The sequence below is a fragment of the uncultured Planktomarina sp. genome (genome assembly GCA_943788425.1).
Classification (GTDB): Bacteria; Pseudomonadota; Alphaproteobacteria; order Rhodobacterales; family Rhodobacteraceae; genus Planktomarina.
The window spans coordinates 343037-433619 of the sequence record CALSQF010000001.1; the positions used below are offsets into that span (position 1 = coordinate 343037).

87 protein-coding genes, 2 tRNA genes, 1 other RNA gene and 4 pseudogenes (1 of these 94 only partly in view) are annotated in these 90583 nt (G+C 54.4%); 34 read left to right on the top strand and 60 right to left on the bottom strand.

The genetic code is table 11. The features are described from left to right. A protein-coding gene (lpdA, locus tag ABLW18_RS01665) for a dihydrolipoyl dehydrogenase (RefSeq protein WP_347823146.1) crosses the window boundary here: on the top strand, positions 1 to 380 show its 3' portion. 1009 nt of this gene lie to the left of the window's left edge; the window shows 380 of its 1389 coding nt (coding positions 1010-1389); the start codon falls outside the window, past its left edge; its stop codon occupies positions 378 to 380. 66 nt (positions 381 to 446) lie between these two features. Here the strand turns inward: lpdA and ABLW18_RS01670 are convergent, their stop codons facing one another. Beyond that, the gene (locus ABLW18_RS01670) at positions 447 to 1097 is read right to left on the bottom strand and encodes a GntR family transcriptional regulator (RefSeq protein ID WP_347823147.1); all 651 of its coding nucleotides are present in this window, start codon (positions 1095 to 1097) and stop codon (positions 447 to 449) included. Positions 1098 to 1171: 74 nt separating this feature from the next. Next, on the bottom strand, positions 1172 to 1882 hold the full coding sequence (locus ABLW18_RS01675; RefSeq protein WP_347823148.1) for a SprT family zinc-dependent metalloprotease: 711 nt from the start codon (positions 1880 to 1882) through the stop codon (positions 1172 to 1174). A gap of 97 nt (positions 1883 to 1979) precedes the next feature. Between ABLW18_RS01675 and ABLW18_RS01680 the strand changes: the two genes are divergently transcribed. Together ABLW18_RS01680 and ABLW18_RS01685 are read left to right on the top strand one after the other, a co-directional pair. Further along, on the top strand, positions 1980 to 2309 hold the full coding sequence (locus ABLW18_RS01680; protein WP_347823149.1) for a TIGR02300 family protein: 330 nt from the start codon (positions 1980 to 1982) through the stop codon (positions 2307 to 2309). Positions 2310 to 2380: 71 nt separating this feature from the next. After that, positions 2381 to 2456: transfer RNA gene (locus tag ABLW18_RS01685), tRNA-Ala, on the top strand. A 1019-nt stretch (positions 2457 to 3475) separates the two neighbouring features. On the opposite strand, the gene ABLW18_RS01690 is transcribed toward ABLW18_RS01685, so the two are convergent. Both ABLW18_RS01690 and ABLW18_RS01695 read right to left on the bottom strand, forming a co-directional pair. Continuing rightward, the gene (locus tag ABLW18_RS01690) at positions 3476 to 4222 is read right to left on the bottom strand and encodes a DUF1461 domain-containing protein (protein WP_347823150.1); all 747 of its coding nucleotides are present in this window, start codon (positions 4220 to 4222) and stop codon (positions 3476 to 3478) included. 214 nt (positions 4223 to 4436) lie between these two features. Then, positions 4437 to 5543, bottom strand: a complete 1107-nt coding sequence (locus ABLW18_RS01695) for a glycine cleavage T C-terminal barrel domain-containing protein (protein ID WP_347823151.1) — start codon at positions 5541 to 5543, stop codon at positions 4437 to 4439. 271 nt (positions 5544 to 5814) lie between these two features. Between ABLW18_RS01695 and ABLW18_RS01700 the strand changes: the two genes are divergently transcribed. The 5 genes from ABLW18_RS01700 to ABLW18_RS01720 are packed head-to-tail and all read left to right on the top strand — an operon-like array spanning position 5815 to position 12692. Then, complete coding sequence (locus tag ABLW18_RS01700; protein ID WP_347823152.1) at positions 5815 to 7914, top strand: hydantoinase/oxoprolinase family protein; 2100 nt, start codon at positions 5815 to 5817, stop codon at positions 7912 to 7914. Further along, on the top strand, positions 7911 to 9635 hold the full coding sequence (locus tag ABLW18_RS01705) for a hydantoinase B/oxoprolinase family protein (RefSeq protein ID WP_347823153.1): 1725 nt from the start codon (positions 7911 to 7913) through the stop codon (positions 9633 to 9635). Before ABLW18_RS01700 ends, ABLW18_RS01705 begins: the two co-directional genes overlap by 4 nt. After that, positions 9636 to 10844, top strand: a complete 1209-nt coding sequence (locus tag ABLW18_RS01710) for an FAD-binding oxidoreductase (RefSeq protein WP_347823154.1) — start codon at positions 9636 to 9638, stop codon at positions 10842 to 10844. It begins immediately after the preceding gene. After that, a complete protein-coding gene (locus tag ABLW18_RS01715) occupies positions 10844 to 11680 on the top strand; it encodes an NAD(P)-dependent oxidoreductase (protein WP_347823155.1) in 837 nt (278 codons plus the stop codon). The genes ABLW18_RS01710 and ABLW18_RS01715 overlap by 1 nt, the downstream gene beginning before the upstream one ends. Before the next feature lie 7 nt (positions 11681 to 11687). Beyond that, the gene (locus ABLW18_RS01720; protein ID WP_347823156.1) at positions 11688 to 12692 is read left to right on the top strand and encodes a formylglycine-generating enzyme family protein; all 1005 of its coding nucleotides are present in this window, start codon (positions 11688 to 11690) and stop codon (positions 12690 to 12692) included. An 81-nt stretch (positions 12693 to 12773) separates the two neighbouring features. On the opposite strand, the gene ABLW18_RS01725 is transcribed toward ABLW18_RS01720, so the two are convergent. Further along, complete coding sequence (locus ABLW18_RS01725; protein WP_347823157.1) at positions 12774 to 13619, bottom strand: DUF1989 domain-containing protein; 846 nt, start codon at positions 13617 to 13619, stop codon at positions 12774 to 12776. A 118-nt stretch (positions 13620 to 13737) separates the two neighbouring features. Between ABLW18_RS01725 and ABLW18_RS01730 the strand changes: the two genes are divergently transcribed. From ABLW18_RS01730 to ABLW18_RS01740, 3 genes are read left to right on the top strand one after another with little or no spacing between them, the layout of a single operon-like run. Then, complete coding sequence (locus ABLW18_RS01730) at positions 13738 to 14784, top strand: pyridoxal-phosphate dependent enzyme (RefSeq protein ID WP_347823158.1); 1047 nt, start codon at positions 13738 to 13740, stop codon at positions 14782 to 14784. Then, complete coding sequence (locus tag ABLW18_RS01735) at positions 14784 to 15923, top strand: Xaa-Pro peptidase family protein (RefSeq protein ID WP_347823159.1); 1140 nt, start codon at positions 14784 to 14786, stop codon at positions 15921 to 15923. The genes ABLW18_RS01730 and ABLW18_RS01735 overlap by 1 nt, the downstream gene beginning before the upstream one ends. A gap of 54 nt (positions 15924 to 15977) precedes the next feature. Then, positions 15978 to 16670, top strand: coding sequence for an Asp/Glu racemase (locus ABLW18_RS01740; RefSeq protein ID WP_347823160.1), 693 nt, complete (start codon positions 15978 to 15980; stop codon positions 16668 to 16670). A gap of 16 nt (positions 16671 to 16686) precedes the next feature. Here ABLW18_RS01740 and ABLW18_RS01745 read toward each other — a convergent pair whose 3' ends face one another. From ABLW18_RS01745 to ABLW18_RS01780, 8 genes are all read right to left on the bottom strand, one after another. Beyond that, complete coding sequence (locus tag ABLW18_RS01745) at positions 16687 to 17493, bottom strand: alpha/beta fold hydrolase (protein ID WP_347823161.1); 807 nt, start codon at positions 17491 to 17493, stop codon at positions 16687 to 16689. Continuing rightward, positions 17468 to 18064, bottom strand: coding sequence for an amino acid synthesis family protein (locus ABLW18_RS01750; protein ID WP_347823162.1), 597 nt, complete (start codon positions 18062 to 18064; stop codon positions 17468 to 17470). The genes ABLW18_RS01745 and ABLW18_RS01750 overlap by 26 nt, the downstream gene beginning before the upstream one ends. A gap of 11 nt (positions 18065 to 18075) precedes the next feature. Continuing rightward, positions 18076 to 19110 carry an LLM class flavin-dependent oxidoreductase gene (locus ABLW18_RS01755; RefSeq protein WP_347823163.1) on the bottom strand — a complete coding sequence of 345 codons (1035 nt, stop codon included), beginning with the start codon at positions 19108 to 19110 and terminating at the stop codon, positions 18076 to 18078. A gap of 4 nt (positions 19111 to 19114) precedes the next feature. Beyond that, the gene (locus ABLW18_RS01760; RefSeq protein ID WP_347823164.1) at positions 19115 to 20590 is read right to left on the bottom strand and encodes an aldehyde dehydrogenase; all 1476 of its coding nucleotides are present in this window, start codon (positions 20588 to 20590) and stop codon (positions 19115 to 19117) included. A gap of 109 nt (positions 20591 to 20699) precedes the next feature. Then, positions 20700 to 21941: an ABC transporter permease gene (locus ABLW18_RS01765; protein ID WP_347823165.1), complete on the bottom strand. Its 1242-nt coding sequence runs from the start codon at positions 21939 to 21941 to the stop codon at positions 20700 to 20702. A gap of 5 nt (positions 21942 to 21946) precedes the next feature. Continuing rightward, positions 21947 to 23197 (bottom strand): ABC transporter permease, encoded by a 1251-nt coding sequence (locus ABLW18_RS01770; protein ID WP_347823166.1) that lies wholly within the window; start codon positions 23195 to 23197, stop codon positions 21947 to 21949. 62 nt (positions 23198 to 23259) lie between these two features. Then, positions 23260 to 24351 (bottom strand): ABC transporter substrate-binding protein, encoded by a 1092-nt coding sequence (locus ABLW18_RS01775; RefSeq protein ID WP_347823167.1) that lies wholly within the window; start codon positions 24349 to 24351, stop codon positions 23260 to 23262. 75 nt (positions 24352 to 24426) lie between these two features. Continuing rightward, positions 24427 to 25524 (bottom strand): ABC transporter ATP-binding protein, encoded by a 1098-nt coding sequence (locus ABLW18_RS01780; protein ID WP_347823168.1) that lies wholly within the window; start codon positions 25522 to 25524, stop codon positions 24427 to 24429. A 363-nt stretch (positions 25525 to 25887) separates the two neighbouring features. Here ABLW18_RS01780 and ABLW18_RS01785 point away from each other — a divergent pair, with 363 nt between their 5' ends. After that, entirely contained in the window at positions 25888 to 26376 is a 489-nt protein-coding gene (locus tag ABLW18_RS01785) for a flavin reductase family protein (RefSeq protein ID WP_347823169.1), read from the top strand. A gap of 196 nt (positions 26377 to 26572) precedes the next feature. After that, a complete protein-coding gene (locus ABLW18_RS01790; protein WP_347823170.1) occupies positions 26573 to 26872 on the top strand; it encodes a hypothetical protein in 300 nt (99 codons plus the stop codon). Positions 26873 to 27413: 541 nt separating this feature from the next. Here ABLW18_RS01790 and ABLW18_RS01795 read toward each other — a convergent pair. Together ABLW18_RS01795 and ABLW18_RS01800 are read right to left on the bottom strand one after the other, a co-directional pair. After that, entirely contained in the window at positions 27414 to 28154 is a 741-nt protein-coding gene (locus tag ABLW18_RS01795; RefSeq protein ID WP_347823171.1) for a YebC/PmpR family DNA-binding transcriptional regulator, read from the bottom strand. 215 nt (positions 28155 to 28369) lie between these two features. Further along, positions 28370 to 28546, bottom strand: coding sequence for a hypothetical protein (locus ABLW18_RS01800; RefSeq protein WP_347823172.1), 177 nt, complete (start codon positions 28544 to 28546; stop codon positions 28370 to 28372). Positions 28547 to 28647: 101 nt separating this feature from the next. Between ABLW18_RS01800 and ABLW18_RS01805 the strand changes: the two genes are divergently transcribed. Further along, positions 28648 to 28896, top strand: coding sequence for a hypothetical protein (locus ABLW18_RS01805; RefSeq protein WP_347823173.1), 249 nt, complete (start codon positions 28648 to 28650; stop codon positions 28894 to 28896). Here the strand turns inward: ABLW18_RS01805 and ABLW18_RS01810 are convergent, their stop codons facing one another. The 14 genes and pseudogenes from ABLW18_RS01810 to mgtE all read right to left on the bottom strand — a co-directional run bounded on the left by ABLW18_RS01810 (position 28897) and on the right by mgtE (position 44183). Beyond that, positions 28897 to 29805 (bottom strand): DMT family transporter, encoded by a 909-nt coding sequence (locus tag ABLW18_RS01810; RefSeq protein ID WP_347823174.1) that lies wholly within the window; start codon positions 29803 to 29805, stop codon positions 28897 to 28899. Beyond that, on the bottom strand, positions 29802 to 30626 hold the full coding sequence (locus ABLW18_RS01815) for a TIGR00282 family metallophosphoesterase (RefSeq protein ID WP_347823175.1): 825 nt from the start codon (positions 30624 to 30626) through the stop codon (positions 29802 to 29804). The genes ABLW18_RS01810 and ABLW18_RS01815 overlap by 4 nt, the downstream gene beginning before the upstream one ends. A gap of 50 nt (positions 30627 to 30676) precedes the next feature. Next, positions 30677 to 31009 (bottom strand): OsmC family protein, encoded by a 333-nt coding sequence (locus tag ABLW18_RS01820; protein WP_347823176.1) that lies wholly within the window; start codon positions 31007 to 31009, stop codon positions 30677 to 30679. 226 nt (positions 31010 to 31235) lie between these two features. Next, positions 31236 to 33302, bottom strand: coding sequence for an FAD-dependent oxidoreductase (locus ABLW18_RS01825; protein WP_347823177.1), 2067 nt, complete (start codon positions 33300 to 33302; stop codon positions 31236 to 31238). 39 nt (positions 33303 to 33341) lie between these two features. Beyond that, complete coding sequence (locus tag ABLW18_RS01830) at positions 33342 to 34265, bottom strand: helix-turn-helix transcriptional regulator (protein WP_347823178.1); 924 nt, start codon at positions 34263 to 34265, stop codon at positions 33342 to 33344. Continuing rightward, complete coding sequence (locus ABLW18_RS01835; protein WP_347823179.1) at positions 34262 to 34720, bottom strand: acyl-CoA thioesterase; 459 nt, start codon at positions 34718 to 34720, stop codon at positions 34262 to 34264. Before ABLW18_RS01835 ends, ABLW18_RS01830 begins: the two co-directional genes overlap by 4 nt. After that, positions 34704 to 35894 (bottom strand): benzoyl-CoA 2,3-epoxidase subunit BoxA, encoded by a 1191-nt coding sequence (gene boxA, locus ABLW18_RS01840; RefSeq protein WP_347823180.1) that lies wholly within the window; start codon positions 35892 to 35894, stop codon positions 34704 to 34706. The genes ABLW18_RS01835 and boxA overlap by 17 nt, the downstream gene beginning before the upstream one ends. A 33-nt stretch (positions 35895 to 35927) precedes the next feature. Continuing rightward, positions 35928 to 37379 (bottom strand): benzoyl-CoA 2,3-epoxidase subunit BoxB, encoded by a 1452-nt coding sequence (gene boxB, locus ABLW18_RS01845; protein WP_347823181.1) that lies wholly within the window; start codon positions 37377 to 37379, stop codon positions 35928 to 35930. A 64-nt stretch (positions 37380 to 37443) separates the two neighbouring features. Then, complete coding sequence (gene boxC / locus ABLW18_RS01850) at positions 37444 to 39099, bottom strand: 2,3-epoxybenzoyl-CoA dihydrolase (RefSeq protein WP_347823182.1); 1656 nt, start codon at positions 39097 to 39099, stop codon at positions 37444 to 37446. A gap of 143 nt (positions 39100 to 39242) precedes the next feature. Continuing rightward, entirely contained in the window at positions 39243 to 39686 is a 444-nt protein-coding gene (locus ABLW18_RS01855) for a DUF309 domain-containing protein (RefSeq protein WP_347823183.1), read from the bottom strand. Continuing rightward, a complete protein-coding gene (locus tag ABLW18_RS01860) occupies positions 39683 to 40501 on the bottom strand; it encodes an alpha/beta hydrolase (RefSeq protein WP_347823184.1) in 819 nt (272 codons plus the stop codon). The genes ABLW18_RS01855 and ABLW18_RS01860 overlap by 4 nt, the downstream gene beginning before the upstream one ends. After that, the gene (locus tag ABLW18_RS01865) at positions 40498 to 42033 is read right to left on the bottom strand and encodes a benzoate-CoA ligase family protein (RefSeq protein ID WP_347823185.1); all 1536 of its coding nucleotides are present in this window, start codon (positions 42031 to 42033) and stop codon (positions 40498 to 40500) included. Before ABLW18_RS01865 ends, ABLW18_RS01860 begins: the two co-directional genes overlap by 4 nt. A gap of 218 nt (positions 42034 to 42251) precedes the next feature. Continuing rightward, a pseudogene (locus ABLW18_RS01870) lies at positions 42252 to 42792 on the bottom strand (5-formyltetrahydrofolate cyclo-ligase). A gap of 17 nt (positions 42793 to 42809) precedes the next feature. Continuing rightward, complete coding sequence (gene mgtE / locus ABLW18_RS01875; RefSeq protein WP_347823186.1) at positions 42810 to 44183, bottom strand: magnesium transporter; 1374 nt, start codon at positions 44181 to 44183, stop codon at positions 42810 to 42812. A gap of 71 nt (positions 44184 to 44254) precedes the next feature. Between mgtE and guaD the strand changes: the two genes are divergently transcribed. After that, positions 44255 to 45541 carry a guanine deaminase gene (guaD, locus tag ABLW18_RS01880; RefSeq protein ID WP_347823187.1) on the top strand — a complete coding sequence of 429 codons (1287 nt, stop codon included), beginning with the start codon at positions 44255 to 44257 and terminating at the stop codon, positions 45539 to 45541. A gap of 242 nt (positions 45542 to 45783) precedes the next feature. On the opposite strand, the gene ABLW18_RS01885 is transcribed toward guaD, so the two are convergent. The 3 genes and pseudogenes from ABLW18_RS01885 to ABLW18_RS01895 all read right to left on the bottom strand — a co-directional run bounded on the left by ABLW18_RS01885 (position 45784) and on the right by ABLW18_RS01895 (position 48369). Then, on the bottom strand, positions 45784 to 47127 hold the full coding sequence (locus tag ABLW18_RS01885; RefSeq protein WP_347823188.1) for an 8-oxoguanine deaminase: 1344 nt from the start codon (positions 47125 to 47127) through the stop codon (positions 45784 to 45786). Then, positions 47120 to 47929 (bottom strand): inositol monophosphatase family protein, encoded by an 810-nt coding sequence (locus ABLW18_RS01890; protein ID WP_347823189.1) that lies wholly within the window; start codon positions 47927 to 47929, stop codon positions 47120 to 47122. Before ABLW18_RS01890 ends, ABLW18_RS01885 begins: the two co-directional genes overlap by 8 nt. Positions 47930 to 48011: 82 nt before the next feature. Next, positions 48012 to 48369 (bottom strand): annotated as a pseudogene (locus ABLW18_RS01895) (helix-turn-helix transcriptional regulator). A 374-nt stretch (positions 48370 to 48743) separates the two neighbouring features. On the opposite strand from ABLW18_RS01895, the gene ABLW18_RS01900 reads away from it, so the two are divergent. Then, on the top strand, positions 48744 to 49652 hold the full coding sequence (locus tag ABLW18_RS01900) for an NADPH:quinone oxidoreductase family protein (protein WP_347823190.1): 909 nt from the start codon (positions 48744 to 48746) through the stop codon (positions 49650 to 49652). Positions 49653 to 49801: 149 nt separating this feature from the next. Beyond that, on the top strand, positions 49802 to 50581 hold the full coding sequence (locus tag ABLW18_RS01905; protein WP_347823191.1) for a Bax inhibitor-1/YccA family protein: 780 nt from the start codon (positions 49802 to 49804) through the stop codon (positions 50579 to 50581). Between the two features lie 157 nt (positions 50582 to 50738). Here ABLW18_RS01905 and rpmG read toward each other — a convergent pair whose 3' ends face one another. The 7 genes from rpmG to ABLW18_RS01940 all read right to left on the bottom strand — a co-directional run bounded on the left by rpmG (position 50739) and on the right by ABLW18_RS01940 (position 55068). After that, positions 50739 to 50906 carry a 50S ribosomal protein L33 gene (rpmG, locus tag ABLW18_RS01910; protein WP_044050162.1) on the bottom strand — a complete coding sequence of 56 codons (168 nt, stop codon included), beginning with the start codon at positions 50904 to 50906 and terminating at the stop codon, positions 50739 to 50741. 110 nt (positions 50907 to 51016) lie between these two features. After that, positions 51017 to 51386: RNase P RNA component class A (gene rnpB, locus ABLW18_RS01915), an RNA gene on the bottom strand. A gap of 108 nt (positions 51387 to 51494) precedes the next feature. Further along, the gene (locus ABLW18_RS01920) at positions 51495 to 52220 is read right to left on the bottom strand and encodes an N-acetylmuramoyl-L-alanine amidase (protein WP_347823192.1); all 726 of its coding nucleotides are present in this window, start codon (positions 52218 to 52220) and stop codon (positions 51495 to 51497) included. Next, positions 52181 to 52711: a hypothetical protein gene (locus ABLW18_RS01925; RefSeq protein WP_347823193.1), complete on the bottom strand. Its 531-nt coding sequence runs from the start codon at positions 52709 to 52711 to the stop codon at positions 52181 to 52183. Before ABLW18_RS01925 ends, ABLW18_RS01920 begins: the two co-directional genes overlap by 40 nt. A 46-nt stretch (positions 52712 to 52757) precedes the next feature. After that, a complete protein-coding gene (gene gatA / locus ABLW18_RS01930) occupies positions 52758 to 54242 on the bottom strand; it encodes an Asp-tRNA(Asn)/Glu-tRNA(Gln) amidotransferase subunit GatA (RefSeq protein ID WP_347823194.1) in 1485 nt (494 codons plus the stop codon). Beyond that, a complete protein-coding gene (gene gatC / locus ABLW18_RS01935) occupies positions 54242 to 54529 on the bottom strand; it encodes an Asp-tRNA(Asn)/Glu-tRNA(Gln) amidotransferase subunit GatC (RefSeq protein WP_347823195.1) in 288 nt (95 codons plus the stop codon). Before gatC ends, gatA begins: the two co-directional genes overlap by 1 nt. A gap of 86 nt (positions 54530 to 54615) precedes the next feature. Continuing rightward, positions 54616 to 55068 (bottom strand): nucleoside deaminase, encoded by a 453-nt coding sequence (locus ABLW18_RS01940; protein WP_347823196.1) that lies wholly within the window; start codon positions 55066 to 55068, stop codon positions 54616 to 54618. A 45-nt stretch (positions 55069 to 55113) separates the two neighbouring features. Between ABLW18_RS01940 and ABLW18_RS01945 the strand changes: the two genes are divergently transcribed. Next, entirely contained in the window at positions 55114 to 55896 is a 783-nt protein-coding gene (locus tag ABLW18_RS01945) for a pseudouridine synthase (protein ID WP_347823197.1), read from the top strand. Between the two features lie 21 nt (positions 55897 to 55917). Here ABLW18_RS01945 and modC read toward each other — a convergent pair whose 3' ends face one another. From modC to modA, 3 genes are read right to left on the bottom strand one after another with little or no spacing between them, the layout of a single operon-like run. Next, complete coding sequence (gene modC / locus ABLW18_RS01950) at positions 55918 to 56985, bottom strand: molybdenum ABC transporter ATP-binding protein (protein ID WP_347823198.1); 1068 nt, start codon at positions 56983 to 56985, stop codon at positions 55918 to 55920. Further along, complete coding sequence (gene modB, locus ABLW18_RS01955; protein WP_347823199.1) at positions 56982 to 57668, bottom strand: molybdate ABC transporter permease subunit; 687 nt, start codon at positions 57666 to 57668, stop codon at positions 56982 to 56984. Before modB ends, modC begins: the two co-directional genes overlap by 4 nt. After that, a complete protein-coding gene (gene modA / locus ABLW18_RS01960) occupies positions 57665 to 58453 on the bottom strand; it encodes a molybdate ABC transporter substrate-binding protein (protein WP_347823200.1) in 789 nt (262 codons plus the stop codon). The genes modB and modA overlap by 4 nt, the downstream gene beginning before the upstream one ends. A gap of 48 nt (positions 58454 to 58501) precedes the next feature. Here modA and ABLW18_RS01965 point away from each other — a divergent pair, with 48 nt between their 5' ends. From ABLW18_RS01965 to ABLW18_RS01985, 5 genes are all read left to right on the top strand, one after another. Next, positions 58502 to 58963 carry an NUDIX hydrolase gene (locus tag ABLW18_RS01965; RefSeq protein WP_347823201.1) on the top strand — a complete coding sequence of 154 codons (462 nt, stop codon included), beginning with the start codon at positions 58502 to 58504 and terminating at the stop codon, positions 58961 to 58963. A 74-nt stretch (positions 58964 to 59037) separates the two neighbouring features. Further along, positions 59038 to 59460 carry a DUF1178 family protein gene (locus ABLW18_RS01970; RefSeq protein WP_347823202.1) on the top strand — a complete coding sequence of 141 codons (423 nt, stop codon included), beginning with the start codon at positions 59038 to 59040 and terminating at the stop codon, positions 59458 to 59460. Between the two features lie 84 nt (positions 59461 to 59544). Next, positions 59545 to 60783 carry an aspartate kinase gene (locus ABLW18_RS01975; protein ID WP_347823203.1) on the top strand — a complete coding sequence of 413 codons (1239 nt, stop codon included), beginning with the start codon at positions 59545 to 59547 and terminating at the stop codon, positions 60781 to 60783. 14 nt (positions 60784 to 60797) lie between these two features. Then, positions 60798 to 63047, top strand: coding sequence for a phosphoenolpyruvate--protein phosphotransferase (ptsP, locus tag ABLW18_RS01980; protein ID WP_347823204.1), 2250 nt, complete (start codon positions 60798 to 60800; stop codon positions 63045 to 63047). A 146-nt stretch (positions 63048 to 63193) separates the two neighbouring features. Beyond that, on the top strand, positions 63194 to 63625 hold the full coding sequence (locus tag ABLW18_RS01985) for a hypothetical protein (RefSeq protein WP_347823205.1): 432 nt from the start codon (positions 63194 to 63196) through the stop codon (positions 63623 to 63625). On the opposite strand, the gene ABLW18_RS01990 is transcribed toward ABLW18_RS01985, so the two are convergent. Continuing rightward, positions 63609 to 63791: a hypothetical protein gene (locus ABLW18_RS01990; protein ID WP_347823206.1), complete on the bottom strand. Its 183-nt coding sequence runs from the start codon at positions 63789 to 63791 to the stop codon at positions 63609 to 63611. The two genes, ABLW18_RS01985 and ABLW18_RS01990, sit on opposite strands and share 17 nt — an antisense overlap. Before the next feature lie 213 nt (positions 63792 to 64004). Between ABLW18_RS01990 and ABLW18_RS01995 the strand changes: the two genes are divergently transcribed. The 3 genes from ABLW18_RS01995 (at position 64005) to gyrA (ending at position 68041) form a co-directional block, all read left to right on the top strand. Continuing rightward, complete coding sequence (locus tag ABLW18_RS01995) at positions 64005 to 64583, top strand: YqaA family protein (protein WP_347823207.1); 579 nt, start codon at positions 64005 to 64007, stop codon at positions 64581 to 64583. Between the two features lie 13 nt (positions 64584 to 64596). Then, positions 64597 to 65067, top strand: a complete 471-nt coding sequence (locus ABLW18_RS02000; RefSeq protein WP_347823208.1) for a disulfide bond formation protein B — start codon at positions 64597 to 64599, stop codon at positions 65065 to 65067. Positions 65068 to 65290: 223 nt separating this feature from the next. Further along, positions 65291 to 68041 (top strand): DNA gyrase subunit A, encoded by a 2751-nt coding sequence (gene gyrA / locus ABLW18_RS02005; RefSeq protein ID WP_347823209.1) that lies wholly within the window; start codon positions 65291 to 65293, stop codon positions 68039 to 68041. Between the two features lie 449 nt (positions 68042 to 68490). Here the strand turns inward: gyrA and ABLW18_RS02010 are convergent, their stop codons facing one another. Genes ABLW18_RS02010 through ABLW18_RS02020 form a run of 3 tightly spaced genes read right to left on the bottom strand, consistent with a single transcriptional unit; the run spans position 68491 to position 71905 of the window. Then, entirely contained in the window at positions 68491 to 69972 is a 1482-nt protein-coding gene (locus tag ABLW18_RS02010; protein WP_347823210.1) for a carboxypeptidase M32, read from the bottom strand. Continuing rightward, positions 69969 to 71111, bottom strand: coding sequence for a COX15/CtaA family protein (locus ABLW18_RS02015; protein ID WP_347823211.1), 1143 nt, complete (start codon positions 71109 to 71111; stop codon positions 69969 to 69971). Before ABLW18_RS02015 ends, ABLW18_RS02010 begins: the two co-directional genes overlap by 4 nt. Positions 71112 to 71158: 47 nt before the next feature. Further along, the gene (locus ABLW18_RS02020) at positions 71159 to 71905 is read right to left on the bottom strand and encodes an RNA methyltransferase (RefSeq protein WP_347823212.1); all 747 of its coding nucleotides are present in this window, start codon (positions 71903 to 71905) and stop codon (positions 71159 to 71161) included. A 102-nt stretch (positions 71906 to 72007) separates the two neighbouring features. On the opposite strand from ABLW18_RS02020, the gene ABLW18_RS02025 reads away from it, so the two are divergent. Continuing rightward, positions 72008 to 72631, top strand: coding sequence for a thiamine phosphate synthase (locus tag ABLW18_RS02025; protein ID WP_347823213.1), 624 nt, complete (start codon positions 72008 to 72010; stop codon positions 72629 to 72631). A 45-nt stretch (positions 72632 to 72676) separates the two neighbouring features. Here the strand turns inward: ABLW18_RS02025 and ABLW18_RS02030 are convergent, their stop codons facing one another. The 3 genes from ABLW18_RS02030 to ABLW18_RS02040 form a co-directional block, all read right to left on the bottom strand. Further along, positions 72677 to 73516: a lysophospholipid acyltransferase family protein gene (locus tag ABLW18_RS02030; protein ID WP_347823214.1), complete on the bottom strand. Its 840-nt coding sequence runs from the start codon at positions 73514 to 73516 to the stop codon at positions 72677 to 72679. Further along, positions 73513 to 74286: a GNAT family N-acyltransferase gene (locus ABLW18_RS02035; RefSeq protein WP_347823215.1), complete on the bottom strand. Its 774-nt coding sequence runs from the start codon at positions 74284 to 74286 to the stop codon at positions 73513 to 73515. The genes ABLW18_RS02030 and ABLW18_RS02035 overlap by 4 nt, the downstream gene beginning before the upstream one ends. 72 nt (positions 74287 to 74358) lie before the next feature. Next, positions 74359 to 74535: a DUF3553 domain-containing protein gene (locus tag ABLW18_RS02040; protein WP_271536455.1), complete on the bottom strand. Its 177-nt coding sequence runs from the start codon at positions 74533 to 74535 to the stop codon at positions 74359 to 74361. Positions 74536 to 74695: 160 nt separating this feature from the next. Here ABLW18_RS02040 and ABLW18_RS02045 point away from each other — a divergent pair, with 160 nt between their 5' ends. Both ABLW18_RS02045 and ABLW18_RS02050 read left to right on the top strand, forming a co-directional pair. Next, positions 74696 to 74866 (top strand): hypothetical protein, encoded by a 171-nt coding sequence (locus ABLW18_RS02045; protein ID WP_347823216.1) that lies wholly within the window; start codon positions 74696 to 74698, stop codon positions 74864 to 74866. Positions 74867 to 74874: 8 nt separating this feature from the next. Further along, positions 74875 to 75012 (top strand): hypothetical protein, encoded by a 138-nt coding sequence (locus ABLW18_RS02050; protein WP_347823217.1) that lies wholly within the window; start codon positions 74875 to 74877, stop codon positions 75010 to 75012. Between the two features lie 164 nt (positions 75013 to 75176). On the opposite strand, the gene ABLW18_RS02055 is transcribed toward ABLW18_RS02050, so the two are convergent. From ABLW18_RS02055 to ABLW18_RS02100, 10 genes are all read right to left on the bottom strand, one after another. Further along, on the bottom strand, positions 75177 to 76430 hold the full coding sequence (locus tag ABLW18_RS02055) for a glutamate-5-semialdehyde dehydrogenase (protein ID WP_347823218.1): 1254 nt from the start codon (positions 76428 to 76430) through the stop codon (positions 75177 to 75179). Between the two features lie 18 nt (positions 76431 to 76448). Continuing rightward, the gene (gene proB, locus ABLW18_RS02060) at positions 76449 to 77555 is read right to left on the bottom strand and encodes a glutamate 5-kinase (protein WP_347823219.1); all 1107 of its coding nucleotides are present in this window, start codon (positions 77553 to 77555) and stop codon (positions 76449 to 76451) included. Further along, positions 77543 to 78571: a GTPase ObgE gene (gene obgE / locus ABLW18_RS02065; RefSeq protein ID WP_347823220.1), complete on the bottom strand. Its 1029-nt coding sequence runs from the start codon at positions 78569 to 78571 to the stop codon at positions 77543 to 77545. Before obgE ends, proB begins: the two co-directional genes overlap by 13 nt. A 40-nt stretch (positions 78572 to 78611) precedes the next feature. Further along, on the bottom strand, positions 78612 to 79091 hold the full coding sequence (locus ABLW18_RS02070) for a GNAT family N-acetyltransferase (protein ID WP_347823221.1): 480 nt from the start codon (positions 79089 to 79091) through the stop codon (positions 78612 to 78614). Between the two features lie 27 nt (positions 79092 to 79118). Then, positions 79119 to 79655: a GNAT family N-acetyltransferase gene (locus ABLW18_RS02075; protein ID WP_347823222.1), complete on the bottom strand. Its 537-nt coding sequence runs from the start codon at positions 79653 to 79655 to the stop codon at positions 79119 to 79121. Further along, complete coding sequence (locus ABLW18_RS02080; protein ID WP_347823223.1) at positions 79652 to 80260, bottom strand: LysE family translocator; 609 nt, start codon at positions 80258 to 80260, stop codon at positions 79652 to 79654. Before ABLW18_RS02080 ends, ABLW18_RS02075 begins: the two co-directional genes overlap by 4 nt. Positions 80261 to 80375: 115 nt before the next feature. After that, positions 80376 to 80645 (bottom strand): 50S ribosomal protein L27, encoded by a 270-nt coding sequence (rpmA, locus tag ABLW18_RS02085; RefSeq protein WP_347823224.1) that lies wholly within the window; start codon positions 80643 to 80645, stop codon positions 80376 to 80378. Positions 80646 to 80651: 6 nt separating this feature from the next. Continuing rightward, positions 80652 to 81242, bottom strand: coding sequence for a 50S ribosomal protein L21 (rplU, locus tag ABLW18_RS02090; RefSeq protein WP_347823225.1), 591 nt, complete (start codon positions 81240 to 81242; stop codon positions 80652 to 80654). Positions 81243 to 81409: 167 nt separating this feature from the next. Continuing rightward, positions 81410 to 82225: a DUF2059 domain-containing protein gene (locus ABLW18_RS02095; RefSeq protein WP_347823226.1), complete on the bottom strand. Its 816-nt coding sequence runs from the start codon at positions 82223 to 82225 to the stop codon at positions 81410 to 81412. A gap of 78 nt (positions 82226 to 82303) precedes the next feature. Continuing rightward, positions 82304 to 83596, bottom strand: coding sequence for an ATP-binding protein (locus ABLW18_RS02100; protein ID WP_347823227.1), 1293 nt, complete (start codon positions 83594 to 83596; stop codon positions 82304 to 82306). A gap of 34 nt (positions 83597 to 83630) precedes the next feature. Here ABLW18_RS02100 and ABLW18_RS02105 point away from each other — a divergent pair, with 34 nt between their 5' ends. Continuing rightward, a complete protein-coding gene (locus tag ABLW18_RS02105; RefSeq protein ID WP_347823228.1) occupies positions 83631 to 84506 on the top strand; it encodes an MBL fold metallo-hydrolase in 876 nt (291 codons plus the stop codon). Between the two features lie 63 nt (positions 84507 to 84569). Further along, a tRNA-Asn gene (locus ABLW18_RS02110) sits at positions 84570 to 84644 on the top strand. Between the two features lie 246 nt (positions 84645 to 84890). Here ABLW18_RS02110 and ABLW18_RS02115 read toward each other — a convergent pair. Beyond that, positions 84891 to 86019: pseudogene (locus tag ABLW18_RS02115) on the bottom strand (IS3 family transposase). A 2666-nt stretch (positions 86020 to 88685) separates the two neighbouring features. On the opposite strand from ABLW18_RS02115, the gene ABLW18_RS02120 reads away from it, so the two are divergent. From ABLW18_RS02120 to ABLW18_RS02130, 3 genes and pseudogenes are all read left to right on the top strand, one after another. Beyond that, complete coding sequence (locus ABLW18_RS02120) at positions 88686 to 89132, top strand: PQQ-dependent sugar dehydrogenase (protein ID WP_347823229.1); 447 nt, start codon at positions 88686 to 88688, stop codon at positions 89130 to 89132. A 65-nt stretch (positions 89133 to 89197) separates the two neighbouring features. Continuing rightward, positions 89198 to 89818, top strand: coding sequence for a PQQ-dependent sugar dehydrogenase (locus ABLW18_RS02125; protein ID WP_347823242.1), 621 nt, complete (start codon positions 89198 to 89200; stop codon positions 89816 to 89818). Between the two features lie 205 nt (positions 89819 to 90023). Then, positions 90024 to 90583, top strand: a pseudogene (locus ABLW18_RS02130) (transposase); the annotation flags it as partial.

Consider the following 90583-nt stretch of genomic DNA (forward strand, 5'->3'; position numbering starts at 1 on the left):
ATGTGAATTATGATGTGATCCCCGGTGTGATCTACACGCATCCGGAGGTCGCCACCGTTGGCAAAACCGAAGAGCAATTGAAAGAGGCAGGCCGAGCCTATAAGGCCGGCAAGTTCTCTTTTATGGGCAATGGTCGAGCGAAAGCAAATTTCGCCTCCGATGGCTTTGTGAAAATCCTTTCGGACGCTCAGACCGACCGTATTCTTGGCGCTCATATCATCGGCCCGATGGCAGGAGATCTGATCCATGAAATCTGCGTGGCGATGGAATTTGGCGCCGCCGCTGAAGACTTGGCCCGCACCTGCCACGCTCATCCCACCTATTCCGAAGCTGTGCGCGAGGCGGCTTTGGCCTGTGGCGATGGGGCAATTCACAGCTGAGCACACCACCGTCGTCTGGGATTTGCATTTTATGTATCTTCAGCCCTGCGCCCATGGGCCTGGGCCTTAGCGCGCCAACATGCGTAAGCCCTGGGTGACATCCGCCCGCACGGCCACCCTCAAGCCCGGTTCGTCGCCGGCTTTTAAGGCCGCAAGAATTAGGCGGTGATGCATTGGCGGATCCTTGCGTTGCAACCGGCCATATAGAGCCCGCATCGTCGGGCCCATTTGCAGCCACACCGTCTCGACCGTTGCCAGCATCGCCGGCGCCTGCGCCCGCAAATAAAGCGTGCGGTGAAACTCGAGATTGGTGCGAATGTAAGTCACAGCGTCCGCCTTCGCCACAGCAACAGAAATGGCGTTATTTATGGTTTGCAACCGCTCAACCAGCGCCATATGCGCGCGCGGCAAGGCCCGCGTAGCCAATTCCACCTCAATCAACGCCCGCAGGGCCGCAAGCTCCTCAATCCGATCATTGGTCAGAGCCGGCGTTTGGAACCGTCCACTCACCGAAATACTCAAAGCCCCCTCTGTCGCCAGCCGCTTCAACGCCTCGCGCACCGGGGTCACTGAGACCGAAAATTCCTCAGCCACGCCGCGCAGGGTCATCGCCTGCCCCGGGCTCACTTCGCCGTACATGATCCGCATGCGCAAACTGCGGTAAAGCTGGTCATGAGCGGCCAAATAGCTGTCTTGTAATTTCTTTGCCATTTGCATTTGTGATCACAATTGACCATGGCTGTCAAACGCCAGTTGCCTGTAGCCGGCACGCGGCGCGCACTCGGTCGCGGCTAGAAGTGATAACGGTGCAGATCTTCACCATGACGCTTGAGCCAGTCGCGCTGTTGCTGATGACCCGGAAAGAGGCGCTCAACAAGCGCCCAAAATGCAGCCGAGTGATTCATCTGTTCCAAATGCGCCACCTCATGAGCCGCCACATAGCGCAGCACCTGGGGTGGCGCCATGATCAAGCGCCAGGAGAAGTTCAGATTTCCCTGTATCGAACACGACCCCCATCTTGAGGTGGTGTCCCGCAGCGTCAGGCGTCCATAGGGCCGCCCGAGATGTTCGGAGTAGTGATTGACAGCCTCGTGCAGCGCGAAACGCGCTTGCAGCTTCAAAAAGGCTTTCACGCGCGCAGGAACCAGAGATTCGTGACCCGGCACCAACAGATGCGCCCCTTTAAGCACAACCTGCCGCCCCGCGCCGGTGCGAATGGTCAACTGTCGACCCGCAAAGGGCACTTGACGGTCCAAACCAGCATGAGCCACTTGCGGCAAGTCGGCCAAATGCGCACGGATCCAGGATTCTTTTTCCAAAATAAAATTTTTTGCCTGCTCCACCGGGCAAGACAAGGGCAGGCTAAGCGTCACCTGCCCTTTGAGGCGCGAGATCCGCAGTGACAGCCGGCTTGCCTGGCGCGATGGGCGCAGCTGCACCGTAATTTCAGGCCGTCCGGGCAGTATGAGCTGCCGATCAGCGGTATTTGAGTGCAGATTCATCCCAGATATCCAAGAATTAATAGATTTCACCTTTGACACTGCCTCTTGTGTATGGCACTCGGCACAGATTGTCACCGATTGCGAGAGGGGAAAACCCATGCCGAACGAAGAATGGGGTACCAAACGTATTTGCCCCACCACAGGCAAGCGTTTTTACGACTTGAATAAAGATCCGATCATCAGCCCCTATACGGGCGAAACTGTTACGCTTGATGCAAATAAAGGCCGCACGATGGTGGCCGATGCGGAAGACGTGCAAACAACAAAGATGAATGAAGCCGATACCGATGCCGAGACCGATGAAGTGGTGTTGGACGATGATGACGTCGATGTAGATTTGGGCGATGATGTGCTTGATGACGACGACGACGACACGGTTTCATTGGATGAGATCGCAGATGTCGCCACAGACGACGACGAAAGCTAAATTTCTTTGCTTGGCGCGCTGATTTCCTCTTGATCCCGCGCCGGGCCTTGCCTAGACAGCATGCTATTAGAGGGCCCTTAGCTCAGCTGGGAGAGCGCCTGCATGGCATGCAGGAGGTCAGCGGTTCGATCCCGCTAGGGTCCACCATTTTCCAAAATTTTTAAAACAGCGATCTGTGTTTCAACCCTCGATTAACGGGTAAATCACCGGCATCCGTCACAATTCACACATTATTGAGTTTGCGAATCTGTACATTAAAATTTACCTAGATGACTGAGTGGTATGGGAGGACTGATATGAAATATTCAGTTCTCACAATTAATTGGGGTTCAGAATTTTTTTCTGAACATGTGAACATATTGTTCAGGGCCGCAAAAGATATGAGCTCTTTGGATTTTCCAGTTTATCTGTACGACCGATGATCCCAAGGGTTTGGATTAGAATATCATCAGCTTGCAGATTCCAATTAGCGGGCTTGATGCGTTTCCCAAAACAGAGGGCGCTTGGCCCAAACTGTGTTTGTGTCATCTTGAGATTGCCGAGACGCTCGACATCGTGGTGTTCTTAGATATTGACACTGTCTTGACTGGCAATACGGATCCTTTCTTTGAGGATCCTAGTCAATCGCTCCGAATGCTGAGTTGCGGCCCACGCTGGAGGCAGTTTGATCCGAGTTTTGAGCCCATGGGAGCCACGAGCGTTTTTACCTATCGGCCCTCTTTTCACACAAACATCTTTGATGCCTTTCGCAAAGATTCGGAATGTGCATAAACGAATAACGTTGTTGAGCAAGGATTTGTTGCCGCTCATGCGCGTGAGAAAGATTACTATCCACTGGAATGGATACAGAGTTTCAAATATCATTTGCGGCGTCAGTATTTTATGGACATATTTGTGCCGCCCTTGAAGCCTGCCCCTGAAACCCTAATGGTCGCTTTCCATGGCTTTCCGCGTCCCAACTTCGTTGTCGACAAATCAAGCCGTGGGGCGAGATTCCCACGCTGAGGGCTGCACAGACCGAAGTGGTTGATCGACTATTGGGATAAATATAAAGATATTTGATAATTTTAGCTATTATGCCTGCTCTGTCGTCTCAAGGTTTTCTGGTCCGGCCATTCTTGTCGCAGGTCTCAGCCCATGGTTTCAGAACCCTGCCTAAACAGCCGCTAACTTAAAATTTTATTGATGACAGCGGAGAGTAAAACCCAGATTACAAAAGTGCTTACCAGCAACAAGATTGATATGCTCCCAAATAATGGCTCGGTCAGCATCGTCGTCATCAATGAGTCCTGAAAATAAAAATGCCAAGGCGCCATGCCCGCAAAAACCCATTCATGAAGGGAATAAAAAACTCTTTGAGGACCAACTGCCAATACAATGCCACAACAAAATAACAAAAGTGTCAGCATGCTCAAAAATGATTTTGCGATAGTGTAAGGTGTCCATATATCGATATTTTTCCAAACTTTGCATATCCAGAAAGCCATCACGAGAACACCTAGAATGGCCGCAAGATATGACAATATTCTACTGAAATGGCCGATTAATCGTGCCACATCATTTAAATGGTCAATTTCTGGCTGCGTAAGAAACGTATCAATTATTTTGCCACCGGTGTCCCGATAAACAATTTCTTTTAGACCCTTACCGCCATTATTAACGGATCGAACAATTTCCCCAAATATTTTTACCCGCTCCAACTTCGTTGTCGTCTCAAAACCATTTCGGTTCCTATTTTGAGGGCCGAATTTGTCAATTTGCTCCTCAATTCCGTTGTATTCATATATTTGGGAAAAAAAGAAATTTGTCTCCGACAATGCACGCCATGACAACATTAAGCAGACAGCGAGTAGCATCAACGATAGGGTTGAATTTATGAGAGCTCTTACCAACAGTCTAAACTCTGATACCATTAAACATCTCAAATCTATCGGATTTTATTGGCGCCGTCAAGTTGATGGTTCCATTCTACACGCTCGCAACCGTTTGGACGCTATCTTTCAAAGACCTCTGCATAACGCCATTTCCACAAAGACATGTGGGCAGCGCCTGCCGGGGTGGGCGCATAATTGCGGTAGCAAAGTGTTATGGCTTGGCAGCCGGGTTATGCAGGGGTCTATTAAAGCGTCACAAAAATGGCATCTCCACCAGCCTTGCCTCGACCATCCGGCCGCCGGCGCGAGACAAAGTTACTTTGTCGCCTACCATGCAGCTGCGTGAGATCAACGCGTAGCCAATATTTTTGTTCATACGCGGAGACCAAACACAATTGGTCATATCACCGACTTTCCGCCCATCAACGGTGATATATTCCCAAGAAAAGCCCAGAGGATCAGGCGTTTCACCGTCTAAGATCAAACCAAGTTGATGACGCTTAGGCCCCTCCGCATGGATCCGGCGCAGCGCCTGAATGCCGATCACGTCATCCGGCACATCCAAGTCAATATAGTTGCCCAAGCGCACCTCATAAGGATTGGTGGTGCCATCGCTATCAGAGCCACAGCTCACCAGACCGCTTTCGGTCCGCTCAGGTGAGGTTGGGCCACCATTGCCGATGTCAAAAGTAGCGCCGGCTTCTTTGACAATCTTCCACAGCTCATCGCCGCGTGTTCCATCGCGCAGGTAAATCTCAAACCCGCCTTGTTTTGACCACCCCGAGCGTTGCACGGCCACTGGAATTCCATTGATTTCAGTTTCAGAGAACCAAAAATATTTCAAATCATTTACCCAGTCGCCAAAGATTGACGAAACAACCGCTCCGGCTTTTGGCCCTTGCACCGCCAAGGGCGAAACATCCGGCTCAGAAATTTTCACATTCAAGCCACGTTCAGCAGCGATCGCACGGGCCCAAAACCAAATATCACTGTCAGAAATCGAAAACCAAAACAGATCTTCGCGCAGTTTGAGTAAAATTGGATCATTGATCAAAATACCTTCGTGATTGCAAAGCGGCACATATTTGCCTTGCCCGATCTTGCATTTTGACAAATCGCGCGGGCTGAGGATCTGCGCCAATTTAGCGGCATCGGGTCCTTCAAGCTGCACCTGCCGCTCCGCACCCACGTCCCACATGACGACCCCATTCAACAGGTCCCAATATTCCTTATCCTTATCGCCAAAACTGGCCGGCAAAATCATCCGGTTGTAGATCGAGGCATTTGTACAGCCCTCGGCAACCACCGAGTTGAAGAAGGGCGACGGACGCAACCGCGCAGTGGCATGGACCTGAAACATTTTGAGCTCCTAATATGACGCTAAAACGCGCTTTAGTGCAGGCAGGCCCCGTCTGGCAATCCCCGGAATTGCAGCTGCAATGTGACCTTGCGTCATCAGTATGACCAAGACATTAAATCCGGGGCCCGTTTCGACCAAATCGCATAAAGTTGCGCATCAGAATCCAGGTCGAAAACTGCGTATTTTCTTTGCCGCTTTGTCACAAAAATTGAGCTAAATCCCTTCCCCTGCTGCCACATTCTGTTAACCTGAAAACACGTTGGAGGATGAAATGCAAAAGCAACCTGTGCGCCTGGGCGTGGATATTGGCGGTACATTTACGGATGTCGTTTTAGAGCGTGGCGACGACCTGTTTTCCACCAAAGTCTTGACCACCTATAGCGCCCCAGAGGAAGCCATTGTCGAAGGCATGGCGCGCGTTTGCGCACAAGCCCAAATAGATCCCACGCAGATCACCCAGATCATTCATGGCACCACTCTGGCCACAAATGCTCTGATCGAGCGCCGCGGTGCCAAAACCGCTTTAATCACCACCAAAGGGTTCCGCGATGTGATTGAGATGCGCACCGAAAGCCGCTTTGAACAATATGACCTCAACCTAACCCTACCTCCACCGCTTCTGCCCCGCAATTTTCGCTATACAATCAAGGAGCGGATGCAGGCTGATGGGCAAGTGCTCAAGCCGATCAACCGCGCTGAGATTGAATCCCTGGTCAATGAAATTAAGCAGGCCGGTTTTGAAAGCATCGCCGTGGGTTTTCTGCATTCCTACGTCAATGACGCCCATGAGCGCCTCGTGGCTGAGGTTGTGTCTGAGAAAATGCCCGGCGCCATGCTGTCTCTGTCTTGCGAGGTCAGCCCGCAGATGCGCGAATATGAGCGTTTCAACACCACAATCGCCAATGCCTATATCAAACCCTTGATGAAAACTTATTTGGGCCGTCTCAAAGGGCGTTTGAACAGTGAAGGCGCACGATGTCCAATCTTTTTGATGCACTCCGGCGGCGGCATTATCAGCCTGGAAAATGCCGCTGAATTTCCCGTTCGCTTGGTGGAATCCGGCCCGGCCGGCGGGGCGGTTTTTGCCGCCCATATCGCCGCGCGTCACCAGATTGATAAGGTGCTCTCTTTCGATATGGGCGGCACCACGGCGAAGATTTGCCTCATCAAATATCAAACTCCAAAAACCGCCCGTGTCTTCGAGGTTGCACGCAGCTATCGGTTCAAAAAAGGCTCGGGCATGCCCATTTTAATTCCCGTAATTGATATGGTTGAGATCGGCGCCGGTGGTGGCTCTTTGGCCTATGTCGACAGCCTGCGGCAAATCAGGGTTGGGCCAGAAAGCGCCGGTTCCGAGCCGGGCCCGGCCTGCTATGGCCGTGGTGGCACCCGCCCGGCGGTGACCGATGCTGATTTGGTCCTGGGACGGCTGGATCCAGACAAGTTTGCAGGCGGGCGCATCACACTGAAGCCGGCGGCGAGCGCAGCCGCGCTTGCGGCACATTTGGGCGATACGCTTGGTATGGATAGCCAAACTGCCGCCTTCGGCGTCTCCGAGGTTGTGGATGAAAATATGGCCAATGCCGCGCGGGTGCATGCTGTTGAAAACGGAGAAGATCTCAGCGATTACACGATGATCGCCTTTGGCGGCGCAGCGCCTTTACACGCGGGGCGATTGTGCGAAAAATTGGGCATTGCCCGCCTCCTCGTGCCCAGTGGCGCAGGGGTCGGGTCTGCGATTGGCTTTCTGCGCGCGCCATTCAGCTTTGAAGCCACCCGCAGCCAGTTCATGCGTTTGGCTGATTTCAGATCAGACCTGGCGACCGACTTGCTGGTGGAATTGACTCAGGAAGCCACTGCCTTTGTGCGCAGCTGTGACGCGAAGGCCGAAATTGATGCGCAATACAAAGTCTATATGCGCTATTCGGGCCAGGGATGGGAAATTCCCGTAGCCCTTGACGCCACCTTGGCTCAATCGCCCGATGCAGCAAAGTTTGAAGCGCTGTTTGAGCGCGAATACAAAACCCTTTTTGGCCGCAGCGTCGCAGGTATGGACATCGAGATCACCGTTTGGTCGGTCAATGCCGCAACCACCATCGCAGCTGCACAGCCCCTGGCGCCCCAGCCGGCTGGCCAGCGCTTGACGACCACCCATTACCGCAGCCTATTTGATGCCGCATCGGCGCAAATGACACAGGCGGCCCAATGGCGCCGCGCCGATATGGCCATAGGCGCAGAGCTGGACGGGCCTGCGGTGATTGAAGAAGAGGAAACCACCATCATCGTGCCCAAATCCCGCCGCGCGCGGTCGATGAGTGATGGCTGTATTGAACTGACCGCGCGGCCAGTAGACAAAGGAGCGGCGCAATGATCGCATCCACGCCCCCCCGCGCCACCTCTGAGGTGCAGTATCAAGTCATGTGGAACCGCCTGATCTCTGTGGTGGAAGAGCAGGCGCAAGCGCTGGTGCGAACGGCCTTCTCAACCTCTGTGCGCGAGGCTGGGGATCTTTCTGCCGGGGTCTATGATGCGCAAGGGCACATGCTGGCCCAAGCGGTCACCGGCACCCCAGGCCATGTCAATGCCATGGCCGACGCGGTGGACCATTTCATACGCCGGATTGGCCGCGAAAATTTCGCCCCCGGCGATATTTACATCACCAATGACCCTTGGGAGGGCACCGGCCACTTACATGACATTACCATTGTAACCCCCAGTTACTACAGCGAAACCTTTGTGGGCTTCTTTGCCTGCACCGCGCATATCGTTGATATCGGGGGCCGAGGGTTTGGAGCGGATGCCAATAGTGTCTATGAGGAAGGTCTCTACATACCCATTATGAAATTGGCCGATCGCGGCGTGGTGGATCAGACCTTGATGCGAATCATCCGCGGCAATGTGCGCGAGCCTGATCAGCTGGTGGGAGACATCTATGCGCTGGCCAGCTGCAACGAAATTGGCCACCGCCGCTTGATTGATATGATGAAGGAATTTGAGCTTGCGGATCTGTCCGGGATTTCTGAGTTTATTCTGTCCAACTCCCGCCGCGCGACACTTGAGCGGATCAACGCGCTGACGCCCGGCATGGCCCGAGGGGAAATGCGCACCGACGGCTATGCGCAGCCGGTTGATCTCAAAGTGCAGCTCACCATCGAAAAAGACCGTATTTTATGCGATTTTTCCGGCACTTCTGGCCTGGATAAGAAGGGCATCAACTGCCCATTGGTCTACACCAAAGCCTATGCCTGCTACGCGCTCAAATGCGCCATAGCGCCGGAGATTCCCAATAACGCGGCCAGCCTGGCGCCCTTTGAAATCACGGCGCCAGAAAACACCATCGTGAATGCCCTGCATCCCGCCCCTGTGGCGCTGCGCCATATCATTGGTCATATGGTGCCCGACGCGGTCTATGCGGCTTTGGATCAATTGTTGCCCGGGCTGGTGCCTGCTGAGGGCGCGGGTTGCCTGTGCAATTTCCAAGTCTCGCTGCGCCCCCGCAGCGATGCGCCCGCCCCGCCTCATGCCCGGCGCGCAGAGGTTTTGACCTTCAACTCCGGCGGATCTGGTGCACGACCCAGTTTGGATGGAATGAACGCCACCGCTTTTCCCAGCGGAGTGATGACCATGCCCGTCGAAGCCACCGAGCAGGTAGGCCCGGTATTGATCTGGCGCAAAGAGCTGCGTGCCGACAGCGGCGGCGTAGGCCGACATCGCGGTGGATTAGGTCAATATATGGAGGTTGGCGCGCAAGAGGGTTACGAATTTGACATCCAAGCCATGTTCGATCGCGTCAACCACCCAGCAAATGGTCGCCAAGGCGGATCCAAAGGCGGGCCCACCACGATCGCGCTTGACGATGGCGCGCCCATGCGCGGTAAAGGCAAGCAATTTGTGCCACATGGCAAAAAGGTCATGATGGCTTTCCCCGGTGGCGCAGGATACGGACCTGTCTGCGAACGCAGCACCGCAGAAATCCTAAAAGATCTGGCTGGCGGCTATATCACCGCGCAGGCGGCAGAAGAGCTTTACAGTCTGGCGCCACAACAGATCGCCGATGTTCTGGAGCGGGCGAAAAACGGTGAGGCGTTCTAAATGGCACAGCCACAGCAAACTCCAAAAGCGCATAGCTATGACATAATCTTTATTGGAGGCGCTATGTATGGCAGCTCCATCGCCTGGTGGCTCAGCCGCGATCCGGGATTTGACGGGTCCATTCTTGTGGTGGAGCGGGATTTCAGTTTTGAATGCGCGTCCACAAGCCACACCAATTCTTGCATCCGTCAACAGTTTTCAAACCCAACCAATATCCAAGTCAGCCAATTTGGCGCAGAGTTTATCAACAATTTTCAAAGCTATTTTGATCACGACCCGCGTGTTCCGAAAATCCATATACAATCTTTTGGCTATATGTATTTGGCCAATAGCGCCGCTGATGCCGAAAGCCTGCGGCACAGTCAAACGCTGCAGGCACAAATGGGCGCTGGCACGCGGCATATGACAGCCTCTGAAATTCAGGCCGAATATCCGTTTTATCATGTGGGCGACATTACCGTAGGCAATCATAACACCGTCAACGAAGGCTATTTTGACGGCGGCACGATTTTTGATTGGTGCAAGCGCGTGGCCCAAGAAAAAGGCGCTGAATATGTGCAAAATGAGGTTGTGGCGATGGACCGGCACGCAGACCGCATCCACAGCGTGACCCTGGCCTCGGGCGAGAGGCTCAGCTGCGGGCTCGTGGTCAATTGCACAGGCCCGCGCGCCGCGCAAACTGCGCGTATGGCCGGGCTAGACTTGCCAGTTGAGCCGCGCAAACGCTACAGCTTCGTCTTTGATGCCGAGCAGCCGCTGGCGCGCGACCTTCCCCTCACCATCGACCCCTCTGGCGTGCATATGCGTTCGGAGGGGCGCTATTATCTTGCCGGCTGTCCGCCCGATGATGATGCGCCCGTAGCCTATGACGATTTCACCCAAGACCACAGCATCTGGCAAGAGAAGGTCTGGCCCATCATCGCCGCCCGTGTGCCGCAATTCGAAGCGATCAAGCTGATCAACAGCTGGGCGGGACATTACGCCTATAACACCTTCGATCAAAACGCGATCATCGGCCCGCATCATCAGGTCGAGAACTTCCTCTTTGCCAATGGTTTTTCGGGCCACGGCTTGCAACAATCTATGGCCATCGGGCGCGGATTGGCCGAATTTATCACCTATGGCGCCTATCGCAGCATTGACCTTTCCCCCTTCGCATACAAACGTATCGAAGAGGGCAAACCCTTTTTAGAAAAGGCAGTAATTTGATGAAAAAACTCGTGTTAACCGGTGCCGCGGGACGGCTGGGCTCCTATCTGCGCGAACCGCTAAGCCAGATGTGTGACCGCCTGGTCTCCACCGATTGGACCGAGGACATCGGCAAGCTTTATCCCAGTGAGACCTACGTCAAAGCAGACCTAGGCGATCTGGAGGCAATGGAGGCGGTGCTTGATGGTGCGGATATGGTGGTCCATTTTGGCGCAATTGGTGATGAGGCCGCCTGGGACAAGATCCTACATTCCAATATCATTGGCGCCTATAATGTGTGGGAAGCAGCCGCGCGCAAGGGGCTGCGCCGCGTGGTCTATGCTAGCTCTATCCATGCGGTGGGCATGTATCCCAAAACCCAAAGGATCGATACCGAGGTGCCGCACCGCCCGGACACTTACTATGGTTTGGCTAAATGTTTTGCAGAGGATCTTGGCAGTCTCTATTGGGACAAGAAGGGCATTGAGAGTGTGCACCTGCGAATCCTTTCCGCCGCACAGATCAACAACCCGCGCGCGCTCGGCTCCTGGCTGTCCTATGACGATCTGATCCACTTGGTTCAGCAGGCCATAACCACACCGATCACGGGCTTTTCCGTGATCTATGGCGTGTCCAATAATGACCGGGTCACGGTCGACAATCACAAGGCGGCCTTCTTGGGATATCGCCCGAAAGACAATGCCGAGCAATTTGCAGAAGAGGTCCTGGCGGCCGCCGATCCAGCAGCCCCTCATGACCCTGGGCAAATGTGCCAAGGCGGACCGTTCGCGTCAGTGGAGATTGGATTTTCAGGCACAGCCAGCATGAATATCGTGCAAGACAAAAAAGAGATATAACACAGCAATGGCGGTGGACCCAACCTCTCCCAACTGCTGCGCGCCACCCGGCCCCCAGGGTACCCCCTCTCAACGTGTCTCGCAAACTTTGAGCGGTGGAGCGCATCGCGGGGCGCTATGCCCCATACCAGGCGGAACAGCTTTCATGGGGACCAACCGACCGGTCAACAAACTAGACGGCGAATTCCCGCAGCGGCGGGTCAAGCTGAAACCCTTTCTGTTGGGGCAGACTCCGGTGAGCAATGCCGAATTCTCCGACTTCGCAGAACAGACCGGCTATGTCACAGAGGCTGAAATTTTTGGCTGGTCGTTCGTCTTTCATCTCCAGGTTCCAGCGCGCCAGACCACCTGGCAAGGCGCGGCAGCTGCGCAATGGTGGCGGCGGGTCGATGGCGCAAATTGGCGGCGTCCCACAGGCCCTTTAGGCGCCAAAGGCCTGCCCGATCACCCTGCGGTGCATCTATCTTGGACAGATGCGCAGGCCTATTGCGCCTGGGCGGGGGGACGTCTTCCGAAGGAAGCAGAATGGGAGCATGCCGCCCGTGGTGGTTTGGGAGATGTGACCTATCCCTGGGGCAATGCGCCACCCGATGATCATGAGCATCTGCCCTGCAATATCTGGCAAGGCAATTTTCCCACCCAGAACACCGCCGCCGATGGCTATGCTTTCACCAGCCCGGCTCGCTCCTTTGCCGCCAATGGATACGGGCTTTATGGCATGGCCGGCAATGTTTGGGATTGGACCGCCGATCTGTTTCGCCTCAAATCCCTCTCCAAAGCCGGCAAGGCTCATGCGGCGGCCATGCAGGGGTATCGGGTCATCAAAGGCGGCAGCTTTCTGTGCCATGCCTCCTATTGCTCGCGCTACCGCATCGCCGCACGCACAGGCAATTCGCCAGAAAGCACCACCAACCATATGGGATTTCGCATTGCTTTTGACGCGCCCGCCACGCGCGCCAGTCAGCCCTCCGATGAGCCTACAAACCAGGACGAGGATGAAGTTCACTGTTAGCTAAGGTAGTTAAGGCCAACGAAATCTAATCAGCTCACTCGTTATCGTAGCTATATTGCCTGACCTAGCCCCCCAGCGCGCTCAACGGCCGTAAGGGTTGGGCGGTGCAGGGGTGAAGTCCGCCAGTGTTTTAGGCGCATAGATCTCGATCACCAGTGGATGGCATTGCGCTGTGTCACTGGAATGCTCTGCGCCGCAATCACCGCCCGGGCAGACAGAAAGCCCCAGCGTGATATCAATCTGTGCCTCTAGTTCAAGGAAATCTCCCGGACGTACGGGGCTGGCCTTCATGAAGTATTGATGTGTGTCGCGGGTAAACCCCGTTAACATAAAGACATTGAGCACATCATGCACATGCCGCTCCGCTTCCTCGGGCAGCAAATCAAAGTGATCAGCAACGGCGCGCGTTAGGTTGGAGTGGCAACAATTATGGTAATCTGTGCCACTGAGCAGGCGGCCCGTATAGGGGTCACAGCGCGTGCCGATCACATCATGCACCGAACCGCCATCCGCGTCATAGCCATACCAGTCAAGCGTGTCACAGATGATATGCGCCAAGGGCCGCATGAAGGGGAAGCTCGACCAAAGGCTGTCTCCCGTGCTGACATGGGTGCCATGCAAAGCGCGTGTTTTGCCGCTGTAGAAATGCTCCGCAAGGTTGTGGCTGTTCCAAATGTTCAGATCTCCTACCTGCGGTCCCCCCACCGAAACAATCCGCGCGAAATGCCCCGCTGGCACATCAATACAGCCAGCCGACCGGGGCGGCACAGAGAGCCGCTGTACCAAATCTGCGCCCTCCCGCCTTGCGGCTGAAGCCGCCAGAGTCACCTGTGGCAAGGTTTCGGTTGGATAGCATACAACCACCGAACGCGCCCGCCGCGTCTGCGCATCTTTGGGCTCTGGGTGCAAGGGATGTTGAAGTTTCATGCAATCTCTCTATCTGGTTGCGCCCATGTTAAAGGCACGCTACGAAATTGACAATTCCGCGCTGTGACAGGTCGCATATAGGCTTGCTCTTTCGGATGCGATGGGCTCCATTCACGGGATGGATATATTGCAAAACCCCCACCGCAACATTGGTTTGACTGTCGACATCCTGCGCGACATCCCCGCCCCCTCGACTGATTCCGCCGCCGTGCAAGCCCTTTTGGCCGGTTGCCCCAATGCTGCTGAAACTGAAATGCTGCAAGCTCCGAATATTGCGCAAGATCTGAATATCGCGCAGCTCAGCGTGAAAGATGAGCGCGGCCGCATGGGCCTGGGCAGTTTCAAAGCACTTGGCGCAGCCTATGTCATCGCCCATAGCGCCATCGTCCAAGGCGAAGCGCAGAGCGCCAAAACCTATGTCACCGCCAGTGCTGGAAATCACGGACTCAGCGTGGCGGCAGGCGCAAAAGCCTTTGGCGCCGCCGCAGTGATCTTTCTCAGCCAGAGCGTGCCAGAAGCCTTTGCCAAAAGATTGATCGCGCATGGCGCAACCGTCGAGCGCGCCGGCGAGACCTATGAACAGAGCATGAGCGCAGCGCAAGCTGCGGCCAAGGATAACGGTTGGACCTTGTTGTCGGACAGCTCTTGGCCAGGCTACAGCGATCTGAGTCATCGTTTAATGGAGGGCTATACTGTCTTTATGGCCGAAGCCGAGCGGCAAATCTCTGCTCCCAGCCATATATTCTTACAAGCTGGCGTTGGCGGATTGGCCGGCGCCGCAGCAGCGATGGCACGCAAAACTTGGGGCGAAGCACCGGTGATCGTGGTGGTTGAACCATGCCACGCCCCGGCTTTGCTCGGCTGCATTCAGGCCGGTGATTTCATCGCCGCGACAGGCCCGGGAAGCGCTATGGGTCGGCTAGATTGCCTAGAGGCCTCTTTGATTGCTCTGAAGGGGCTGGCCAAAGATGCCGATGTCTTCGCGCTGATCAGCGAAGAGGAAGGTCAAGCCGGCGCCAATTATGCCGCGGCGCATCAAATGGAGAGTACACCCTCCGGAGCCGCGGGGCTGGCGGGTCTTCTAGCCTCACCTGCCCATCGTACGGCGCTCAAACTTGACGCAAACTCTCATGTGCTCGTCATACTTTCAGAAGGCCCTGAATAATGCCCCAAGGCTTCACAATCGCAGAATTTAAAGCACGCCTGAAACGTGCCCAAGGCCGCATGGATGACGCTGATCTCGACGCCATTTTGCTGACCACTGAGCCAGATATTCGCTATTTCACAGGCTATCTCACGAGGTTCTGGGAAAGCCCCTGCCGGCCTTGGTTCTTGGTGTTGCCCCGCGCTGGTGATCCTATTGCCGTCATCCCCTCAATTGGCGCGGCGTTGATGGCCCGTACGTGGATCTCAGATATCCGCACATGGCGCGCGCCAGATCTCGACGATGACGGAATAGGCCTTTTGGCCGAAACCCTGCGTGCATTAGGTCCGCGCATTGGCACGCCCAGTGGCTTGCAGTCTCATCTGCGCATGCCGCTGGATGACTTTGGTCGGCTCAACGCCGCTCTGCCCAAGCCTATCGGTGCGGATGCTGGCATTCTGCGGAGCCTGCGTTTGGTGAAATCTGACGCTGAGATAGAGAAGATCAAAACCGCGTGTCACGTTGCCACCCGCGCCTTTGAGCGCGTGCCAGAGATTGCCCGCGTCGGTCAGCCTTTAGAAGCGGTGTTTCGTGATTTTCAGCGCCTTTGCCTGGAGGAAGGCGCCGATTGGGTGCCCTATCTCGCCGGTGCTGCGGCCCAGGGCGGCTATGGCGATGTGATCTCTCCAGCCGACGAGCGTCCGCTCACGGCGGGAGATATCTTGATGCTGGACACCGGCTTGGTGCATGATGGTTATTTTTGCGATTTTGATCGCAACTTTGCCATTGGCAGCCCATCGCCAGATGTTGCCGCAGGGCACAGCCGTTTGATCGAAGCCACATATGCCGCTTTTGAGGCCGCGCGACCGGGCAAAACCGCCGCTGATCTGTTTCACGTTATGGACAAAATTGTCACCGGCGGCGCCGGCGGGTCCGAAGCTGGCCGCTACGGCCACGGGCTTGGCATGAACCTCACAGAATGGCCCAGCTTGATCCCAACAGATCACACGCCGCTGGTCCCGGGTATGGTACTCACCTTGGAGCCAGGGATCGAACTGGCGCCGGGCCGCGCTTTGGTTCATGAAGAAAATATTGTCATTCGCGAGAATGGCGCCGAATGGCTTAGCCAGCCCTATGGCGCCGAAATGCGCAGGATTTAACATGCGATTTCTACCATATAATTTGTTTCAATTGATAAAATTCGAATTGGGCTTGTGGTCTTGCAATCGGATGAAACCATAGAGCGCGATATGATGCAGATGCGCGGTACCGCGGATCTCTTCTTTAGCCGCGTGCCCAGCGGGCAAGAGGTCACGGCTGAAACGCTGCAATCTATGGCCGGGCATATTGAGGCCTCAGCGGCGCTCTTCCCCCAAACCCTGCGCTTTAACGCCGTGGGCTATGGCTGTACCTCTGGCACCGCTCAAATTGGCGTGCGGGAGATTGATCGGCTGGTGAAATCCGGCACGAAAACCCAAGCGGTCAGCCAGCCCGTGTCGGCACTGGTGGCCGCCTGCCAGCATCTCAAGCTCAAGCGTATTGCGTTTTTGTCTCCCTACTTGGAAGAGGTCAGTGCCAATCTGCGACAGGTTTTGCAACAAAACGGTGTCGAAACTCCAGTTTTCGGCACCTTCGGCGAGGCGGAAGAGTCAAAGGTTGTGCGCATTTCTGGCGCCTCCGTTCGAAGTGCGGCCCGTTATCTGCTGGCCGGCGGCGGACTTGATGGAATTTTTCTCAGCTGCACCAACCTGCGCACCATAGATTTGATTGCCCCAATGGAAGCCGAGCTTGGCCTGCCGGTACTGTCGAGCAACCTTGTGTTAGCCTGGCATCTCGCAAAGCTGTCTGGCGATCCACAGGCTTTGCAAGGGCCCGGTCAGCTCTTCGCCGCGCAAGCCGTAAAGTGAACGCCTGCGGCAGCATTTAAACCCGCTGCAAAAAATCCAAAACTGGCAGAGTAAAAGCCTCTGGCACTTCCAACAAACCCAGATGTTTGAGCTGCGGTACAATTTGGCACCCTGCCCCCGGAATTTCAGCAGCTATATCCCAGCTCATCTGCGGCGTTGAGCCTACATCTTCCGCACAGGTCATCACCAAACTCGCGTGCTTTAAAGGCGGGGCTGGACGAATTAACTCCCTAACACCATGAGCCAAAACCCAGGCCGACTGCCCATAGCTCGCGCGATCCGCCTGCATGCGCCACGATGCAACCTGCTGAGGAGTTTGTGCATTTGAAGCCAGAAATTCTGGCGTGAACCATCGCTCCAAAGCGGCCTGTAGTGTCGCCTCCGCACCCTGATCCAGCGCCTGGCGTGCCCGCGCCTCGACCTCCTGCTGCATCTGCGCACCGCGATCATGGGGAGAATTCAGTATTACCAATGACCGCACCAAATCTGGATGGTCCATAGCGACGCGTCGATTGATCATGCCGCCAATGGAAAACCCGACCAAATGGGCAGGGCCCATCGCGGTTTCCTCCAGCAATTCAGCGATTTGCTCCGCAAAGACTGACAGGTTGAGCGGGCGCTCTGCTGGGCGGCTCTGCCCATGTCCGTAAAGGTCATATTTCAATACCCGGTAACGCGCGCAGATCGCTGGCAAATGGGCCTGCCACAGCGATGAACTCAACCCCAAACCATGGATCAACACCAAAGGCGGTCCATCTTCGGGCCCGTCAAGCCAATAGGCCGTGCCATCAGCTGCTCTAAACACCGGCGGGATTGTCCACATCGCGGCCCATATCCCGCAGGTCATCATAGCGGTTGCCAATCCGGTGCAAAGGATGACCGCCAATGGAGGCGCCAAGCGCAATCAATATTTCATCGCCGGCAGGCGCATCGGGCACGGTGGTATGAATGGTTTGATAATGGCTGCGCATGCCGCCATCATCTTTATGCATCAACGGGATCATCAAGGATGTGCCCGCGCCGCCGCGGGTATTGGTGAAAGCGAGATAGGACTTGGCATTGACCGCCTCGCGGAACTGATTGCCGAAATGCAGCGTGTGCGTCATCGCTTGTGCGTGCTCGATCTCACCCCCCATGCCAACAATACTGGCTTTGCCGCAGCCCTCGATCTTATCCCCGCAAATCTCAAGCAATAGATCGGTCAACAACTTGCCCAGCACCGGCCCGTGCTCTTGAATTTCTGGGCGCAGGTTCTCAACCCATCCCCGACCGAACCAAGGGTTTTTGACGATCGCAATGGCGCTCACCAATTTGGTTGGCACAGGCACGGCCTTGCCGCCCTCTTCATAGGTGGTTTGAACAAGAGTCAGCGTGCGGCGAATTTCGATACTCATAGCGAAGTCCTTTAGGTGAATTCTGGCATTACATTATCAATGAAGCTCTGAAGTGAGCGTTTTTGCTCCGCCATCCCCAATCCCATCGAGGCATAATAAATGAAGGCATCTACCCCCAACGCCTCGTAGCGGCGCAGTTTTGCAATCACCTGTTCGGGCGATCCGAACATCAGGTTTTCTTCAAGCATTTCGGGGTCCACGCGGACATTGCCCGCCAAATCCTCAGCCGAGACCGCTTCGGGAAAGCCATTGCGCACCGCTCCTGTTTTGGTCATCAAATTGCCAAATCTGCCCAATACACTGCGAATGGCATGCATAGCTGCGGCGCGATCTTCAGGCGTTTCGTAGACCGCCGCGTGCCGCATCATGGCGAATGTGCCATCCCAGCCATTGCCCGCAGCCTCGATCGCCTCATCAAGCTGGGCTTTATACTTTTCAGCCTCTGCAAAGGGCATAGAAAACGGCCATGACATGATATTGCAGTGATTGGCCACCGCATAGTCAAAGGTGATGGGCGAGCGGGCTGCGACCCACATCGGCACCTCCCCTTGCAGCGGCTTCGGACAGGATGTGGCCGAGGGGAATTGCCAATATGTCCCTTCGTGAGTCACGTCCCCCTGCCAAAGTTTGCGCACCAAAGGCAGCATTTCTTGCATATAGCGCCAGCTGTCACTTTGCGCCAATCCGGGCTTCATACGGTCAAATTCGCGTTGATAGGCCCCAGAGCCCAGCCCCAAGTCCAACCGCCCATTCGACAGGAGATCGACCATTGCCGCTTCACCGGCCAAATTGATCGGGTGCCAATAGGCGGCATTGGCCACGCCACATCCCAGACGGATGCTCTCAGTATGATTCGCCCACCAGGTCATGATTTGAAACGGATTGGGGGCGATCGTCATTTCAAGCGCGTGATGCTCCGCCGCCCAGGCAATTTCAAATCCCGCTCGATCGGCCATCTGCACCATATCGAGCACATGATCGCGCACTTCGCGCATATCCGTCTCGGCGTCCATGCGTTCTAGATTTATCGCTATGTGAAACTTCATTTTGTCACCGTGGTTGAAAAGGGTTGGCGATCGGATCATCGGACAGATTGACCCAGATGGTTTTGGCACGGGTGTAATCATACATCGCTTGCAGCCCAGCTTCCCGCCCATGGCCAGAGGTTTTTACCCCACCAAATTCAGCAATCGGCGAAATCATTCTATAGGTGTTGACCCAAACCATCCCTGATTTCAGCGCTTTTGCCAAACGCAATTGCCGGGCACCATCGCGGGTGAACAGCCCCGCGGCCAGCCCGTGCTTGGTATCATTGGCCATCTCCAAAACCTCGGCTTCCGTGCGAAACCGTTGCACGGCCAGCACCGGCCCAAAAAGCTCCGTATCGACAATGGTCATGTCTTGGCGCGGGCATTCGATAATGGTGGGTTCAAAGTATAAGCCCGGCCCAGAGAGACGGCGCCCCCCACACAGCAGCTTGCCGCCCTCCTCGATCGCCAGGGCCACTTGCCGCTCAATATGTTCAACCTGCCCAAGCGTACACAGCGGGCCCATTTCTGTCGCATCGGCCTGGGGATCTCCAATCACGATGCCGCGGGCGATTCTGAGCATGCGCGCCAAGAAGTCATCTGCGATATCATCATGCAAATAAAGCCGCGAACCCGCGACACAGGATTGACCGCTGGCCGCGAATATCCCAGCGATCGCACCATTCACAGCGCTCTCGATATTGGCATCGTCAAAGACAATGATTGGAGACTTGCCCCCCAATTCCAAACTCACCTCCGCAAAATTTTCCGCAGAATTTTTGACCACCTGCGCCGCGGCCGCCGGTCCCCCCGTGAAAGCGACGCGGGCCACTTTCGGATGACGCGTTAATTCGCGACCACAAACTGCACCATGACCCGTAATGATATTGACCACACCGGGCGGGATACCAGCCTCAGCAATCAATTTTCCAAAAGCCAACAGGGGCGCACTGGCGTGTTCTGATGCCTTCAACACGATCGTATTGCCCGCAGCTAAGGCCGGTCCGAGCTTGGTGGCGGTGAGGAACATTTGGCTGTTCCAAGGGATCACGGCCGCGATAACCCCCAAAGGCTCTCGGTCGGTAAAAACAAACATATCAGGCTTATCAATCGGCAATGTGTCACCGCTGATCTTATCGGCCGCACCCGCAAAGAAATGCAAATATTCGGCAATATAGGTCGCCTGCCATGCTGTTTCCTTGAACATTTTACCGGTGTCGCGGGTCTCGATACGCCCAATCTCTTCAGAATGGGCGGCCAAAAGATCTGCAAGCCGGGCCAAATGCTTGCCGCGCTGTGTGGGGGTCATCTCCCCCCAGGGACCCTCCAAAGCCGACGCGGCCGCCTCCACTGCCCGGTTCACATCGGCATGGCTCGCCTCTGGAATAAGGGCCCAAGGGATCCCCGTAGACGGATCAATACACTCGAAGGTGGTCCCATCGGAGGCTGAGCACCACTGGCCATCAATCAGCATCTGCAAGAGTTCAAGTTCGGCCATAGTTCCCTCCACCGTTTTGCCTCCAGAAGCCTAGCAGAGTTTCACAGCAAAAAAGGAAAATTGCGTCGCTTATCCCCATGAAAACCGACGCTCTGTGATAATTTTCGCTTTAGGACGGGGTCACGCCACGCAAGCGCTCTGATCGCCGGCGCAGCAACTCAACGGTCGTCAAAAGCAAGATCGAGATAATGACCAAGATCGTCGCAACAGCCAAGATCGTAGGTGAAATCTGCTCACGAATACCGCTGAACATCTGCCGCGGGATCGTGCGTTGGCGCACATCCGCCAGCTGCAACACCGCCACAACCTCGTCAAAGCTGGTGATAAACGCAAAAAGCGCTCCGGAAATTACTCCAGGCAGGATCAACGGCATTTGTACCTTGAAGAAGGTGCGGATAGGCCCTGCCCCCATATTTGCACTGGCTCGGGTCAAGGATTGATCAAAGCCTGACAAGGTAGCTGTGACCGTGATGATCACAAATGGTGTGCCCAAAGCCGCATGTGCCAGAATGATGCCGAGATAGGTTTTTGCCAAGCCCACACTAGAGAAAAAGAAAAAGAGACCCGATGCGGTGATCACCAAGGGCACAATCATCGGTGAAATCAGCAAGGCCATGATTGGGCGGCGCCAAGGCATATCGCTGGAGGACAGACCAACGGCAGCCAGCGTACCGAGAGCCGTTGAGATCATAGTCGCCCAGAAGCCAATGAAAAAGGAGTTGCGAATGGAGCGTATCCACTGCGCATTCGACCACATATCACTCCACCAACCGACAACCGCCGCCGGATCCACCATGCCATTTTGCAAAATATCGATATACCAGCGCATCGAATAGGCCAGTGGATCAAAGCGCAACATCCCAGGGGTAAAGCTGAAATATGGCTCTTGGTTAAAGCTCAATGGGATCAAGACAAAGATCGGCATAATCAAGAACACAAAGATCATGCCGCAAATCACGCGAAAACTGTAGAACCAAAGCACTTGCCGCGCCGTGGCATAGGGCGGCAAGTTCAATCGATAGCGGCCCGAAGCCAGCCAACAGGCCATGCCACCGGCAATGTAACCCACAATGGCCATCAACACGCCGTAAGCAAAGCCAACTAAGACCGTCCCCACAGCGAAGAAGAAGATCACACCCAGCCAAGCGGCTAAACGTCGACGATCCCCAAGCTGGGTCATGGCAAAGGAAAATGCCGCGAAAAGCACCGCGCCAATAGCCAGAAAGGGCAGCATGAGCCCCGTATCGCCTTGAGCTGTCATCATACCGGTCAAGCCGCCAAAGCCGGCCAAAATTCCCACAGTGAACCCAAGCGGGGGTTTCGGTGGGATATAACGATATTCACCTGTCATTGGTCTTACCCCAGTTTCATATTGTCGATGCCCACCACGCGATCATAGACCCAGAAGAGGAACATCACGAACACCAGCATCACCAACCCAAGGGCTGCCGCAAGGTTCCAGTTCAGTGATTTTCGCATGTGGAAATCGATGATGTTTGAGACCATCTGCCCGTCTTGCCCGCCAACCAGCGCAGGGGTGATGTAATAGCCAATGGCTAAAATAAAGACCAATAAGGCCCCTGCCCCAATGCCTGGCACGGATTGCGGAAAATAGACGCGCCAAAAGGCCGTCCAATCCGTTGCGCCCATGGACTTGGCCGCCCGCACATAGCTTGGCGGAATAGTTTTCATGACAGAAAACAGCGGCAAGATCATAAAGGGCAGCAGTATATGGGTCATGGCAATCAATGTGCCGGTTTTGTTGTAGATCAAACTGAACCGATCCTCATCTGTCGCCAGACCAAATACCACAAAAAGGTCATTCATCACCCCTTGAGCCTGAAGCATGGCGATCCAGGCCGTGGTCCGCACTAAGAGAGAAGTCCAAAACGGCAAAAGCACCAGGATCAAAAGTAAGTTAGACGTGCGCAGCGGCAGGGACGCCATCAGAAACGCAATTGGATACCCAAGGATCAAACAAAATATCGTAACCAAAAAGGAAATTTCCATCGTCCGCGCAAAGAGCTGCACATGAATGCGGCGTTCCTCGCTTTGCTGTATGATCGAACCGTCAGCCAGCATTTTGCGGTCCAAAGCCGCCACGATATAGGCTGGCGTATAAACCCGGCTGGCGGTTTTCATCGCGTGCCAAGTTTCAATATCGGCCCAATCCTTATCTTTTTTGATCAAAGCCTCCATATATGGTGGCTTCATTTTCTTGGCGTTGCGCGCAGTCTTGGTAAAGAGGCTACGAGTTCCACTCAACTCACGGTTGACACGCGTGGCCACTTTACCGATGGTTTTTTCTTTTTTCGCAATAACCAAATCAGCCACTAACGCGGCAGCCATCTCTTCGGTCGGTGCAGTGCTGCCATCCCAATCAGCCATTGCCTCAGAAGTGGCTGGCATAAGCGTCGCAAACCGAGCATCATATACCGATTGGCGCAAGAAATCCAAAATCGGGTAGACAAAAACCACAATGATAAACGCCAAAAGCGGAAGAGCCAGGCCAAAGGCCCGCACTCGGCTTCGAAACATCGATTGCGCCAATTTCCGCCTTAGGGGTGTACCATCTACCGCAAGAAGCGATCCAGAGGAGTCCATCATAGATTCAAGATCCTAGAATAAAAAGAGAATGGGGCGCCCGAGAGCGCCCCACCAAAGTCAAACTAGTTGATCAACCAAGCATTGAAACGCTCGTTGAGCTCATCTGCATTATCAGCCCAGAATTCAAAGTCGTTCGGAATAGCTGTTGCCAAGTTTGCCGCAGCAGTTGGCATTTGAGGACCCATTTCTAGGTCAGCATTGCTATGATACGTTGTCACATAGGGTGCTGATGATTTTCGAGCTGGGCCGTAGGCGATGTAGGACGCTTGCGCAGCCAACTGCTCTGTCGCAGTTGAGAACTTCAGGAAGTCCATTGCCAATTCAGCATTTGGTGCGCCCTTGATGATCGCCCACATGTCAACGTCGAGAACTTGTGCGTCCCAAACGATTTCAAAGGATTTACCTTCACCGGCAACTGCGTTGAAAATACGTCCGTTATAGGCTGTCGTCATAGCAACCTCGCCATCAGCCAACAATTGTGGAGGCTGCGCGCCAGCTTCCCACCAAACAACCATGTCTTTGATGGTGTCAAGTTTTGCGAATGCTCGATCAACCCCTTCATCTGTTGCCAAAACATCGTAGATGTCTCCGGAGGCAACGCCGTCAGCAGCCAAAGCCATTTCCAAGTTTGCTTTTGGTGACTTGCGCAGACCGCGCTTACCAGGGAAGGCATCCACATTGAAGAAATCTGCAATAGTTTTCGGGCCATTGGTCGTCACAGATGAATCATAGGCAAAAATAGTGGACCATACAATGTTGGCCACAGCACAATCTGTGAAAGAGCCAGGAATGAAGTCATCCACGGCAGCTGTCCCATCGGAACCCGCTGGCAATGACGTCGGATCGATTTCCATGAAGAGGCCTTCATCACAACCGCGCACTGCGTCTGACTTCTCAACGTCGATGATGTCCCAAGTCACGTTGCCAGCTTCCACTTGCGCTTTAACCTCAGCGATACCCCCTGAATAGTCCTCAGACACAACCGTGTTGCCAGTCGCTGCAGTCCAAGGCTTGTGGTAAGCTTCGATTTGCGAAACTGTATATGCGCCGCCCCACGAAACTGCAGTGATGCTTCCTGTATGGCTACCAGCAAACGCGCTGGTAGTGCCAAGGGCCAGAGAGGTTCCGGCCAAAAGTAGAGTTGTCTTTTTCATTGTAATAGTCTCCCAGTTAAAACTTAGTTATTTGCCCCAATCTGCGTCGGGGATCGTTGTCCGGCTTGGAGGCGGTTACGCATCCAAGGCGCGGCAATCTTCGGGCATCCAGCCAATCTCAATTTGCGTGCCTGGGGTCAGGCGAACTTGATCTGGCGCGTTGCGCGTTTTGATAATGAACTCATCATTGCCGGCCACACGCAACCGAGTCCGGAAAATGTCGCCCATGTAGATAAATTCAAGGACCTCAGCTTTAAGCGTGTGTGCACCTTTTTGCAAACGATCCTTATTATATTCGACCCGCTCAGGACGAATGGACACACGCGTGCGCTCGCCCGGCTTGCTAACATTAACCGGTTTACTATCGATCAAATCGCCGCTGTCCAACTCAACCAGTGCGACACCACCGTTGATCTCTTTGACCACGCCTTCAAGCGTGTTATTCTCACCGATAAATTGCGCCACAAAGCTGTTTTCAGGGCTTTCATAGAGCTCATCGGGCGGGGCGATTTGCTGGATCACCCCATCATTAAACACAGCGACCCGATCCGACATCGTCAGAGCTTCGGTTTGGTCATGGGTCACATAGACCACTGTGATGCCCAGCTTATGGGCCAGGTCTGTGATCTCAAATTGCATCTTTTCGCGCAGTTGTTTGTCAAGCGCTCCCAAAGGCTCATCCATCAGCACCAGTTCTGGCTCAAAAACCAAAGCCCGCGCCAATGCGATACGCTGCTGCTGGCCGCCAGACAGCTGCGCCGGACGGCGAGAAATAAAATCTCCCATTTCAACCATATCCAACGCGCGTTTAACTTTAGCCTCACGTTCAGATTTGCCGAATTTGCGCACCTCCAAAGGAAACGACAGGTTCTCACCCACGGTCATATGCGGGAACAAGGCATAGTTTTGAAACACCATACCAATGCCACGTTTGTGGGGTGGGATATTGTTGATGGGCTTGCCATCAAGCAAAATTTCTCCGTGGGTGGCAGTCTCAAACCCAGCCAACATCATCAGGCAAGTGGTCTTGCCTGAACCCGATGGGCCCAACATGGTCAAAAACTCTCCGCGTGGGATAGCCAAATTCAGGTCTTTGACCACTAAAACTTCGCCGTCATAACTTTTTTGCACGCGTTGAAATTCAACAAATGCTTTCGTCTGTGCCTCAGCCAACCCTTGATCCCCGCATTCTCCAATCTCATTGGATTGGTGTTTTATTCAAACGATTAACGAACAAACATCTGGATGACGCAACAGTAAACTTGAAAATATCATCAAAATTGCCCATTTTTTTCGTCGCGGCTTCCTCACGCCGCGTCATGGGATCAGAAATTTTCTATATATCGCTTTTTGGGGAAAAATTCATCTAGACTATTAGGTCAGGCCAGCATCAAACAGAATCAACCACGCCAAATCTACCCGCCTAAAATTTCACCAGTCACATGACCTAAGAAAAGACCCATATCGCCATTGAATTATGCCCCAAAGACGGTATGTCTGGTGCACGCTATTTTCGCGACAGAGACTGGACAAATAATGGTTGACCGCAGCTTATTTATCGAGGCTATGCGCCATGTGGCGCAATCGGTCACGGTGGTTACAACGCTGGGAGAAGACGGCCCCACAGGCGCAACAGTCAGTGCCTTCTCCTCGCTATCGGCCGATCCACCCTCTGTGTTGGTCTGCCTAAGATCTGACAGCCGGATTGGTCTGGCCGTGGGACGGAACCGAGTGTTTTGTGTAAATGTTCTGCCCGAAGGCGCAACCGCGTTAGCAGGCCGCTTTGCGGGCCGATTTGACGAAGAAGAGCCCGATCGTTTTGGTGCCATCGGTTGCCGAGACTCAGCCAGCGGGCCAGTCATCAGCGGCGCCACCGCCTTTGAATGCACCGTGGATCAAATTATTTCCCATGGAAGCCACGATATTTGCATCGGAAATGTGACAGCCATCACCAATGCTGCCACGCCGCCCTTGGCCTATATGGACGGCAGCTTCCAAGTTGTCCGCCCCAAGGGGGCCTCCTAGCCCCCAAGCGCGCTTATTTTCAAATTGTTAAATGCCAAGTGATCGAGAGCTTTGAGCCGCCATATCCCATGGTGTGCGGCGCGAGGGTGCTCCATATTGACGAATGCTACACAACACCATTCCACGGGATGAAGTCCATCTTTTGAACTTAAAATATTTTACAATATATTTTGCCACTCGAGATTGGACTGTTCTTATGAAGCCAAAGCATTTTAAATATCTGCAGAAATTCTGCAGATATAAAAAACAATGGCTGGCACAAGGCGGAAAAATAACCCGCGAGTTTCGCAACCTGTCAGATTACGCCGACACTGCCGGAACCGTTAAGGGCCATTATTTCCATAAAGACTTGCTGGTCGCACGGTTCATCCACGACCACAATCCAATGCGCCATATTGATATCGTCTCTCGTGTAGATGGGTTTGTTGCACATGTGGCCGCCTATCGTGAGATCGAAGCTGTTGACGTCCGCCCCTTGCCAAAATCCGAACACTAAAACATCACATTTCGTCAGGCTGATCTGATGAATCCACAGGATTTAGGTCAAACAGACACTCTGTTTTGTCTTCACGCGATTGAGCATTTTGGCCTGGGACGCGACACAGACCCAATCAATATAAATATTCATATCTGAGGCTTAACGAACCTTGTGAGCTTGGTGTCTAAGGGTGGTCGTTTGTACATCAGCTTTCTCATTGGATAAGCCGCCGAGGTACATTTTAACGCCCATAGGGTGTTTCACGTCACCTCTATCTTCGATCGCCCATCCATTAGGCAGCACATGACGTTACGACGATTTGATTATGTGGATGATTCCAGTGATTTGCACCTCGATACTTCTGTGACAGAGGTCGACAAAGCCGTTAAATACAGCTGTGGAATTTATACTTTTGAAAAATCAGATTAAAGACCTCTGCGGAGCAGACGATTTCAGCAGATATTCTCCACCCAGTGACAAAAATTCCACGAAATATTCACCCAAACGCACGAGTAAAAAGGGGCATAATTCCCTTGTTTATTTATTTATTCTCAGGATCTTATAACGCGGCCATAACCTCGTCGCTGACCTCAAAATTGGCTGTGACCCGCTGCACGTCGTCATCGTCTTCCAAAGTATCAATGAGCTTCATCAGCTTTTCCATACCATCCAGATCTAACTCGGTGGTCGTTTGCGGCTTCCAGATCAACTTGGCGCTTTCAGATTCGCCCAATTGCGCCTCTAGGGCGTTGGAAACCTCGTTGAGGTCTGTATCAGCACAAAAAATCGCATGGCCGTCTTCGGTGGTTTCCACATCTTCCGCACCGGCTTCCAGCGCGGCCATCATCACAGTGTCCTCATCGCCCGCTTCCAAAGGATAGAGTACCTGACCTTTGCGATCGAACATGAAAGAGACCGAGCCTGTTTCGCCAAGATTTCCACCGCATTTGGTAAATGTAGAGCGAACGGTTGAGGCCGTGCGATTGCGGTTATCGGTCATCGCTTCCACAATCACCGCAACCCCGCCAGGTCCATAGCCCTCATAGCGAATTTCATCATAGCTCTCAGCATCGCCGCCCTGGGACTTTTTAATCGCCCGATCAATCACATCTTTCGGAACGGATTGAGATTTCGCCTCTTTCACCGCCAAGCGCAGCCGTGGATTTTTATCGGGATCAGGGTCGCCCATCTTGGCCGCCACGGTGATCTCTTTGGCCAGTTTGGAAAATAGTTTCGACCGTGCCGCATCCTGCCGACCTTTGCGGTGCTGGATATTTGCCCATTTGGAATGGCCTGCCATGACAGTCCCCTACGTTTAATTATTTCGACCGTTTCTAGGCGGGGCAGCGGAGCAATTCAACCCGTCTTTAGCGGCAATTCATGCCAATCTGCCAAAACTAGGCGGGGAGGAAAGGCGTAGATGTTTGGGCCATAGCTGAACGTGCGATCCTGTCGCGCTAGCCCGATTGCTGCTGTCTTTATTCTTGCGGCTATGGGTTTCTTGCGCCGTCAACCTCAAGGATAGAGCGGCCAGAACCATGGGATGTACAGTGATGCCAGCACGCCAATTGACATGTTGAGCGGAATACCAACCTTCAAAAAGTCAGTGTATTTATAGCCACCCGGCCCATAGACTAACATATTGGTTTGATATCCAATGGGCATGGCAAAACTCGCGCTCGCAGCCACCATGACGGCTACCACTACGGGTGTGTTGCTCACCACAGCCGACGCAAGAACCAAAATGCAAACAAAAATCCCAACCCCAAGGCCGGGCTCCTTTGGGTCAGGCGATGCGCCAATTTGATAAATCCGTCAATGCTGCCAGTACGCACAATTGGCGCCATAACCAAAAACATGGCCGCAATGGTCCAAGGAGCAGGATTGAACAAAACCGCAAGCGCCACTCCATAGGGCTGCACCCCGCTGATGAGCAAAACAGCAACGCCAAAAATCGCAACGACCTCCGTTGCGAAGCTTTGCGTAGAAACAACAAAAATATCAAGGCAACCACCCCAAGCGAGAAGAACGCTTGGCTTTGATCAGTCAAAATGAGGTTTTCCATTTTGAGTGTCCTTTAAATTCGGGCTGACCAGATAAATGCCCATGAACATCAAAGCCAACGCAAGCCATATTGGTCCTGCGTAGCGTTCGCCTAAAATCAACATGGCCCATCCCAGCCCAGCGGCGGTCACAACATAGCTTACCTGCACCGAAAAAACTGGGCCAAACTGGCGCACAATCATTACATATAAAGTATAAACAACAGAGTGGATCAAGGCCGAGGCGACCACAGCCACATCCGCAACACCCCAGTCATGCAGCGGGTTGATCCATTGCCCAGTGCTGTAGGCCAGCGGCCCTGTGATCCCCATGCCAATGATCGAAGCGCCCAATAGCAGCTGCAATGGACCGGCCCCACCGGTGCCAAAACGAGCTACGAAATTGCCCTCAAACGCATACATGAGGCTCGGCAGCAGCCCGAGAGGAATAAAAGCCAGCATCGCCGCATTTGGCAAAGCCTCTGGCACACCCACAATCAACAAGACCGCAAACAAACCAAGCGACAGACCGGCCATGCGTTTGAAGCTGAAACGATCCAAACCCAGCATCAAAGCGATTGGAAACGCGATCATCGGGATCAAGGATAAAAGCAAGGACATGATCCCCGCTGGCAGAACCGTATAGGCTTTGTAGGAAGCCGCATTTGGAATAATCGTCCCAATCAGCGCAATCGCCAGATAAAATGGAAGCACCCGCCGATTGATCGGTAACGGTCGGCGACGGATCATATTGACCAGCCCCAAGACAACAACGCCGATCAACATTTGCCAAAAGATGAGCCCCAAGGGTTGATAGCCGCTGGAAACAGCGATTTTTGCCAATGGTAGTGTGGCGCCCCAGCTGACACCGATAAACAAAAGCCACCCATAAGGAATGAGATGCCTCACTCAGATGGCACCCCGGCTGATTGGCTGAGCACCCCGCCATGGCGGATCATCTCAATCGATTTGGCTTTGCCCGTGCCATCTTCTGTTTCCACCAAAAGACCACAGAGCGTCGCCGGTCCCAGGGCCGGTTCAAAGCGCGCTTTGGGCATGCCAGTGATAAACCGGCGGAGCGGCTCAGCCTTTTGCATGCCAATGACAGAGTTGTAATCACCGCACATGCCAGCATCACTTTGAAAGCCTGTGCCACGTTCCAAAATCTGCGCATCGGCAGTCGGCACATGGGTGTGCGATCCGACAACCATGCTGGCCTTGCCATCACAAAAATGCCCCATCGCCATTTTTTCAGAGGTGGCCTCACAATGCATATCCACCACCGTCGCGGCGACCTGCCCACCCAAGGGGTGGCGCGACAGTATCGCATCCACAGCGGAAAACGGATCATCAAAAGGCCGCTTCATGAACACCTGCCCCAGGACTTGTGCCACCAAAACCTTGCGCCCGCGCGTGGCGGTGAAAATCGCAGCGCCGCGCCCTGGCGCTGATTTGGAAAAATTAAGCGGGCGAATGATGCGTGGTTCGGTTTCGATGAACTGCAACATATCCTTTTGATCAAAAGCATGATCGCCCAGCGTGATGCAATCGGCGCCCGCCTTGAGAATCTCCTGGGCATGATTGGCCGAAAGCCCCATGCCACCAGTGGCATTCTCACCATTAACCACAACAAAATCCGCTTTCAAACGCTGCCGAAGACCGGGCAGTTCATTTGAAATTGCCAGCCGCCCGGAACGGCCCATAACATCGCCAAGATACAGAATTCTCATGGCACCCCTTTAGGCCTCAGTTGGCGCTAAAGCAAGATGCGTGGCGGGTCTTAGGGTTCTGCAAAGTCGTATTGCGCTGTGATGCGAACGGGGAAGTTGACAGATCTGGCTATAAAACAGACATCATGGATCTTGCCATGCACCGCATCCGCCGCCCATGGATCCATTCCGGGCGCGAGTGTGATCTGCGGTCTCAGCGTTGCCGCAACAAAGCGCCCGGCCCCAGAAGGCGCGCTCTCACCGTGACCGATGGGGTTATCTTCATAGCACATCACAATGATCCCAGCATTCAATGACAAATGCAAAAACCAGAGCATATGACACGAACTCAGCGCTGTGATCAGCAAGTCTTCAGGATTGTGCAGCTGTGGATCGCCCCCCAACAGCGGATCGTTAGAGCATTCTATGATCGGCTTTCCCGGGCTACACAGCTGCCAACTCCGATCATAACCGTCGTAAGTTGCATTCCCGTCGCCCCGATTGCCGGTCCATCGTATCTGTGATGTATAGTCATTAAGGCAGAAATCGATCTTAATCTCCTGTTTTTATTTATTTTTATTATATATCCAACACCCTTGCACTTGCGAATTTGTTTGAGAGCGCCAAGGCTCAACGCATCGGCCGGGCCTCTGCCAGAGATTGACCCGCATCCGCACAGCGGCTGAGTAAAGGCGAGACCTTCCAGGCGATTGGATCCTCCTGTGCCAAAATCTCAAGCTGCGCCACGATTGTTTCAACCCCAAGACTGTCCGCATAATGCATCAACCCACCACGCCAACGTGGGAAACCGTAACCAAAAACTGTGACCAGATCAATATCACCGGCCGATTGCGCAATGCCAGCATCCAAAATATCGGCCGCCTCGTTTATCATAGCCAAAACAAGCCTTTGGCGCATTTCCTGGCTGGAGTAATCGGTGCGCGTTATGCCAGAAAAATGTGCCTCCTCTATGGCCAAGTCAGCCACAATGGGATCCTCCACCTTGCCCCCACCCCCGGGGTAGCGATACCAACCCGCACTTGTCTTACGCCCCAATTTCCCCAACTCAATCATTCGATCGGCGATGGGGATATAACGCCGGTTTGGATCGCGAGTCGGCGCCTGACGTTGCCGATTGGCATAAGCGATATCCAAACCCGACAAATCCTGCGCTTCATAGGGCCCCATGGCATACCCAAATTCGACCATGGCGTCGTCCACCTCCCAGGGGGTTGAGCCATCCATAAAGACCGTGTCGGCCGCCTCACGATAGCGCGCTAAAATGCGGTTGCCGATAAATCCGTCGCACACCCCCGCGCGCACCGGTACCTTGCCTAAGCGTTTCGCCAAAGCATAACCTGTGGCAATCGCCCGATCACTGCTCTGTGCCCCTTGGACAATTTCCAATAATTTCATGATATGGGCCGGTGCGAAAAAATGTAGGCCAATGACACGCGTGGGGTCCATAAGCGGCGCCGCCATCTCATTGATATCCAAATAGGATGTATTGGTGGCCAATACGGCATCAGCGGACAGCACCGCATCTAATTTGCCCAAAATTTCCTGTTTCACCGCCATATCTTCAAACGCGGCCTCAATCGCCAATTGCGCCGTGGCGGCCTGGCTATACTGCGTGCTAAGCGTCAACCGACTGCGAAGATCCGCAGCACGAGCGGCATCTATCATACCGCGCGTCAAACTGGCTTCGATGATTTTGCCAATATTGTCTTCAGCACGTTTCAAACCGGCGGCATCGGCCTCCAGAATTGTCACCTGCAAGCCTGATGATAAAAGCGCATATGCGATCCCCGCGCCCATCGTGCCGCCTCCCACCACTGCGGCGTGCAGCACCTCCAACGCAGCGCCCTTCAAATGCGCCGGCGCTTTCGCGGCCCGCTGCGCAAAGAACAGATGTCGCAGGGCCTTAGATTGCGATCCAGTTTTTAGCTCCAAAAACACTCGGCGTTCATATGCCAAGGCCGCATGAAACGGCAGTGCAAGCCCTGCCTCGATCACCTCAAGCGCCCGCACAGGCGCCTCTTGCCCTGGCATTTTCGCCTGTAGATTTTCGCGAGCCATGCGGAACAGATCAGCGTCATGCGCGGGCGCATGATACTCCCAAGTGGGAACAATGCAGCCCAGCGCTTCACTGTTAACCAAGAAGGCCGCCTCAATCGGATCATCTTCCACCGTATGGACCAATCCCACAGAGCAGGCCGCCTGCGCCCCGATGGGCTTTCCTGTGGTGATCATCTCAACGGCTTTTTGAAGTCCTACCAGCCGCGGCAACCGCGCGGTACAACCAGCGCCCGGAATAACCCCAAGCGTTACTTCCGGCAGGCCAATGCGCGCGCCCGGCGCCATGATGCGCATGCGACAGGCCATGGCAATCTCTGCGCCACCGCCTAAGGCCACGCCCTCAATGGCCGCAATCCACGGCACGAAGCTTTCATCAATCGCATTCAAAACCTCCGGCAAATGCGGCTCTTGCGGCGCGGCGTCAAATTCTTTCGCATCCGCGCCAGCTGCGAAAATACCCCCGGCACCCGAGACAATAACCCTGTCCAACCTGCCCCGTTCAGCCCAACGCACCGCCTCAAGAAGACCCATGCGAAGGACCTGGCCGATGGCGTTCACCGGCGGATTGCTCAAAGTCACATAGCCAACATGATTTTCACTGCGCATGGTCACCTGCATCGGAAGCCTCCCTAAGAATATGAACAAGCGGCGCGCATCTTACACCGCACGAGGATTTAGAATTTGGCAGCCCTCAATAAGCTGGGACAATTCGATCTGGCTTTGCTCCACCGACTTACCGCTGGTGTCCAAAACGTGATCAGACCGCGTATAGAGCGCCTCGCGCGACCTCAAAATTTGCCGCAATTGAATCATCGCCTGTGGATTGTCCTGCATGGGGCGTACATCGCCTTGCGCCCGCACGCGTTCCATATGCTCCGAAGCGGAAGCTTTGAGCCACACCGTATGAAAGCGCGACAGCACGTGATAAAAGCTGCCTTCCTCAGACACTATGCCGCCCGCAACGGCAACAATGGCGCGTTTGTGCCCCTCAATTATGCCGGTCAATGTATCGGCCTCAAGCTGGCGATAGCCTTCTTGCCCGTAAAGGGCGATAATCTCTCCAAGCGCCATGCCGGCATTCTTTTCAATCTCCCGGTTCAACTCAATAAACGGCGCCCCGAACACCTTAGCCACCCGTGCACCCAGGGTTGATTTACCCGCCCCCCGCAGGCCCACCAAACAGAGACGCTGCGCTTTTTGCAGCCGCATGCGCTCAGGATCCAGCACCTGTAAGACCCGCGCGCGCACAGAGGCATCTGCGCGCGCATAAAGCTGCGAGACATGCGGCAAGTCAAAATGAAACACAGCATCCGCCATCAAAAAATGCTCAATCGGCTGCTCCAGCGCCGCTGCCAGTTTGATCAAGAGGCCGATAGAGATATTGCCATCTCCCGCCTCAATCTTTGCCAAATACCGTGGTGACACTCCAGAGCGCTCTGACAGGCTGCGACGGCTGAACCCTTTCGATTTGCGCATCTGCCGCAGGCGCGTACCCAAACTGCGCAAAAGCGCTGCGCTTTGCTGATCGAGCTCCGCCGCAGCGCCTGCTGGAGCAAGACCCGCGCTGTGTTGAATCCTCATCGGGCCGGCTCCGGGATGGCGCTCAGAACAATTTTACGCAAATCTATTGGCGGGGTGCATTTCTTAAAGGCGTCTGAGGTGACGAATACCTGCACCGACCGACTAGAAAAACACCGCTGTCCCTCTTGTTCGCCATCGACGCAGAAGGTGATCGACGTCTCCCCCAAAGCCTCGGGCCATACATAGCAAAGCAACGGATGGCGGGGTGTGACCGGGCGGACAAAATCCATTTCCAGCCGCACGAAAGGCGTTCCTAAATTGCGCTCAACTTCAAGCTGGAACCAGCCATCACCGCCCAACTGGGCTTCCCACCAGCCATTAATTGCGTCCAGTGCAAACCATGGCAGGCGGCCCGTATAGACGATGCGCGCTGGATCACAATCACCCCATGTCACATTGATTTTATGACAAATTGCGCCAATGGGGCGCGGGTCCATCTCAGTAGGTTTCGACATGATAGCGTCCAGCTTCACGCAGGGTGTCGCGCAGATCAGGCCAGTTGCCTCCAAAGCCTTGGGCAATCTCCTCGAAGGCCGCCTCCACGCCCGCTTCCATTTCCTTCAAGCCACAAATGTAAACATGGGTCTGGCCATCTTGCAGCATCCCGGCTACCAGATCCCGCGCCTGTAGCATACGATCTTGCACATATTCCCGCGGTCCACCCGCAACGCGGCTATAGCTGAGGTGCTTTTGCAAAAGAGACTCGGGCAATTTGTTGAGCGGGCCGAAATAGGGCAGGCTTTCGGGCGTCCGCGCGCCAAAGAACATGACCATACCCCCATCTTTCGGGCCGACGCGGCGTTGCCGGGCCATTGTGAAAGCCCGCATCGGCGCCGAACCCGTGCCTGTGCAAATCATCAACAAGCGCGCCTCTTGATCTGCAGGCATCAAGAAGGTGGCGCCAAAAGGCCCGGTGACATTCACCCGGTCACCGGGCTGCAAATCACAGATGTAGTTGGAGCACACACCCTGTGCCTCGCGCTTCACGGTCAAAGACACATTGTGATACCCTGGCCGCTCGCCGTCCTGCGGGCTTGACACAGAATAGAGCCGGGGCAAATGCGCCTTGCCTTCGGAATCCTCGCCAGGGGCAAGAATGCCCAAAGATTGGCCCTCAAGCACCGGAAAGGGCCGGCCTTGGAAGTCTAGGATGATATGGCGGACATCGTGCTCTGGATCTTGGGTCAACGGATAATTGCCCTGCACCACCGCCTCAACGGGATGACTAAGATTGTAAAGATTCACGGTTGGTTTTGCGGCAGAGACGGGCGCCACCGCCCGACCACCCGCGCCTTTTTGCGCCTCGGCCAGAAGCGCGGCGATCGGGTCTTGCTCTCCCTCTTGTCCGTCCGCAGGATCCACTGGGGCGGCCAGCTTTTCCTGGTCAGGCAGCTCCTCCCACTCATATTGCGCCTCAAGCGTGTAGGGCGTTTCAACCACCCGCCATTCGTCAATGGAGCCTGTGGGGCAAACGGGAATGCAATCCATGCAAAAATTACACAGATCCGCATTGACCACCACATTGTTGTCATCATGTTCAATCGCCCCAAGCGGGCAGGTCATCTCGCAGGTGTAACAGCGGATGCAGATCTCTGGATCGATCAGATGTTGTTTGAGCGGCGTGTTCATATCGGTTCCTTCCGTGCCGGTCGCAACCAGGTCTCAGGCCATGTGCAACTTGACATATTCAAAGTCACCAGGCTTGTTGTCGATGCCCACCTTGGGCGCTGCGATCCAAGGTGCGAATTTGCCAGGCTCAAAACAAGGCACCATCAGTGATTGAATATAGGCGCCATCCTCCTTGGTCGGCAGCCATTCTCCCGCCTGCGCCTCCCACTCTGCTTGGGAAATCACATCACCTGCCGGGTTGGCTTTGATCGCAGCAAAGACGCCTATTTGACGGTGGAAGGCCTCATGCGGCAAAGCCAGTTCAAACTCAATTCCTGTCTTGGCAATGAGTTTGTTCCACCGACCAATTCCGCCAGAGGCATCGCGGATATAATCATCCCGCAAACGCATATTTATGGCGGTCAGCGCCGGAACCTCTTGGGCAACAATCTGGCCATCGACGATGCTACGCACGGTGTAGCTGTCATGTTTGAGCTGGTGGTCGTCTTGAATCCGCTGCTCCATATAGCGGCCTTTGATGCCGGAATTGAAGGCATTGGCCGCATTGGTCGAGACTTCTTGACCAAACAGATCCAGCGACAATGAATAATGCAGATTGAGCTTTTTTTGGATGGTCGGCAGATCAATCACGCCCAGATCCCGCACCTTACCGATGTCATAGGGATCTGTGATCCCGGCTTTATTCATCGCCTCGCAGGTGGCCTGCACCACACGGCCCACACCAGTCTCGCCAACGAACATGTGATGGGCTTCCTCGGTAAGCATAAAGCGGCACGTGCGGCTGAGTGGATCAAAACCTGATTGCGCCAGGCTTTCCAGCTGCATCTTGCCATCGCGGTCGGTGAAATAGGTGAACATGAAAAACGACAGCCAATCTGGTGTCTCCTCATTGAAGGCCCCCAGCATGCGCGGCGCTTCCTCCGAACCTGACGAACGGCGCAGCAAGTCATCCGCCTCTTCGCGCCCGTCTTTGCCAAAATATTTTTGCAACAGATAGACCATCGCCCAGAGGTGACGCCCCTCCTCCACATTCACCTGAAACAGGTTGCGCATGTCATAAAGTGATGGCGCCGTGAGGCCGAGAAATCGCTGTTGTTCCACAGATCCCGGCTCCGTATCGCCTTGGATCACGATCAAGCGCTTGAGCATATTGCGATACTCACCGGGCACCTCTTGCCAGGCAGGCTGCCCGGCATGCTCCCCCATCGGGATCACGCGATCTTCCACTTGCGGAGCCAAGAGTACACCCCAGCGGTATTCTGGCATTTTTACATAATCAAACTTGGCCCAACCCTTTGGATCCACGCTGACCGCTGTGCGCAGATACACCATGCTGTCTTGAAAATTCTGCGGGATTAGATCATTCCACCAATTGATATAACCCGGATGCCATTTTTCCAACGCTTTGAGAACCTTGCGATCCTCAGACAGGCCCACGTTGTTGGGTATCATCGTGTCATAGTTGACGTTTATTAGATCCAGCATTTCTATCTCCTGTTGATCAAACCCAGCAGTGGCGCATGGCCCTACGGTGAGCATTCATGGGCGTTTATACCCGTTCCATATCAAAATTTCCGCGCAAGCCCGTGCCATACCGTTGCAAAGCGCCCTCTTGGCCCACCGCATTTGGACGATTGAATATCCAATTTTGCCAAGCCGTCAGCCGACCAAAAATGCGTGTTTCCATGGTCTCTGGACCGGCAAATCGCAAATTGGCCTCCATCCCCGTCATAGCGTCAGGAGAAAAACTGGCGCGTTCTTCCATGAAAATGCGCAGCTCGTCCTCCCAATCAATGTCATCAAGGATCATTGTCACCAGGCCCAGGGCATCGGCCTGCACCGCGGCGAGCGGCACGTCGATCATGGCCTGTGCTTGCTCTACACGCTCAGGCTCGCCCAGAAACCGTGTTTGCAACCTGGTCAAATCATTGCCCATGGGGACCCCGCCGAAATTCGTGGCCGATAGGCATATTTCTGCCTCGGGCCGCGCATCATCTTCGAACTCCCCCTCCATCATATAGGTTCGATCCACGGCAAAGAGTATTTCCGACAAAAGCCCGACAAAACAAGAACCATTTTCCACAAAGGCCGCCAATGAGCGCGAGGTCACATCGATCCGCTTAAGCGTACGCTTCCAGTAATGACGCATTTCAACCGCCAGCCAGTGATCGCTCGCCGCAATCACCGCCTCATGGGCCAGAAACGCCGCGCCATCGCCTTGGGATTTAAACACCCAAAGCCCGAGATTCATCTCATTAAACCGCAGGTGCAAAATCGCATCCTCAAGCTCGCGGCAGAGCTTCAATATATAGGCTTGATCGCCCTGCGCTTGCAGCGCTGCCATATCGGTTGGCGCTGGGGCTGTTGGGCCTTTGAGTGTGATCTCCGCCCGGCGATGCGGGCGATCCAAAGTCACTTCAATATGCTCATAAACCATGCGGTCTTCGGTGATCTGCCGCTCAATCGCACCCAGTGAAATTCCCTGAGACGTTTTGGCTTTGTCAGACGCGAAGGCAAATTCTGAGGCGCGCTCCTGAACGGTTTGGTCAAATTTAGAATTAGCAATGACCTCATCAACCAAACGCCAATCTTTGGCGCGCTTACCCTTCACACCCTCTTCGATCGAGCAAAAAATATCCGCCAAATCTCGGCGCATTTTGCGCTTGTCGGTAATGCGGGTCAGACCACCCGTGCCTGGCAAAACTGCCAGCAATGGCACTTCGGGCAATCCGACGGCCGAACTGCTGTCGTCGGTCAGCATAATATAGTTGCACGCCAGTGCCAGCTCATAGCCCCCGCCAGCACAGGCCCCTTTGATGGCTGCAATATATTTTTGGCCACTATCGGCCTCAGCCGCCTCATAAGCGTTGCGTGTTTCATTGGTGAATTTGCAGAAATTGACTTTGTGGCTATGTGTCGCTCCACCCAGCATGCGAATATTTGCTCCGGCGCAAAAGACTTTCTCTTTGCCCGATTGCATCACCACAACCTTCACCTCAGGATGTTCAAACCGCATCCGCTGGACGATGTCGTTCAGCTCGATATCCACCCCGAGATCATAGGAATTCAATTTAAGCTCATAGCCTTCAAATAATCCGGCCGTCTCATCCACATCCATGATCAAATTGACAACATCCCCATGGTAGGTAACGCGCCAATGTCGGTATTGAGCCGGATCAGTCCGAAAATCGATGATTTGGGTCATGCGCGAAGCCCTTCTATGGTATGCAAGTAGGCTAAAGCAGAAATCGGGGCAGGTAAACGTTATCATGCATAATAGAACATAAAATTATATATTCAATTTCAATAATTTACAAATAATAAATTCTATTTTCTGTTATTTATGCACTATAATACATCTTCAACATTAGATTCTACAGTCTCCAAACATTCGACAATCTGAGAAATTTCTTGGCCCATGAGCCGCGTTGCAGTCAACATTGTCAACAAATCGCGCACCATCATGCACAGACGTCTCGCGGCCTTAGGCCTTTGCATCTTGAGCTTAAGCTGCGCATTGGCGAGCTGGATCAAGGCCTGAAGAAACCGGCGGTCATCACTCCCCTCCTCCAGCGCCATCCAGACAGGCTCAAACAGCTCATGAGCTTCCCAAAAATATCCGCGCCCTAAATAATGCAGTCCCGTACAAAAGGCCTCGCTTTGCGCCAATTGGGCTGGGCTCATGCCCTGGCGTGCCGTTGCGCATATGAGTGCGAACCGCCCCTCAACATGGCGTGGCGTCTGTCCCGGAACATAGGCATGCTCCGGCAAGTCTCGATCCGCTCGAGTCAAGATCCAGCACCTGGCCGGACCACGTCAGGCTCCAAATCCGCACAAAACCGCGTTAGCTCTGTCAAAACCCGATCTGGCCGCTCATAGCAGGGATCATGCTCGCAATCGGGCAGAACAACCCGTCGGGCTGGCGCGGGGCAGCGGCGTTCAATTTCATCGATTTGTGCCAATGTGCCATATTGGTCCTCTTGCCCTTGAATGGCCAAAACCGGCACGCGTATCTCATCAAGCACGTCTGAAACATTCCAATCTTTAAACTCTGGATGCAGCCAAACGTCATTCCAGCCGCGAAAACAATTGTCGGGATCACGGTGATATTTCGCCAAACGAGACCGCAAGTCTCCGCATTCAAAGGCCTGTTTCGCCCGCGCAATTTCCGTCAGACCAATCTCTTCAGTAAAAAAATGCGGCGCGATGGTCACAAGGCCGCGCAGCCGCGGATCGTGCACTGTCCCCGCGTAAATCGCAGCAATCGTGGCCCCGTCACTGTGGCCGATCAAAAGGCCGCGTTCAAATCCTATGGCGTGCAGAACTTCAGGCAATACCACGCGCGCCTCATGGGTCATATAATCCAATGGGCGCGGCAAAGCAGCCGGCTCAGAGCCACCATAGCCCGCCCGAGAATAGGTGCAGACCCCCCAGCCCGTCGTAGCATTGAGACGCTTGGGAAAATCACGCCAAAGATCGCGTGACCCCAACCCCTCATGCAGCAACACCAAGGTTGGAGCCTGACCAGGCGCTGGCCCGAAGCAGCTATATTCCAGACAATTGCCCCCCGCCTCGAAAAGTCCCGCATCGGCCCATCGGTCACTCACGAGCGGCCGCGCAGTTTGAAGCGTTGGATTTTACCCGTTGCGGTTTTCGGCAAGTCATCAATGATCTCGATCCAACGCGGATACTTCCACTTCCCGATTTTTTCTTTAATAAACGCGCGTATGCCCTCCAGCTCCTGCGCTCCATACCCAGGTTTAAGCACGACAAAGGCCTTGGGTTTTTCCAACTCATCCTCATCTCGATGGGCCACCACAGCGGCCTCCAACACCGCTGGAAACGCAACAAGCGCCTGTTCAATCTCAAATGGGCTGACCCAGATACCTGATACCTTAAACATATCATCTGTGCGCCCACAATAAATGTAGCGGCCCGCCGCGCTACGTTCGTATTTGTCACCCGTGCGGGTCCATTCCCCTTCGAAAGTTCGTCGGGTTTTGTCGCGTTGGTTCCAATAATCGGCCGCAGCAGATCCACCACGGACCAAAAGCTCCCCGACCACGCCAGCGCCGACTTCGGCGCCATCCTCATCCACAAGCCGAACGTCATAGCCCGGAACCGCCGTGCCCGATGTTCCATACTGCACATCTCCGGGCCGGTTGGCGAGGAAAATATGCAACATTTCCGTTGACCCGACCCCATCAATAATATCGAGGCCCATAAGGTCACGCCACTTGCGGCCAATCTCTTCTGGCAATGCCTCTCCAGCTGAGGTGCAGCAGCGCAGCGGCACTTGAGGCGGCGCCCCGTCGGTCTCCCATTTGTGCAGCAGCGCGGCAAAGAGCGTCGGCACACCGCAGTAAACCGTCGGTTGATAGGTCGCTAAAATATGGCTGACGGTGTCCGGCGTCGGCCGGCCATTAAACAAGACACTGGTAGCCCCAACCGACATGGGAAAAGACATGCCATTGCCCAGCCCATAGGCAAAAAACAACTTGGCAGCCGAAAATACCTTGTCGTTCTCCTGAATATCTAAAACCTGCTTGGCGAATGTTTCGCAAGTCTGGCGCAATGCGGAATGCACGTGCCGGACGCCCTTCGGTGCCCCGGTTGAACCCGATGAATAAAGCCAAAATGCGATTTCATCACCAGAACACTCCAGCGTTTCTGCGGGTGTGGTTCCGGCCACAAAGACCTCCCAAGCCAGGGTTCCTTCTGGCGCTTCTGGGCCGATCACAACAATCTGGCGCAGATACGGCGATGCTTGCAACGCAGGCCACACCATGTCCCAGAGCTCTTGCGAAACAAAGGCAATCTCAGCACGGCTGTCGCGCAGAATGGCGGTGTAGACTTCACTGGACAACAATGTGTTGAGGGCAACCGGCACAACACCAGCCTTGAGCGCTCCCCAAAAAATCAGTGGAAACTCGATTTGATCGAGCACGAACATCGCCGCGCGTGCTTCTCGGCAAATGCCAGAGCGCGTCAACGCATCGGCCACCTGCCCCGCGCCCTCGGCCAGCGCCCCATAGGTCAGCTGCCGCCCGCCCTCCCAAGCTTCCTCAAATGCGGTTTTCGCGCCGCGCCCCTCTACGATGTGCCGATCCACAAACCAATGCGCCGCGTTGCCCGTCATGATCAGATCTCCTCCCAAAGAACGTTGAACCAGAGGTGCTGCAAATGCTGTCCAGCCCGATATGCCGCCGGGCTTGGGTCAGCTCTTGCCAAGACCCTCAGTTTTTTAGAGCATATGAAATTTGAAGCCGCCCGCAACCCAGTAGGCCACCCACGCCAAAAAACCGCATTTTTCCCTAAAGACGTCTGCAAAACCCAGCCGCCGAGCCAAGCCTTGGATTAGCTGGAAAATTGCACGATCCGGTCTTCCGTCACAATCATATCAAGCGGTTGATCCGTGGGCTCTAAGGGCAGCGCCTCCGCCTGTTGCGCGTTGAACGCAAAGCCAATGGCCAATACCGGCCCACGGGCCCGCAGCCCCTCCAGCGTGCGGTCATAAAACCCGCCGCCATAGCCCAGACGCCCGCCCTGCGCATCCCAAGCCACAAGCGGCACGATCACAATTTCTGGCACCATCCATGTGCGTTCAACCGGAATCAGCGCCTTAAACGCCCCCTCCACCATTTGCATGCCGGGTGTATAGAGGGCAAAACGCAAAGGCGCCCCAGCCGCTTCAATCACCGGCAGGCCGACCGGTCCATGAGCTGAGGCCCTCTGCCAAAGCCGGGGACGGGTCAATCTCCGTACCGATGGGCATGAAGCCTGCCACGGGCGCGCCGCGATAACCGGCCAAAACATCCGACAATACACCAGCGCTTGCCCCGCTTTGCGCCGCATGGGCCTGTTTGCGCCGGGCAAAAGCCGCGCGCCGTGCCTCCATCTTTTGCGCCTCTGAACTCACAACAACATCCAGGCAGCAAGCCCCAGAAAGGCGAAAAAGCCGACCACATCGGTCACAGTGGTCACAAAGGCACCCGAAGCCAAAGCCGGGTCGATGCCAATTTTCTCGAGCACCACCGGGATCACCGTGCCGGCCAGCCCTGCCACGACCATATTGAGCACCATGGCCAGCGCCAAGACCCAACCAATGATCGAAGAACCAAACCAGAAATATCCGACGAAACCCAAAACCAGCGCAAAGATCATGCCATTGAGAAGCCCCACCAGGACTTCCCGGCGGATAACCCGCCAGACATTGGAGGTCGTCAAATCCTTGGTCGCAATGGCCCGCACGGCCACGGTGAGCGACTGCGTTCCGGCATTGCCACCCATCGATGCGACAATCGGCATCAAAACCGCCAGCGCCACAAATTGCGCAATCGTGGCTTCGAACATAGAAATGACCAAAGAGGCAATAATCGCCGTTGCCAAGTTCACTGCCAACCAGGGCAAACGACCCCGTGTGGTGTCCAATACACTGTCCGACAGCGAGCCCTCCCCGACCCCCGCCAGACGCATCATATCCTCTTCATATTCCTCATCGAGCACGATCATCGCGTCATCAATGGTGATCACGCCGACAAGTCGATCATCGGCGTCCACAACCGGGGCAGAGATGAGATGATATTGATTAAAGGCATAGGCCACATCTTTTTCCGGCTGATCGACCGGAATGGTGCGAAAACTGTCTTCGGCAATCTCAAGCATCGGCGTGGCGCGCTTGGTGCCCAAAAGCTTGCCAAGTGTGACATAGCCCGTGGGACGCAGACGCGGGTCGATGAGGATCATATGGTAAAACTGTTCGGGTAAATCTTCTTGCCGGCGCAGGTAATCAATCGCTTGGCCCACGTTCCAATGCTCTGGCGCCATGACAACTTCGCGTTGCATCAAACGGCCGGCCGATTCCTCTGGAAAAGACAGGGATTGCTCGACAACAACCCGTTCCGCATCATCCAATGCGCCGAGGATGGCCTCTTGTTGCGGCTCGTCGAGATCTTCGAGCAGATCCACCACATCGTCGGAGTCCAAATCGCGCACCGCAACGGCCAACTCGGCCGCGTCCAGCCCATCGATGATATCTTCGCGGATGCTATCGTCTAGCTCCGACAAAACATCGCCATCAATGCCGTCTTTCCACAGGCGCAAGATCCCCGCACGAATGGAGTCGCTCACCTGCTCTAAAAGATCAGCAATATCAGCCGGATGCAAAGGGTCGAGCAGCGTGTGGAGCCGCTGCGCGTCTTCATGTTCCACCGCCCCACGCACATCAGAGACCCTTTGGGCATCCAAAACATCGCTTGGCTCGACGGAGGTTTCATAAAGACCTGTCATACCTGCCTTTACGAAGTCTCATTTCATATGACAAGATATAGCCAGATAAAAGAATTTTTGGACTGCTTTTAATGACCGACACACTTCTCCTCGGACAAACCCTTTGTTTCAGCGGTGATCCCTTCCAGGCGCCCTGGCAGGAGGTCACCACGCACAGGCGAGATGGTGCTGTATTGCTGCGGGGTGGACAAATTGCTGAGGTGGGCGCGCGTGCGGCGCTCTGCCAAGCCCATCCTGGGGCCAAAATTGTCGATTATGGCGCGGATTTAATTGTTCCGGGCTTTGTCGATGCGCATGTGCACTATCCGCAAACCGCCATCATCGCCAGCTGGGGCAAGCGATTGATTGACTGGTTGAACAGCTATACATTTCCCGAGGAAATGCGTCTGGCAGATCCCGATTACGCCGCCAAGATTGCTGGTCGCTATCTCGACATTGCCCTCAGTCATGGCACGACGACCATGGCCAGCTATTGCACCTCCGCCCCTGTGTCTGTCACCGCCTATTTTGAGGCAGCCCAGGCGCGCGGAATGCGAGTGGTGGGCGGCAAGACCTGTATGGATCGCAATGCGCCAGACGGCCTGATCGACACGGCGCAATCGGCTTATGATGACAGCAAAGATTTGATCGATACATGGCATGGGCGCGACCGCTTGAGCTATGCCATCACCCCCCGGTTTTCACCGACATCAACCCCCGAGCAGCTCGCCGCCTTAGGCGGGCTGTGGCAAGAACGTCCAGACTGCTTGATGCAAACTCACCTGTCCGAGCAAACTGAAGAAATCGCCTGGGTGCACAGCCTGTTTCCAGAGGCACGCGACTATCTCGAGACCTATGCGCAATTCGACCTGCTGGGCCCGCGCGGCCTTTACGGTCATGCCATCCATCTTGAGCCGCGCGAGATCGACCAATTGGCCGAAGTCGGCGCCTCTGTGGTGCATTGCCCAACCTCCAACACCTTTATCGGATCGGGTCTTTTTGACCTTATGGGCCTGGCCCAGGCAGGGGTGAACATGGGACTGGCCACCGATATCGGAGGTGGATCCAATTTCTCCGTGCTGCGCACCATGGCGGCGGCCTATGAGGTGGCGCAATTGCGCGGTCAAGCGCTGCATCCAGCGCAGCTTATGTGGCTGGCCTCTGAAGGGTCGGCGAAAGCGCTGCACCTGTCTGGCACCATCGGTCATCTGGGCGCAGGTGCCGAAGCAGACCTTTGTATTCTCAACCTGAGCTCAACGACTGCAATCGCCCAGCGCTATGAGCATGCCAATGATTTTTGGGAGAGCCTGTTTCCCACGATCATGATGGGCGATGACCGGGCCATTCGGCAAGTCTGGGTCGCGGGCGTTCCAGTCTAGGAAAACCTCTGCGTAACCCAACCGCCAAGCCAAAACACTTTGCCCGGTGGCAACACCGGGTTGCGCCTGCCTGCCCCCCGGCAGGCGCATTCACCATCTCAATATACTTGTATATATGGTTATTGCTCAAATTTTGCAGTAATTTCACCACCAGACATATGCGCCCGCCCAGGCCGGCGCTGCCCTCATTTCGTGTTGAAATCTCGTCATGCAGAGGTCTTTAACAGAGAACGCAGGCAGGCCTAGGCGCGCTCCTGCAGCGCACGCATCTGTAGATTTTGCCGGCGGGCCAAGGCGCGTTGATCCAGCGTGGTGATGCGCCCCTCTGCGACCACCTGCTGGCCGTTGACAAAAACGTCGCGTGCCAAAGTTGGCCCAGCCAAAAGGATTGCTGCGGGGTCCCAATTTCCGGCAGCATTTACATCACCCATATCCCAAATCACCGCATCAGCACATTTTCCGGGCGCCAATGCGCCGCAATCCTCGCGGCCCAAAACCTGAGCCCCACCCAAAGTGGCGATCTCAAGCGCCTCGCCCGGTGACATTGCACCGGCGCCATAGGCCAGCCGTTGCAGCAACAGCGTCTGGCGCGCTTCGGCCATCAGGTTGCCTGCATCATTCGAAGCCGATCCGTCGACCCCAAGCCCGACCGGCACGCGCGCATCTCGCATCGCCCGTACCGGCGCAATGCCCGAGGCCAAACGGCAGTTGGAACAGGGGCAATGAGCAACCCCGGTTTGCGTCCGCGCAAACAGCGCGATTTCCTTCGCATCGAGCTTGACGCAATGCGCATGCCAAACATCCGGCCCGGTCCAGCCCAACTCTTCGGCATATTGCCCGGGGCGCATCCCAAATTTTTCCAAACTATAGGCAATGTCTTCGTCATTTTCCGCCAAATGGGTGTGCATCATCACCCCTTTGTCACGGGCCAAGAGCGCGGCATCGCGCATCAATTCGCGGCTGACAGAAAAAGGCGAGCAGGGCGCCACCCCAACCCGGCACATAGAGCCGGGGCGCGGATCGTGAAAGCCATCGATGACACGGATCATGTCCTCGAGAATATCGGCCTCCCGCTCGACCAAACCATCTGGCGGCAGGCCTCCGGCGCTTTCACCTATGCTCATAGCCCCCCGTGTGGGGTGAAACCGCATGCCGATCTCTTGCGCGGCGTGAATCGTATTTTCCAGTCGCGTTCCATTAGGATAGAGATACAGGTGATCTGACGTAGTTGTGCAACCCGACAAAAGAAGTTCCGCCATCCCTACTTGAGCGGAGACAAAAAAGTCATCCGGGCGCATGGCCGCCCAAATTGGATAGAGCGCTTGTAGCCAGCCAAAAAGTGCGGCGTCTTGCCCAGCGGGCACCGCGCGGGTCATGGTTTGATACAGATGGTGATGGGTATTGACCAATCCGGGCGTGACCAAACAGCCCGCTGCATTCACCACAGTGCAGCCCGTCGTCGGTAGATCACGCCCCACCGCCACAATGCGCCCATCGCGCATCAACACATCCCCCGACGGGACAGCCCGCCGCATCTCATCCATCGTCAGCACCAAGCCGGCGTTTTGAATAAGCGTATCAGCCAAGCGGCACCTCGCGCAAAATGTCCAAAGCAGCCGCATGCAGCTCCGGCGTCGCCGCGCACAGACATCTGCCTCCGTTCATCGGATTGCCGCCACGCCAATCACTGACCACCCCACCTGCCGCTTGCACAAGCGCCATAGGGGCTTGGATATCATAGGCGTTCAAGCCGGCCTCAATCACCAAATCGATCTGCCCCGCAGCCAAAAGCGCATAGGCGTAGCAATCCATGCCGTAGCGGGTCAACTGACACTGCTCAGCCAGGGTGTGGAAGGCCTCAGCCTCAAGGGGGCTGCCGACCTCTGGAAAGGTGGTGAAGATCTTCGCTTGAGACAAATGCCGCGTCTTGCGCGTGGCCAGCGAGGTTCTGATCCCATGGCGCTCCATAAAGGCCATCCCAAGCCCACCGACAAATCGCTCGCCTATGTAGGGCTGATCAATCATGCCAAAAATCGGCTCGTGGCCATCATTCAAGGCAATCAAAGTGCCCCAGGTGGGCGTGCCACTGACATAACCGCGGGTGCCATCAATCGGGTCAAGCACCCAAGACAGACCAGATGTGCCAAATGTGTCCTGCGACTCTTCGCCAATCACGGAATCCTCGGGCCGCTGCTCTTTTAAGATTGAACGCATGGCAAGCTCCGCCGCTTTGTCGGCCTCGGTGACCGGATCAAACCCTTCCGCCCACTTATTTTGCGTCACCAATGCCGGGGCGCGAAACCACTTGAGTGTGTGTTCGGCCGCCCCATCAGCCAACTGCGAGGCAAGAGATAATATAGCTTCCGGGCTGGGCGTCTGATCGGTCATACGGCCTTCTTTCATAAGTCGGCCTATCTAGGAGGAGGTGCCCCACTTGGTCAAGTAATCCTCCCAGCCGGAATAGAAGCTATCAAGCCGCTTGGCTCAAGACCCGCGCCAAATCAAACAGGCGTTTGCGCTGGTCCTTTGGGATGGCGTAATAGCAGCGGAACAATTCTAAGGCTTTTTATCTCCCAAATTATTTTTCTTGCGCGCTGTGTCGCCATCAATCTCCGCAAGACCTTCAAAGAAAAACTCACCGGGACTTCCATGACTTCTGAAATATCCCCAAGCCTCGATGAGCTGACCCGGTTGGCGCCAGTTTAATACTTTTGAACTTATTGAAATTTAATACCTACTTGTTCGGCCAATTGCTGTTGGGTCATTCCTAACAGGCAGCGCCTTTGTCGCACACGTTGTCCGACATGTATGTCGACCGGATGTGTCATTATCGTCTCCTAATATTGTCTAAGCTACAGAAAGTACAAAACCTGCGGCTGGTCTGACGTACTTTCGGATACCACAAAATCTCTTTCGCAAATAAATCCAAAAATTAACCATTTATTAACAAATTTTTGAATCTACGCTCTCAAACCTCCCAACCTTCGCTTCCGAAATGATCTTTGAAGTGCCGTTTCTCCAGAAATATAATCTATTTTATAGCCAAATTCTTACCGTTCACGACAGCGCGGTTTCGATGCTGGAATTTCCGGATCCCGGCGCCTATAAAGGGTGAAATGGTTAACAAACAGGTTGATTTCAGCCCATGCGCGCCCTCCAAGTTCAAGACCACAGCCAAAAACCTGTCTTTTTAGACAGGTCCATGCCGACGCTTGCAGCGAATCAAATTCTCATCCGCACGGCTGCCTGCGCTCTGAATTTTGCAGACCTGCTGATGATTCGCGGCACTTATCAGGAGACCCCTGCCCTCCCCTTCACCCTTGGCATGGAAGTCGCGGGCGAAGTTGCAGATCTCGGCGCTGACGTGACTGACTTTCAAATCGGTGATCGCGTTGCGGGGTTTGCAGGGTCTGGCGGTTTGGCCGAATATTGCCCAATTGAGGCCACGCGCTGCTTGAAGCTCACGGATGGTATGCCATTTGACACCGCCGCCTCTGCTTTGATCAGCTATGGAACGTCGCATCTCGCCCTGACCCATCGCGCAAAACTTACATCTGACGACACTCTGTTGGTTCTTGGCGCAGGTGGCGGAGTAGGGTTGACCGCTGTGGAAATTGGCGCGGCCCTCGGCGCAAGGGTCATCGCTGTCGCCCGCGGGCCGGAAAAATTGCAAGTGTGTAAAGACAGAGGCGCCGACATCACCATTGATAGCGCCCAGGAAGATGTCGTGGCCAAAGTCAAAGCCCTTGGCGGCGTGGATGTGGTCTATGATCCGGTCGGCGGGGACCCTTTTGTCGCTGCACTCAAATGTTGCCGGCCCGAGGCGCGCTATCTTGTAATCGGCTTCGCCAGCGGTGATGTCCCACAAATCAAAGCCAATCATCTCTTAGTCAAAAATGTGGATGTGTTGGGTTTTTATTGGGGCGGATATATGGGATTTGCACCGCAGGTTTTACGCGACAGCCTTACAGATGTCCTCGCAATGATTACAAAAGGGCTGCTCAAACCTCATATCGGCGGCAGCTATGACTTCGACCAAGCGCTTGAGGCATTGGCCGATCTGAAAGCACGAAAATCCATCGGCAAGCTTGTGGTTCGCGGGCCGGTTTAACCTTTCCGGCACCATTTTTTCAGCATTCGGCGAAAATTGCACAATTTAATGGTCAATCCTTGCGGTTTCCCTTGAAATTTCACCCCAGAAGCCCGATATTTGAAACAATGGCGCCTTGCGCGCCGAACGCGTTATTTTTGGAGAGCAACATGGCAGATTTTAACACGATATCCGCAAATGCAGGCAGTCGCAGTGCTGCGATCGATGCCGGCCTGCGGGCACATATGAACAAAGTCTATGGCACAATGTCCATTGGAATGGTGATCACCGCCGTTGCCGCTTGGGCCATTGCCGGCCTGGCCACGACGACAGATGCCAACATGGCAGCTGCGCAATTGCCGAATGGTAAACTTCTCACCAGCTTTGGTCTGGTGATTTATACCACTTGGCTCAAATACGTCATCATGCTGGCGCCGCTTGCGGTGCTGTTCTTGGGCATGGGCACAGTGATGCGTCGCGCCAGTGCAGCTGGGGCGCAGCTGTTCTTCTTTATCTTCGCCACTTTGATAGGCCTGTCGCTCAGCTCAATTTTCATTCGTTATACAGGCCACTCAATCACGCAAACCTTCCTGGTCACCGCCATCGCATTTGCGGGCCTCTCGCTCTATGGCTACACAACCAAGAAAGACATCTCCGGATGGGGCAGCTTCCTGATCATGGGCGTCATTGGTCTAGTCGTCGCGATGATCGTTAACATCTTCCTGCAGTCGCCCGCGCTCTTGTTTGCGATTTCAGCAATTGGGGTGTTGGTATTTGCCGGTCTCACCGCCTATGACACACAGACCATTAAGAATGAATATCTGGCGCATGCCCATCATGGTGATCAAGAGTGGCTTGCCAAATCCGCCATCTTCGGCGCCTTGAACCTCTACCTTGATTTCTTGAACATGTTCCAGTTCCTGCTAATGTTCATGGGTAACAACGAGTAAGCAGGCCTCTTTGGCCTACGCAATGCGCACCTCGCCAGAAATGGCGGGGTGTTTTTTTTGTGCCTAGGCTGTCATCAGAGCCTTGACTGTCTTTACATATGCACAAAAAAAGCCGCGCAACTTGCACGGCTTTTTGCAAATTGAAGGGGGCTTTCGCCTACTTAATTTTGCCTTCTTTGTATTCAACATGTTTGCGCGCAACCGGATCATATTTCCGGGCGACCATTTTTTCGGTCATTGTGCGTGCGTTCTTTTTAGTCACATAAAAGTGGCCAGTGCCCGCGCTGGAATTCAGGCGGATCTTAATTGTGGTTGGCTTCGCCATGGTACGTCTCCTACGGGCGCAGCCTCATGGCCGCTTTGATCCTGATCTGACGGCTTTTAACGCTCTCAGCGGTGCTGTCAACCGATTCACGTGGCCAAAGCCAGTCAAATATGCGCGGGGAGCCTATAAGCCGGATTTTGTCCAGATCGACGCTGTTACCAGCACAATCTTGGGCAATCATTCATCTCAGCGGCCTGTTGCCAGGACGCTCTAGCTGCCAACCCGAACCTGCGGGGCTGAAACGACCCATATGCGGTTCCTATTTGGCATTGCTCCCGGTGGGGCTTGCCGTGCCACGACTGTTGCCAGCCGTGCGGTGGGCTTTACCCCACCGTTTCACCATTACCTTGCATGCAAGGCTGTCTCTTCTCTGTGGCGCTATCCCTAGGGTTGCCCCCGCCGGGCGTTACCCGGCACCGTTGTTTCACGGAGTCCGGACTTTCCTCGAAGGTTGCCCCTCGCGATTGCCCAGCCCCCCGCGCACTGCTCTGTTACGAGCCCTGCAACGCCGGGTCAAGCCAACTGCGCGTGCAAAGTTCCGCCTCCTGCCATCGATGAGAAGAGGTCTGCATAGGGCAAGTCACCGCGCTAGAATACCTTGGCAGCGGGGTAGGTTTGCGCAAGATCGGATAGGATTTTCAGATCGTCTTCGCCGAGCGGACCAGTGGCCTTCGGGCGAAAACGTTGTCGGAAGGTTTCGAGCAGGGTTTGTTCGGAATTTGCCCCTTCAGGCCTGCGATATCCGAACCGCTCGGCCGCCTCGAGGAAGGGCAACTGGTGCCTGTGGGGGGCGCCGCGGTACACCGTAAGGCCATCCCTGGCTAAATCTTGCCACTCAAACCAGCGCCCGGGGTCCTGTTTGCGCCCCGGGGCCATATCAGAGTGGCCAATCACCCCTTGCGCCGAGATATCCCAACGCTGCATTACCTCTTTGAGCAAGGATTTAAGCGCTTGGATCTGCGCTGCGGGAAAGGCGTGATCGCCTGCATTGCACAGTTCAATCCCAATAGAAGCGGAATTTATATCCGTGCAATCGCCCCAGGCACCCTCCCCCGCATGCCAAGCCCGCTGTGCCTCGGGCACAAGCTGAACGGCCCCACCCGATTGATCCAAAAAATAATGGGCCGAAACCTCGTGGGCTGGATCACTCAACCGCTCCAGAGCGGCCTGCGCATCTGGCATGGCAGTGTAATGAAGAACGATCAACGAGGGCGGCACCCCACCCTTGCGCGGCCCCAAGTTTGGCGACAGGCGCCGCTCTACGCTCAGAAGGCTCAGTTTCCCACTGCCAAGCGGAATGGTCGCGGATCCCAACCACAGGCAAATCCATCTCCATCAGGATCCAAGCCATAGGCATCACGCTGCGGACCGCCTCTGGACAAAAAGTCCTGCTGCGCCTCATCCTTAGAGCGATAGCGATCGCAGCCACCGGAGCTGATAACCTTGAGCCCCGTGCCGAAACGACTGTAGAGCTGCACGCCGATCGGATTATTGGTCCGAATAGCATATTCCACAACATTGGGTCGCCGGCCCGTGCGCTGCGGCAAGGCTTGCACCTCCATCACGATATATTTCGCCCGATTTGCGGCAATCCGCTCTGCATCGCTTTCCACAGTCTGCGCAGTGGCGACGACTTCAAAATCCTGCTCATTGGAGATTTGGCTCACAGGCGCTGGGGACTCCGCTGCAGCATCCGCAGCCGTCTCCATCGCCATGACATGACCTGCGCCAATGACTTCGGTCGGAATCGCGCGCTGGCACCCGCTTGCGAACAAGGCCAGAGCGATTATCATACCATATTTCATCCGCATCTCCTATTGGCCGGGGCCACTCAAAGCTGGCCAAGTGGCGCTAACGCCACCATTGGTTTGGCTTCGCATTAAATCCAAGAGCCTGCTCCAAGGTGAAGGCTGTATTGAGCAAATCTCCCTCTTCCCATGGACGACCGATCAATTGCAGCCCAAGGGGCAGGCCTTGGGAATCCAGCCCCGCTGGCACAGAAATGCCCGGCAATCCAGCCAAGTTTACCGTGACCGTAAAGACGTCAAACAGATACATTTGTACCGGATTCGCATTGGCCATCTCCCCCAAACCAAATGCCGCAGATGGGGTTGAGGGGGTCAAAATGGCATCGACACCAGCGGCAAAGACATCATCAAAATCTTTTTTGATCAAAGCGCGCACCCGGCGGGCACGGTTGTAATAGGCATCATAAAACCCAGCCGAAAGCACATAGGTGCCAACCATCACGCGGCGCTGGACCTCTGGGCCGAAACCTTCGGCACGGGTTTTTTCATACATTTCTGTAATGCCATCGCCAGCCTCCAACTTTGCACGATGACCAAAACGCACCCCGTCATAACGGGCCAAATTTGAGGACGCTTCTGCTGGTGCAATGACATAATAGGCTGGCAGGGCATATTTCGTATGAGGCAGGCTGATATCTTTGACAACCGCCCCAGCATCGCGCAGCATTTGGCGCCCCTCAGACCACAGGGTTTCTAGCGCATCAGGCATGCCATCCACCCGATATTCCTTTGGAATACCGATGGTTTTTCCGCGAATATCGCCTGTCAGAGCCGCTTCGAAATTGGGCACCGGCAGGTTCATCGAGGTGCTGTCTTTAGCATCAAAGCCAGACATCGCCTCAAGCATTATCGCGGCATCGCGCACATCTTTGGTGATTGGGCCAGCTTGATCAAGCGAGGAGGCAAAGGCCACAATACCCCAGCGCGAGCAACGCCCATAGGTGGGCTTGATCCCCGTGATCCCTGTAAATGCAGCAGGTTGGCGGATGGAGCCGCCGGTATCTGTGCCGGTAGCCGCCAGACAGGTCTCTGCGGCCACAGCCGCCGCCGAGCCGCCGGACGAGCCCCCAGGGGTCAAAACGCGTTCATCGACTTTCCAAGGGTTCACCGCATCGCCATAGACCGAGGTTTCGTTGGACGAGCCCATGGCGAATTCATCCATATTCAACTTACCCACCATGACGGCACCGGCGTCAAACAGCTTTTGTGATACGGTGGATTCGTATTGCGGTTTAAACCCGTCCAAAATTGCGCTCGCCGCTTGGGTTGCAACGCCTTTGGTGCAGAACAAATCTTTCATGCCAATTGGCAAGCCACACATATCGGGAGCATCGCCGGCATGAATACGCGCATCGGCAGCCTTTGCTTGCGATCGGGCAATCTCTGAGGTGTCATGTACGAAGGAATTCAAAGGCTTTGAAGCGGCAACGGCTGCGAGCGAGACCTCCGCCAGCTCAACGGCCGTGGTCTCTCCAGCACGCAGTGCATCCCGGGCACCAGCCAGCGTGAGTTTCATTAAATCAGACATTATTCCACCACCATCGGCACAGCAAAAAATCCCTCGCGGGCATCGGGCGCATTGGCGAGCACAGCGGCTTGCTGGTCACCAGCAGTCACAGCATCAGACCGACGGTAAAGCCGTTGCGGCGTTACTGAGGTCATCGGCTCAACCCCATCCACATCCACCTCATTCAGCTGCTCAATGAAGCCTAAAATATTGGTAAACTCCTGAGCCAAGGCGGGCAGATCTGCCTCTTCCACCTTAATCCGAGCGAGCTTTGCCACGCGCCCGGCGGTTTTTGTGTCGATCGACATCGCGGATCCTTCACTATTTCAGTTGCTTCCTCGCTTACTAGCTTGGGATTTAGGCCTTGCCAAGGGCTCTGGCGGCCGCCCTGGGCTCACCAGCGTTTTTGCGCGAAAAAACTTCGCAACAGAGCGGCACATTCTTCTTCGCATATGCCCCCAATCACCTCTGGCCTGTGATGGCTTTGTGCATGGGAAAACACACGCGCGCCGTGATCCGTGCCGCCAGATTTTGGATCGGCGGCTCCATAAACCACACGTGATATTCGGGCATGGGCCAAAGCGCCGGCACACATGGCGCAGGGCTCAAGGGTCACATACAGCGTATATCCACCCAAGCGCTCCTGCCCCAAAGCCGCCGCAGCGGCCCGGATCACCAGGATTTCCGCATGAGCCGTCGGATCGCTATCGCGCCGCGTCCGGTTTCCCGCCCGTGCCACAATTTCGCCGCGCGCATCCACCAAGACCGCACCCACGGGCACCTCGCCGGCCTCTGCCGCCTTGCGCGCCTCAATCAGTGCCGACCCCATTTGACTGTTAAAACCCATTTATCCCCGCTTGGCATTGCTTTCAACACAGTCTAAGCCGAGCTTATGGCAGATGAAACACCAAAGGGCGATCGGATCGCGAAAGTTTTGGCCCGCGCAGGCGTGGCCTCAAGACGCGACAGTGAAAAACTGATTGAAGCGGGCCGGATCAAAGTGAATGGCAAAAAGATATTCGGCCCAGCGCTGAACGTGCAAGCCAGCGATAAAATCGAATTCGACGGTGAACCGATCGAGCCGCCCGAAGAGCCCCGGCTCTGGCTCTATCACAAACCCATCGGCCTTGTGACCAGCGCGCGTGACGAAAAAGGCCGCGAGACTGTGTTCGATAAATTACCTGAAGGGCTCCCCCGTGTGGTCTCTGTCGGGCGATTGGATATGAACTCCGAAGGTCTGTTACTGCTGACCAATGATGGCGGATTAAAACGGACCCTTGAGCTGCCCAGCACCGGCTGGACCCGCCGCTACCGCGTTCGCATCAAAGGCTATCCGCGTGAAGGGGCCTTTGAGCCTTTGACCCAAGGCATCACCGTTGACGGCGAGCGGTTTCAACCAATGACCATTCAAATGGACCGGCAAACCGGCGCAAACTTTTGGCTGACCATTGGCCTGAAGGAAGGCAAAAACCGCGAAATCCGGCGGGCGATGGAATTTTTGGGCTTTACCGTGAACCGTCTAATCCGGATTTCCTATGGACCGTTTCAGCTGCGCGAATTGAAGCCCGGCGAGGTCGAAGAGGTCAAACGCCGGGTGTTGGCCGACCAACTGGGTTGGTCGAGCAAACCCAAAGTCTTGCCACGCAAATCCCGTGGCCCAAGCAGAAATACATAGGAAAAAATAGCTGTTTGCGTCTTAGGTGCCAATGCCAGCCGGATCAAAAGCGGTGGCTTTGACGATGGCGAAAATCGTTTGTCCCACTGCCAGCTCCATTTTTTGGGCCGAATATTGTGTCACACGGGCCAAAAAAAGCGTACCGCCGGTTTGAAATTGCACCATGACGCCCGGGCCCTGACCTGAATGAAGCTGAGTGATTGCTCCTTCAAAAACATTGAGCGCAGACAGGCCTCTGGGTTTCTCACGAGCCAAAACAATATCCTGCGCCGGGATGCGAATGCGAATGTTATGGCCCTTGGTTTGGCTCAGTTCCGGCAAAATCAACTGGCCACCGTCAAAGCCGATGACCGCAAGACCAGTAGTGGGATCGGGTGCCATGACCTGCCCCGAAATGACTGTGCCCGCCGCGCGCACCCCAAGATAGGGCACCGCGGCAGGATCCGACAGAATCGCCTCAGCGGGTCCAGATAGGACACTGCGCCCAGCCTGCATCAACACGATATGATTGGCCAATCGCGCCATCTCAGCGGCATCATGAGTGACATAGAGAATCGGAATGTCCGTACGGGCGCGCAGCCTCTCGAGATAGGGCAGGATCCGGTGCTTTAATCCTTGATCCAAAGCAGAGAGCGGCTCGTCCAAACACAGGCACTTCGGCGCGCTCAGCAAGGCGCGTCCGAGCGCCACCCGCTGCGCTTCCCCGCCAGAGAGGGCAAAAGGCGCTCGGCCCAAAAGAGGATCAAGCTCTAGCAAAGCAATCACCTCATCAAAGCTCTGACCCCTCACCTGCCGGCCCATTCTTTGCGCAAATTTCAAATTGCCAAGGACATTTAGATGCGGCAGCAAACGAGGTTCCTGAAAGAGATACCCGACAGCGCGCCGATGTGCGGGCTGCTCAGTCATATCCGAGCCATCAATCACAATCTTCCCATGATCGACCGGCTCTAGCCCAGCCACGGCGCGCAGTAATGTGGTTTTGCCGCAGCCCGAGGGGCCGAAAATAACCGTCACCCCGGCTGGAGCGGTGACTTGAACCTCCAGTGTGAAACGCCCGCGCCTCACATGAATGTCGAGATCCAAACTCATCGGCGCACCATTTTTCTTGCCAATATTTCAGACAACAACAGCGCCCCAAAAGACAAAAGTAGCGATAGGACAATCATCCGTCCAACCGCCGCCTCTTGGCCTGGCACTTGCAACACCGCGTAAATTGCCGAGGCCAGGGTTTGCGTTTCACCAGGGATATTGGAGACAAAAGTAATGGTCGCGCCAAATTCCCCTAAGGCCTTGGCAAACCCAACCACGGCCCCAGCAACAAGTCCCGGCAGCATGAGCGGCAAGGTGACAAAGGCAAAGACCTTAATCGGCGATGCGCCCAGCGTGCCGGCAGCCTCTTCAAGCCGCGGGTCCACCGCTTCCAAAGCAAGGCGGATGGCCCGCACTATCAACGGAAAGGCCATGACCGCTGCCGCCAGCGCGGCCCCGGCGGAGGTAAAAGCCAATTGCATCCCAAGCGCCTCCAGCACAGGGCCAAGGGCGCCTTTGCGACCAAAAACCACCAACAAAAGATAGCCTGTCACAACCGGCGGCAAGACCAAGGGCAAATGCACCAGCGCATTCAGCAGCCCGTGCCCCCAAAACCGACATCGCGCAAGCACATAAGCCATAGCCACCGCCAACGGCAGGCTGAGAGCCACAGCCACCAATGCAACCCAAAGCGACAGGCGCAGCGCATCCAGCTCAACCGGGCTGACAGAAAACCAGCTCATGGCGCCAAAAACCCTTGAGCCGCGAAGACCTCACGGCCCGTTGCGCCAGCCAAATAGGCCACAACGGCCTCACCGCGCGCGGTCACTGAAGCAGCAAGATAGCGCACTGGTTCATGGGTTTCTGGTGCAATATTGGCCACGACATAGACACCAGCTGTGCTTTGAACATCGGAAGCATAGAGCAATCCTAAAGGGCATTCTTGCCGCAAAACAGCGATTAAACTGGCCCGGGCGTTGTCTTGTTGCGCCAAATGCGGCCGTAACTCGTGCAGCAGCCCCAATGTTGTCAGAGCCTGTGTGGCATAGAGTCCCAAGGGCACAGAAGAAATCAGCGGCACCGCCAAGCGACCACCGTCCAGACGTGCCATAATATCTTCGACCTCTAATGTCACAGCGGCGGGGGTCGCGGAGGCCAGCACCAAGCGGTTCGCTGCAATCACGCGGGCCGATTGGCTCAATACACCCGCATCATGAACGTAGCTCATCCAATCAGAACTGGCGGACACAAACACATCTGCCGGAGCCCCCTGCTCAATCTGCCGGGCCAAAACGCTCGAAGCGGCATAGGAGAGGCGCAATGCTTGACCGGTTGCGCGCGCGTATTGCACGGCGATCGCGTCAAGCGCGGGCTTCAGACTGGCTGCGGCAAACACATCAATCGGTTGCGCAGAGCAAAGACCCGCTCCAAAAACCACAGCGCAGGACCCGACGATCCGCGCGATGCGGCGGATCGGGATTAAAATATGAAGAAGAGTCTTAAACGGCTCGCGCTTTTGTATATCCATCTCGCTTGTGTTATAAACACTCAGCAACAATGAAAACAACTCCGCACTATGAGCCCCTCAAAGCCCAAACCTCTACCACTTTCGATCGATCCGATACAAAAACGCATGGCGCGGGCACAATTTGGTGCTCTGTGTTATCGTGTCGAAAAGGGGATGGTGCAAATATTACTCGTTACCTCCCGAGGTACAAAGCGTTGGATTGTGCCTAAAGGATGGCCTGAAGATAGCTTAACCCCAGCCGAGGCCGCCGCTAAGGAAGCGGGGGAAGAGGCGGGTGTTACCGGCAAAGTCAAACAGCGTCCCATCGGCGTTTATAGCTATGAAAAACATATGGAAAATGCAGAATCCCTGCCCTGTATAGTGACACTCTACGCGCTCAAAGTGAAAAAACAACGCGACAGCTATGCCGAACAATCCGAACGCCGCCGCAAGTGGTTTTCCTGCGAGGAGGCCGCAAGCCAAGTGGCAGAACCGGAACTTGCACGATTGATTAAGGCCTTTGTGCCATAATCTGTTCTATCTCGCCTCTTGATTTGAGCGACGCAATCACTCAAGTAAAGGTGAACCGCATAGGAGCATTCCCCGTGATCCACTTTTCGCTTAAATGCAGTCAGAACCATAGCTTTGACAGCTGGTTTCAATCCTCGGATGCCTATGAAAAATTGGCAAAAGCGGGGATGCTGACCTGTGCTGAATGTGGCGATCGCACGATTGAGAAATCGCTGATGGCCCCAAAAATATCGACCCAAAGCCCATCGGACAGCCAGTCCTTGAGCGCGCCCATGAGCGAAGCCAAGCGCAATTTGGCGAAGTTAAAACAACAGATCGAAGCCAATTCCGATTATGTCGGCATGAATTTCGCCCATGAAGCCCGCGCCCAACATCTTGGCGAGAAACCCGCCCGAGCCATCTATGGAGAGGCCAAGGCCGAAGAGGCCAAAGCGCTGATCGAAGAAGGAATTCCCGTCGCCCCGCTGCCGTTTATGGCGAAGCGTCACACAAATTAGAGTGAAAATCCGGGCCTGCTGCCCTTGCCCTTAGGCGCACAACAGCCTAACACCCCGCCGAAACTTCACAAAGTTGGATGACATATGCCTCGCTTGGTAATGAAATTTGGCGGCACGTCCGTAGCCAATCTCGATCGTATTCGCAATGCCGCCGAGCGTGTTCGGTTGGAAGTTGCCAAGGGCTATGATGTCATTGTGATCGTCTCAGCCATGTCGGGTAAAACCAATGAGTTGGTGGGCTGGGTCAATGAGACCTCGGCTCTCTATGACGCCCGCGAATATGATGCTGTGGTCTCCTCGGGAGAGAATGTCACCGCGGGCCTCACGGCGCTGACATTGCAAGAAATGGACATCCCAGCGCGGAGCTGGCAGGGCTGGCAAGTGCCCGTGCAAACCACAAGCGCACATGCAAATGCCCGTATTGAAGCAATTCCCTCGGCAAATCTGGACGAAAAATTCGCCCAAGGCATGCGCGTGGCCGTAGTCGCCGGCTTCCAGGGCGTCAGTCCTGAGGGCCGGATCACAACCCTAGGGCGTGGCGGCTCTGACACCACGGCCGTTGCATTTGCCGCCGCCTTTGATGCCGAGCGCTGTGACATTTATACCGATGTCGACGGGGTCTATACCACCGACCCGCGCATATCGAGCAAGGCACGCAAACTCGAAAAGATCGCTTTTGAAGAGATGCTAGAACTGGCCTCTTTGGGCGCAAAAGTTCTGCAAACCCGCTCTGTCGAATTGGCCATGCGGTTCAATGTGCGCCTTCGGGTGCTTAGCTCTTTCGAAGACCCATCAGATACAGCAGGTACATTGGTATGTGCCGAGGAGGAAATCATGGAATCAAATGTCGTAGCCGGCGTCGCCTACAGCCGGGATGAAGCCAAAATGACCCTTATTTCCGTTGCCGACCGTCCTGGTATAGCCGCCGCCATTTTCGGCCCGCTGTCAGAGTCCGGCGTGAATGTTGACATGATCGTTCAGAACATCTCAGAAGATGGCCGCACCGATATGACCTTCTCTTGCCCAACCGAACAGGTGTTGCGCGCAGAGAAAGCGATGCAAACCGCCAAGGATGCGGGGATTATCAACTACCATGACCTTGTGGTCGACGCAGCCGTGGCAAAGGTCTCTGTGGTGGGTATCGGCATGCGCAGCCATGCGGGTGTGGCCGCGCAAATGTTCCAGGCACTCCACCGTGAGGGGATCAATATTAAGGTCATCACAACCTCAGAGATAAAAATTTCTGTCCTCATAGAGCGGAAATATATGGAATTGGCCGTTCAGACCCTGCATGATGCTTTTACATTGGAAAAAACAGCCTAGAGGCACCAGTCTAAATGGTCCAAACCTCCGAGAGTGAAAGCCGCAAATTACTTGGCGCCCTGCGCGATGCCATGGCCGAAGATTCAGCCGGTCAAGCGCGGCTTGATAAGATCGTCCAACTGATCGCCAGCTCGATGCGCTCGGAGGTTTGCTCAATCTATCTCTTTCGCGATCAAGAGACATTGGAGCTCTGCGCTACAGAGGGCTTGAAGGCCGCCGCGGTTCACCAAACCCGGATGCGCATCGGCGAGGGTCTGGTGGGCCGTGTGGCCCGCTTCAATCAGGTCATCAACACCGCCGACGCCCCCTCGGCCAAGGGCTTTCGCTTCATGGCCGAGACCGGCGAGGAGATCTATTCCTCTTTTCTTGGCGTTCCCATTCAGCGTCTCGGCGACTCGCTTGGAGTCTTGGTTGTTCAATCGAAAGCAGCCCGCGAATTTTCCGCCGATGAAATTTACGCGCTTGAAGTTGTGGCGATGGTCCTGGCAGAGATGACCGAATTGGGCGCCTTTGTCGGCGACGGCGATGCGCTCTCTGCACGTCATCAGAAACCTGTGATGTTTCATGCCAAAAGCGCGCAGGATGGCGTGGCCGAAGGTCTGGTCTATCTGCATGAACCGCGGGTCGTTGTGACCAATCCCATTGCCGATGATCCCGAGGTTGAAACGCAGCGGCTCGAGGATGCGCTTGATCGCCTGCGCATTTCCGTCGACCAAATGCTCACAAATGCGCGCAGCGGTGATACCGAGCAATTGGAAGTCCTCGAAGCCTACCGCCTCTTTGCCAATTCCAAAGGATGGCGGCGGCGCATGGAAGAAGACATCCAGCGCGGCCTTTCCGCAGAGGCCGCTGTTGAAAAAGAACAATCCGCTGCCCGCAGCCGAATGGGGCAGTCCAAAGATAGCTATCTGCGTGAGCGCCTGCATGACTTGGACGACCTTTCCAATCGTCTATTGCGGCTCCTGACCGGGCAAGGCAGCGACACAGGCGCCGAAGTGCCGCCCAACCCGATCCTTGTCGCCCGCAATATCGGACCCGGTGAATTGCTCGACTATGGCCGCAGCTTGCGCGGGATTGTGCTGGAAGAGGGATCTGTCGGCTCCCATGCGGCCATTGTGGCCAGAGCGCTGGCCATTCCACTGCTCATTCGCGCCAAAGGCATTGTGAGTGAGGCGCTCAACGGTGACGCGATAATGCTTGACGGTGACCAGGGCTATGTGCATCTGCGCCCAGATGAAGGCGTGCAAAAGGCGATGCGCGATAAAATCGCGATGATGCGTCAGCAGGCGGATCGCTATGTTGAGCTGCGCGACAAGCCCGCTGAGGCGAAATGCGGCACCGTCGTGCACTTGCTCATGAATGCCGGCCTCATGGCTGATCTGCCGTCTCTACCAAGTTCTGGCGCTGAGGGCGTGGGTCTGTTTCGCACGGAATTGCAATTTTTGGCACAAAACCAGATGCCCAAACGCGCCGAGCTGGTCTCGCAATATACACGGGTCATGGATGCCGCCGAGGGGCGCAAGGTGGTGTTCCGAACGCTGGATATCGGCTCTGACAAGGTGCTGCCCTATATGGTGCCACAAGATGAGCCAAACCCGGCCATGGGCTGGCGGGCCATTCGGGTCGGACTGGACAAGCCCGGAATTTTGCGAATGCAATTGCAAGCACTGCTGCGGGCCACGGCCGGGCGCGACCTTTGGGTCATGTTCCCCTTTATAGCTCAATTTGATGAATTTCACGGCGCCTTAGCAGAGCTGGACCGAGCAAAGGCCCGCGAAACCAAACTTGGCCACACCCTGCCGAAGCATATTCAAGTTGGCGCTATGCTTGAGACCCCCTCTTTGGCATTTGCTCCCGATCACTTTTTCAAGGAGGTCGATTTTCTCTCTATTGGCGGAAATGACCTGAAACAGTTTTTCTTTGCTGCAGATCGCGAGAATGAACGGGTGCGCCGCCGCTATGACACGCTAAACACCAGCTTTCTGAGCTTCTTAGAGCAGATCGTCACCCGCGCGCGCAGCAGTCAGACGCATCTGTCCTTTTGTGGCGAGGATGCAGGCAGACCGCTGGAAGCGGCTTGTTTTGCAGCTCTGGGCATTGGCACCCTCTCCATGCGCCCAGCCTCTGTTGCGCCTGTCAAACATTTGATTAGGCGCATTAACCTAAAAGAATTGAAGGCTGTCATTGATGCGGCCCGGGCGGCTGGCAACCAATCCGTGCGCGGCCCTGTGACCGAATGGCTGAAACATAACAGCGCGCATTGACCGGGGCATCTCGAAAAGTTGGGAGGCGGTCGATCTCTCCTGGCCCGTTCTGGATCGTCTCAGAATATCTTTGGCAGGCCATGAAGATATTTTACAAGGGACACTAATTTCTGGTAATTGAGCACAGGTTTAAAGAAGAGTTTAGAATGCGAAAAACCGTGTTCGTTGGAGCATTAGCCTTCGTGTTTGGCGGCGGAGCGGTGTTTATCTACCTGAGCCACAGCGCCCAATCGACTGCCTACGCCACAATGCGCGAAAGGCATCACGGCACATCTGGCACAACCCCCCAAGCTATGCGGCACGGGCATATGCATGATGAGAGCACCATGCCGGGCCTGCAAGGTAAGGACACGACCGAAACCGAAGTCGCCGATCTGCGAACGATTTTTCAACAGCATATGGACATCGAACGCCGTGTCACCAATCTTACCAATGTTATTTCTACAATTATCGTCTCCGAAAACCCTAAGGTGCGCGCGGCGATTGTCTCGCATGTATCAATGATGGTGACCCGGCTTGCGGAGGGCAGGAACCCGGAGGTGATCATCCAATCCCCCACCCTTACATGCGCTTTTTGACGTCCATGACGAGATTGAAACCGAGATCGAAGTGACCGGCACGGGTGTTATCATAGTTCAAACCTCCAGCAATCCCGAGTTCGTAAGGCTCTTGCAAACCCATGCCGCCGAAGTCAGCGATATGTCCGATAGAGGCATGGCCGCGGTGCATGAGCGAATATCTCATTGACCCGGCAAAACCTCGAAGAGAGGCGGTTTTCTTGTAAGAACCGGAACCAATGCCCAGTAAACCGTTTGTCTAGTGGTCATGATTGCACCAAACCTGAGACCGATGGCACGGCGGGCCGGCATAAAGCTGCCTTAGCAGCGGGACCTGGAAAATCCCCTATCCAACGCGGCCCATCCATGGCAAAAACCCGGAAATTGTTGTTGGGGTCACATGATACATCGCCTTTATACTTGGACCTTGTCGCTGGCTGAGCATCCTCGGGCGCTTTGCGCTTTGGCCATTGTCGCCTTCATAGAAAGCTCTTTCTTTCCGATCCCGCCGGATATCATGCTCATACCAATGATCCTAGCGGCGCGGAGCCAAGCGTTTCGCATTGCTTTAGTGGCGGTTGTGGCCTCGGTTGCGGGCGGGCTTTTTGGTTATGCAATTGGGGCCTTCGCCTTTGAAAGCCTCGGCCAGCCCATCTTGGCCTCATTGGGCAAGGAGAGCAGCATGGCCGCCTTTAATGATAAATTCAACGCCTATGGGACCTGGGCCGTGCTGATTGCCGGGGTGACGCCCTTCCCGTTCAAAGTGATCACGATCATGTCGGGTTGGACCGGAATGGCCTTGGTTCCCTTTGTGCTCAGCGCCTTGGTCGCGCGGGCCTTGCGGTTTTTTGCAGTCGCCCTTTTACTGTATTACTTCGGCCCACCTATCCGCCGCTTTATCGAAAGACATTTGGGCTTGGTCTTTACCGCTTTTATACTCATATTGAGCGCAGGCGTTTTTGCAGTCAGATACCTTTAAACGAGGCCGCGCTATGTTGTCACAATCATCCCGCCACCTGGCATATCTTGCAGCCGCAGGTTCGGGCGTGCTTCTGGCAGGTGCTTACCTTTTTCAGACACTCGGCTATGCGCCATGCCAGATGTGTTTTTGGCAAAGATACCCCCATGCGCTATCCATGGCGATCGGTGCGTTGCTTTGGTTCTGGCCAAACCGTTTTCTGGCCGGGCTTGGCGCAGCGGCTGCACTGACGACCGCCGGCATCGGCGCATTTCACGCCGGAGTTGAGCAAAAATGGTGGGACGGTCCCAGTTCCTGTACCGGTGATGGCGCCGGGTTAAGCGGGCTGTCAGGACAGGATCTCCTGGCAACCGACACCCTCGAAAAGCTTGTTATGTGCGACGAGATTTCGTGGAGCTTTGTGGGCCTATCTATGCCCGCTTGGAATGCTGTCTTTTCGGCTCTGCTCTGCGCAATCTGGATCACAGCGTTGCGGCGGCGATAACGCAGAGATTTCCGCACCAGGCGATTCTCAAATCACCCAGTGCCGCGGCAATTTTTAGGGATTTTTGAGACAAAATTGGACGGAAATCCGATGCGCTCGCAATAACTTCATCACAATATCTTACTCATCCAGCCGCAGGGGCTCTAAGCGTTTGCATCGCATATGTTTGGACAGTAATGTGTCAGACAACTAAATATGGGAATATCCCAGACAGGCGGCCAAAATGACAGATGAAACACTCCCCCCCGAGAGCAGCGAGACACCAGCTCCAACATCCTCCGCCTATGACGGCCCGGCGATCAGCATCACGCAGGAGATGAAAACCTCCTATCTTGACTATGCCATGAGCGTGATTGTCAGCCGTGCAATCCCGGATCTGCGCGATGGTCTCAAGCCCGTACACCGCCGGATTCTCTATGCTATGCATGAAACGAATAACACCCATGACAAGCCCTACCGAAAATCCTCGCGGCCGGTCGCAGAAGCTATGGGGAAATACCACCCCCATGGGGACGGCGCAATCTATGATGCTTTGGTGCGCATGGCGCAGGACTTCTCAATGTCTTTGGTGCTGTTGGACGGTCAGGGCAACTTTGGCTCAATGGATGGCGATAAGGCCGCCGCCTACCGCTACACCGAAGTGCGGATGGAAAAATCGGCACAAGCGCTTTTGGCGGATATCGACAAAGATACAGTTGATTTTCAGCTCAATTATGACGGCAAGGATACAGAGCCTACCGTTCTGCCGGCCCGCTATCCCAATATGCTGGTCAATGGGGCTGGCGGTATTGCAGTGGGCATGGCCACCAATATCCCGCCCCACAATCTCGGCGAGGTAGTTGATGCGACCTTGGCCTTGATCGAAGATCCTGATCTGACCTCAGAGCAGTTGATTGAGTATATCCCCGGTCCAGATTTTCCCACCGGCGGCGTAATGCTGGGCCGCTCAGGTGCCCGCAAAGCCTATCTCGAGGGCCGCGGTAGCGTGATAAACCGCGCAAAAACCCGCTTTGAAGAGCTGCGTAAAGATCGGTGGGCCATCATCATTGAGGAGATCCCCTATCAGGTCAACAAAGCCGTAATGATTGAGAAAATTGCCGCAGAAGTGCGTGAAAAGCGCATTGAAGGGGTGGCGCATGTGCAAGACGAATCTGATCGCAATGGCGTGCGCGTGGTTGTCGAGCTGAAACGCGATGCCACGGCGGAAGTGGTTTTGAACCAATTATTCCGCTACACGCCAATGCAGACCTCCTTTGGCTGTAACATGCTGGCTCTGAATGGTGGGCGCCCCGAACAGCTTACCCTGCGGCGCTTTTTGACCTGCTTTATAGATTTTCGCGAGGAAGTTGTGGCGCGCCGGACGGCCTTTGAGCTGCGCAAGGCGCGCGAGAGGAGCCATGTGTTATGCGGGCTTGCGGTGGCGGTGAGCAATGTGGATGAAATTGTTGCCACCATCCGCGCCTCAAGCGATGCCGCAGAGGCACGTCTCAAATTAATGGAGCGGCGCTGGCCTGCGGCGGAAATTTCCGATTATATCCGCCTGATCGACGATCCAACCCATACGATCAACGACGATGGCACCTACAATCTATCAGAGACGCAGGCGCGGGCTATTTTGGAGCTGCGTTTACAGCGGTTGACACAAATCGGTGTCAAAGAGGTCACCGACGAGCTGGCTGTTCTGGCCGCGAAGATCAAAGAGTATCTTGAAATTCTGTCTTCTCGCGAGCGGATCATGGGGATCATTTCCGATGAGCTGCGCGAGGTTAAAGACAATTTCGCCGTTCCGCGCCGCACGGAGATCATTGAATGGTCCGGTGATATGATGGACGAAGATTTGATTGAGCGTGAGGAAATGGTCGTTACAGTCACCGCCGGCGGCTATATCAAACGCACGGCCTTGGCCGATTTCCGGGCGCAAAAGCGCGGCGGCAAGGGGCTGCAGGGCATGTCGACCAAAGATGAAGATGTGGTCACCACACTCTTTGTGGCCAATACCCATACCCAGCTGTTGTTTTTCACAACCGATGGTATGGCCTATAAGATGAAGACCTGGCGGCTGCCGCTCGGAGGGCGCACGGCCAAGGGCAAGGCGATTGTCAATATCTTGCCCATTCCGACCGGCGTCTCTGTGGCTGCGATCATGCCGGTTGACCGTGATGAAGCCGAATGGGGCGATTTGCAAATCGTCTTTGCAACCACACAAGGCGATGTACGCCGCAACCGCCTGTCTGACTTCACCAATGTACGCTCAAATGGCAAGATCGCCATGAAATTGCCCGAAGGGGTGGAATTGGTCAACGCGCGGATCTGCAGCGAAGATGATGATGTTATGCTCACCACCAACAGTGGCCGAGCCATTCGCTTTGCCTCGAACGATCTGCGGGTGATGAACTCTCGCGCCTCAACCGGTGTGCGCGGTATTCGTCTCACTGGCGACGATATGGTTGTCTCCATGTCCGTTATTCGCCATTTTGAAGCCACACCCGAAGAGCGCGCCGCCTATCTGAAGATGCGCCGCGCTCTGGCGGGCGTGACCGATGCGGAGGCCGGTGAGGACGATGTTACAGCCGATCCGAACTTCTCGCAAGAACGCTATGAGGAAATGGCGGCGGTTGAAAATCTGATCCTGACCATTACCCGTGGCGGCTCTGGCAAGCTGTCGTCCAGCCATGATTACCCGGTGCGCGGGCGCGGCGGGATGGGCGTGGCCGCGATAGATAAGGCGATGCGCGGCGGTCCAGTGGTCGCCAGCTTCCCCGTTGAACTTGTCGATCAAATCATGCTAGTTACAAGCACAGGTCAATCAATCCGTTGCCCCATTGACGGCATTTCCTTCCGCTCCCGCAATGCCGGCGGCGTTCGGGTGTTCAATACAAGCAGCGATGAGCAAGTGGTCAGTGTCGCCTATATACCGGATCAAGGCGATGGCGAAGACGCGCCAGAGGAAAACACACCCGAGATCAACGCTTAAACCAGATATGTGACCGTGCAGGCAATTCTGTGCGGTCACTGTGTTATTTAACAAAATTCATATATATAAAGCTGCTTATATACATAGGTGTATATATACCTATACGGCAAAGCCAACCACAAAGCCCCACTCAGGCTCACCCTCGCCTTCTGATTGTGTAAACACTTTGTTAATAAATGTTTCATGTCTCAGGTCTAATGAGTGTTTAGCACCAAGTCGCAAGTAGCGAGTTCATTGTGGCACCAAAGTGCTTCAATTCGGCCCTTCGACGTAGCTAATTGATTATAAAATGTAAAGTAATGTGCAGATGCGGCGATTATGTATTTTAGAGGGTTTTCCAAGCATAATACGAGTGAGGGGATGCAACGGCGGCATCATGTTTGATCTGCCTTAGCATTGCATAAAGCACGGTCTCTTGGGTGAGGGACCGTGCTTTTTAATTTGCCGCATTACAAGCTAAGGTCGTAAAGATCTGAAAATTTATCCTGCAGATAGGCCAGTAAAGGCGCTTCACTCGGCACGGCGCCACAGGCCTGCGTGATTGTCTCACGCGGCAAGTTCAACGCTCCATGACGCTGCAAGCTCTCCTTCAGCCAGGCCGTCGCCTTACTCAAATCTCCAACCCGAAGCTGATCGTCCAAATCAGGATTAAGCGCCGTCATCCGCTCAAAAAGGCAGCCTGCGTAGACATTGCCAAGCGAATAGGTTGGGAAATATCCGAACAGACCCACAGACCAATGGACATCTTGCAAACACCCCTTCGAGGCACGCGGCACCTCATATCCAAAATCAGCCGCAAAGCGATCATTCCAAGCGCTCTGCAAATCTTGCACTTGCAAATCGCCCGCAATCATCGCGCGCTCCAGATCAAAGCGCAGCAACACATGCAAATTATATTGCACCTCATCGGCCTCAGTGCGGATAAAACCATTGCGTACCGAATTCACCGCTTTGTAAAATTCATCCGCGTTTTCAATGCCAAAATCACCAAAGCCCGCGCGCATTTTTCCAAAGAGAAACTCGGTAAAGGCGCGGCTGCGGCCCAATTGGTTTTCATAGATCCGCGACTGGCTTTCATGAACGCCCATAGAGGCACCCTGCCCTATGGCCGTCAGCGGATACTCTGGATCAACATTTTGCTCGTAACAGCCATGCCCCACCTCATGAATGGTGGAATAAAAGCAATTGAACGGATCGCTGGAGTCCGTGCGTGTGGTGATCCGGACATCCTGCCCTGATCCGGAGGAGAAGGGATGCACCGCCTTATCAATCCGCCCACAGTTCAAATCATAGCCAAAACACTGCGCCAATTCACTAGCGATCTGCAATTGCACAGTCTCATCAAAAAACCCTTGCAGTGATTTCGCCGGGGGTTTCTCTAAGATCTCACCACGCAGAGCCACCAATCCGGGGCGCAGTGCCCCAAACATCTGGTCGAGCTCAGAGGCTGTCGTGCCCGGCTCATAATCGGCCAACATGGCATCATAGACATCCCCGCCGGCCGCCAGCGCCTGCCCTTCTTCGCGTTTGAGCGCCAAAACCTCCTGCAAAACAGGAGCGAAAGCTGCAAAATCATCCCCCGCGCGTGCCGCCGCCCATTTGCCCTGCGCCATTGAGGTTGTGCTGGCGATGGCCTCTGCCAAATCGCTCGGCACTTTCACCGCGCGCTCATAAGCGGTTTTAATCTCGCGCAGCTGCGCCTGGGTCACCCGGTTAAAGGCCTGCCCGTCACAAGCCGCCAACCAATCGCCTACGCGCGGATCTGACCTGCGCGCATGCAGCACCCCTTCGAGCGCGGCCATCTCTTCGCCGCGTTGCGCAGATGACCCGCTGGGCATCATCGTTTCTTGATCCCACACCAAACGACCTGAAACCTGACCCAATGCCTGGGTTTGGCGATCAAAATGTAGAAGTTCCGTTAAAGCCGTCATGTGGTCCCCCGAACAGAAGTGGCAATCGGATAGCCCGCCAAAAATCGCGCTCGAAGCACCGCAAGCCACAAAAGCACTGCGGTAAACTGGTGCAAAATAGCCAGGTTCCAAGGAGATGAATGCATCACCGTCACGACACCTAAGATCATCTGAAACGTCAAAACAAGCCCGACAGTGCCAAAGGCGGCGCGGGTCACCTTATGGGCAGAGGCCTTGGCCCGCAAAGCCACAACAATGGCAAAGGCAAACAAGAGATAGGCGCTCATCCGATGAATAAACTGCACCAAGCCATCGTCCTCAAAGAAATTCCGCCACCAAGGCGACAGGCTGAACATATCGGGAGGTAAAAACCCACCAGCCATCAGCGGCCAATCGGTGTAATTGCGCCCAGCATCAATCCCAGCAACCAAGGCGCCCAGCAGCACTTGCAGCGCCACGAAATGCATCAAGCCGGTGGACATGCCAAACAGCTTGCGCTCCCGCGCGCGGCGCGCCTGCAGCAACTCCGCCTCAGAGCGGGAAAATATCTGCAAACTCCAGTAAATATACCCCAAAAGCGCAAAAGCCGCCCCGAGATGCGCCATAAGCCAATAGGAGGCCACATCAAGCCGCACACCATCCAGACCCGAATGGACCATCAGCCAGCCGATTAACCCTTGCAGACCGATAAAAGGTCCAATGGCAAAGAGAGACAGGCGCCGGGCCTTGGGCAGTTTGCCCGTGGAAAACAACAGCGCGTACCCAAGTGCCCAGGTCAGACCAATGAAACGCCCAAGCTGCCGGTGGCCCCATTCCCACCAAAAGATAACTTTGAACTCAGCCAAGCTCATCGCAGCATTTTGCACAGCAAATTCAGCGGTGGTTTGATAAGCGGCAAAGGCGGCCTGCCAGGCAGCGGCGCTCAAAGGCGGGATGGCACCCATAACCGGGTCCCATTCGGTGATCGACAGGCCACTGTCCGTCAGGCGCGTTAATCCGCCCACGGTGATCATAACAATGATCAAACCGACCAAGCTCCACAACCAAAGGCGCACCCAATGCCGATCTCCATTCCCTGCGCGCGCGATAGCACCCGCACTGGCGCTTGTGATCTTTGTATCGCTGCCAACCTCTTCAAAGATATTTCGCTTACTCGCCATGTTTAAGCCTTTCGTTTCATCTCAAGTTAGGGCTGAAAAATCCACGTTCAACCACGCTCTTTCCAACGGACCATTTGGCGCATGGTGCCATGCAGCATTTGCACATCGGCTTTGGTCAGCGGCATACGCGACCACAGGTTGCGCAGATGAACTTTCATACTGGCAGCCTTGGTTTCTGGAAAGAAAAAACCTGCTGTATCAAGTCTTTGCTCAAAATGTTCGGCCAATTTCTCGACTTCAAGCCCACTGGCCCATTCTGATTTTGTCACCTGAGCCGCAGGTTGCCCCACCTCGCCCACCTGCCTTTGCCACTCATAGCTGAGGAGTAACACACATTGCGCCAGATTGAGCGACGGGAAGTCAGGGTTCACGGGGACCGAGATAATCGCATTGGCGCGGATGATGTCATCATTTTCAAGACCCGCGCGCTCAGGGCCAAACATCACGGCCACCTTCTGTCCCGTACCAATCCGCCGTGCCGCTTCCGCCATCGCAAATTCTGGACTGTACACAGGTTTGGTCAAATCACGCGGCCGCGCGGTTGTGGCCATCACGAAGGTGGTATCGGCCAATGCCTCGGCCGTTGTGTCAAACAATCGTGCTTCATCGAGCAAACGCCCAGCTCCACTGGCCATCGCCACGGCCTTTTGGCTTGGCCAGCCGTCACGCGGGTCCACGATGCACATGTGATCGAGCCCAAAATTCCACATAGCCCGAGCGGCAGCGCCAATGTTTTCTCCCATTTGCGGGCGAATGAGGATGATTGCGGGTTGTTGCAGAGAATGACGTGTCATAGGGTCTCTTAGCGTTCACAGAGGCGCGCGACAAGCGGTGGTCAAAGCCAATTTGTCACGCTATAGCCCGTAGCAACACCCGTGCAATTTGGAGCCAATGCGATGAGCACTGAAGATTTGCCGCAGATCTACCTCGTCACCCCCAGTGTGATTGACCTGGAGCACTACCCCGATCAGCTGGCGCGTGTCTTAGATTCGGTCGAGGTCGCCTGCCTGCGTTTGGGCCTGGCCAGCAGTGACGAAGATCACATAGCGCGCACCGCAGATGCTCTGCGCGATGTCGCCCATGCGCGGGACATCATGCTGGTGATTGAAAGGCATGCGTTGTTGGTGGACCGTTTGGGTTTGGACGGGGTGCATCTGATGGACGGCGGGCGCAATCTGAGGCAATTGCGCAAGGATCTCGGCGAAGACGCAATCCTTGGCGCTTATTGCAACACCTCCCGCCATGATGGGCTGACCGCAGGGGAAGCTGGCGCCGATTATGTCAGCTTTGGCCCAGTGGCGGCCTCCGCTCTGGGTGATGGGGCGCAGGTGGATCCAGAGTTGTTGACTTGGTGGAGTGAAATGATTGAGGTGCCTGTGGTCGCAGAGGGTGGCCTGACGGTGGATTTAATCCGCAGCCTCTCCGATAAGGTAGATTTCTTTGCCATTGGCGCTGAGATTTGGACCCAGGACGATCCTTTGGCGCAGCTGCGTATGCTCGCCGCTGCCCTAAACGGCTAGGCCGCCCTGCAATCTACCAGCCGAGACCAGATTGACGCTTTGCCCTTAAGAGGTCGCATCCGCCCAAGGCAGGGCTGCGGCGACCTGCGCCTGTAAGTGCCGCGCCAAGGATTTGCGATCGGCAAAATCAATGGCCGCAACGGGTTCATGGTAGATCACCTGCACGGAGCCATGCCGCTTATATGCCAAAGACTGCAGCAAATGGCGCGCCAAGTCACTGTCTCCCCACCAGCCATAGAACCGCGGATCCTCACCTTCAGGGGCATGGAAGGCCAAAGTAATGGCCTGGATGCGCAAATCATCCGGCAGATCTGGCGTCAAAAAGGACTGAAACAGCGTGGGTTTAAATGGCAATACCCGCCGGCCGTCCGTCGAAGTGCCCTCTGGAAAAAACAGCAACCGATGCCCATGGCGCAAACGATGTTGCAACAGCTGCAAGTGCAGCTGCGCTTGCTTGCGGTCACGGGTTATAAATTGCGTACCGGTGGCGCGCGCCAACCAGCCAATCATAGGCCAATTTGCAACCTCTGACTTGGCCACAAAATAAATATCATCGAAGGCGTTCAGCGCGAAAATATCCAGCCAACTTGTGTGATTGGCCACCGCAACCGCGCTGCCCCGCATCGGCGTGCCGATCACCTCAAGGCGCATGCCCAGAACCCAAAATGCAAAACGGCAGACCGATTGTGTGATCTTTGGGGTCCAGGGCCGGGCCATTCCATAGACTGGCTTTTCCACCAAGCGCACCAGCAACAAAACGGCCAACCCGCCAAATGTGTAACCGCCCATCAATAGGCCGCGCCAAGCCACCCGCATCCAGCCCACAGCAGAAATTGGCACGGGATCGGGTTCGGTTTCAGACATCCAAGTTGGGAACTTCGTCATCCTGACCCTTTCAGGTAGATCGTTTTTTGCCGCGGGTTCATCGCCGGCACATCCAGCACCATGCAGACATCCACCGTATTGAACGCCGCATCTACATAGGCCCCCTCACCGACACAGCCTCCCAAGCGCAGATAAGCCTTAATCAAAGCTGGCATTGCGCGCAGCGCCGCCAGACGATCAATTTCAAAATTCCCCGAAGCGCCCAGCGGCACGGCGCCCGCTCCAATCGCTTTCGGGCGCAATGCAGCCTGCGCCAGATGCTCCCGGCCGAGCAAGGACAGTGGTGCGGTGAGCGCACAGAGATCAGTACCGGCAAAACTAGCCGTGCCAAAGAGGATTTCCGCACCCTGATGCGTCACATGCTGGGCCAAAGCTTGCCACAGATAAAACATCGCCACCCCTCCCCGGTAGGGCTTGCGCAGACAAGACCGGCCAAGCTCCATCATGGGCCGGCCGGTTTGCACCAGCGGCGCAAGATCGAATTCTGACGCCGTGTAAAACCCGCCTGCGGCCTCTGCGCCAGCTTGGGTCATCATACGGTAAACGCCTACAAGCTGCTCGGCCAAATCCGCGCCGCGGGCCCGGTCCAGCATCATCAAATGCTCAGAGTGGGCATCAAAAGCATCGGCTTCAATCTCGAGATAATGATTGACCGCCGGCCCGCTGGCGCCCAACTCCCGTACAAAAACATCATAGCGCAAACGCTGCACCGCCCAAAGATCTTCCGCGTCCTTGGCCAGCCGCACTTCAAATTCCGAAGGCATCAGCATCGCGGCGCACCCGCTTGGGACAGCTTGACAAAGATGATTATTTTAGCGTTACGTCTCAACATGTTATATTAATTAGTGTACTAAGATTAAAACAATACGAGACCCATCAATGACAACCTTTCCAGCTTCTGGAAAATTCACAGTGATGTGATTGTTGATGTTGGACTGCACCTGACCTATGCCCCAATCGGGCTGATTGGGGTGTTGCACGCGCTGACCGGGCTCTAAAAATGAATTTAAATTTTCCATGGACCCTCTTTTTCGAAGCCGTTATATGACAGAAAAACCCAATATAACAGCCCTTGTCGCAGCCCGCATGTGCCATATTTTGGCCAGTCCTATAGGTGCCATTTACAATGGCGTTGAGCTTGTGGAGTTGACAGGCAAAACCCTCGGCCAGGAGGGATAATTGGTCAAAGCCAGCGTCAACGCGGCCGTCGCAAAGCTAAAACTCTTCCGCATCGCCTTTGGTCAATTTAATGTGGATGAAATTTTAAATGCTACCGAGATTTCAGCCGTGCAAACAGCTTGGAATTCACCGGCCGTATTCACGTCGATTTTGTCCCCAAGCAATTACTGAAGACGGATATGAAAACCTGTCTTTTAATACTGCAATCTATCCAAGTCGCCATGCCGCAGGGGGCCAAAGTGGTGGTTAAAATTACAGAGTGGCGCCGGATCATCCATGCCATCGGTCCCAAGGTCACTTTTGATGACGCGCTATGATTCGCCCTCACGCAAGAGCAGATCGCGCCCGACATCCCCCCAAACATGTGCAATTTGCAATCTTAAAGGTGCTTGATTTGCCACTGCAACTCCATCGCAGCGCAATAGAAATGACTGTCAGTTTTTGACGGCGTCTTCGCCGCCGCGCTTGGGTGCACTTAGATTTAAGCGCGCACCGCGCCATCCCCACGCACCAAATATTTGAAACTTGTGAGCTGGGCCGCACCGACGGGGCCGCGTGCATGCATTTTTCCTGTCGCAATGCCAATTTCAGCACCCATGCCAAACTCTCCCCCATCGGCAAATTGCGTTGAGGCATTATTCATCAAAATTGCGCTGTCCAGCCGTTCAAAGAAACGGTCCACGGCGCGGCCATCTTCAGCCATGATACAATCTGTGTGATTGGAGCCATATCGGCGGATATGAGCAATCGCCTCATCGACATTGGCCACGGTTCTCGCCGCAATCTCCATGTCCAAGAATTCTTTGCCCCAGTGGTCAGCCTCAGCCGGTTGGGTGCCAGCAATCGCTTGTAGGGTTGTGTCCGCGTCAACCACAACTCCTTTGTCCATCAAAGCCTGGATCACCTCCGAGCCCCAGCTGGCGGCGATATGGTCATGCATAAGCAAACATTCAGCCGCGCCGCAAATTCCCGTGCGGCGGGTCTTTGCATTGAGCACTACATCCAGGGTTTTTTGCCGATCCGCTGACGCATCTATATAGATATGCACAATACCTTCCAAATGCGAAAAGACCGGCACCCGGGCCTCACGCTGCACCAATCCCACAAGCCCTTTGCCCCCGCGCGGCACAATCACATCGATCGTATCGACCATAGTGAGCATTTCGCTCACCGCAGCCCGATCACGGGTCGGCACCAATTGAATGGTCGCCTCGGGCAAACCTGCGGCAACCACCCCTTTGACCAGGGCCTTATGGATGGCGGTGGACGAATGAAACCCTTCCGATCCCCCGCGCAGAATGACAGCATTGCCAGCCTTAAGGCAGAGGGCGCCTGCATCCGCAGTCACATTGGGGCGGCTTTCATAGATCACACCGATGACACCCAAGGGCGTGCGCACACGCTTAATTTGCAGCCCATTGGGGCGTTGCCACTCTTCAAGCACCTGCCCCACAGGGTCTTCCTGCTCAGCCACCGCGCGCAGCCCATCGACCATGTTGCGAATGCGGTCTTCATCAAGCATCAAACGGTCCAGCATAGCCACCGAAAGACCTTTTTCGCGGCCGTAATCCATATCGAGCGCGTTGGCCTCTATGATATCGGCCTTTGCGGCCCAAACATATTCAGCCGCCCCAATCAGGGCCGCATGTTTCCGCTCAGCGGTGGCAAATCCAAGTTCTGCCGCGGCGGCCTTTGCGGCGATCCCAATCTGTTTAAGAGTTGCCTTCACATCCATCATCGTCTCCCAACAGTCTTATAGGACCATGTCATCGCGGTGAATAAGCGCCCCACGGCTGGCGTAACCCAATTTTTCTTCAATTTCGCTCGTGCGACAACCCAGAATTTTTTGCGCTTCCGCGCTGTCAAACCCCACCAAGCCACATCCCAGATCTCGTCCATCCTCAGCCAATATCCGTACCAGCTCACCACGAGCGAAATCGCCGGAGATCTCTGTCACCCCAGCCGGCAATAGGCTTTTGCCTGCCATTAGCGCCTTTAAAGCGCCTGCATCCACGTGCAGCGCACCTTGCGGCTTAAGTGATGAAATCCATTTCTTGCGCGCGGTCTTTGGATCCACCGATGGCAGAAACCATGTTGAATTTCTACAAGTTTCAATATATTTCAGCGGATAATGAGGTGAACCTAAAGTTATAACCATTGCACATCCCGCGCCCATGGCCATCTTGGCCGCCATCAGTTTGGTCTTCATCCCGCCCTTCGACAAGCCGGACCCTGCGTCCCCAGCCATACGCTCAATCTCTGGGGTCACCTCGGTGATGGTGTCAAACCGAATGGCGGCTGCGTCCTCATTGGGATTGGCCGAATAAAAACCATCCACGTCAGACAGCAGTACAAGATGATCGGCCCCAACCGTCACCGCGATTTGTGCCGCCAAGCGATCATTGTCGCCATAGCGAATTTCATCTGTCGCCACGGTGTCATTCTCATTCACAATCGGCACCACGCCGAATCGCAACAACTGCGCCAAAGTGGCGCGTGAATTCAGATAGCGTCGGCGATCCGCGCTGTCTTCCAAAGTCACCAAAACCTGCGCCGCGATCACCCCATGCGGAGCCAAATGCTGCTCATAAGCCCGCGCCAGTTGAATTTGCCCGACGGCCGCGGCCGCCTGGCTTTGCTCCAGTGTTAACTCTGCCGCACCAAGCCCGAGAACCGAGCGGCCCAGAGCAATGGAACCAGAGGAGACAATGACAACATCCACACCTTTTGCGCGAAAGCCAGCCACATCCTCAGCCAAAGAGGCCAGCCAATCTTGCCGCAAGGTGCCGCTGCTGCGCTCCACCAAAAGCGCCGAGCCGATCTTAACTACGATACGGTTGGCCTCAGTTAGGGCTGCCATTTCGGCGCCTCCCAATCCTGCGCGTGGACATGCTTAATCTGCTTCACCAGACTGCGCAAAACATCCGCTGTCCCCTCGCCCGTGCCGCCAGACATGGCTAGAATCGGCTGGCCACCCGTGGCACTGCGCAGCGCCCCAAGCCCAAAGCTCAGATCATCTTCATCCAATTTATCAATCTTGTTGAGCACAGTCACGCGCGGCTTGTCCACCAAACCGCCACCATAGGCTTCAAGTTCCTGCATCACCGAGTGGTAATCCTGGCCAATACTTTCCGAGGTGCCATCAATGATATGCAACAAAACCGAACAACGTTCGATATGACCCAAGAACCTGTCGCCAATGCCCCGACCCTCATGCGCGCCTTCAATCAGACCCGGAATATCCGCAATTACGAATTGGTCATCATCCACCTGCGCCACCCCGAGGCTCGGGTAGAGTGTGGTAAAAGCGTAATCCGCGATTTTAGGAGACGCATTCGTCGTCTCGCCTAAAAAGGTAGATTTCCCTGCATTTGGAAGACCCAAAAGCCCCACATCTGCAATCAGTTTGAGATTCAACCAGATTTCCCGCTCGACCCCCGCAAGCCCAGCATTGGCGCGGCGTGGGGCTTGGTTTGTGGATGATTTAAAATAGAGATTGCCAAAACCTCCATTACCCCCCTTGGCGATCACAACTTTTTGACCGACCTTTGTCAAATCAAACAAAATAGTTTCACCATCTTCATCCATGATCTGAGTGCCAACGGGCACTTTCAGGGTGATGTCATCACCATCTTTGCCCGTGCGCTGCCGCCCCATACCGTGCTGGCCATTCTTGGCAAAGAAATGCTGCTGGTAGCGAAAATCGATCAACGTGTTCAGACCGGCCACGGCCTCAACAATCACGTCGCCACCGCGGCCACCATTGCCGCCATCGGGGCCGCCAAATTCAACGTATTTCTCCCGGCGAAATGACACAGCCCCGCCGCCGCCGCTGCCAGACCTGATGGTAACCTTCGCCAAATCGAGAAATTGCATAACACCGCCTTTAAATCATCTAGCCTTAGCCGATAGAGGGTTACGGGCGCAGGCTCAAGCCTTGCCTGCAATTTCCCCACCCCCTTACCAAATTCTTGATCCCCAGCTTGCGCAAAACGGCGCCACCGGCCGCACAGTCGTCAAAATGATCCGCCCCAACCTCACAAAGATCGAATTTTCGCATAAAATAGTCTAAAAACACGCCCATGGCCTCGGAAGCATATCCCAGGCCCCAGTGCCGCGGATCAATGAAATAGGCAAAATTGCACGGGGTGTGCTGCGAATTTGGACCAATCCCTGCCACACCGATCACACCCCGCTGAACCATCACAATCGCCGCACAAAAGCGCGGCGTGCCGCGGTACGTCCGCGCAGTGAGCCAAGCCTGCACTGCCGCCTTAGGCAAGGGCGTACGGATCGAGGCCAGCATCAGCGCCACCGATGGATGACCGCCAATCCGCTGAATCGCAGGCCAGTCTTCCAGAACCAAAGGACATAGAAGTAAGCGTTTGGTCCTCACCTCGAAATGGCCTTCGCCCACTATATCTCAGTCCATCGACCTAAGATATGTCCAGGTGGCAACGGTGGTTTTACGGGCCACACAAAAGGATTCTGCATCGCCAAGATAGGAAAATCCCATATCGGTTAGCACCCGCGCTGAGCGCGCATTGTCTTGAAAGACTTCGGCAAATAGAGTTTTGCTTTCCTGCGGATTGGCTTGGATCAGTGTCTCCACCGCTTCACGCGCCAGTCCAATGCTCCAAAAAGCAGGGGCCAACCAATAGCCCAGCTCGCCTTGCCGACGATCAAGCCGTTTAAGCCCAATAATCCCGAAAACCTCCGCCAAATCAGATTTACTACCATCAAGAACCCAAACATCCTCGACGCGCGCGGGATTCTGCGCTTGCTCTATAAAGGCATCAATGGCGCCGGACGGTAGGGGATGAGGGATGGAGCGCGTGGGGCCGGACACGCGAATATCGCCCGCGTATAGTCCAATTAGCCCCGCATCAGATTTGCGGATTGGGCGCAGGGAGAGGCGCGCGCTTTCAAAGGTATACTGGGTCCGGATCGGCGATATCATGACCCAATTCCGCCACCAAACAGGGCATAAAATACCGTGGCTACAGTCAAAAATGACAGCAGAAGAAACACAAACCGCTCTGCGCGGGTGCCTTGTATCGTGACGGCAATCAGCTGCCCTGCCCCGGCCCAAATGGGATGGAGAAGCATCTGGCACGCCAGCAACACCGCCGCGATGCTCACTGTCGCCGTAAATGTCGTGGCGCTAGGGGTCACAAAACTGGTGAATGCCGCCGTAATCATGCCCCACGCTTTCGGATTAAGAGGATGTACGATCAAACCGGCCAAAAACCCTGGTGGTGGCCCATCCGTCTGATCAGCTTTGAGCCGCATATTGGCCACGCGCCAGGCCAAATAAACAATATAGGCCGCCGAGAGATATTTCATCGCCAAAAATACCCCAGGTGCCGATTGCGCCAGTTGCATTAAGCCAAAGCCCAACGGCCAGATGATCAGCTGTTTTCCCACAACAACACCAGCCACAAAAGGCAAAGCCCGCCGCAACCCATAGCCAGCCCCAGTCGCCAAAAGCGCCATATTCGCCGGTCCTGGCGTGCCAATTTGCGACAGGGCAAACAGGGTTAATGCAATGAGTTCAACAGGCATTGTTGGGCTCCAAACTTGGCCATGCAGCACAGCGCGCAAAGCACTTTAGGGAATACGAAAAAAGGGACCGGCCTTTCAGCCGATCCCTTAAATAGATAAACTTGAAAGGTTCGGCTTATTCAGCGGCTTCCGCGGCTGGCACTACTGAGATAAACTGACGTCTTTTGAGACCTTTGTGGAACTTTACATTGCCCTCAACAGTTGCAAAGATGGTGTGATCTTTGCCCATGCCAACACCTTCACCCGGCCAAAACTTCGTGCCGCGCTGGCGCACAATGATATTGCCTGGAATTGCGTCCTGACCACCATAGAGTTTTACACCTAAGCGACGTCCCGCTGAGTCGCGACCGTTACGGGATGAACCACCTGCTTTTTTATGTGCCATCTGTGATTACTCCTTATCAGCTGCTGGTTTTTTCGCCGCTGGCTTCTTAGCCACTGGCTTTTTAGCAGCTGCTGTTTTCGCTGCAGGCTTTTCAGCAGACACTTTCGCTGCCGCTGGCTTTTTTGCGGTTGCTGGCTTTTTCGCGGCTGCAGATTTTTTCGCAGCGGCAGGTTTTGCCGAGGCTTTTTTGGCTGATGGCTTTTTCTCTGCCGGAGCGGCTTCAACCACCGGGGTCGCCACATAGGGCACTGAGCCCGCGCCTATTGCGGCTTTCACGCCGGATTTGTCAGCGCCTTTTTCCAAGATGTCTTTGATCCGCACCAAAGTCAGCTTCTGGCGGTGGCCTTTTGTGCGCTTGGAAGAGTGCTTCCGACGGCGCTTTACGAAGTTGATTGTTTTTGGACCTTTGATTTGGTCGATGACTTCGGCTTGAACACCAGCGCCAGCGATCATCGGTGCACCGACTGTGCTGCCAACCATCAAAACTTCGTTGAATTGAATCATCTCGCCAGCATCAGCTGCCAGCTTTTCGACGCGCAGAACATCACCGGATTGTACCCGATATTGCTTGCCGCCGGTTTTCATTACCGCAAACATTTGCGTTTCCTTTGTTTTTTCGCGCCTTTCGGTCCCCGCTTGGGTGTTTTGGCCAAGGCCACCTCAGACAGCGCGCCTGCATGTACAGACGTACTACACTAAAATGCGACCCACTCTGGCCCGCATTCCGCGCTTATTCATGGGATTGGCTTTGAAGTCAAGCCTCTTCACAGCTCTTGAGTTGGCGTTAAGTTTACCATCTCGAGAGCCATGCGTTCAAAACGATCTGCCATAATGGTGAAGTGAATTGCATTCATCAACTCATAGACTTCCATCATCTGTGGCATCGCCAGAGCATCACGATAAATTTCCATTTCACGGTCTGTGAAATCACGGTAGGTAAAGGCATTGGCGATAATCAAATTGTCTGTCATGGTCTGGCGCACCTCATCGTCTTGCTGGGCCAACATGGCTCTAAGATCCACCTCATCAAACCGCTGGTCAATCAGGCCGGCCAAGGAGGCGGCCATCAAGAATCGCACCTGCACCTCCCGATAGGCTTTTATGGTCGCGCCCACATATCCAATGCTCTCGGCCATATCGAAAAAATACTGCGGCTGCGGCGATCCACGCGCGGTCAGCGCCTGCGCCAAACGCGCGCCCTCAACCTCGCGATCTTCGAACTCCAGGGCATGGCTTTCGTTTTCAGCAGTCACAAGTTTCTGTCCAAGGTCTGAGCCGTAAAACCCCGTGGCATGGGCCAAAACATCCTCTGTCAGGGCCTTGTCCAAAATCTCCAAAGCATCGCTTTTTAAAGCCTCCGGCTCAAAGATACGATCAGCAAGCCGTGACCAGCTGAGGCCAAAGTCATCCGCATCAAGGCCCAACATCGTCGGCGCATCCCGCGCAGACAGGCGCATGGATTCAAGCGCCGCATCAAAACCAGTCACTGCCATAAATTCAGTAATCTGCGCGCGGTCTGCCGCTTTTGCCGGCATCACCGCCCAAAACAGCAGTGCTATCGCAAGTAATATTTTACGCATGGCCATCACAACTTTGCCCCTATGAGTTTCAATAGTATCTATAACCAAGCCTAAAAATTTCAACTAAAGATCAAAACATCACAGCGGTAGACGGATATCCGCCGATAATCCGCCGAGTTTCACACTATCACTCAAGACCAGCTGCCCCCCATGCAACCGCGCAACATCCGCAGCGATGGCCAGACCCAGTCCAACACCGCCACCTTGATTTTGCCCCCGCGCCACCTCAAGCCGCACAAAGGGCTTGGCTGCCGCGTCGCGCTGCGCCTCCGGAATGCCGGGCCCATCGTCGTGCACACAGATCCGCACGCCCGACTCCTCGAAATGAAGCGTCAAAATACTCTCGGAGCCATAGCGGCCTGCATTAACCAAAAGATTCTCAATCGCCCGTCCAATCGGCACCGGCCGCAGAGCACAGAGCCGCGGCACGCCGGCCAGCTCAAAACGCGCCGGAGGTGTCATCCGCTCAGCCAGCTGTGCGCCAAGCGCCAAAAGATCCACATCCTCCACCGGATCGGCCGCCAAATCGCGCGCATAATTCAAAAAAGAATCCACCATCATCTGCATCGCAGAGACATCTTTCTTTAAATCCTCAACCTCTGGCCCCTCCATGAGCTCCAAAGCCAGTTGCAAGCGCGTGATGGGGGTGCGCAAATCGTGGCTCACGCCGCTAAGCATCATGGTCCGCTGCTCAATTTGCCGTTCAATCCGGTCTCGCATATCTAAAAATGCCTGCCCCGCAGCCCGCACCTCCAGCGCTCCAGCCGGGCTAAGCGCCACCCGTTGGCCCCGCCCAAAAGCAGCCGAGGCCACCGAAAGCCGCTTAATCGGCCGCAATTGATTGCGCAAAAACATATAGGCAATCAACGTCATGAAAATGCCCGTAAAAACCATCAAAACGAGCACTTGATGCGGATTTGACGCGGAGACCCGATCGCGACTAACTGTCAGCTTTATGGGCCCCTTTGCGGTCATAAGCCCAAGTGCAACAAAATCCAAATCCGACAGATCAATCTCTCTAAGCCCATCAAGTCGGCTGCGCATCAACGGCATGATGGTGCGTCCAGAGATATCATAAAATACCATGCGATTGCCGCTTGGCACCCCGTCCCAAGAGCGCAGTTCGATCTTCAGTTCTTCCGCAAAGCCCTCTTGCACCTCGGAAACGGACTGCCTCTCAAGCTCGCGCAGCACCAACTCGACCTCCAGTAAAAGGTTATTTGTCATTTGTGCCGTGACATCTTCAAAATGTCGTTGCACAAAGACAGCAGCAACGGCCAATTGCAATGTCAGCATCGGCAAGAGCAAAATCGCCGCAGCACGGCCATAAAGTGTTCGGGGGGCGAATTGTTTTAAAAAGCGGCCTATCATGGGTGCAGCTTATCAACACGAGAGAGCAGAAGGAATGGCAGAAACACCGGTCCCCAAAATCCGCCGTATTTTGGCACCCAACCCGTCTCCCATGACACATACCGGCACCAATACCTATTTGCTTGGGCTGCACGACATAGCCGTGATTGATCCCGGCCCAGATCACAACGCACATTTTGCCGCTATTTTGGCGGCCGTTAGCCCGTCTCAAAAGATTACAAAAATTTTGGTGACCCACTCGCATCTTGACCACGCCCCCTTAGCGCGGCGCCTCAGCACCCATTGCGGCGCGCCGATCTATGCCTATGGGGACAGCGGCGCGGGACGCAGCGCGCAGATGATCGCCCTAAGTGAGGCTGGCACGATTGGAGGTGGTGAAGGTGTCGATTATGATTTCCAACCCGATATCACCCTAAAAGATGGCGCCGTTGTGGACCATGAAGGACAAGAGCTTATCGCAATTTGGACGCCTGGTCACTTCGGCAATCACATGGCCTTTTCCTGGAACGGAGCACTCTTCAGTGGGGATCACGTTATGGCCTGGGCAAGTACGATGATATCGCCACCCGATGGTGACCTCGGTGCCTTCCGCCGCAGCTGTACCCAGCTGCAACAGCGCCGCGAAAGGCTCTACCTGCCCGGCCATGGCGATGCGATAGACGATGGCCCTGCCCGGCTGCATTGGCTTTTGGCGCATAGGCAGGACCGAGAATCGCAAATCATCTACCATTTGCAAGGTCAGCCCAATACCGCACAACGCTTGGTCGAAGCGATCTACACCGACATCGATCCCCGCCTCATTCACGCCGCAACACGCAATGTTTTGGCGCATTTGATCGACCTATGTGAGCGCAATTTAGCCACCTGTCAGGGACCAATTGACCTTCAGGCAAAATATTCTGTGATCTGAGGCGATTTTCGAATTTTTGGGCTAGACCTCCCAAACTCGCCCCGATATATGCGCACTCAGTGTTCCGGCGTAGCTCAGCGGTAGAGCAGTTGACTGTTAATCAATTGGTCGTAGGTTCGATCCCTACCGCCGGAGCCATTTAAACTATAGGTGTCAATGACTTATGTCGCTGGCGCCTTTATTTTTGTGTATGACTAAAAGTTATAAACAGTTATAAACATTTTCAGATCAAAACTGTGAGTACTCTTGTTTCTTTTTGCCAAATGAAACACACTGGCTTTATGCCGAAGTACCTCAGAAATTTCACAGTGCTATTCTTCTCGATATTCGTTGGGGATTGGGCAATTGCGTGAGCAGCCTCATCTAACTGGGCCATGTTAATTGTTAGTGCATGATTGGCCTCTGATCCAGTGGTATGATGGTTTCAGGAGCTGGCGGGCGATAGCCCAACGCACTGTGTGGTCTCTTTGTGTTGTAGTGTTTCCTCCATTCTTCGATGATTATCTGTGCTTCTCGTAAGCTGTAGAAGATCTCTCCGTTGAGCAGTTCATCTCTGAACCTGCCGTTGAAAGCTCTCACAGTATCCGTTCTCCCAAGGGCTGCCTGGTTCGATATAAGCCGTCTTCGCTCCAACAGCTGCTATCCATTCTCTTACCGCTTGAGCGATGAACTCAGGGCCGTTGTCCGACCGTATGAATGCTGGAGAGCCACGCATTATAAATAGATCGGTTAGAGCATCTATCACGTTCGTTGAGTTCAGCTTCCGATCGACCTTGATGGCTAAACATTCCCGGCTGAACTCGTCTAGAATGTTCAATGTTCGAAAGACTTTACCATCATCGGTCCGGCAATGAACGAAGTCATAACTCCAGACATGATTGCGGTACTCAGGACGCAGCCGAACGCATGATCCGTCATTCAGCCAAAGTCTTCCCTTCTTCGGTTGTTTCTGTGGAACCTTTAGCCCCTCTCGTCGCCAGAGCCGTTCAATACGGCCATCGCTGACGGACCAACCTGCTTCTCTGAGCAATGCTGCAATCCTGCGATAACCGTATCTGCCAAACTGTCTGGCCAGCTCGATCATATCCGCAACAAGTCTGTCTTCATCGGCATGCCCCTTAGGGACATGTCTCTGTGTAGAGCGATGTTGCCCCAGTACTCGACAAGCTCGCCGTTCCGAGACCTTGAATTGGCTGCTCACATGATTAATACATGCACGACGACGAGCGGGGCTTAGAAGTTTCCCCTTGCGGCTTCCTTCAAGATCAATTTGTCGAGGGTCAAATCAGACACCGGCTCTTCTCAGCTGTTCATTCTCCTTCTGAAGACGCTTCAGTTCCTTCAATTGATCTACGCCCATTCCGCCGTACTGCTTACGCCAACGGTAATAGGTTTGTTCAACAACCCCGATCTGTCTGATCGCATCCAGACGGGACATACCTTGCCCCATCAACACCTCAACTTGCCGCAACTTCGTGATAATCTCTTCCGGCTTCGGTCGTTTGTTCGTCATTATCGGTCCTCCGTTTCCTAAACATAGCGCTGGACCAGTTCAGATGGGGAGGCTCATATTTTGATAGTCTTGTTCATTTTTTGCCTTTCAAATGATCACCAAGTGCCAAATTTAATTAAACATCCCCCAAAACCGTATTAAATTCAAGAGCGGTTTAAGGAGTATAGTGGTAATTTTTTTTATAAGTATGATCGTGTTTTGGTTGGATAAAGATCTGACCAAACAGTATAAAATAAGGATAGATACCATGAAAAATATCATTTTGGCAGCAGCCGTTGCTCACTACCTTCTCAAGGCCGTCATTGTTCAGGGCCTTAAAGCTTCTTGAGGAAACTGGCAGAATTTCAAAAGTATCTGACAAGAGAGGTTTCTATGCTCCGGCGAAAAACGCTGGCTCCAGTATTTTGGAGGTCTGAAAATCAATAATTTTAAACGAGATGTTTTATATAATTTTTCCTTCGTAAGCGTTGCTTACATCATCACGTTCTCTGTCACTCTTGGTTTTATATTTCCACTACAACAACTACTATTGAGCAACGTTCCCTCCTATATTGGGCTATTTTTCTTGCCCCACGGGGTACGAATTTTGACGCTGTATTTTTACGGTTGGCGGGGAATATTTTATCTCTTACCTGGCAGTTCGTTAATGTTAATACTGTCAGTAGATCTAACTGAGGTGGTTTTGGTTTCGTCAATAGTGAGCTTGCTTTGCTGCTACCTCGGCGTGCAATTCGTGCGGATTTTGTTCTCAGATACTGTAAGCGTATCGTTTGCAATCAAAGACTGGAAGATCATGTTCTGGGGTGGCGTATTGGGATCAGTCTTTAATGGCTTTGGCCTCACTTTGCTCAATCAAACCTATAAACCAACAGTGGATAACAGTGCTCTTTTACTGGAGGTAACGGGTTACGTTGTTGGTGATGTTTTAGGTTTGGTGTTTTGTCTCATATCCATTGTTTATATGTTCCGCATGATAAGGTTCATCAAAATTATACCAGATAAATAAGAGTTCAGTAGTATGATCCAGATCGTTTACACGGGTAACTCTGATATTGCGATGGATGGTGCTGCCACGTTAGCAGAAGACGCCTCAGAGCCAGTGTAACAGCGTCTGGAGCGGCATCTCCACTCGCCACACCTCAACACCGCCAAACTTAACCTAACTGCCCGTAGACGCCCCTACATTGAGCCGTGTAAAACTATCATATGAACAAACGCTTTAAACCCCAGTACCTGCCATACAATGACGATGCACATGCGTTGGTTGAGGCTCTGGCTGTGGAGCTTGGTCTGCCACTCAAGGGCATCACCGGGGCTAAGCACAAGACGATCCTAGCTCATCATTCTTATACTAGCGCTGGGCATACCAAAGCTGATGCCTTTCTCTCCAGTGTGATACGTCATCATCCCCACTGAGAATTGCATCAAGCCCTAACGTTTTAGGTTCGTCAGTATCGCCCTCATTCTTTGCGGTATGTCCAAGTTAGTATTTCCTTATCTACCTTTGAGATATGTTCGCCTACCTCCTCGTAGAAAGCCCTACGCATGGCTTCCTCTACTTCTCCACTCTCACCGTAAGCATGATGTAGGATGAAGCTGTCATGCAGAGGGCAAAGCAGTGTGGGAACTTTATCCTTGCGTCTAAATGTACTGATTTAGAGCTTTGACTCTAAGGCGCCTACGAAAACGGGATGAGCCTATAGGCCACAAACCTATCCTCAGTCGATATATTACGGCTTTGAAAGGAACGTGAACTCTAGCCTCAGAGAGACCACTGAATTGGTTAACTTAAAAGTTGTTCTTCTTCAGTGAATTTTCTCAGCGGCTAGAGCATTGGCCTTCAGTTTTATCTAGTTCGCAGAAGTCCAAGTATATTTCCCAGAAGTTTGATCGAAATCTACACCTTCAAAGATAAGATTGGCCGGCGCTAAGCCTGCATATTTTCCGGTGCCAGAAACAAAACCACCAGTGAATTTACCGATAGTCGGATCGAACTTTCCGATATAAACGGCAGCATCGCCCTGCGGGTCAATCGAATGGCATGTGTTATGGACTAAGCTAGGACTCTGTTCTCCCGTTGCAAAAATTAATGTCTGGTAGCAATTGCCAGACCCGCCTTTTCGGCCAACCATCTGGAGCGTTTGGTGTGTCCCAGATATCTTTAGTAACCCTGTACAAAATGGTACCACTTTTTCCCTCTTTGAGTCCCTGAGAAACAGTGGACCATTATCCAGAACCTGGAGCCTCATGACCATCGGCAAAAGCAAAGCCTGTCGTCGACGTTAGTAAACTTATTATGATCGCTGTTTTTTTCAAAAGTTTCATATCAACCTTCCTTCGTTACCGCTCAAAAGTGGACCAACAATCGAAAGATTTAAGGCGTTTGACGCTGCGTCTCGTTTATAAAATAGTTTTAGGATTATATATTTGCCTAAATAATTGGCATCTGCGGCTATCGAGCTGTCGCCTGAAATAAAAACCTAAGGCAACTAAATTTGTTACAGCAGCTACTAATCAATAATGCTACATGCGCTCCGCAATCCAAAGGTCTCTTCATCTTGCGTCTCAGGTCTTACTTTTTAAATACCTTACCTTTTGGATTTGCGGTTGATCGTAAAAGCGTCTAAGTTTCAAATTGAAGTAGATATATTTAAATTGGAGTACAAATGCGGCTGCTAATTTATGTTGCTTTGATGAGCTTAGCCACACATGCGCTGGCGAATAACATTATTGAAGGAAATCAGGGCTCAAAAATAAAGGGGAGCGTAGTTGAACGGTTTCCAAACCCCTGGGCCATGTCCTTTATTTCGCCTGACAGACTACTAGTTACGACGAAATCGGGTGATCTTTGGCTGGTTCATACAAGTGGTGAAAAGTCTTTGGTCGCCGGCGTTCCCAAAGTCTTTTATGGTGGCCAAGGCGGTTTAGGCGACGTTGTTCCTCACCCAAATTTCAAACAAAATAAATTTATTTATATCTCTTACATTTCCTCAGATACCGCAGGCGATACACGATACGCCACTGTGGTTAGGGCAGAATTGAATATAAAACACTCACCAAAGTTAGAAAACATTACAACTAGTTTGGAACCAAACCCCGGCGAGATCTGGTAACGGTCACTTCTCACATAAAATCACCTTAGGCACCACAGGGAAGTAAACATGACGGCAAAATCTTCATAACTTCCGGCGATAGGCAAGAGCAAGCGCCCGCTCAACACTGGGATAAAGCATTAGGAAAGATTATTCGTTTGAATGATGATGGATCCGTACCCGGCGATAATCCTTTCCAAGACAAGGGCGAATTAGCAAAAACATTTTGGTCGATTGGCCACAGAAATTCGTTAGGAATTGCATTTAACCAAAATGGTGAACTTTGGGCTCATGAAATGGGGCCAATGCATGGCGATGAGCTGAATCTAATCCTGCCCGGAGCAAACTATGGGTGGCCGATAGTGTCGGAAGGTAACCACTATAGCGGTGCAGTTATCCCAACGCACGATACTCGGCCAGAATTTCAAAAGCCAAAATTATTTTGGGTTCCCACAGTAGCTCCTTCCGGCCTATTTTTTTATCAAGGTGATGAATTCCCAGATTGGAACGGGGATGCTTTTCTTGGAGGATTGAAGGGCAAAGCACTCGTAAGAATAGAGTTCAAAAATGATCTACCCGTTGAAGCGGAGCGATTCAGTTGGTCGCAACGAGTACGGGACGTGGAGCTTGGAACCGATGGTGCCATCTGGGCCTTGGAGGATGGCAGGTCAGGCCGCTTGATAAAGTTTATCAAAGCACTAGAGTAAATGAGATCATATAAGAAGTTGGGTAATCGGTGTGGGGTGTGACACATAAGTTAAAGACGATATTGCTCAGTACGTGGTGATATCTAGACCCTTGGTGTCGGGTGTGTCAGGTAAAATCAAAATGATTTAAACATTGAAAGTTAACTTAGTGAGCCTCCCCATCTGAACTGGTCCAGCGCTATGTTTAGGAAACGGAGGACCGATAATGACGAACAAACGACCGAAGCCGGAAGAGATTATCACGAAGTTGAGGCAAGTTGAGGTGTTGATGGGGCAAGGTATGGCCCGTCTAGATGCGATCAGACAGATCGGAGTTGTTGAACAAACCTATTACCGCTGGCGTAAGCAGTATGGCGGAATGGGCGTAGATCAATTGAAGGAACTGAAGCGGCTTCAGAAGGAGAATGACCGGCTGAGAAAGGCGGTGTCTGATTTGACCCTCGATAAGTTGATCTTGAAGGAAGCCGCAAGGGGAAACTTCTAAGCCCCGCTCGTCGTCGTGCATGTATTAATCATGTGAGCAGCCAATTCAAGGTCTCGGAACGGCGAGCGTGTCGAGTACTGGGGCAACATCGCTCTACACAGAGACATGCCCCCAACGGGCACGCTGATGAAGACAGACTTGTTGCGGACATGATCGAGCTGTCCAGACAGTTTGGTAGATACGGTTATCGCAGGATTGCAGCATTGCTCAGAGAAGCAGGTTGGTGCGTCAGCGATGGCCGTATTGAACGGCTCTGGCGACGAGAGGGGCTAAAGGTTCCA

What these genes read in the sequence shown, in the direction of transcription:
- ABLW18_RS01670 (WP_347823147.1), bottom strand. Translation starts at nt 1,097, where the DNA reads ATGCAAATGGCAAAGAAATTACAAGACAGCTATTTGGCCGCTCATGAC.
- ABLW18_RS01675 (WP_347823148.1), bottom strand. Translation starts at nt 1,882, where the DNA reads ATGAATCTGCACTCAAATACCGCTGATCGGCAGCTCATACTGCCCGGA.
- ABLW18_RS01680 (WP_347823149.1), top strand. Translation starts at nt 1,980, where the DNA reads ATGCCGAACGAAGAATGGGGTACCAAACGTATTTGCCCCACCACAGGC.
- ABLW18_RS01690 (WP_347823150.1), bottom strand. Translation starts at nt 4,222, where the DNA reads ATGGTATCAGAGTTTAGACTGTTGGTAAGAGCTCTCATAAATTCAACC.
- ABLW18_RS01695 (WP_347823151.1), bottom strand. Translation starts at nt 5,543, where the DNA reads ATGTTTCAGGTCCATGCCACTGCGCGGTTGCGTCCGTCGCCCTTCTTC.
- ABLW18_RS01700 (WP_347823152.1), top strand. Translation starts at nt 5,815, where the DNA reads ATGCAAAAGCAACCTGTGCGCCTGGGCGTGGATATTGGCGGTACATTT.
- ABLW18_RS01705 (WP_347823153.1), top strand. Translation starts at nt 7,911, where the DNA reads ATGATCGCATCCACGCCCCCCCGCGCCACCTCTGAGGTGCAGTATCAA.
- ABLW18_RS01710 (WP_347823154.1), top strand. Translation starts at nt 9,636, where the DNA reads ATGGCACAGCCACAGCAAACTCCAAAAGCGCATAGCTATGACATAATC.
- ABLW18_RS01715 (WP_347823155.1), top strand. Translation starts at nt 10,844, where the DNA reads ATGAAAAAACTCGTGTTAACCGGTGCCGCGGGACGGCTGGGCTCCTAT.
- ABLW18_RS01720 (WP_347823156.1), top strand. Translation starts at nt 11,688, where the DNA reads ATGGCGGTGGACCCAACCTCTCCCAACTGCTGCGCGCCACCCGGCCCC.
- ABLW18_RS01725 (WP_347823157.1), bottom strand. Translation starts at nt 13,619, where the DNA reads ATGAAACTTCAACATCCCTTGCACCCAGAGCCCAAAGATGCGCAGACG.
- ABLW18_RS01730 (WP_347823158.1), top strand. Translation starts at nt 13,738, where the DNA reads ATGGATATATTGCAAAACCCCCACCGCAACATTGGTTTGACTGTCGAC.
- ABLW18_RS01735 (WP_347823159.1), top strand. Translation starts at nt 14,784, where the DNA reads ATGCCCCAAGGCTTCACAATCGCAGAATTTAAAGCACGCCTGAAACGT.
- ABLW18_RS01745 (WP_347823161.1), bottom strand. Translation starts at nt 17,493, where the DNA reads ATGTGGACAATCCCGCCGGTGTTTAGAGCAGCTGATGGCACGGCCTAT.
- ABLW18_RS01750 (WP_347823162.1), bottom strand. Translation starts at nt 18,064, where the DNA reads ATGAGTATCGAAATTCGCCGCACGCTGACTCTTGTTCAAACCACCTAT.
- ABLW18_RS01755 (WP_347823163.1), bottom strand. Translation starts at nt 19,110, where the DNA reads ATGAAGTTTCACATAGCGATAAATCTAGAACGCATGGACGCCGAGACG.
- ABLW18_RS01760 (WP_347823164.1), bottom strand. Translation starts at nt 20,590, where the DNA reads ATGGCCGAACTTGAACTCTTGCAGATGCTGATTGATGGCCAGTGGTGC.
- ABLW18_RS01765 (WP_347823165.1), bottom strand. Translation starts at nt 21,941, where the DNA reads ATGACAGGTGAATATCGTTATATCCCACCGAAACCCCCGCTTGGGTTC.
- ABLW18_RS01770 (WP_347823166.1), bottom strand. Translation starts at nt 23,197, where the DNA reads ATGATGGACTCCTCTGGATCGCTTCTTGCGGTAGATGGTACACCCCTA.
- ABLW18_RS01775 (WP_347823167.1), bottom strand. Translation starts at nt 24,351, where the DNA reads ATGAAAAAGACAACTCTACTTTTGGCCGGAACCTCTCTGGCCCTTGGC.
- ABLW18_RS01785 (WP_347823169.1), top strand. Translation starts at nt 25,888, where the DNA reads ATGGTTGACCGCAGCTTATTTATCGAGGCTATGCGCCATGTGGCGCAA.
- ABLW18_RS01790 (WP_347823170.1), top strand. Translation starts at nt 26,573, where the DNA reads ATGAAGCCAAAGCATTTTAAATATCTGCAGAAATTCTGCAGATATAAA.
- ABLW18_RS01795 (WP_347823171.1), bottom strand. Translation starts at nt 28,154, where the DNA reads ATGGCAGGCCATTCCAAATGGGCAAATATCCAGCACCGCAAAGGTCGG.
- ABLW18_RS01800 (WP_347823172.1), bottom strand. Translation starts at nt 28,546, where the DNA reads ATGGTGGCTGCGAGCGCGAGTTTTGCCATGCCCATTGGATATCAAACC.
- ABLW18_RS01805 (WP_347823173.1), top strand. Translation starts at nt 28,648, where the DNA reads ATGCGCCAATTTGATAAATCCGTCAATGCTGCCAGTACGCACAATTGG.
- ABLW18_RS01815 (WP_347823175.1), bottom strand. Translation starts at nt 30,626, where the DNA reads ATGAGAATTCTGTATCTTGGCGATGTTATGGGCCGTTCCGGGCGGCTG.
- ABLW18_RS01825 (WP_347823177.1), bottom strand. Translation starts at nt 33,302, where the DNA reads ATGCAGGTGACCATGCGCAGTGAAAATCATGTTGGCTATGTGACTTTG.
- ABLW18_RS01830 (WP_347823178.1), bottom strand. Translation starts at nt 34,265, where the DNA reads ATGAGGATTCAACACAGCGCGGGTCTTGCTCCAGCAGGCGCTGCGGCG.
- ABLW18_RS01835 (WP_347823179.1), bottom strand. Translation starts at nt 34,720, where the DNA reads ATGTCGAAACCTACTGAGATGGACCCGCGCCCCATTGGCGCAATTTGT.
- boxA (WP_347823180.1), bottom strand. Translation starts at nt 35,894, where the DNA reads ATGAACACGCCGCTCAAACAACATCTGATCGATCCAGAGATCTGCATC.
- boxB (WP_347823181.1), bottom strand. Translation starts at nt 37,379, where the DNA reads ATGCTGGATCTAATAAACGTCAACTATGACACGATGATACCCAACAAC.
- boxC (WP_347823182.1), bottom strand. Translation starts at nt 39,099, where the DNA reads ATGACCCAAATCATCGATTTTCGGACTGATCCGGCTCAATACCGACAT.
- ABLW18_RS01865 (WP_347823185.1), bottom strand. Translation starts at nt 42,033, where the DNA reads ATGACGGGCAACGCGGCGCATTGGTTTGTGGATCGGCACATCGTAGAG.
- mgtE (WP_347823186.1), bottom strand. Translation starts at nt 44,183, where the DNA reads ATGACAGGTCTTTATGAAACCTCCGTCGAGCCAAGCGATGTTTTGGAT.
- guaD (WP_347823187.1), top strand. Translation starts at nt 44,255, where the DNA reads ATGACCGACACACTTCTCCTCGGACAAACCCTTTGTTTCAGCGGTGAT.
- ABLW18_RS01890 (WP_347823189.1), bottom strand. Translation starts at nt 47,929, where the DNA reads ATGACCGATCAGACGCCCAGCCCGGAAGCTATATTATCTCTTGCCTCG.
- ABLW18_RS01900 (WP_347823190.1), top strand. Translation starts at nt 48,744, where the DNA reads ATGCCGACGCTTGCAGCGAATCAAATTCTCATCCGCACGGCTGCCTGC.
- ABLW18_RS01905 (WP_347823191.1), top strand. Translation starts at nt 49,802, where the DNA reads ATGGCAGATTTTAACACGATATCCGCAAATGCAGGCAGTCGCAGTGCT.
- rpmG (WP_044050162.1), bottom strand. Translation starts at nt 50,906, where the DNA reads ATGGCGAAGCCAACCACAATTAAGATCCGCCTGAATTCCAGCGCGGGC.
- ABLW18_RS01925 (WP_347823193.1), bottom strand. Translation starts at nt 52,711, where the DNA reads ATGAAATATGGTATGATAATCGCTCTGGCCTTGTTCGCAAGCGGGTGC.
- gatA (WP_347823194.1), bottom strand. Translation starts at nt 54,242, where the DNA reads ATGTCTGATTTAATGAAACTCACGCTGGCTGGTGCCCGGGATGCACTG.
- gatC (WP_347823195.1), bottom strand. Translation starts at nt 54,529, where the DNA reads ATGTCGATCGACACAAAAACCGCCGGGCGCGTGGCAAAGCTCGCTCGG.
- ABLW18_RS01940 (WP_347823196.1), bottom strand. Translation starts at nt 55,068, where the DNA reads ATGGGTTTTAACAGTCAAATGGGGTCGGCACTGATTGAGGCGCGCAAG.
- ABLW18_RS01945 (WP_347823197.1), top strand. Translation starts at nt 55,114, where the DNA reads ATGGCAGATGAAACACCAAAGGGCGATCGGATCGCGAAAGTTTTGGCC.
- modC (WP_347823198.1), bottom strand. Translation starts at nt 56,985, where the DNA reads ATGAGTTTGGATCTCGACATTCATGTGAGGCGCGGGCGTTTCACACTG.
- modB (WP_347823199.1), bottom strand. Translation starts at nt 57,668, where the DNA reads ATGAGCTGGTTTTCTGTCAGCCCGGTTGAGCTGGATGCGCTGCGCCTG.
- modA (WP_347823200.1), bottom strand. Translation starts at nt 58,453, where the DNA reads ATGGATATACAAAAGCGCGAGCCGTTTAAGACTCTTCTTCATATTTTA.
- ABLW18_RS01965 (WP_347823201.1), top strand. Translation starts at nt 58,502, where the DNA reads ATGAGCCCCTCAAAGCCCAAACCTCTACCACTTTCGATCGATCCGATA.
- ABLW18_RS01975 (WP_347823203.1), top strand. Translation starts at nt 59,545, where the DNA reads ATGCCTCGCTTGGTAATGAAATTTGGCGGCACGTCCGTAGCCAATCTC.
- ptsP (WP_347823204.1), top strand. Translation starts at nt 60,798, where the DNA reads ATGGTCCAAACCTCCGAGAGTGAAAGCCGCAAATTACTTGGCGCCCTG.
- ABLW18_RS01985 (WP_347823205.1), top strand. Translation starts at nt 63,194, where the DNA reads ATGCGAAAAACCGTGTTCGTTGGAGCATTAGCCTTCGTGTTTGGCGGC.
- ABLW18_RS01990 (WP_347823206.1), bottom strand. Translation starts at nt 63,791, where the DNA reads ATGAGATATTCGCTCATGCACCGCGGCCATGCCTCTATCGGACATATC.
- ABLW18_RS01995 (WP_347823207.1), top strand. Translation starts at nt 64,005, where the DNA reads ATGATACATCGCCTTTATACTTGGACCTTGTCGCTGGCTGAGCATCCT.
- ABLW18_RS02000 (WP_347823208.1), top strand. Translation starts at nt 64,597, where the DNA reads ATGTTGTCACAATCATCCCGCCACCTGGCATATCTTGCAGCCGCAGGT.
- gyrA (WP_347823209.1), top strand. Translation starts at nt 65,291, where the DNA reads ATGACAGATGAAACACTCCCCCCCGAGAGCAGCGAGACACCAGCTCCA.
- ABLW18_RS02010 (WP_347823210.1), bottom strand. Translation starts at nt 69,972, where the DNA reads ATGACGGCTTTAACGGAACTTCTACATTTTGATCGCCAAACCCAGGCA.
- ABLW18_RS02015 (WP_347823211.1), bottom strand. Translation starts at nt 71,111, where the DNA reads ATGGCGAGTAAGCGAAATATCTTTGAAGAGGTTGGCAGCGATACAAAG.
- ABLW18_RS02020 (WP_347823212.1), bottom strand. Translation starts at nt 71,905, where the DNA reads ATGACACGTCATTCTCTGCAACAACCCGCAATCATCCTCATTCGCCCG.
- ABLW18_RS02025 (WP_347823213.1), top strand. Translation starts at nt 72,008, where the DNA reads ATGAGCACTGAAGATTTGCCGCAGATCTACCTCGTCACCCCCAGTGTG.
- ABLW18_RS02030 (WP_347823214.1), bottom strand. Translation starts at nt 73,516, where the DNA reads ATGACGAAGTTCCCAACTTGGATGTCTGAAACCGAACCCGATCCCGTG.
- ABLW18_RS02035 (WP_347823215.1), bottom strand. Translation starts at nt 74,286, where the DNA reads ATGCTGATGCCTTCGGAATTTGAAGTGCGGCTGGCCAAGGACGCGGAA.
- ABLW18_RS02040 (WP_271536455.1), bottom strand. Translation starts at nt 74,535, where the DNA reads ATGGAAAATTTAAATTCATTTTTAGAGCCCGGTCAGCGCGTGCAACAC.
- ABLW18_RS02050 (WP_347823217.1), top strand. Translation starts at nt 74,875, where the DNA reads ATGAAAACCTGTCTTTTAATACTGCAATCTATCCAAGTCGCCATGCCG.
- ABLW18_RS02055 (WP_347823218.1), bottom strand. Translation starts at nt 76,430, where the DNA reads ATGGATGTGAAGGCAACTCTTAAACAGATTGGGATCGCCGCAAAGGCC.
- proB (WP_347823219.1), bottom strand. Translation starts at nt 77,555, where the DNA reads ATGGCAGCCCTAACTGAGGCCAACCGTATCGTAGTTAAGATCGGCTCG.
- obgE (WP_347823220.1), bottom strand. Translation starts at nt 78,571, where the DNA reads ATGCAATTTCTCGATTTGGCGAAGGTTACCATCAGGTCTGGCAGCGGC.
- ABLW18_RS02075 (WP_347823222.1), bottom strand. Translation starts at nt 79,655, where the DNA reads ATGATATCGCCGATCCGGACCCAGTATACCTTTGAAAGCGCGCGCCTC.
- ABLW18_RS02080 (WP_347823223.1), bottom strand. Translation starts at nt 80,260, where the DNA reads ATGCCTGTTGAACTCATTGCATTAACCCTGTTTGCCCTGTCGCAAATT.
- rpmA (WP_347823224.1), bottom strand. Translation starts at nt 80,645, where the DNA reads ATGGCACATAAAAAAGCAGGTGGTTCATCCCGTAACGGTCGCGACTCA.
- rplU (WP_347823225.1), bottom strand. Translation starts at nt 81,242, where the DNA reads ATGTTTGCGGTAATGAAAACCGGCGGCAAGCAATATCGGGTACAATCC.
- ABLW18_RS02095 (WP_347823226.1), bottom strand. Translation starts at nt 82,225, where the DNA reads ATGCGTAAAATATTACTTGCGATAGCACTGCTGTTTTGGGCGGTGATG.
- ABLW18_RS02100 (WP_347823227.1), bottom strand. Translation starts at nt 83,596, where the DNA reads ATGATAGGCCGCTTTTTAAAACAATTCGCCCCCCGAACACTTTATGGC.
- ABLW18_RS02105 (WP_347823228.1), top strand. Translation starts at nt 83,631, where the DNA reads ATGGCAGAAACACCGGTCCCCAAAATCCGCCGTATTTTGGCACCCAAC.
- ABLW18_RS02120 (WP_347823229.1), top strand. Translation starts at nt 88,686, where the DNA reads ATGCGGCTGCTAATTTATGTTGCTTTGATGAGCTTAGCCACACATGCG.